Raw genomic sequence first — 115,343 nt, forward strand, 5'->3', positions numbered from 1 at the left:
CCGCAACCGATGTCGAGCACGCGCAGGCCGCCGAGGCAGTTGAGGCTGCGCACGTTGCGCTCGAACTTGCGGCAGGCCGCGTCGCGGATATAGCCGAGCCGCAACGGGTTGATCCGGTGCAGCGGCGCCATCTTGCCCTTGGGGTCCCACCACTCCGCGGAGAGTTTCGAGAATTTCGCGATCTCGGCGGCGTCGACGGTCGAGCCCGGCTGGGCAGTTGCGGAAGTATTTTGCTGCATGCTCATGGTTACGCGCGGTCCTACCGCGTGGTGATCGAACTACGGAAGGCGAGCGGCGAGGCGATGGTCCTGATCGTCTCGATCCCCTCGCCGACACCGCGAATGGTCACGTCGCCGTAGTTGAGAATACGTCCAAGAATCGTCTGATCGACGTCGACGCTCTCGACCTTGTCCAGCGCCATCTCGAAGGTGCGGCGCTTGATGAACCCGGTCTTGTGCACAACCCTGAGGTTGGTGACGTCGGTCTCGGTGGTGAAGCGATGGAACCAGCCCTTCACGGTCCAGTACAGGGCGGCCAGCGCCACCAGGCCGGAGCCGAACAGGGACAGGATCATCACGCTGTAGATGTCGCTCTGCCGGGACAGGGCGAACAGGGCCAGGGCCACGATCCAGGCCACGATGGCCGGGAAATAGAAGATCCAGTGCGCATTGGTCGAATACAGCACCCGCTCGCCCGGTTGCAGGATCTCGTCGATGTAACGCGCCATGATCTCGGTTAACCCATTACCCCCAGGCCAGACTTCAAGCCAGACCTCGAGCCTGCCCCCGCAGGAACCCGCTTGCCCCCGGCCCCGCCGCTATGTATACGCGCGGTCGGTGTCCGCGAGGCCCGTCCAGTGCGGGTCACCATACTGATCCTTATGAGGGAATGCACGCGTCGTCATGAGCCGCCTCGTGATGAAATTCGGCGGCACATCCGTCGCCAACATCGAACGCATCCGCAACGTCGCACGCCATGTGAAGCGTGAGGTCGACGCCGGCCACGAAGTGGCCGTGGTCGTCTCGGCGATGTCGGGCAAAACCAACGAGCTGGTGGCTTGGTGCACCGAGGCCTCGCCGATGCACGATGCGCGCGAATACGACGCCGTCGTCGCCTCCGGCGAACAGGTGACCTCCGGCCTCCTCGCCATCGTGCTCCAGAGCATGGGCATCCAGGCCCGCTCCTGGCAGGGCTGGCAGATCCCGATCAAGACCAGCGACGCCCATGCCTCGGCCCGGATCGAGGACATCGACGGCAGCGAGATCATCAAGCGCTTTAGGGATCGCAAGGAAGTCGCCGTCATCGCCGGCTTCCAGGGCATCAACCCCGAGACCAACCGCATCACAACGCTCGGCCGCGGCGGCTCCGACACCTCGGCCGTGGCGGTCGCCGCCGCCGTCAAGGCCGACCGCTGCGACATCTACACCGACGTCGACGGGGTCTACACCACCGACCCGCGAATCGTGCCGAAGGCCAAGAGGCTCGGCAAGATCGCGTTCGAAGACATGCTGGAACTGGCCTCGCAGGGCGCGAAAGTGCTCCAAGTCCGCTCGGTGGAACTCGGCATGGTCCACAACATGCCGATCTTCGTCCGCTCGAGCTTCGACAAGCCCGAGGATATCGACCCGCATGCCAACCAGCCGCCCGGCACGCTGATCTGCAGCGAGGAGGAGATCATGGAAAGCCACGTCGTCACCGGCATCGCCTTTTCGAAGGACGAGGCCCAGATTTCGGTGCGCCAGATCGAGGACAAGCCGGGCGTCGCCGCGTCGATCTTCGGTCCGCTGGCGGATGCCAACATCAACGTCGACATGATCGTGCAGGGCGTCTCCGAGGACGGCAAGACCACCGACCTCACCTTCACGGTGCCGGCCGCGGACTTCACCCGCGCCAGGGATACGATTACCGCCGCCAAGGGCAAGATCGGCTATGCCCGGCTCGATACAGCCACCGACGTCGCCAAGATATCGGTAATCGGCAGCGGGATGCGCAGCCACGCCGGCGTCGCCGCCCAGGCGTTCTCGGCCCTCGCCGGACGGAATATCAACATCCGGGCCATTACAACCTCCGAGATCAAATTCTCGGTATTGATCGACACCGCCTATACCGAGCTTGCGGTGCGGACCCTGCATACGCTCTACGGCCTCGATCAGGCTTAGGCTAATTTTCTCTTAGCGGTCGCAGCAAACGCGAAGGTGTACACACCTTCGCGTCTGGCAGGCGTTTTGCTTGGCAAAACAAGCCCCAATTCGCTATACGGCGATCAGGGTGGGCTGCCACATACTGTGCCCCAGTTGAGGCGGTGCTGATTCGGCTCAGGCGCCAAATCTGAAGAAGATTTGGACCCGGGCCGGCGCCGGATGAGCAAATTCGTTGTTTTTCTGGATTTTCGGGCGAGCCGCCGGGACCCCCTTTCGGGCCCGGCTGACGGAGGAGACTGAGGGTACATGCGGAGCGCGTCGGGAGGTCCCCGCGTCTTGTTGAGACGGCTCCGCGAAACCATGGCGGAGCAGGTCTCGGCCCAGGAGCGGCTGGACAAGATCGTGGTGCTGATCGCCGCCAACATGGTGGCCGAGGTGTGCTCGGTCTATGTGCTGCGCATCGACAACACGCTCGAGCTCTACGCCACCGAAGGTCTCAACCGCGAGGCAGTGCACCATACCGTGCTCAGCGCCCATGAGGGCTTGGTCGGCCTCGTCGCCAGCGAGGCGACGCCGCTCAATCTGAACGACGCGCAGAGCCATCCGGCCTTCTCGTTCCGCCCGGAGACCGGCGAAGAGATCTACCACTCCTTCCTCGGCGTGCCGATCCTGCGCGCCGGCAACACGCTCGGCGTGCTGGTGGTGCAGAACCGTGCCAAGCGCACCTATGTCGAGGAAGAACTCGAGGCGCTGCAGACCACCGCGATGGTGCTGGCGGAGCTGATCGCCTCCGGCGAATTGTCGGCGCTGGCCCAGCCCGGCCTCGAGCCGGCCGCGCGCCACTCCATGCAGAGGGTCGGCGCGATCCTGTCGGAAGGCATCGCGCTCGGCCATGTCGTGCTGCACGAGCCGCGCGTCGTCATCAAGGACTACATCGCCGAGGACCTGCCGAAGGAAATCAAACGGCTCGACACCGCGCTCGCCAAGCTGCGCGCCGATCTCGACCGCATGCTGGAGCGCGGCGACGTCGCAGAGGGCGGCGAGCACCGCGATGTGCTGGAAGCCTACCGCATGTTTGCCAACGACCAGGGCTGGTCGCACAAGCTGCACGAGGCGGTCGCCACCGGCCTCACCGCGGAAGCCGCCGTCGAGCGCGTGCAGTCCGACACCCGCGCGCGCATGCTGCGCTCGACCGATCCATACCTGCGCGACCGGCTGCATGACCTCGAGGATCTCGGCTACCGCCTGATGCGGCAGCTCGTCGGCCAGGACCACGCGCCGTCACGCGAACAATTGCCCGACAATGCCATCGTCATCGCCCGCGCGATGGGCCCGGCGGCGCTGCTCGACTACGACCGCAAGCGCCTGCGCGGCATCGTGCTGGAGGAAGGCACCGCCAACTCCCACGTCTCGATCGTGGCGCGCGCGCTCGGAATCCCTGCGGTCGGCGAAGTGCCGAACGCGCCCGGTATCGCCGATCCCGGCGACGCCATCATCGTCGACGGCACGTCGGGCTCGATCTATGTGCGCCCCTCGCAGGAGATCGAGGCGGCCTTCGCCGAGCGCGTGCGCTTCCGTGCCCGCCGCCAGGCGCAGTACCTCGCGCTGCGCGACCGGCCCTGCGTCACCAAGGACGGCCAGAAGGTCGAGCTGATGATCAACGCAGGTCTCGCCATCGACCTGCCGCACATCGAGGACACCGGCAGCGCCGGCATCGGCCTGTTCCGCACCGAGCTGCAATTCATGGTCGGCCAGAGCCTACCGCGCACCAGCGACCAGCTCGCGCTCTATCGCACCGTGCTGGATGCGGCGGGCAGCAAGCCCGTCACCTTCCGCACCCTCGACATCGGCGGCGACAAGGCGCTGCCCTATATGGAAGCGGTGATCGAGGAGAATCCGGCGCTCGGCTGGCGCGCGATCCGGCTCGGGCTCGATCGTCCCGGCCTTTTGCGCGGCCAGATCCGCGCGCTGCTACGCGCCGGCGGCGGCCGCGCGCTGCGCATCATGTTCCCGATGATCTCGGAGGTCGCCGAATTCGATTCGGCGAAGGCGCTGGTCGAGCGCGAGCTCACATATCTGCGCCAGCACGGCCACACGCTGCCGGAGCGGATCGACATCGGCACCATGGTCGAGGTGCCGGCGCTGCTGTATCAGCTCGACGAGCTCCTGAAGAAGGTCGATTTCATCTCGGTCGGCTCCAACGATCTGTTCCAGTTCCTGTTCGCGGTCGACCGCGGCAATGCCAAGGTCTCCGAGCGCTTCGACACCATGTCGGCGCCGATCCTGCGCGCGCTCCGCGACATTGCCCGCAAGTCCAATGCGGCGCAGAAGTCGCTGTCGCTCTGCGGCGAGATGGCCTCCAAGCCGATCGGCGCGCTGGCGCTGATCGCGATGGGCTATCGCTCGCTGTCGCTGTCGGCAACCGCGCTCGGCCCGGTCAAGGCGATGGTGATCGATCTCGATGCCAAGAAGGCCGAGGCGATGCTCGGCCCGTTGCTGGATGCGCCAAGCGGCAGCGTCTCGATCCGGCAGAAGCTGACGGAATTTGCCGAGGCCGAAGGCCTGGCCTTGTAGCGGGCCTGTCGCCCGCGTCCCGCCGCCTCGCCGCCTTCCGCCATTTGAGACTTACCCGATGTCGTCACTCCCCGAAGCCAAACTGGACGTCCTGCTCGCGCATCACGCTTCGCTCGAGGCCGAATCGCTGGGACAGCTCGCCTCCGAGCGCTACGTGCAGATCACGCGCGAGCTCGCCGAGATCACACCGCTGATCGAGGCGGTCAAGACTTACCGGTCCGCGGTTAAAGAACTCGCCGACACCGAGGCGCTGATCGCCGATCCCGCGACGGATGCGGAGATGCGCGGCATGGCGGAAGCCGAGCGCGACGAGCTGGCGCCAAGGATCGAGGATCTCGTCCAGAAAATCCGCGTCGCGCTGCTGCCCAAGGACGCCATGGACGACCGCAACGTGGTGCTGGAAATCCGCGCCGGCACCGGCGGCGACGAGGCTTCGCTGTTCGCCGGCGACCTGTTCCGGATGTACGAGCGCTTCGCCAGCCTGCAGGGCTGGAAGGTCGAGGTCATCTCGGCGAGCGAAGGCACCGTCGGCGGCTACAAGGAAATCATCGCGGAGGTGCAGGGCCGCGGCGCGTTCTCGAAGCTGAAGTTCGAATCCGGCGTGCACCGCGTGCAGCGCGTGCCCGACACCGAGACGCAGGGGCGCATCCACACCTCGGCCGCGACGGTGGCGGTGCTGCCGGAGGTCGAGGATGTCGACGTCGACATCAAGAACGACGATCTGCGCATTGAGACCATGCGCGCGCAGGGCGCCGGCGGCCAGCACGTCAACAAGACCGAATCGGCGATCCGCATCACCCACATCCCGACCGGCATCGTGGTGATGATGCAGGACAGCCGCTCGCAGCACAAGAACCGCGCCTCGGCGATGAACATCCTGCGCTCGCGCATCTACGACGCCGAGCGGCAACGCGTCGATGCGGCGCGCTCGGCCGAGCGCAAGGAAAAGGTCGGCTCCGGCGATCGCAGCGAGCGCATCCGCACCTATAATTTCCCGCAAGGGCGCGTCACCGACCACCGCATCAATCTAACGCTCTACAAGCTGCCGCAGGTGATCGCGGGCGAAGCGCTTGGCGAATTGATCGACGCGCTGACCACCGAGCACCAGGCCGCACAGCTCGCCGCGCAAGGCGCGGCGGCGTGACGCCCCGCGTGAGCGATCCCTTCACCGGACAATCGATCGAGAGCGCACGACGTGCACTGGCGGCGCGGCTGCGATCGGCGCAGCTCGACGAAGCCGAGCTCGACGCCCGCATCCTGCTTGGTGCTGCGCTCGGCCTCGATCTCACCGGCCTGATCACGCAGGCTGCGCGGCTCCTCACGGAAGCGGAGGCCTCGCGGCTCGCGCAGCATGCGCAACGCCGGATCGCGGGCGAGCCGGTGGCGCGCATTCTCGGGACGCGCGAATTCTGGGGCCTGCCGTTCCGCCTGTCGGACGCAACCCTGGTCCCACGCCCGGACACCGAAACGGTCGTCGAGCGTGCGCTCGAGCTTTTCCGCGAGCAGAAGGCAATCCAGCAGCCACGCATCGCCGACATCGGCACCGGATCCGGCGCGATCCTGCTGGCGCTGCTGCACGATATTCCCGGCGCCTTCGGCGTCGGCACCGATCTCAGCCTGAACGCGCTCGAGACCGCCAGGGGCAATGCCGTGACCCTTGGCCTTGCCGACCGCTCCGCCTTCGTCGCCTGTTCCTATTTAGCGGCGCTCCGCGGCCCATTCGACCTCATCGTGTCGAATCCGCCCTATATCCCTTCCGCCGAAATTCCGAAATTGAGCATCGAGGTGCGCGAGCACGATCCGCATCTGGCGCTCGACGGCGGCAACGACGGATATGACGCCTACCGCGCCCTGATCCCGCAGGCGGCCGAGCGTCTCGCGCCCGGCGGAGCGCTGATCGTCGAGGCCGGACAGGGCCAGGCCCGAAATATTGAAACCCTTTTGACGGCTGCGGCGTTGGTGGTGGACAGGCCGCCCAAGGCCGATTTGGCGGGTATCCCACGGGCCGTTTCGGCCCGAAAAATGCCCCCATAAAAGCCGGATTGGCCTGTAAAAACCACTTGGAATATCCCTTGGGAACGACTACCTTCTACTCAACACATCGGTGTCGGCCCCGTACACCTACGGGCGAAAGCCGGGCTCTCGGGCGAGAGCTTCACTGATTTTAGGTTCCAAGCCGCAGGTCCTGTTAAGCGCGATAGCCCATTGAGGTGCGCAGCTTTCCGACCGCAAAGTGAACGAAAGCCTGATATTGCGCGCGAAGACTAACGCAAGAAACCAGGGCTTGTTTTGGCAGGCAAAATGAATGGGTTCGCTGGCAATGAATGCTGGCGGGTGGGGAACGCGTCTTTGTTGAACGCGACGGTCGACGAACATTGGCAGGGTTCAAGCCGCCTCTTGCGCGCGGTGCGCGTGAGCGATGTGAACCGCTGTCATCAGGTCACTCCTAGCAATCAGTAATGCGTGCAACCTTTAGGGCTGGAATTAAAGGCAGGACATGAGAAACGGTCAGAACAAGCAGCGGATGCGCAACCGCAACAACAACAATAACAACAACCGGCGCGGCCAGAACCCGATGACCCGGGTCTACGAGTCCAACGGACCCGATATCAAGATCCGCGGCACGGCTTCGCACATCGCCGAAAAATATCTGCAGCTCGCGCGCGACGCGCGCTCCTCCGGCGACCCCGTTGCGGCCGAGAACTACTACCAGCACGCCGAGCACTATTTCCGCCTGATCGCGGCCGCCCAGGAGCAGTTCCGCCAGAACCAGCAGCCGCGCGGCGACGAGCCCATCAGCAGCAATAGCGACGACGGCGAAGACGACGGCGAGAATTTCTCGAATTTCGGCCAGGAGCCGGGCTTCGTCCCGCAGCCGCAACAGCAGCAGCCCTTCATGCGCGACCGCGACGGCCAGCGCGATCATCATCAGCGTGATCACCAGCAGCGTGACAACCAGCCGTCGTACCAGCGCGACAACCAGCAGCCGCGCGAGCACCGCGAACGCGACCATCGTCCGCAGCCGCAGCAATATCAGCCGCAGCCAATGCCGCCGAACCAGCCGCAGCCCGTCATCGCCGATGCCGGCAGCGTCGATCGCCTGCCCTCCTTCATCACCGGCGCACAGCCGCAAGTGAATGTCGGCGCGAACGGCGGCCAGGCTGGCTTCGAGGGCGGTGGTGGCGGCGAGCGCTTTCCGCGCCGGCGGCGCCGGCCGCATGGCCCGCGCCCCGAGCGCGAAGCCGCTCCGGCCGCGTCCAGCGACGATCTGGCGCCCGGCGAGTAAGCTCCTTCGGATTTTCTGATCTGCATCGTCCCGGCCTCGCGCCGGGACGATTTGTTTTCAGCTGCGCGTCACCGTCGAGGACGGCACCAGCACCGGCTTCAACGAGGGAATCAACCGCGCCCGCTCGCGCTTGGCGGGGATCGCGCGATAGACCTGCTTGGTGGCCTCGACGATGTGCACGCCGGCAAAGGGCAGCGACAGCGCCGCCCCGGCACGCTCCCACATCTGCGCCGATTTCAGCACCCAGCCGCCGGCATAGGGCGGCATGAACAGCGCCTCGCCCCAGGCGGTCGGCGTGAACCAGGTCTGGCGCAACAGATCGGTGATCTGCGAGCGCGAATAGGGCCGGCCGTGGCCGAACGGCGTATTGTCGCTGCGCGTCCACACGCCGCGCCGGTTCGGGATCACCGCGATCACGCGGCCGGACGGCGACAGCACGCGCCACACCTCGCGCAGCAACGCAGCCGGATCGTCCGACATCTCCAGCGCGTGGACCAGCAGGATGCGGTCGACCGCGGAATCGGGAAGCGGCAGCGAGAATTCATCCACCAGCGAGGCCAGCGCCGGCCGCCCCGTAGGCCATTTCAGGACGCCCTGGGCCGCCGGCATGAAGGCGAGGCAGCGCTCGGCGTCCTCCCGGAACAGTCCGAGATAGGGCGTGGGATAGCCGATGCCGAGCACGCGCTGGCCCTCGGCGCGCGGCCAGCGCTCCCTGATGCCGCGATTGATCATTTGCCGCGCCACAATCCCGAGGCGACGGGAATAGAACTCGCGGAGGTCGACGACGTCGATGCTCATGACGGCAATGTAACATGCGCAAGGCCGCGGCTGCGCGCTGAATATTGCATTGCCTGCGCAACGTTAACGCCATATTTGTCTGGCGGGGCTGAGCGCGAAGGAGACGTCATGGCTGCCGAAATTCGTACTTTCAGCTGTTTAAACGACAATTTCGGTTACCTGATCCACGATGTGGAAACCAAGGCGACGGCGTCGATCGACGCGCCGGAGGCCGGCCCCATCCTGAAGGCGCTGGAGCGCGAGGGCTGGCAGCTCACCGACATCCTGATCACCCATCATCATGGCGATCATGTCGGCGGGGTCGCCGAACTCAAGCAGCAATATAACTGCCGCGTCGTCGCGCCGCACGACAAGACCACTGCGATCGCCAACGTCGACCTGCGCGTCGCCAATGCCGACGTGGTCAAGGTCGGCAACCTGCTGGCGCGCGTCGTGGAGACGCCCGGCCACACGCTCGACCACATCTCCTACGTGTTCGACACCGAGAAGACCGTGTTCGCCGCCGACACGCTGTTTTCGATCGGCTGCGGCCGCGTCTTCGAGGGCACCTACCCGATGATGTGGGATTCGCTGCTGAAGCTGCGGGCGCTGCCCGACGATTTCAAGCTCTATTGCGGCCACGAATACACGGCTTCCAACGTCAAGTTCGCGCTCACCGTCGATCCCGACAATGCGGCGCTTCAGGCGCGCGCGGCGGAGGTGACCAAGCTTCGCGCCGAGAACAAGCCCACGATTCCCTCACTGCTTGGTGACGAGAAGCGAGCAAACGTGTTCCTGCGTGCCGATGACCCCTCGGTCGCAGCCAGGCTACACATGAAGGGTGCGGATGCCGCCGCGGTCTTCGGCGAGTTGCGCGAGCGCAAGAACAAATCCTAAAGAACAAATCCTGACGGGGATCGATGCCGACCGCAGCCGAGATCATCGCGCGCCTTGAACTCCGACCGCATCCCGAAGGCGGGCACTATCGCGAGACGTTTCGCGACCAGACCACGGACGCCAACGGCCGTTCGCGCTCGACCCTCATTTACTTCCTGCTCGCGCGCGGCGAACGTTCGCACTGGCACCGCATCGATGCGGTCGAGATCTGGCATTACTACGCCGGCAGCCCGCTGATGCTGCGCATCGCGCATGAGGGCTGCTCCCAGCACGAGGTCCGCCTCGGCACGGATCTCGTGAGCGGCGAACGACCGCAGGCCATCGTACCGGCCGATGCATGGCAGATGGCCGAGACAACAGGTGAGTGGACACTGGTCGGCTGCACCGTGGCCCCCGCATTCGAGTTCGCGAAGTTCGAGCTCGCGCCGAAGGGCTGGGAGCCGTAGCTCCACACCGTCATTCCGGGGCGCCCCGCAAGCGGCAAACCCGGAATCTATCTCGCCACCATTGACTCCGATAAATGGATTCCGGGTTCGCACGTCGTGCGCCCCCGAATGACAATCATCGCTTCCGCAACACCATATCTTTCGCCGCGATCAGGCCGCCGCCGGCGATCAGGACCGCGGCGATGGCGATATTGGCACTGGCTTTTGCGAAGCCGGCGGCGATGAGGAAGCCGGTCGACAATAGCGGCGTCGCGTAGGAGGCGGCACCGAGCACGCGGATGTCGCCGCGCTTCATGCCGATGTCCCAGGCGTAGAACGCTGCCCCGACAGGCCCGATGCCGAGCCCAATCACGGAGATCCATTGCAGCGCCGTCTCCGGCCACACGGTGGTTTCGAGCGCGCCATGCATCAGCGCAGCGAGCAACGCCGTGGCGAGACAGAAGCCCGCGACCGCGTCGGTCGGCACCGCCTTCAATCGGCGCGACAGCACCGAATAGGTCGCCCACACGAAGGCGGCGATGAAGGCCGCGATCAATCCCGACACCGCCCCCGGCGCGAAGCCGGAGGTATTGCCGGCGAACAGCAGCACGGTGCCGACGAGGCCGAGCACGGCACCGACGATGTGATGCACGGCGAGCCGCTCGCCCGGCAGGAAGGACGAGAACAGCACGATCAGCAGCGGCCAGAGATAGTTGAGCAGACCGGCTTCAGCCGGCGGCGCGAAGCGCAGCGCGAGGAAATACAGCGCGTGATAGCCGAACAGTCCGCCGACGCCGACGGTCCACACAGCAAGTGGCTGGCGCAGGCTTTTTGCCGCCTCGCCGCGGCCGATCCAGGTGAGCAGGCCGACGAGGCCGCCGATCGCAAATGTCATCGCGGCGAGCTGGAATGCCGGGATCTTTCCGGTCGCCACCGTCATCACTGACAGCAGCGACCACATCAGGGTCGCGGTCAATCCGATCAGCGTCGCGGTGCGGGGAGTCATTTAGATCGCCTCGTCATTCCGGAGCGGCTCAAAGAGCAGAACCCGGAATCTCGAGATTCCGGGTTCGCCGCTATCGCGGCGCCCCGGAATGACAGTGCATGGACAAATGCCCGGGACAAGCCCGGGCATGACGACGTCGTCGATATCAGCCTGCGTGATGCCTACGCATCACACCATGTACTGGCCGCCGTTGACCGTCAGCGTCGAGCCGGTGATGGCGCCGGCTTCGTCGGCGGCGAGGAACACGACCGCGCGTGCGATTTCCTCGGGCTCCCCTAAGCGGCCGATCGGGATCAGCGGCAGGATCGCCTTCTCCAGCACGTCCTTCGGCACCGCCTGCACCATCTCGGTGTTGATGTAGCCGGGGCAGATCGCGTTCACGGTGACGCCGCCCTTGGCGTTCTCCAGCGCTAAGGCCTTGGTGAAGCCGATCTCGCCGGCCTTCGCCGCAGAATAGTTCACCTGGCCGAACTGGCCCTTCTGGCCGTTGATCGAGGAGATGTTGATGATGCGGCCGAACTTGCGCCCGCGCATGCCTTCGATCACCTGGCGCGACATGTTGAACAGCGAGCCGAGATTGGTGCCGATCACGGCGTTCCATTGCTCGAGGCTCATCTTGTGGAAGGCGCCGTCCTTGGTGATGCCGGCATTGTTGACGAGCACGTCGATCGGGCCGACCTCGGCCTCGACCTTCTTCACGCCTTCGGCGCAGGCGTCGAAATTGCTGACGTCCCATTTGTAGACGGCGATGCCGGTCTCCGCCTTGAACTTCTCCGCCGCGGCATCGTTGCCGGCGTAGCTCGCCGCGACCTTGTAGCCGGCCGCCTTCAGCGCCTTGCCGATCGCAGCTCCGATGCCCCGCGTACCACCCGTCACCAATGCAACACGTGCCATATCGTATTCCTTCCCTTGGACTCTTCGGACGTTTCTGAGTGATCGTTTTTAGCTACGGATTATGCGGGACGTTTGACGGACATCAAGAACAAAACGCCCGGCGTGAGCCGGGCGTTTCTCTTTAGTCGAGGCCGACGCGGTTGCGAAGAATATTTGATTTGCAACCGCTGCCTTTTTAGTCGCGTGCAACGCACTCACTTATGTGTGCAGCGCACGCGCATGGTCCACGTAAGCTGCGCGACAGCTAGCTTCAGTCGCGCGCCAGACACATCGCGATACCCATGCCGCCGCCGATGCACAGCGTGGCAAGGCCCTTCTTGGAATCGCGCTTCTGCATCTCGTGCAGCAGCGTCACCAGCACGCGCGCGCCGGAGGCGCCGACCGGGTGGCCGATCGCGATCGCACCGCCATTGACGTTGACCTTGGAGGTGTCCCAGCCGAGGTCCTTGTTGACGGCGCAAGCCTGCGCCGCGAAGGCCTCGTTGGCCTCGATCAGGTCGAGGTCGCCGACGTTCCAGCCGGCCTTCTTCAGCGCGGCGCGCGAGGCCGGGATCGGGCCCGAGCCCATGATCTTCGGATCGACGCCGGCCTGCGCCCACGACACGATGCGCGCGAGCGGCTTCTTGCCTTCCTTGGCAGCCTGCTTGGCGGTCATCAGCACCACGGCGGCAGCGCCGTCATTGATGCCGGAAGCAGAGCCTGCGGTGACCGTGCCGTCCTTCTCGAAGGCGGGACGGAGCTTGGCCATCGCATCGAGCGTTGCGCCATGGCGCGGGTATTCGTCGGCGCTGACGACCACGTCGCCCTTGCGGGTCTTGATGGTGACGGGGACGATCTCGTCGTTGAACTTGCCGGCCTTCTGCGCGGCCTCGGCCTTCTGCTGCGAGGCGACCGCGAACTCGTCCTGCTGGGCGCGGGTGATCTGCCACTGGCGCGCAACGTTCTCGGCGGTGTTGCCCATGTGGTAGCCGTTAAAGGCATCCCACAGGCCGTCCTTGATCATGGTGTCGATGAATTCGAGCGCGCCCATCTTGACGCCGCCACGCAGATACTGGGCGTGCGGAGCCATGCTCATCGATTCCTGGCCGCCGGCGACCACGATCTCGGAATCGCCGTTGAGCAGCGCCTGGTAACCGAGTGCGACCGTGCGCAGACCCGAGCCACAGAGCTGGTTGACGCCCCAGGCCGGGCTCTCCACCGGAATGCCGGCGGCGATCGAGGCCTGGCGGGCCGGGTTCTGGCCCTGAGCGGCGGTCAGAATCTGGCCCATGATGACTTCGGAGACCCGGCCGGGCTCGATGCCACCACGCTCCAGCGCGGCCTTGATGGCGACGGCGCCGAGATCGTGGGCGGGAAGGGTCGCGAACGCTCCGTTGAAGCTTCCGACCGGGGTGCGGGCGGCGCTGACGATGACGACATCGTCTGACATGGGCATCTCCTGGGGTTGAATGGGGGCAGACGGGGCTGGGGAAACGGCTCGCCAGTCTCGGACGGCATCCTGTTAACGTCATTGCGGCATGTCAATCGGCCGGTGGCCGAATTCATGCCGCAACGCATTCCAAATAGCGTTCTTGGCGCTTTCGCAAGCACGTTTTTGCTGCCCGATTAACCGTGGCGCACAAAACGGTAGCGTGACCCCTTTGAAAATGCTTATTTTGTTGCGTTGCGTACTCTTCCCGCCCTGCGGCATCGGCCGCCGGGTTCCCGTTCTCAGCGTCTTGCAAGTGAGAGCCCATGGCGAAATCAGACCAACCCACCACCATCAAGAAATACGCGAACCGCCGGCTCTATAACACCGGAACGAGCACCTATGTGACGCTGGAAGACCTCGCCGCCATGGTCAAGGATGGCGAAGATTTCCTGGTCTACGACGCCAAGACCGGCGACGACATCACCCGCTCGGTGCTGGCACAGATCATCTTCGAGCAGGAGAACAAGGCCGGCCAGAACCTGCTACCGACCACCTTCCTGCGCCAGCTCATCCGCTTCTACGGCGACAGCATGCAGATGGTGGTGCCGAAATATCTGGAACAGTCGATCGCGACGCTGACCCAGGAACAGGAGAAGTTCCGCAAGCAGATCGCCAATACGCTGTCCGGCACGCCCTTTGCGCCCCTGGAGGAGCAGGTCCGCCGCAACATGGAGCTGTTCCAGCAGACCTTCTCGATGTTCAAGCCGTTCGCCCCGCCGGCGCGCTCCTCCACCACCCCGGAGCCGGAGCCCGATGCGACCGCCGAGGCGCCGAAGGACAGCAACATCGACGATCTGCGCCAGCAGATGAAGGAAATGCAGGAACGCCTCGAGCGGATGTCGAAGAAGGAAGAGTAGGTCCTCTCGTTCGCCTCAGCGCGGCCGCCTGCCGCGGGCGTTTGCTTAGCGATTGTGCGCCCGTCATTCCACAATGTCGTCCTGGCGAAAGCCAGGACACATACCGCGTGATCTGTCGGTAGAGATCGATAGCAGTACCGAACGACGAATCATCGCCAAACTGCTTCCTGGGGTAATGGGTCCTGGCTTTCACCAGGACGACGCTGGAGAAGCCGCCATGTCCGACCCAAGCGCGCATTGGAACAACGTCTACGCCACAAAGGGCGAGACCGAGGTCAGCTGGTTTCAGGAGAGCCCGGCGATCTCGCTCGACATGATCCGCTCCGCCAACGTGGATCGCGGCGCAGGTATCATCGATATCGGCGGCGGCGCTTCGCGGCTGGTGGACGCTCTCTTGCAGGACGGATACCGCAACCTCGCCGTGCTGGACCTGTCCGCCAATGCACTCGACGCTGCGAAGCGGCGGATCGGCCCGGCGGCCGTCTCCGTCGACTGGATCGTCGCCGACGCCACGACGTGGCGGCCGGCGCGCAGCTACGAGGTCTGGCACGATCGTGCGGCGTTTCACTTCCTGACCGATCCGCGCGACAGGGCCGCTTACGTCGAGCGCCTGCGGTCGGCGGTTGCGGCCGGCGGCCACGTCATCATCGCCACTTTTGCGCTCGATGGTCCGGAGAAATGCAGCGGCCTGCCGGTGCAGCGCCACGACAGCACGAGTCTTTCGACGGAGTTGGGGCCGGATTTCGAGCTGATCGAAACGCGCAGCGAGACTCATCACACGCCGTGGAAATCGACGCAGGCGTTTCAGTTCAGCCGGTTCCGGAGGCGCGGCTCTTGAGGCGTGGCGCATGCCACACCCTCGGTGTCGTCCTGGCGAAAGTCAGGACGACGTCAGGAAGCCTACGCCGCCAGCTTCATCGCATGCGCAAAGTCCCAATAGAGCTTGCGCGCTTTTGTGTAGAGCGGGCCCAGCTTCAGCTCGCGCTCGTCGATGCGAATCACGGGCGCGACCTTGGCGAAATTGCCGGTTGAAAAAATCTCGTCGGCGGCGAGGAAGTCGGCATAGCGCAACGTCTTCTCGACCACGGTGACGCCGTCGGCGCGAAGCAGGCCGATGACGCGCTGGCGCGTGATGCCGTTGAGGAAGGTGCCGTTCGGCACCGGCGTGAACACCACGCCGTCCCTGGCCATGAACACGTTGGAATTGCCGAACTCGGCGACATTGCCGAGCATGTCGAGCATCAGCGCGTTCTGGAAGCCGCGGGAGGCGGCCTCCGACAGCGCGCGCGAATTGTTGGGATAGAGGCAGGCCGCCTTGGCCTCGACCGGCGCGCATTCGGCCGTCGGCCTGCGGAACGGCGACAGCGTGATGGCGTTGCCTACAGGTTTGGGCATCGGCGCCTCGTAGATGCACAGGCACCAGTTGGTGGTCTCGGGGTCGAACAGCACGCCGCCGCCCGACCCGTTCTCCGCCCAGTACATCGGACGGATATAAAGCTCGGCATTCGCCGCAAAGCGCGCGATGCCTTCGTTTGCGAGCGTGAGCCAGGTGCCGGCATCGACCACCGGCTTCAGGCCAAAATTGATCGCGGATTGATTGGCACGGGCGATGTGACGGTCGAGATCGGGTGCGACGCCCTCGAACGCGCGAGCGCCGTCGAACACGACTGAGCCGAGCCAGGCCGCATGCGTGCGCGGGCCCATGATCGGCACATTGCCGTCGTGCCATTTGCCCTCGAAGAAGGTCCAACTCGGCGAATATTCGATGGCTTTCTTGATCTCGGCCATGGCCGGCCTCCCCTTGGCGTGATGCCACAATATGGCACGACTATTGGGGGCAATTTCTAAATGATTCCCTGCGGGGAATGACCCCCCTCCCCTGGAGGGGCCCCTGGACGGAGGGTGAGCATCGCGGTGAAATAACATTGGGGAGCAAACCGGATATAATGCCGTCCACGTTACGGAGTCCTCCATGCCGCTCGATCCGCTCGCAAAGCGTTTGTTGACCATGATGGCTGCGGCCGGGCCGCAGGTGCGAAACCGGCCGAGCGTCGAGGCGCGGCGGCAGTCGCTGGCGAAACTGATGCAGTTCGCGCGCACTAACGCGCCTGACGTGACCGTCTCCGACGGCACGCTGCCCGGCCCCGACGGAGAGCTTCTCTATCGGCTGTATTCGCCCGCAACCGCCGGTGAGCGCGCGCCGGGCTTCGTGTTCTTTCATGGCGGCGGGCTCGTCGCCGGCAGCGTCGCCACGCACGACCGCATCGCGGCGGCACTTGCGCATGCCACCGGCTGCCGCCTGGTCTCGGTCGATTACCGCCTCGCGCCGGAGCACAAATTTCCGGCCGCGGTGGACGATGCGATCGCCGCCACCGAATGGGTCGCGCGCGAAGCGTCGTCCCTCGGCATCGACGCCGGACGCCTCGTGGTTGGCGGCGATTCCGCCGGCGCGACGCTCGCCGCGATCGTGTGCCAGGAAGCGCTGCAGAACGCCGGCCTGTCCATCCTAGCGCAATGCCTGATCTGCCCGGTGCTGGATTTCGAGGAGACCTCGCCTTCGCGCGAGGCGTTTGCCGAGGGCCATCTGATCGATCGCATCACGATCGAAGCCGATCTCGCCGACTATCTGCCCGGCGGCATCGATGCCGCCGATCCCCGCATCTCACCCCTGCGCGCCACACGCCTTGCGGGCCTGCCGACCGCGATCATCCATACCGCCGAGTTCGACCCGATGCGCGACGAAGGCAATGCCTATGCGCGCAAGCTTCTCGCCGCCGGCGTCACCGTCGAGCACGTCTGCCATGACGGCATGGTCCACAATTTCCACGCCATGGGCGCGATCCTGCCGCAGGCGCAGCTCGTGCTGTCGCAGATCGGCGAACAGGTGCGGCGGGCGGTGGAGAAGTAAAAGCGCGAATCACACGCGCGCGTCCAGCACGGCTCTGGCTGCCGCAACATATTCAAGCCAATGCGCATCCGCATAGCGTTCGGCCTGCCGCACGCAGGTGACATCGGGGGCATGCGCGGCCGCGATCGTGCGCGCGAAGCGCTCTTCGGCGACCGTCACGTCGCCAGGTTCGGCCGACGGAACGGCGGCGGCCACGGCGGTCGGAGCGACAGCGAGGCCTGCCAGACCAGTGAGCAGGATGCGGCGTGTCGTGTTCATGACTGTCGTCCCTCCATTGTCCGGCCTGCACTCTGGCCGGCGAGTATGTCAACGCGATCACCGCAGGGTACCCGCGCACATCCGCGCAGTCCATCGCTTGCGGACAGCGCTTGACCACAGGTGTGATCACGTTCCATCTAACAACAGTTCCGTCATCAAGTCGCCACGCGTCGGATCGTCACGTGCCCCGTCACAGCCCATCGCGAAGCCGACCGTTCGGACATCTATCTCGACCTGCGCACGACTTACGCGACGATTCGCGCGGGCATGCTCGGGCTCGGCTTCGGCACACCTCCCTGTCGGCCGCGTTCGAAGCCCTGGCGGCCCAACGGAGCGTGACGCTGCCGAGCGGACTGCCTGCTGCGAAAAACGACAACCGCCTGTTCGGCATCACCGCGCAGATCGCATGGATGCCGAAACCGTCCTACCAGCTGACGCTGCGGACGCCGCTCTACGCCGTGCGCAATTAGAGCATGATCCGGAAAAGTGTGCAGCGGTTTTCCGAAAAGATCATGCTCGAACAGAACAAGGCGCTTCTACTCCGGCACCGGCACGTCGAAGGTGTTGAGCGTGACCGAGACCATGCAATAGACGCCGACGAGATAGGACAGCTCGGCCGCGCCATGCTCGCCGAACTCCTTGACCGCGGCGCGCCAGGTCAATTCCGGCAGCACGCCGCCGCTCACCAGCGCCGATGCGACGTCGTAGGCGACCGCCTCCTGCTTGGTCAGATCCACCGGCCGTTGCCCGGCCACGATGGTCGCGAGCTTCTCGTCGGAGAGGCCGCGCTGCTCGGCCACCAGCACATGAGCATAGAGCTCGTAGCCGGAGCGGAAATGCGAGCCGGTAACGAGGATCGCGACCTCGCGCACCGAGGCCGGCAGCAGCGGGTTCGACGCGATCGCCTTGACCAGCTCCCACACCGGCTTGCCGAAGCGCGGCTCGCGGACCCAGGGATTCCAGGGTCCGAGCAGCGCGCCATCGTCGCGCATGTTCACAAAGCCCTTGAAGTGGTCCTTGATGCCGGCCCGCATGTCGTCATAGAGCGGCTTCTGTTCGTCGGTCAGATCTTTCGGATCGAGAATGGGAAGGCGCACGGCAGGATCTCCTCGTTGAGAAGCGGAGACCGTCGCCCGCATGTGCGCGCATCGCAAGTGAAGTTGCCGTGACGATCGTGCAATTTTGCAAATAACAGGGAGACGCCGGTTACGGCGCCTCCGGGCGCGCCAGCGGCTCGCCCAGCGTATGCATCAGCCGGTTGGCCCAGCCGAAGATCGCGGCCGACAGTACCAGGTCGAGCTGCTCGAGCTCGCTCAGCCCGGCCTCGCCGAGTGCACGCGCGTCATCTGCGGTAGCTTCGATCGGCGTCATCGAGAGCTTTGTAGCGAAATTGAACAGTGCCTGCTGGCGCGCCTCCAGCGTGGCATCGCGCTCGTCGGCAAAGATTTCCTCGACGACGTCGTTGCGCCCGGAGTAGCTGATGAAGCGTGAGGCGTGCACGGCGGCGCAATAGATGCAGCGGTTGACGACCGAGGCACTCAGCGCGCCGAGCTCACGCTCGGTCGGGGACAAGCCGTCCTTGCCATACATGATGAGGTTGAACAGCGGCGAGCGCACCGCGAGCGATTCCGGGTCATGCGCCAGCGTCAGCACGTAAGGCGAGACGCCCTTGTTGGAGGGCGTGACCTTCATCGCCGCGAGCTGCTCTGATGTCGCCGAGGCGAGCTCGACAGGCGTGACATAGGGCGACCAGGTCGGGATCGTGGCGGTGAAGTTGTGGACGACCTCGCTCATCGGGCTTCGACCTCTTTCAGGAGCCTGAGGCCGGCCAGGACCCGCAGCTGGTAGTTCACGAAGGCGGCAAGCTCGGACAGCCGCACGATATCGGCCTCGCTGACGCCGGCCGTCTTCAGCGCCGCAATGTCCTGTCGCGTCGCCTCGCGCGGCGACAGCGTCAGCAGGTCGGCATGGCGGGCCATGGCGTCGTGCAGGGAATCACCACACAGGCCGCCGGGCCGTGCCAGGGCGGCCAGGTCGAGATCGCTCGCATGCGCCAGATAGGAGTCGTAATGCGCGGTCAGCGCCTCGTCGCCGACGTGCCGGCACATCCGCGCCGCGAGCGCCGCCCGCAAGCCGTGGCTCAGGCCGCCGGGCTCGCGCGGCAGCAGCACCGCGTCATGGGCGGCTTCGCTGAGGCGCAAAATCTCGGCGCGGGCGTTCAGAGCCTGGCCGAGCCGTGACGCCGCGCGCACGCCGGCAATGGTTTCGATCAGCGTGGTCAAGCAACACTCCGCGGGCTCTGTGGATTGACAACATCCTCGACGGCGAGCGCCAGCGGCTGCGCCGTATCCAGGAGCGACGACAGGGCAGTCTCGAACGGCGCTGGATCGAGGCCGCGTGCTTTCAGCCATGCGGGGTCATAGTAGGTCTGCCGATAGCGTTCGCCGGAATCGCAGATCAGCGTGACCAGCGATCCGGTTTGGCCGGCGCTGCGCATCTCCGAGGCAATGCGGCACAGCGCCAGGAAGTTGGTGCCGGTGGAACCGCCGACGGATCGGCGCAGCCGGCGCGACAGTACATTCATCGCCGCAATCGTTGCTACGTCCGGGATTTTCATCATGCGGTCGACAACGCCAGGCACGAAGGACGGTTCGCAGCGCGGCCGGCCGACGCCCTCGATCAGCGAGGGCCGTTCGCAAACGTGGGAGCGGTCCTGCGTGCGGAAGCAATCGAAGAAGGCGGAATGCTCGACATCGGCGACGCACAGCCGCGTCGGATATTGGCGGTAGCGCAAGTAGCGTCCGATGGTGGCCGAGGTGCCGCCGGTGCCGGCGCCCATCACGATCCAGTCCGGCAGCGGGCGCGGCTCGCCCTGCAATTGCGTGAAGATCGATTCGGCGATGTTGTTGTTGCCGCGCCAGTCGGTGGCGCGCTCGGCGAAGGTGAACTGGTCCATGTAGTGGCCGTTCAGGCGGGTGGCGAGCGCGGCGGCCTCGGCATACAGCGCGCGGCCGTCGTCGATCAGATGGCAATTGCCGCCATAATGCTCGATCGCAGCGATCTTCTCCGCCGAGGTCGTGCGCGGCATCACGGCGTAGAAGGGCACGCCGATCATCTGCGCGAAATAGGCTTCCGACACCGCGGTCGATCCCGACGAGGCCTCGACCACGGGCGTGCCTTCGCGGATGTGGCCATTGCAGAGCGCGTAGAGGAACAGCGAGCGCGCCAGCCGATGCTTCAGGCTGCCGGTCGGATGCGTGGACTCGTCCTTCAGATAGATGTCGATGCCTGATAGCGCCGGCACGATCAGCCGGATCAGATGCGTGTCGGCCGTCCGGCATTGGTCGGCCTCGATCGCAGCTACAGCCTCGTCGACCCAGCCGCGCCGGTAGACCGGCCCGGCCGGATTGTGGTGGCGAAAGGGGGTTGGCTCCATCGGCATGACCCCATGGTCTCATAATACTTCTTGCGCATCAAGAAATATTGTTCATTCTTGATCCACATAATGTGGGCGACATGGCCATGAACCAGGACGTTATCGATATCCGCCTTCTCGAGGCCTTCGCCGCCGTGATGTCGGCCGGCAGCATCACCGGCGCGGCGCGGCTGCTCGGCCGATCGCAGCCGGTCGTGACGCGTCAGATCCAGGATCTCGAAGCTGACGTCGGCTATCTCCTGTTCACCCGGAACGGCCCGCGCATCAGCCCGACGCCAAAGGGCGTGCTGTTTCATGCCGAGGTCGAGCGGCTGCTGATGGGCTTGAAGCACATCCGCCAGCGCGCCAACGCGATCGGCGCGGGGGCGCTTCCCGTGCTCAGCCTGGCGGCAATCCCGGCGCTGGCGGCCGGCTTCGTCCCTGCCGCGCTCGCAGCGCTCGAACGCGAGTTGCTGCCAAGCCAGGTCCACGTGCAGGCGCTCTCGGCCGAGAACGTCGTGCAATCGGTGCTGTCGCAGTCGGTCGATTTCGGCCTTGCGAGCCTGCCGATCCAGCATCCCGGGCTCGACATGCAGTGGGTCTGCGAGGTGCCGTGCGTCGCGTGCCTCGCGATGGATCATCCGCTGGCAAAGAAGAAGGTCATTCGCCTCAAGGATCTTGCTGGCGTCCGGCTGCTGACGATGGCCAACCCCTACCGGCTTCGCCGCCGCGTGGAGGAGGCGCTGGAGCGTGAGGGTGTCGTGCCCGCTGAGGTCATCGACACCAACGCTTCGCTGACGGCGATCGCCATGGCCAAGCAGTCGCTCGGCATCGCCGTGGTCGAGCCGGTGCTGACCTCCAGCCTGCCGGTGGAGGGCGTCGTCACCCGGCCCCTGGACGTGTCCATTCCTTTCCTGTTCGCCGCGATTGCGCCGACCGGGCGCGAGCTGACGCCGACGGTTGCCGCGCTCAACGACGCACTGCGCGCCGCGGTCGCGCTGATGCCCGGCGCAAAACTGCATAGCGGCGCCGCCGCGCTGGCCGAGGCCGGCGACGAAACCAGTGAATTCGAGAAAGCTCCCTCATGACGACGATGACACCTGACGCGGCGGGCCTCGCGGCGCTTGAAGCGCGCCTGAAGCAGGATCTGGCCTGGCTCGAACTGCCGGCCAAATCGTGGGTGCCGCGCCGCGTCGTTGACGGCAAGAGCGTCGTCGACGTCGTCATCGTCGGCGCCGGCATGGCCGGCCTCGTCGCCTCCGCCATGCTCAGGCGTCTCGGCGTCGACAACCAGCTCGTGCTCGACCGTGCCCGCGCCGGCGAGGAAGGCCCCTGGGTCACGTTCGCCCGGATGCGGACGCTGCGCTCGCCCAAGGAATTGACCGGACCTGCGATGGGCATGCCGGCGCTGACCTTCCGCGCCTTCTACGAGGCGCAATATGGCAGGCAGGCCTGGCAGGCGCTCGACCGCGCGCCGCGCACGATGTGGATGGATTACCTGATCTGGTACCGCAAGGTGCTGGACCTGCCGGTCCGCAACGGGGTTTCGGTCGAGCGAATCCACGCACGCACCGATGAATTGTTCGCGCTCGACATCAGCGAGGGCGGCACGTCGCGACAGATTCTCGCGCGCCATGTCGTGCTGGCGACGGGGCGCGACGGCCTCGGCGGTGCTTACGTGCCGTCGCTCTGCGACGGCATCGACCGACGTTTCTGGGCGCATTCGTCCGCCCCTATCGACTTCGAGAGACTTCGCGGCAGGCGTGTTGCCGTCGTCGGCGCGGGCGCATCCGCGATGGACAACGCAGCGATGGCGCTGGAGGCGGGCGCAGCGCGGCTCGACCTCTTCATTCGGCGCGCGGACATCCCGCGCGTCAACAAGTTCACCGGCATCGGCAGCCAGGGCGTCGTCCACGGCTTTGCCGGCCTGTCGGATGACTGGAAATGGCGTTTCCTCGCTCACACGCTGAAGGCGCAGACGCCGCCGCCGCGTCAAAGCGTACTGCGGGTCTCCGCCTATCCGCAGGCGCATTTCCATCTCGCAAGCCCGATCGATGATCTCGCCGTCGCGGGAGACCATCTCACGGTAACGACGCCGAAGGGCCGCTACGCGACCGATTTCATCATCTTCGGCACGGGCTTCAAGGTCGACCTCGCGTTGCGCGACGAGCTCGCCGAGTTCGCGCCGCATATCCGGTTCTGGTGCGACCGCTTCCCGGCACCTGACGGCATGGACAATGCCGAGCTGGAGAACTCGCCAGACCTCGGCGGCAGCTTCCAGTTCCTGGAGAAAGAGCCCGGCGCCTGCCCCATGTTGGCGCGGCTGCATTGCTTCAACTATCCGGCGACGCTGAGCCACGGAAAGCTCTCCGGCGATATCCCCGCGATCAGCGAAGGCGCCGACCGGCTCGCGCGCGGCATCGTCCGTCGCCTGTTCGTCGAGGATCGCGAGATTCATTTCGCCAACCTCAAGGCCTTCGCCACGCCGGAACTCGCCGGCGACGAATGGCAGGATGCCGACGTCACCCATCAACCCGCCGAATAGGCGCAACCGGACAGGCAAGCGAGAGATGCAGACGAACAGGAAAGCCATCGCAGCCGCGATCGCCGGCAATGCCCTGGAGTGGTACGACTTCACGGTGTTCGCCCTGATGACACCGGTCATCAAGAACCTGTTCTTCCCGGTCGACCCGAAAATTCCGGGCAGTGAGATCAACGCACTGCTGCTGACCACCGCGCTGTTCGGCACCGGCTTCTTCATGCGGCCGATCGGCGGCCTCGTGCTCGGCTATTTCGGCGATCGCAAGGGGCGGAAGGCGGCGATGACGCTCGGCATGGGCATCATGGCTGTGTCGGTCGCGCTGTTGGCGTTGACGCCGACCTACGCCACGGCCGGCATCGCGGCGCCGCTGATTGTGTTGCTGGCGCGGCTGCTGCAGGGCTTTTCGGTCGGCGGCGAGTTCGGCACCTCGACCGCCTATCTGATCGAAGCGGCGCCTCCCGGCCGCACCGGCTTCTATGGCTCGTGGCAGATCGCCGGCCAGCTCATGGCCAACGTGCTCGGCGCAGTGCTGGGTGCCGCCCTGACGCTGGCGTTCACGCAGGAGCAGCTTGCCGCCGGCGCCTGGCGCATTCCCTTCTTCGTCGGCCTCGTGATCGTTCCGATCCTGCTCTATATGCGCGCCAGCGTCATCGAGCCCGAAGCTTCCCGGCGCAGCATGGCGACGCTGCACAAGGACAATTTCATCGCCGCGCTGAAGAATCCCGGCCGCAATTTCCTGATCGGCATGGGCATGGTGGTGGCGAGCGCCGTGTCGTTCTACGTCACCTTCGGCTACACCGTGACCTACGCCAAGGAGGTGCTGAAGCTGCCGCTGATGCAGAGCTTCCTGGTGCAGATGATCGCGGCAATCGTGATGGTGATCGTCGTGCCGATCGCGGGCGCCGTCTCCGACCGCTATCCGCGCCGGCCGCTGTTGCTGGTCTCGCTGATCGGCTATTTCGTCTCGCTCTACCCGCTCTATGCCTGGGTGATCTCCGAGCCGTCGATCGCAAGGCTCCTGGTCGCCCAAATCGTCATCGGCTTCTTCAGCGCCTTCTTCCTCGGCGTCTACTGCACCACGCTGGTCGAGCTGTTCCCAATCCGCGTCCGCTCGACCGCGCTTGCGATCGTCAACAATGTCGCGGTGCTGGTGTTCGGCGGCTTTGCCCAGTTCTTCGTGACCTGGCTGATCGCGCTCACCGGCTCCCCGCTGGCGCCGATCTTCTATGTCATGATCGGCGTCGGCCTCGGGCTGATCGCGGTGATCGCGATGCGGCCGGAGGACGCCGAGCGGGAGCAGGTCCCGGACGGCGTCGTCGAACAGGCATCGTGAAGCCGCTCAAAACTCCAGCGGCGCGTTGTCGACGACCTCTTTCATCACGAAGAAGGTGCGGGTCTGGCGCACGCCGGGCAGCGCGATGAGCTGCTCGCCATGGATGCGGTTGAAATCCTCCATGTCGCCGACGCGGATCTTGAGGAAATAGTCGAAGTCGCCGGCGACGAGGTGGCAGTCGAGCACGAATTTCAGTTTTGCGATCGCCTGCTCGAAGATGGCAAAGCTTTCCGGCGTCGAGCGGTCCAGCACGACGCCGACCATGACCAGCGTCCCCTTCGCCACCTTCTTCGGCGCGATCATGGCGCGGACGGCAGCGATGAAGCCGTCCTCGAACAGGCGCTGGGTGCGGCGATGGCAGGTGGCGGGGCTGATCGCAACGGTTTCGGCCAGCTCGGCATTGCTGAGCCGGCCGTTATTTTGAAGCAATCTCAATATCTTAAGGTCGGTTCGATCGAGCCGAAGCGGCATGGAAGAAGCTTCCGATATTGGATAATTTTCTGAAAGAAATATTAGTCAAAATGCCAATCTTCGCAAGATATCATGCAATATCGGTGCAGCATTCGAGAGCACATTCCTTAGCACATATGCTAGTCGCTGCGGCCAGCTCAACACCAATCGGGATGACCTGACCATGCTGGAAAAATTCGCGCGCTATCCGCTGACCTTCGGCCCGACGCCCATCGAGAAGCTGGAGCGGCTGTCGAAACATCTCGGCGGCAATGTCGAGATCTATGCCAAGCGCGAGGACTGCAATTCCGGCCTCGCCTATGGCGGCAACAAGCTGCGCAAGCTCGAATACATCATCCCGGACGCGATCGCCTCGAACGCCGACACGCTGGTCTCGATCGGCGGCGTGCAGTCCAACCACACCCGCATGATCGCCGCCGTCGCCGCCAAGATCGGCATGAAGTGCCGCCTGGTGCAGGAAGCCTGGGTGCCGCACGAGGACGCCGTCTATGACCGCGTCGGCAACATCATGCTCTCGCGCATCATGGGCGCCGACGTGCGCCTGGTCGACGACGGCTTCGACATCGGCATCCGCAAGAGCTGGGAGCAGGCGATCGAGGAAGTGAAGGCCGCGGGCGGCAAGCCTTACGCGATTCCCGCCGGCGCCTCCGTGCACAAATATGGCGGGCTCGGCTATGTCGGCTTCGCCGAGGAAGTGCGTAAGCAGGAAGCCGAGCTCGGCTTCAAATTCGACTACATCGTGGTCTGCACCGTCACCGGCTCGACCCATGCCGGCATGCTGGTCGGCTTCGCCGCCGACGGCCGCGCGCGAAAGGTGATCGGCATCGACGGCTCGTTCACCCCGGCGCAGACCAAGGCACAGGTGCTCTCGATCGCCCAGAACACGGCCAAGCTCGTCGAGCTCGGCAAGGACATCGTCGCAGACGACGTCGTGCTGATCGAGGACTACGCCTATCCCGCCTATGGCGTGCCGTCGGAAGAGACCAAGGAGGCGATCCGCCTCACCGCGCGTCTCGAAGCCATGATCACCGACCCCGTCTACGAGGGCAAGTCGATGCAGGGCCTGATCGACCTGACGCAGAAGGGCTATTTCGAGAAGGGCGCGAAGGTCCTCTACGCGCATCTCGGCGGTGCCCCGGCGCTCAACGGCTACGGCTACGCGTTCCGGAACGGCTAGTGCGTCGGTGCCGTAAGACGGCGCGCGCCTCCTCACTGGTCTCGTCCTGGCGAAAGCCAGGACCCATTACCCCGACTGCTAATTGTTGAAACACACTGAGGCTGTCGGCGTGCCGTTTCCCACGGCCTGTGGTTATGGATCCCGGATCTGCGCGCGCTTTGGGCGCGCTTGTCCGGGATGACGGTGGAGATATTAGCTCACCCCTACCGCGTCCGCACGATCTGCAGCAGCTCGTCGCCATAATGCTCGAGCTTCTTGTCGCCGATGCCGGGCACGTTGCGGAGCTCGTCCAGCGTGGTCGGCCAGGCTCGCACGATGCCGTCAATCGTGGCGTCGTGCAGCACGACATAGGCCGGCACGCCACGTTCGCGCGCGACATCCGAGCGCCAGGAGCGCAGCCGGGCACGCAATTCAGGATCGACATCGCCTTGCGGGGCGCTGGCGGCAGGCGCGAGATCGCCGCGGCGGGATTTTGCGCGGCTGGAACGGGCGCGGGTGCCGGGCGCCTCCTCACGCAGCCACACCTCTGTCTCGCCGCGTAGCACGCCGCGCGCGGCCTCCGTCAGCTTCAGTGCGCCGTAAGCTTCGCTGTCGCTCTGCAAATAGCCCATCGCGACGAGCTGCCGCAGCACCGTGCGCCACTGCTTTTCGTTGAGCTCGCGCCCGATGCCGAACACCGACAGCTTGTCGTGGCCGAACTGCGTGACCTTCTCGGTCAAGCGACCGATCAGCACGTCGATCAGGTGCATCGCGCCGAAACGCTGGCCGGTCCGATAGACGCAGGAGAGCAGTTTTTGCGCCAGCACCTTGCCGTCGCGCATCTTCGGCGGCGTCAGGCAATTGTCGCAATTGCCGCAGGTTTCGCCGTGCACGATCTCGCCGAAATAGGCGAGCAGCCGCCTGCGCCGGCACTGCGCGGTCTCGGCGAGCCCGACCAGCGCGTCGAGCTTGCCGATCGACACGCGCTTGAAATCGTCCGAGCCGCTGGACTCGTCGATCATGCGGCGTTGCTGCACGATGTCGGAGAGGCCGTAGGCCATCCATGCCGCGGACGGCTTGCCATCGCGGCCGGCGCGTCCCGTCTCCTGGTAATAGGCCTCGATGCTCTTGGGCAGATCGAGATGCGCGACGAAGCGCACGTCGGGCTTGTCGATGCCCATGCCGAAGGCGATGGTCGCCACGATGACGATGCCGTCCTCGTTGAGGAAGCGGTCCTGGTTGCGCGAGCGCACGCTACTGTCGAGCCCGGCGTGATAGGGCAGCGCGGCGATGCCGGCATCATCGAGCGCGGCGGCGACCTCCTCGACCCGGTTGCGCGACAGGCAGTAGACCACGCCGGCGTCACCCGCATGGCGCTCCCGGATGAACTCCTTGAGCTGCGACACCGCATTGCGCTTGTCGACGATCTCGTAACGGATATTGGGGCGGTCGAAGCTAGAGACGAATTGCGGACTGCCCCCAAGCTTGAGCCGTTCAACGATCTCCTTCCGCGTCAATTCGTCGGCGGTCGCGGTCAGCGCGATGCGCGGCACCTCGGGAAAGCGCTCGGCGATGATGGAAAGGCCGACATATTCGGGGCGGAAGTCGTGGCCCCATTGCGAGACGCAGTGCGCCTCGTCGATCGCGAACAGCGCCACCTTGGCCTGCGCCAGCATCGACAGGCAGCGCGGCGTCACCAGTCGTTCCGGCGCGACATAGAGCAGGTCGAGATCGCCCGCGATCAGGCGGCGCTCGATGTCGGAGGCCTCCTGCGGCGTCAGCGAGGAGTTCAGCGCGGCGGCGTTGACCCCGGCCTCAAGCAGGCCGGCAACCTGGTCGCGCATCAGCGCAATCAAGGGCGAGACCACGATGCCGCAGCCTTCGCGCAGCAACGACGGCAACTGGTAGCACAGCGACTTGCCGCCGCCGGTCGGCATCAACACGAGGCAATTGCCGCCATCGGTGACATGCCGGATGATCTCGCCCTGCGCGCCGCGGAACCCCGGCAGGCCGAACACCGAATGCAGCACCGACAGCGCGTCGCGGCCGTTGCCCGGCGCGGGCAGCGGAGCAGTGGAAGGGACGTTCATGGGTGTGTCGGAGGCCGTGGGATTCGTCACAAGGCCAGTCGCATGGCTGCGCGGGCGTGGCAAGACGATTTGACGCTTGCGCCGCTGCTTCTTCTCCCTCTCCCCGCTCTTACGGGGAGAGAGTTGGGGTGAGGGGCCTCTTTCCACGGATGAGACTGTTGCGGGACCTGTACCCCCTCACCCGGATCGCAAGAGCGATCCGACCTCTCCCCGCAAGCGGGGCGAGGTAAGAGAGCTACGCCCCGATTCGTCGCAGCGCCTCCGCGACGGTTACGATCGGCATGTCGCGCTTGCCGGCCGCCTCCAGCGCATGGCGCATCAGGTGCGGCGTGCAGCCATAGGGGCTCGGCGCGTTCACGACGTCATGGCCGTAGAAGATGAGCCATCCGCCGCTTGCGACCGCCTCGTCGAAATAGCGATCGACGCCCGCCCTATCGATCTCGCAATCGACCAACGGCGAGGCGCGCAGGAACTGGAGGTCGATGACATCGCGATTGACGCCGGGCAGAATGCCGCGCGCCGAGCGGAAGGTTCTCGCGAGCTGCGGCTTGCGCCAGACCGAGGCGAGGCCGTACGGATAGGCGAAATTCTCCAGCGCGATCGAGGAATCGATGCCGCGGAGATGGCTGCGGTTTCGTTCGATCTCGCGGGTCATGGCGGCCTCGCCGAGATTGACCGCGCTCTCGTGCGAAAAGGTATGGCAGGCGATCTCGTGGCCGGCATGGTGAAGCCGCACGATCGCGTCGTTCGACAGCCCATGCCAGTGATCCGACGGCCGGCCAATCAGGCTGCCGGCGATGTAGTAGGTGCCGCGGCCACCATGCGCTTCGAGAAGCGAAGCACCCTCGCCGGCGGCACTATCGGGGGCATCGTCGAAGGTGAAGCTCACCATCGGCGCGTGCGCGGGCAGCCGGTGCGGCGCGGCACGGAAATGCCGGGCCAGCCGATTGCTCACGCGTCCCTGGAGTGCCGACCACACGACCGCATTTCCTGTTTGCCCCGCCCCCTTCAGTGAAGCATTCGTACGCTGCCGGAGGCAAGCTTCACACTTCGTTAGTCCTAACGTGAAGCGTCCTGACCTAGCGCGCCAGGACCGACGCATCGGCGTCCGCGCCGAGATACTGCAGCCAGTTACGGAATAGCGCCGCCGCCGCGCTGCCGGCGGCGATATCGGCGCGCAAATTCAGCGCGGGAAGCTCGTTGCTGAGCGCTGGATGGCGCTGGTGCCTCGCCTGCTTCTCGAAGCGCACAAGCTTCTCTTCCGTCGCTGCGTCAAAATAGCTCACCGGCAGGTGCGGATAATTGTCACGCTCGCGCACGAGGTAGCGGCCGACGTCGCGCAGATATTCGCGCTGGAGCGACAATGCGTCATATTCGGGGTGGCCCTGGAAGAACACGAAGCGGCTGGCATATTGGCGGACGAAGACGTCGACACCAGCCAGTGCCGAGCGGGTCAAGACCTGATAACCGGCCTGCTCGAGATCACTCTCGACGATCTCGTTCAGGCGCGAATGCGAAACCTTGAGCGGCGCAGGCAGGGCATGCGTCAGCAGATCACCCGTAACGGCCTCGCAGTCGAAGATGCCGTGACACTTGGCTGGCAACCGTCGCCGCGCGATGCCGTCGAGGTGCAGCACCGCGGCGTGCGCGGCGAGGCATGACCAGATCGTCGAGCGCGTGTTGGTCCTCGCCCAGTCGACCAGATCGGTGAGGTCGCGCCAGTACGGCTCCTGGTCGAGCTCGGGCGCGACCGGCTCGGCGCCGGTCACGATCAGCCCGTCGAATCGCTGACGCTTGAGATCCGCGAGATCGGAATATTCGCTCTCGACGTGCCATTTCGCTTCGGGCGAGCGCTTGACCGAGGGCAGCGAGAAGCAGTGGAAGCGGATGCGGCGCGGGCCGGCGGCGGCCTGGAGCAGCTTCATGAACTGCCGCTCAGTCGCCTTCAGCGCCGGATCAGGCATGTTGTTGATCAGCCCGATGGTGAGCTCGGCGCCGGCATGATCGCGCGCCAGATCGCCCTCGGCCGGCACCAGCGCCGGGCTCGACATACCGTGATCCCTGTCGATCAGGATCGTCATCGGGGCCGTCGCCTACTCCGCAGCCTGGAGGCGCGACGACGGACAGGCTTTTTCCAACGCCTGGTCGATGTCCTCGATGATATCGGCAGCATGCTCGATGCCGATGGACAGGCGGATCGTCTCCGGCAGAACGCCGGCGAGGCGCTGCTGCTCCGCCGACATCTGCCGGTGCGTGGTCGAAGCCGGATGGCAGGCCAGCGACTTCGCGTCGCCGATATTGACGAGGCGCGTGATCAGCTTCAGCGCATCGTAGAAGGTCTTGCCGGCTTCCATGCCGCCCTTGATGCCGAAGGTGAACAGCGAGGAGGCATTGCCGTCGAGATATTTCTGGACCAGCGGATAGTAGGGGCTGTCCGGGAAACCCGTGTAGTTGACCCAGGCGACGCGCGGGTCAGTGCGCAGGAATTCGGCGACCTTGCGCGCGTTCTCGACGTGGCGCTCCATGCGCAGCGCCACGGTCTCGATGCCCTGGAGCAACAGGAAGGCGTTGAACGGCGAGAGCACCGAGCCCATGGTGCGCTGATAGACGCTGCGCGCGCGCTCGATATAGGCGGTCTTGCCGAAGCGCTCGGCATAGACGAGGCCGTGATAGGACGCGTCCGGCTTGTTGTAGGCGGGGAAGCGGTCGGCGTATTTCGCCCACGGAAAATTTCCGGAATCGACGATGGCGCCGCCGAGCGTGGTGCCGTGGCCACCCAGGAACTTGGTCAACGAATGCACGGCGATGTCGGCACCGTAGTCGAACGGCTTGAGCAGGATCGGGGTTGCGACCGTGTTGTCGACGATCAGCGGCACGCCATGGGCATGCGCGATCTTCGCCAATGCCTCGATGTCGCAGACATTGCCGGCAGGATTGCCGATGGTCTCGGCGAACACCGCACGGGTGTTCTCGTCGATCAGCTTCTCGATCGCATCCGGCTTGTCGCTCTCGGCGAAGCGGCCCGTGATGCCCTGGCGCGGCAGAATGTGCGAGAGCAGCGTGTGCGTGGTGCCGTAGAGCTGCGGCACGGACACGATGTTGCCGCCGTGATCGGCGACGTTGACGAAGGCGAAATGCAGCGCCGCCTGGCCGGTCGCGACCGCAAGCGCGCCGACGCCGCCTTCGAGCTGGCTGATACGCTTCTCCAGCACCGCGCTGGTCGGATTGGCGATGCGGCTGTAACGGAAACCCTCGGCCTCGAGATTGAAGAGCGCCGCGCCGTGATCGGCGCTGTCGAAGGCGTAGGCCGCGGTCTGGTAGATCGGCACGGCAACCGCATGCGTGGTGGCTTCGGGCTCATAGCCGGCGTGAATAGCGATCGTCTCGTTGCGCATCGTGCCACCTCCGCGTGGAGCGGGCCGCACTTATTGGCCTGTATGAGGCACGTGCGTTGTCCGCCGTCCTCGTGTTAGAGGCGGGTGGTAAAGCGGGCAATAATTCGCCTAGAGATCGAGGAAGTAACCCTAACGGTTATTGGTGAATTGGCTAAAATTCGAATCAAATTGGATTAATGAATTGCTGCGCCTCGGATGAGGGGTTGCGTCCATGAATTCCAATGCACGAAATCGCTCGAGGAGAGAGACCCCTCACTCGTCTCGCCGCTTTGCAGCGAGCCACCCTCTCCCACAACAAGGGGAGAGGGTGAGAGCACTCTCTACTCCATCGTCTCCCATAGCCGATGAGTGAGCACGCCGGCACGCTTCTCGATCGCCGCCGCGGCATCGAGCGCGAGGTCCTCGCGATAGCGCCCGGTGATGAGCTGCACGCCGATCGGCTTGCCCTCGTGCAAGGCCACCGGCACCACCGCGCCGGGCAGGCCCAGCACGTTGATCGCGGAGATGAAGCGTATCCCGCCCCAGAACACCTCCTGCACGCGCTCGGCGCTGATAGTGTCGTCGCGCGGGCCCGGCGTCGGACTGACCGTGGTCGGCGCCAGCACGACCGGGTAGTCCTCGAAGAACAGCTGCCAGGCGCGGATGTGGCCGTTGCGCGCGGCCGTCGCCTGCATCCAGGCCTTGAGATCGAGCACATTGGCCTTGGCCTTCATGCCGTTCCACGCTTTGTGGAAATCCTCGGACGTGACCTTCAGCATCGCGGCCTCCTGCATCACCATCGTCTCGTTGGTGATGATGTCGCACCAGGTCTGCCAGACGCCGTTGATGTCGGGCACCTCGACCTCGCTGACGCGATAGCCGGAACGCTCGAGGTGATCGGCGGCCCGGCGCAGCGCCGCGGCAACCGCCGGATCGACGTCCATGTCGTCGGGGATCTTCGCCAGCGCGACCTTGATCGGTCCCTTCGGCTTCGGCCCCACAAGCGGCGCCGGCACCCACCAGGGATCGCGCGGATCGCGCTGGCTCATCACCTCCAGCGCGAGGCGAACGTCGGCAACGTGGCGGGCGAGCGGCCCCTGCGCCGACATCAGATGCGCCAGCATCGGCCGCTCGGCCGTTGCGCTTCCGTTGAAGGCGGGGATGCGGCCCTGCGTCGGCTTGATGGTGGCAACGCCGTTGCAATGTGCCGGCCAGCGCAGCGAGCCGCCGATGTCGTTGCCATGGGCGATCGTGCCGATGCCGGCGGCAACCGCCGACCCCGCGCCACCCGAGGAGCCGCCGCAGGTGATATCAGGGTCCCAGGGGTTCAGCGTCAGCCCATGCAGGGGATTGTCGGTGAAGCCGCGGAAGGAGAATTCCGGCGTGTTGGTGAGACCGATGACGATCGCGCCGGCCTTCTTCAGGTTACGGACAACAGGCGCATCCGACGGCGCGATGTAATCCTTGTTGGCGGGCACGCCGTTGAAGTTCGGCCGGCCTTCGTAATCGACGTTTTCCTTGATGGTGATGGGCACGCCGTGCAGGAGGCCGAGCTCGCCGCCCTTGGCGCGCTGCTTGTCGGCCGCATGCGCAGCCTTCAGCGCTTCCTTGCTGAGATCGACAACGACCGCGTTCAGCCTGGGATTGACCGCGCGCATCCGATCCAGATGCGCCTCGACGGTCTCGACAGCGGAGATTGCGCCGCTGCGGATCGCGGCCGCGGTATCGACCGCAGACCATTGCCAGACCGGTCCCCTGGGACGGCGCGCCGTGGCCGATTTGCGCGGGGCGGCCTTCTTGACTGATTTCTTCGCAGCTTTCGCGACGGCACCCTTGCGGGCGGTGGCTTTCTTGCTCGAGGTCTTCGTTACTTTCCTTGAAACACTTTTCTTCTTGCTCGCCGTCTTCTTCGCCACGCCGCATCTCCTGAAATTGCGCCGCGGAGGTTATGGAGATCACGCGACCGTGTACAGGCGCGTTTCTGCATGGCGCGTTGTCGCGACGCTCTGTCACGGCCCCGGAGCCAGGGACGCCCGTGAACCTTTGCGCCCGCTGTCTTGACCCATATATTGGTTGAATTGTGCAACAGACTACCGCTGAGATTGCGGCATAACGACCAGGTTTTTTGACGCAGCTATTTTTGACATCGGCAGATTGGAGCATTTTCCATGCTCACAGAATTCGACGCCGGATACGGCGAGCAACCCTTTCGCGATCTGTGCGCCAACTACCCCGGCGCTGAAGCCTACGATCCCCACGACTTCCGCATCGAATGGGGGCCCATCTTTCACCGCGGCCGGCTGGACGGATCGGCGCGTGTGCTCATCGTCGGCCAGGATCCCGCCCAGCACGAGACCATCGTGCGCCGAATCCTGGTCGGCACCGCGGGCCGCCGGACCCAGGGCTTTCTGGCCAAGCTCGGCATCGTGCAGAGCTATGTGATGGTGAACACCTTCCTGTACAGCGTTTACGGCCAGAGCGGCGGCTCCAAGCACAAGAACGAGCCGGGCATCGTCGACTATCGCAACAAATGGTTCAAGGCCGTGCTGGGCCCCGGCAACATCGAGGCTGTCGTCTCGCTCGGCGGCCTCGCGGACGAGGCCTGGAAAGCCTGGCTCAAGAGCTCCGACGGCGCGGCCTACAAGACCCTCGCGTATCAGCACATCACGCACCCGACCTGGCCGGAAAGCTCCGCGCATGATTCCGCGACGCAGGCGGCGAATACCAAGATCATGCTGGCCAAATGGAATGCCGCCCTCGCGGCGCTGGCGCCTGAGGTCAAGCATCCCGACGTGCCGACGACACTCGTGCCGTACGGCGACGCCTTCAAGCCGTCCGAGCTTGTCGACATCATTGCAAAGGACCTTCCGGCGGGACTGCCGGCCTGGATGCGTGGAGATACGCCGTGGGCCGTGCGCCAGGGCGTTGACGCGGCGGCCAAGCGGCGCACCATCATGATCACCATTCCCGATGGGGTGATTCCATGAGCCCGGCCGCAAACCCGAAGCGATGGGCGCTGACCGGCCGGATCGTGACGATGGCCACTGAGGGCGACGTCATCAAGAACGGGACGATCTTCATCGAGGACAATCGGATCGCCGCGATCCTGCCCAAGGGACAGCCGGCCCCGGTGGGCTTCGAGGCCGTCGCCGCGGTGACCACCGGCGGCACCATCTATCCCGGCCTGATCGAGCTGCATAATCACCTCAGCTACAACGTCCTGCCGCTCTGGCGCGTGCCGCAGCTCTTTGGCAATCGCGACCAGTGGCAGAATGCCAAATCGTACAAGACGTCCGTGACCGGCCCGATGAGCGCGATCGCCCTTGCCGACGACGGCTCGCTGCTGCCGGCCCTGGTTCGCTATGTCGAAGCCAAATGCCTGGTCGCGGGAACGACGACGAGCCAGGGGATCACGCTGTCGAACTGGAGCGGCACGATCCACAAGTATTACAAGGGCGCGCTGCGCGCCGCCGAGATCGGGAGCCCGCCCGATCTTCCGCGGGCACACTCCAAGATTCCCGACATCGATGCCGAGGATTGGGCGAAGTTCGACAACGAGCTGAAATCGTCGGCGTGTTTCCTGCTCCACTTGAGCGAGGGCATCGATCCCAAGGCGCATAGCCACTTCCTGGCGCTGCGCAATTCCGCGGGAGATTGGGCGATCGAGCCGTCGCTGGCCGGCATTCATTGCACGGCGCTCGATGCGACCGACTTCGGAACGATGGCCCAGCACCAGGCCAAGGTCGTCTGGTCGCCCCTGAGCAACCTGCTGCTCTATGGCAAGACGACCGATGTCGCCGCAGCGCGCGCCGCAGGCCTCACCATCGCGCTGGGCTCGGATTGGTCACCGTCCGGCAGCAAGAACCTGCTGGGCGAGCTGAAGGCGGCGAAGGTCGTATCCGCGCATTTCAATCTCGGCTTCAGCGATTACGACATCGTCGCGATGGCAACGCGCAATCCGGCCGCGATCCTGAAGTGGGACGCAAAGCTGGGAACTATCGCCAAGGGCAAGTTCGCCGATCTCCTCGTCGTGAAGGGTGTCACCGGCGATCCTTACGCCCACCTGATCAAAACGCGCGAGCAGGATATCGTCCTGGTCACGATCGGCGGGCGAGCGCGCTATGGGACCAAGAAGGCCATGCAGCAAGCCGGCGGAAGCGGCGAGGCCCTCAAGGTCGGCAGGAATGCGCGGGTGATCGATTTCACCTCGCCCGACCAGGATCCGGGGATCGAGAAGATCACGCTGGCGGAAGCAACGACACGATTGAGTGCCGCGCTCGGCAATCTCGGCACGTTGCAGCCGCACAGCATCGCGATGTCGGCCGCGATCGCGAGCGGAACGGTGTCACGAACCGGATGGCGTCTCGCGCTGGACGAGCAGTTCGGCAACAACGTCCAATTACGCCCGCGGCTGGCATATAACGGCATCCGGACCGGTCCGGATTTGGCAGCTGTCGCAGCAGCCGCCGAGCCGCTGCATCCGATCAAGCTGGATGGCCTCACGGTGGCCGACGATCCCGTCTTCATCGACACGCTGAAGAGCGAACCCAACCTTCCGCAGGGGCTAGGCGCAGCGATCGCCGCCTTCTATTAGCTATCCGTCACACCAGCGGTGGATTGAGCCGCGCAAAACCCTCCTGGACGCGATAGGGGTAATAGGGATAGGGCGGCATCACGGCGCTCGCCTCGTCGAGACGCTTGATCTGATCCGCGCCCAGCGACCAGCCGACCGCACCGAGATTGTCGCGCAGCTGCGCCTCATCACGGGAACCGATGATCACGGAAGAGACGGTGGGGCGCGACAGCAACCAGGCGATCGCGACCTGCGGCACGGTGCGGCCGGTCTCGGCGGCAATCGCATCCAGCACGTCGACGATCGCGTAAAGCCGCTGCTCGTCCACGGGCGGGCCGAATTGCGCGGTGGCGTGCAGGCGGCTCTGTTGCGGCAGCGGTTGGCCGCGCCGGATCTTTCCGGTCAGCCGCCCCCAACCGAGCGGGCTCCAGACCAGCGCGCCGACGCCCTGATCGCGCGCGAGCGGCATCAGCTCCCACTCATAGTCGCGGCCGAGCAGCGAGTAATAGACCTGGTGCGCGACATAGCGCGGCCAGCCGTGCCGGTCCGCGATGGCGAGCGACTTCATCAGCTGCCAGCCCGCGAAATTGGAAACGCCGACATAGCGCAGCTTGCCGGCACGCACGAGCGTATCGAGGGTCGACAGCACCTCCTCGATCGGTGTGAACGCGTCGAACGCGTGAAGCTGAAGGAGGTCGATGGTGTCGGTGCCGAGCCGTTGCAGCGCTGCGTCGACCGCAGTCAGCAACCGCTGCCGCGATGAGCCGGCATCGAGCGGGCCATCACCCATCGGCAGGCTCATCTTGGTCGAGATCAGCACCTTGTCGCGGCGGCCCTTGATCGCAGCGCCGAGAATCTCCTCGGAGGCACCGTTCGAATAGACGTCGGCACTGTCGAACAAATTGACGCCGGCATCGAGGCAGATGTCGACCAGCCTGCGCGCTTCCTCCGTGCCGCTGCGGCCCCAGGCAGAGAATAACGGGCCCTGGCCGCCGAAGGTGCCGGTGCCGAAGCTGAGGACGGGGACCTTGAGTCCGGAAGCGCCGAGATTACGGTATTCCATGATCGCTCTCCTATTCCGCCGGGCATGCTGCGACGACGACCGTGGTACGATCGAGCCGGAGGCTCCACAGCGCCAGCACGAGGCCGACCGCGGTGATGCCGGCCGCCACCAGCGGCAACGCGGAGAGGCCGAGCCCGCGATCGATGGTGACACCGCCGGCCCAGGCCCCCAGCGCGTTGCCGAGATTGAACGCGGCGATGTTGAGGCTCGAGGCCAGCGTGCGGCCGCTCGGGCCGGCGGCTTCCAGCACGCGCAGCTGGAGCGGCGCGACGGTTGCGAAGGCGGCGATGCCGAGCAGCAGGATCAGCACGATCGCGGGGATCTTGACCGACAGCACCGCCGCAAGGCCAAGCAGCACGATGGCGAGCGCGGCGAGAGTGCCGATCAGGGCCCGCGCCAGGCCGCGGTCGGCGAGCTTGCCGCCCGCGACGTTGCCGATCGCAAGACCCGCGCCGAACACCAGCAGGATCGGCGACACCGCTTCCTCCGAAAAACCGGTGAAGCGCGTCAGGATCGGCTGGATATAGGTGAAGACGACGAACAGGCCGGCAAAGCCGAACACGGTCATGGCGAGGCCGAGCAGCACCTGCGGACGGCCGAGCACCGCGAGCTCTTCCGCCAGCGAGATCGGCTTGTCGCCGTTGCCGACATGGCCGGGCACGAACGCGGCGACCACGGCGAAGGCAATCACGCCGATCACCGTCACCGCCCAGAACGCCGCGCGCCAGCCGAGCATCAGGCCGAACCAGGCGCCGAAGGGCACCCCTAGCAGGGTTGCGACCGTGAGGCCGATGAACATGGTCGCGATCGCCGAGGCGCGCTTGTCCTCGGCGACGAGGCCGGTGGCCACGACCGAGCCCACGCCGAAGAACGTGCCGTGGGCCAGCGAGGTCAGCACCCGCGCCGCCATCAGCAATTCGTAGTTCGGCGCCAGCGCGCAGGCGGCATTGCCGAGCGTGAAGATCGCCATCAGCGCCAGCAATACGGTTTTGCGCGGCATCCGCCGCGTCGCCAGCGTCAGAACCGGCGCGCCGACGAACACACCCAGCGCATAGCCGGAGATGAGGAGGCCCGCGATCGGCACGGAGACATGCATGTCGGCGGCGACCTGGAGCAGCAGGCCCATGATGATGAATTCGGTGGTGCCGATGCCGAAGGCACCGGCGGTGAGCGCAAGGACGGCGGGAGGCATGCGGGACTCCAATGGATGGCACGAGCCACGCAGATAGCCGCGCTGCAGCAAAAGCATTAGGATGTCCGCAATCCAATCATTTGTGACGTGAATTCAACATGGCCCGTTTCGACACCAACCGCTCCGCCGAGATGGAGGTTTTCGTCCGCGTCGTCGACCTGGGCGGGTTCACCCAGGCCGCGCGAAAACTGCGCCTGACGCCGTCGGGCGTCAGTAAGCTGATCTCGCGGCTGGAGGCACGGCTCGGCTCGCGGCTGATCAACCGCACCACGCGCAAGCTCACGCTGACGGAGGAAGGCCAGGCCTTCTACCAGCGCGCCGTGCGCATTCTCGCCGAGATGGAGGAGGCCGAGCGCGAGGCAGCTTCAGGCGCGGCACCGCGCGGCCGCCTCACCGTCAACAGCAACATCCCCTTCGGCATGCTGCATGTGATGCCGCTGATCCCGCGCTTCCTGGAACAACATCCCGACGTCACGCTCGATCTGGTGCTGACCGACACACTGATCGACCTGATGCAGGAGCGCGCTGACGTCGCGATCCGCGTCGGACCGTTGCGGGCCTCACGCCTCGTCGCGCGAAAACTCGGCACCAGCCGCATGGTCGTGGTCGGCGCGCCGAATTATCTCGCGCACGCGGGCACACCAAAGACACCAGCGGATCTCGCCGATCACCGCGGCATCGGCTGGACCTTTCCGCGCTCGATCCGCGCCTGGCCCTTCAAGCGCGGCGAGCACACCGAGGAAGCCATGCCGCCGCCGGCCGCCCGCGCCAGCGACGGCGAAGCCGCCCGCCGCCTCGCGCTCGGCGGCGTGGGCCTCGCCCGCCTCGCCCTCTTCCACATCGGCCCCGACATCGAATCAGGCCGCCTCGTCCCGGTCTTGCAGAACTACAATCCCGGCGACCGCGAAGACATCCACGCTGTCTATGTCGGCCACACCGCGCCGCTCCCGGCGCGCGTCCGCGCGTTCATCGATTTTCTGGCGGAGCACGTGCGGGTGAGCGACCCCGCGCTGAAGCGCGCGGGGGACGGGAAATGGAGGGTGATGGAAATCCAGCGGACGCGTCCTATTCCTTGAGCTAAGCCTCACGTCAGCGTCGCATCGGAGCTCGACCTGGTCCGGCTCATTGCTCCACTGTCCTTTCCGCATTGATGCGAGGGACTGGCTGGTATGTTCTGCATTCGCGCTCTCGTCGCAAGGATCCCGTGATGATAACTGTCCGGAACCGGCTGCAACGTGAAGCGGGCTCCAGTGTCCGCGGCATGTTTCCGAAACCCGCTGACGCGGCCTTTCGCTAGACCCTTTCGATTGAACCAGACTCCCCGAGGACCTCAGATGCATCCCACCGACTTGCCCGGCCAACCCGGCATCGTTCCTCCCGGAGCGATCGGCCACAATCGCGGCGTTGTCGGTCGCAACTTCGCGTTCATGCCGCCGGAAGGCGTGTTGAAGAGCCGGCTTCCGGCGTGGAAATCCACAACCGTGCGCTTTCTGGCGGCGCCTTCGCTCGGCGCCGGTTTTGCCCAATATATGCTGGAAATCGAGCCCGCGGGCGGTACGGCCCAGCCGATCTGTGTGGACCTGCAGCACTTCTTCTATGTTGTGGCAGGAGGCGTGGACGTGACCATCGGCTCCGACCCGCCAGTGGAGCTTGCTGTCGGCGCCTTTGTCTATGTACCGCCCGGCGTATCCTTCACGATGTCCTGTCATCCCACCACGCCTGCCCGCATCATCGCCGTCAAGAAGCGCTATGAGAAGGCCGAGGGCATCGCCACCCCGACGGCGATCATCGGTCAACAACAATCCATGCCGATGACGAACCATACCGGGCTGCAGGGCCGCGGGTTCAAGCACCTGCTGCCAATGGGCGACCTGCGGTTCGACTTTGAGATGAACCTGATGTTTTTCCAGCCCGGCGTCTGCTTCCCGGCTGTCGAAACGCACATCATGGAGCACGGATTGTTCATGCTGGAGGGGCAAGGCCTGTATTATCTCGGCAATAGCTGGCACGAAATCTGGGTTGATGATTTCATCTGGATGGGATCGTTCTGTCCGCAGCAATTCTATCCCACCGGCCTGAACCACTCGGTTTATCTGCTGTACAAGAACGTCAACCGGGACGTCGTCCTCTGACGATGGCCGATGAGCGCCGGCAAGACGGGGCAAAGCGAACAAGCTTCGGGGATCTTCAGCCTGACGCCTGAGACGTGTCGCGCGCGCCCGCCGGCAGAGCGGCAGTGATGATGATCTCGATCATATCGCCATCGGGCATGACCGACTGCACGAACGAGCGCACCGGCCCATAACCCGCCGGCATCCAGCTCGCCCAGGCCTCGTCGAAGGCTGGCTTGTTGTCGTGGTCGGTCACCACGATCTCAGCCTTGACGATGCGCGTACGGTCCAGACCCGCATCCTTCAGATAAGTATCGATGACGCCCAAGGCGCTCAGCGTCTGTATGCGAATGTCCTGGGTGCGATCAGGTGAAACCGCCACCGCCCACAGCAACCCGCCGCCGCCCGGCATATGATATGTTGTTACCGCTGACTTGCTGGGCAGATTCCTGTTCGCGATGCGCGTGATGTCGTTTGCATTCATTCTGGGCTCTTGGGCTTGGAGGAGATTCTCGCGATGACGCCTGAGGCCTAACAGCTATCGCGCTCGAAATAGTTCGGAATCGTTGCTTGCCGCACAAAATCGTGGGATGGCGGAGGGTGTCAGTCAATCCCCGTTGAAAGGTACAACATTCTCGACATTCCGAGACTGGCTCCGTCTCCTTCAGCTTTGCGTGGCCGTTTCTTCGATCGACGGCTCCATCAAGGCATAGTGCGCGATGCCGGCGGCAATGAGCCTGCAGAAGTTTATGGTAACGCGACCGTAGAAGGCGCCCGCCCCGGGTTCCGAGGATGCGAACCGATAGGAGGCGCCGAGACCGCGAGCGATCTCCAACAATCCCATGATCTCATGGTGCACCAGCGCCGAATGAATGCCGACCAGCTGCAGCAGCAGGGCCTGAATGCCAGGGTTGCTCATGACGGTCTTGCTCCGACGGGCGGCAGCGGCAGGAATTGCGCGAGATAGGCGCTCCTCCATTGATACGGCGTGTCGCCCGCGAAGCGCTTGAACACCGTCGTGAAATGAGCCTGCGTCTGGAACCCGACGGTCAAGGCGATGTCGACGAGCGAGACGTCAGCTTGTTGCAGCAATTCCTGGGCCCGCTCGATCCGCCGCTTCAGCAAATACTCGTGCGGCCTGATGCCGACGGCCGCCCGGAACTGCGCCGCGAAGTGCATCCGGCTAAGGCCGGCAACGGCGGCCAGATGCTCCAAGGTCACCTTCGCGGCCAGATTGTCGTCGACATACTGCATGACGCGCTTGAGGCGCCATTTCTGCAACGACCGCACCGCCCGGCAAACCCGGCCTTCATGATCACCCTCGGCCGACTCGGGCTGGCCTTGTCCGGCCACCGTCCGCCGGCTTGCCTTGCGGGTCAGAATGGCCAGACGCAGCGCATCGACAAGGATGGCAGAATGGGGATGGTGCATGGCTTTGGTGGCCGCGAGTGCATCCGAGAGGCGCTGCATCACCGGATCCGTGAATCCTTCCGCGCCCGTCTCCCGATCGACCTCCGAGGAGGCGCACGCAAGCCGTTTCGCGGACACCCTGAAGCTCGGCTCGCTATCGGCAGATCCCCGCACGTCCGGCGCAGGCGGCTCGATGGCCAGCGCAACATCCAGATGAACGAGGGAGAGCGTCATGGCCTCCTCGCCGGAGCGCCGTGAACGTCTCGATGACCGCAGCCGCCCACGTTCGATTGACGAGACGTCGATTGCGGCGGCGACATGGTCCTTGGCATTTTGCGGGTGTGACATCTGCAGCGACATCGTCGAACTCCTTGTTCCATTTCGCATCGGCAATGTCTGACGACTTGTCCGAATGCGATGGGAGCAGAGTAGTTCGGCGATCCGCGCGCTCCATTCTACGCGCGGGTGTATGGATAAGGTCTCGGGTTAACTGCGTCATACCTAGGTATGATCGCGGTACAGCCACCGGGCGAGAGTGCGAGCGGAACACCTCGTCCGCAGCTACGGACGCACGAGGCCGGCGGCTCGGCGCGCCTGCGGTAAGTTGACGCGGCCGTGATCGGCGATATCACCGAGAAGCCTCGTTCCGCCGGAGAATCTCCCGGTCGCGCCCGCGCCGGATTCAACTGTCCAGGAGGACTTCCACGAGAGCACGAAAATCGGCCGGCTGGATATTGTGGACGCGATCAAATCGCGGCATCAACGTGGCTGCTATGAGAAGAAGCACAGCCTGCGACGATGACGAACCTTGATCGGCCCACGGGTTCATCCATGAGCCGCGCCGGCTTGCGGTTCTGGTCCGCCGCCCTCGCCTTCGCGGTCTTCATGGTTGACGTGCTGACGCCGCTCGAGGGCGCGGTCGCAGTCCTCTATGTCATCGCGATCCTCCTTGCGGCGAGGACGAACCGGCGCAACGACATCATCGTCGCCGCGACCGGCTGTGTCGTCCTGACCATAACCGCCTATCTGCTGTCGCACGATCTGCATGAAATCGCCTCGCCCGCCCTTCGCGCGCTGGTGAGCCTCGCGGCGATCGGGATCACCACCCTGCTGGTGCTGCAGAATCACGCGGCGACGACGCGCCTCGCGGCGCAAGCGCGGCTGCTCAATCTCTCGCATGACATGATCTTCGTCAGGGATCGCGGCGGCGTGATCACGTTCTGGAACAAGACCGCGGAACAGACTTACGGCTGGTCGGCCGACGAGGCGCTCGGGCAGCTCGCCGACAAGCTTCTGCGGACCAGCTATTCCGACCGGCGGGAAGCCATCGAGGCCAGCCTGCTCGATACCGGGCGATGGGAAGGCAGGGTTGAGCAACGGACGAAGGCCGGCGCCGCGCTCACCGTCGACGCCCGATGGGCCCTTCAGCACGACCATCTCGGCAAACCCGTCGGGGTGCTCGAAACGCACACCGACGTTACGGACCGCGTGGCGGCGCACAGCGCGCTGGTGCAGAGCGAGCAGCGATACCGCCGGATGTTCGACGCAAGCCGGATCGGCGTCGTCGAGGAGGACTGGAGCGGACTGCGGACCGCGCTGGATTCGCTGCAGACCGGAGGGGCGGACCTGCGCGACTATCTGGCACGAAATCCCGATTTCGTCAGGCATGCCCGCCGCCTCGCCAGAATCACTGACGTCAATCCGGCCCTGCAGAAGATGGCGGGGGCAAGCGGCTCACCGGCCTTCATCGAGAACGCGGACAAGCTGCTGGGCGAGAATGATCGCAGTTTCCTCGACGCGCTGGTCGCATTCGCGAACGGAGAGCGGTTTCACGAAGGGGAGACCCAGCTCGTGAGCTTCGACGGGCGTAAGGTCCCCGTGCTGTTCACGATCACCTTTCCGCCCGAACCCGACGGAGATCAAAACGTGCTCGTCTTCGTTGTCGACATCACCGAGCGCAAGCAGGCTCAGGATGCACTGCTCGCGGCGCAAGCCGAGCTCGCCCATGCTGCGCGCGTTGCCACCCTCGGCGAGCTCAGCGCGTCCATAGCGCACGAGGTGAACCAGCCACTGGCGGCAATCGTCACCAGTGGCGAAGCCGGCTTGCGATGGCTGCGGCGCGACGTACCCGATCTCAAGGAGGTCGCCACCACGATCGGCCATGTTGTTGCTCAGGGCCGCCGCGCCAGCGAGATCGTGACCCGGATCCGGACCTTCCTGAAGAAGGCTGCACCCCAGCAGGATATGCTGCAAATCGGCGAGGTCATTGAGGAGGCGACTGCGCTGGTCGCGCGCGAACTCGCCAAGGACGACGTCGCCCTCATCGTCGAGCCGCAGCACGGCTTGCCGCCGGTTCGCGGCGACCGGATTCAGCTGCAGCAGGTCCTGGTCAATCTTCTGATCAATGCCAGCCAGGCCATGTCAGGCCGGCCCGGTTCCCGCGTCATCACGCTGCGCGCCGGCACCGTGGACAGCGAAACCCTCGCCATCACGGTGCAGGACAGCGGCCCGGGCATCCCGCCTGATGACATGGCACGCCTGTTCGATCCGTTCTTCACGACGAAGGACGGCGGGATGGGCATGGGGCTTGCGATCTGCCGAACGACGGTGGAAGCTCACGGCGGCCGATTGTCGGTGGTGAGCACCCCGGGCTCGGGAGCGACATTCCACCTGACATTGCCATATAGCCAAGAACACGCCTCGCCATGACACGACCAAACCAGGCTCAGCCGCCGACGCAACCCTCAAGCGCGACTGTCATCATCGTCGATGACGATGCGGGCATCCGCGCCTCGCTCGACAGCCTGTTCCGATCCGTCGGCCTCGAGACGCGCCTGTTCGGCTCGCCGGCGGAACTGCTCGGCGGCTCGCTGCCCGGCGGCCCAGGCTGCATCGTGCTGGACGTCCGCCTTCCCGGCGTGAGCGGGCTCGATCTGCAGAGCCAGCTCGTCCGGCAGGGCATCAGCTATCCGATCATCTTCATGACAGGCCATGGGGACATTCCGATGTCGGTGCGTGCCATGAAGGCCGGTGCCGTCGATTTCCTCTCCAAGCCGTTTCGCGACCAGGACATGCTCGATGCCGTGACGGCGGCGCTCGAACGTGATGCGCAGCACCGTGCCGAAGCCGCGACCAAGGAGGACATCCGCGCCCAGTACGAGACCCTGACGGCGCGCGAGCGCGAGGTGATGGGCCATGTCACCGCCGGCCTGATGAACAAGCAGGTCGCCGCCCTGATCGGCCTCAGCGAGATCACGGTCAAGATCCACCGCGGGAACGTCATGCGCAAGATGGGGGTTCGGTCGCTGGCCGACCTCGTCCGCAAGGCCGAGGCGCTGGGCGTATCCCAAACCCGCGGGACTACGGATCACACCTGAGTATAATTCCTGCGGGACTGCCCCGGGTGCATAAGGCGCCATCGGCCGCGCAAAGGGAGATGCCCTCCTTGCGGAACACCGCGGTCAGGATTGTGTGCCAATGGCCAAAACCCCGGTGATTGCGATCGTGGACGACGACGAAGGCGTTCGCACGTCGCTGGCGAGCCTGGTGCGCTCGATCGGCTACGAGGCCCAGGCCTACGAATCCGGCATGGATTTCCTGCGGCAGGCACCGGGAGACGATCCGGCATGCATGATCGCCGACGTCCAGATGCCTGTCATCACCGGCGATGAGCTGCAGGCACAGTTGATCGCGTCCGGCCGACGCTTCCCGATCATCTTCATGACGGCATTTCCAAGCGAATCCGTGCGCCGGCGCGTGATGGCGGCTGGCGCGCATTGCTATCTCGGCAAGCCCTCCAGCGGTGACGAGATCATCCGCTACCTCGAAGAGGCGCTGGCAGGCCACGCGCCGTAGTCCGCAAGACGGCCCCTGCCCCCAACCGGACGTGCATTCCGGCAAGCGGGTTGGTGGACCGGAAATACCGGCAAGCCCCGCAAACCTCATATTCGGCGCTGATTTTGCGAGATCGGCAGGCCCGCACGCTCTGCCGGAAACGGATGGGGCACGATGCCAGTGAATACCACAAGTGCCGCCGCGCCGCGTCCGCTGGTCTTTGCCGGCTTTCCGGCAAGTTCCTGGGCGTTCGCGCTTCGGGTCTGGCTGGCGATGCTGCTCGCGTTGTATGTGGGCTTCTGGCTCGAGCTCGAATCCCCGTCGTCGGCCGCCCTCACCGTGGCCGTCCTGGCGCTGCCGACACGCGGTCAGGGTATGGAAAAAGCCAGCTACCGGCTGCTCGCAACCGTCATCGGCGTCATCGCCTCGATCGCGATCGCCGGCCTATTTTCCCAGACCGGCGGCCTCCTGCTGGTGGTGTTGGGCATCTGGGTCGGGCTTTGCACCTATGTGGCCGGCCTGCTGGATGGCAATCGCGCCTATGCGGCGGCACTCTGCTGCATCACCGTCGCCCTGATCGCCGTCGAGCAGATCGACACGCCGCTACAGGTGTTCCCGACCGGCGTCGCGCGTGGCGCCGCCATCGGCATCGGCGTCCTTGCGGTGGCGCTTGTGAACGAGGTTCTGGCCGCGCCGAGCTATCATCCGGTTCTGGCAAGCCGCATCGAAGCGCTGCACCGCCGGGTCACGGATCTCGCGCGAGATGCCGAGCGCGGCGAGACTCCATCCGCGGCCGTTGGGGCTGGACTGCTGCATGACATCGCGGCGGTGCGTCCGGAGATCGCCAGCCTGACGACGGAATCGAGCATCGGCACGGCAAGGACCGCGGCCGCGCGTTCCGCGCTGGTCGATCTCGTCGGCGCGTTCTCGCTCGGTCGCATGCTCGCAGCGCTCCCTGCCGCGGCCGCGCTGGCGCCAGATGCAGCCGGGCTGGTCGCGATATCCCGATCCTGGCTCCGGGCCGAAATCGGCCGAAACAACGCGCTAGTCCGCGGCAGCCTCGATGCGCTGCGCGAAGGGACAAGCCCGTATCGTGCATGGCGCGCGCCGCTCTATCGCTCGCGCCGCATCGCGGCCGAGACTGGCGCACGGGCTGCGATCTCGTTCACGCTGATTGCAATTGTCTTCGTCCTGACGGGCTGGCCGACCACCGAGCTCTGCCTCTCGCTCGTTGCGGTGATCATCGGCCTCGGCTCGACGTCACCCTCGCCGCGCAACTTCACGATGGTGGCGGTGATGGCGACGCCGATCGCCTGCGTGCTGGCCGGCATCCTGAAATATCTCGTCTTCAACGGTGTGTCCGAGTTTCAGCTGCTCGCGATCGGTCTTGCGCCTGTCGTCATCGGCCTCGCACTGCTGATCACGCTGCCGAGCCCCATGCTGTCTTCGATCGGCCGCCTCGTGCTGGTGTTCACCCTCGTCGTGCTCGCACCAACCAATCCGCAGAGCTACGACCCCGAGGTGTTTCTCGTGACGAGCCTGTTTGTCTGCCTGTCGTCCGTGCTCGTCTTCGCGGCGCAGCTGCTGCTGCCTCCCTTGTCGGGCGACCGGCGAGTTCGGCTGCTACTGGGAGAGGCCCGGCGCGAACTGAGCCGCGCCGACGGTGGACGAGCCCGCCACCTCGCGCCGGAGGAAGCCGCCTTTCGCGACGCGGCGCGGATCGAGCAGATTTTGACCGCAAACGGCCCCTCCGCGATCGACGATCGGATGGCCGGCACGGCGATGCGCTGTTTCGACCAGGCCGCAGCCCTGCGGCGTTGCCGCGCCGAACTGGACCGGGTCGGACAGGGGCCGCTGGCCGTAGCGGCGCAGGCCGCGCGAGAGGCCCTCACCCGTCGGAACAGCGGCGTGATCCTCGCTGCAGCCGAGGCGCTGCACCAGTCGGCAGCACGAAGCGACCTGTCGGCCAGCGCGGCCATTGCCGCGCTGATTGCGGCAAGCGTGGCCTTCGCGCCGTCACAATCTCCGGCCGACTCCAGCCAAGGGAAACGGTCATGACGAACACCTATCGGGAACTGGTCATCGGCGGCGTGCTCATTGCCCCCATCGTTTCCTATGCGGCAACCGCGCTGCTCGCGTTCCTGTTACTGCGCCCGCTGCTGCGCTTCATCGGATTCGCGAGAGTCTTCAGCAACCCGTCGCTGGCCGAGCTTTGCCTCTACGTGGCGATGTTCGGCATGCTCGCACTGTTCTTCTAGGGAGAAGAGTCATGGAAGCTACCCTGCCCCGCGACGCCGCCCCGCTTCGCAGCGAACCATCAGCCGAAGCACCGGGCGATGCCTCAAGTACCGCGGAGGGCTCCGCCGCACCGGAGACCGTGGCACGCGACACCAGCGATCGCACGGCGGACACCGTCAGACCTCCGACACAGGCAACGCCCTCCGCGAGGCCGCTGCGCAAGGCTGTCGGCCGATTCATGCTCGGCGCAGGCAAGCATCTCGCGACCCTCGGCATCGCATTGGTCGCCGTCTTGATATCGGTTGCGACCTGGCAGCACTACGTCACTGCTCCCTGGACGCGGAACGGCAGCGTGCGTGTCCAGGTCGCCAATGTCGCGCCGCAGGTTGCAGGCAAGATCGTGGCGCTGCGGGTTGGCGACAACCAGTTCGTCCACAAGGGCGACGTCCTTTACGTCATCGACCCCTTCGACTTCGAAGTGGCCGTCCGAATTGGCAAGGCGCTGGTTGACCAGCGGGCCGCGGATCTGGAGGTGAAGCAGGCCGAGTTCGACCGGCGTCGGCATCTGTCCAACCTCGCGACGACGCCCGAAGAGCAGCAGATCTATGCAGGCAACGCAGCGCAGGCGAAGGCCGCCTACGAGGCGGCGGCACACCAACTCGCACAGGCGGAACTGAATTTGAAACGGATCAGCGTGACCAGTCCCGTCGACGGTTACGTCACCAATCTCCTGCTGCGCGCGGGCGACTATGCCGTCACGGGCGTTAGCAACATCTCGGTGATCGATTCCAACAGTTTCTGGATCGACGGATATTTCGAGGAAACCAAGATGGCTCGCGTCTGCGTCGGGGATCGCGCGGAAGCGCAATTGATTGGCTACGCCAAGCCGATCCTCGGGCATGTGAAGACCGTGACGCGCGGCGTCAGCGTGTCGAACGCCGCTGCGGGCACGCAGGGCCTGCCCAATGTCGACCCGATCTACACCTGGGTGCGGCTTGCCCAGCGCGTACCGGTTCGCGTCGCCATCGACACGGTGCCGCCGGATGTGCCACTGGTCTCGGGCATGACGGCGACGGTGACAATCCGACAGCCCTCCGCGGGCGATCACCAGACCCGGTTCGACTGGTTCCGCGCGAGCTTCGTGGATCCCCTCACTGATCTGTTCGGCGCAGGACAACCGCCGCGTGCGAACTGCCTGCAGGCCACATCCCAGCAACGCCCCGAGGTGGAAGCGATCCCGTATTCGCGCGAACCCGCGGTTCCCTCGGCACAGTCGATCGCGCCCGGCCTTACACCCGGCATCGACGCCTCGCCACGTCTGCCCTGAACACGTCTGCTCTGAATTAGACGAACACGCCCGACCGAACGAGACGGCGCCGCGTCAAACCTCTGGTCCGGCCGGTGCTGCGCTCTAACATCAGACCTCACGACACATGTGCTTGATCCCTTTGGTTCAATTGAACTCTTTGCGACATGCGGTCGCACCTCTCGCATTTGCAAAATCTAATACCGCTTAAGCATCCTTAACGAGCCTTTCGACGAGGCCGCACCTATCGTTCGAGCATGGACCAGTTGCATTCGGCAGCCGTCACGACGGCGGCAGAATCCAGGACACGGGGACGAACGATGCTCACCGATATCCAAGCGGCCGGCGCCCGGTCGACGTATCAACCCAGCCGCCACGAACCGGCCTCCCCGCAGGAGACTCGCGCATTTCCCCTCGAACGGAGGTGGCGCCAGCCCGCGGCCACGCCTGACGACATCACGATCTCGCGCTGGACCTGCACGCAAACGGGCATAAGGCACGAAGAGGCGACGACGCCTGCCGACCGATACTTCTTCGCCATCGCCTTGAAGACGTCCCGCGCCAAACTGACCAGAGGCCGTCACACCATCTTCGACGGCATCATGCCGGCAGGCACGCTGTATATCGGCGCACCGTTGCAGCAGCTCAGTGCGCAGTTCTCGGCGCCGTGCGACTTCCTGCACTTCCACGTCTCGGCCAGCACTTATTTTCCGTTCCTAAGGCCTGGAGCAGGAACAGCCTCGGCCGAAGGCCTCAACGACCTCGTGCTGCTCCGCGACCCCTTTGCCGAACAGCTGGCGAAGGCGCTGACCGAACGCGGCCATTCGGCTGACCGGGAATTCGCGCGCTGCATCGGTCAGACGCTGGCAATGCACCTCGCCCGGCGCGAGCTGCCACACTCGAAAGTCAATGCCTTGCCGAAATGGCGACTGCGGCGCGTGGAGGAATACGTCGGGACGCACTTCGACCACTGCATCAGCTTGTCCGAGCTTGCCAAGGTGGCGGGACTGTCCCGGATGCACTTCGCGGCCCAGTTTCGCGCCGCGACGGGATACCGGCCGCGCGAGTACCTGCTGCATCAGCGCATCGAGCGTGCGAAATCGCTGCTGTCGAATTCCGAGACGGCCCTGGCCGAGGTGGCGCTGACCGTCGGCTTCTGCACCCAAGCGCATTTCTCGACCGTCTTCAAACGGGTCACGGGTGACACGCCCGCGCGCTGGCGTTGCGCCAGCCGGAACGCATCGGCTTCGTCCAGGCTCTCCGGCGGCGATCCGGCTTCGACATACAAGGCCGTGTCTCACGTGCTGCCCGCGGACTTCTCGTGAATCATGCGAAATGAGAAACACAAGGGGTTCGTGAAATACTTTGGCCGCGGGATCGGCGATGCTGTGCGTGTTAGGTGACTGAGACCCCAAGTCACAGCTCGAGCCTCCCTCCTCCCTGGGCATACGAGCATTTTAGGGCCGTCCTCCCCCAAAGGACGGCCCCCTTTTTCGACCGCGCGGCGCGATCGACGGCATCGTCTCTTCGGAACTCGGCGAGGCTAGTCGTTCAGGTGACGCGCAGCCCAGGCGCGGACGCCCTGAAGACTCCTGAAATCATCCAGCGAGCGAGCCGGAAGTCCGGCCCCGATTTCCGCAACCATGCTGCTGAGCGCATGTCCCGGCCCCAGCTCGATAAACCCCGTAGCGCCCGCTTCGACACAGGCCCGCAGGCAATCCGCCCATTGCACCGTTTGCGAGATCTGCGCGGCAAGTTTGTCGCGACCGCTCTCGAGCGAGACGACCGGAGCGGCATCGATTCCGCTCAGAATGCGCGCACCGGTCCTCGGGGGAAATACCACCGACGCCAGGCGCAAGGTCTCACGAAAGACCGCGGACGCCGCGGCGAGCCGTTTGGTGTGGGAGGCAACCTCAACCGGCAACGCGACGATCCTTGCGCCGTGCATCGCCCGCGCGTCGTCGGCAATCCCGCCCAGCGCCTCACGGCCGCCGCCGATGACAAAGGCATCGCCCGGATTGACGATGGCGATCGCTGCGCCGTGACGTTCGCAAAGCTGACCGACCTCCTCGCGCGAAAGACCGCGGACGAAGATCAGCCCGTCACCCGCGCGCGTGGCCGCATCCATGGCCTCTGCGCGGCGTGCCACGAGATCGAGCGTGGTGGTCGCATCGAGCACACCGCCGACACCCCAGGCCGCGACCTCGCCGACACTGTAGCCGGCAATGATGACGCCGCGTGGAACGGCATCTGCGAGCGCGCGCGCCGCGGCGAGCGGCTGCACGGTGCAGAGAATCTGGCCCGTACGGTTGCGGTGCAGGGCCTCATCGGGTTCGCCGCGGACGAAATCGCGCGGATCGCTGCCACCGAGCAATGTCGCCGCGTGCGCAAACAGGTCCGCGGCCTCACGCGCGCCGCCCGTGAGGGCGAACATGTCCCGATGCTGTCCGCCTTGTCCCGAGCAGAGGATCGCAAGCGTCACGGTCGCGACCTAACCGGGAAAGAGCATGGCGATCGCAATCGCCAGGGTCACGACGCTGAATCCGGTGCTGGCGATGACCATGGATCCCGCCGTCGCGGAATCCAGCCGGTAGTTGACGGCAAACAGGATGCCGAAAAAGCCCGAGGGCACCGCGGCAAGCAGAATGGCAGTCTTCGCGGGATCAGGCGCAATCGGAATGAAGTGAATGACCGCAATGGCCAGCAGCGGCCGAACGACATCCGAGGCCGCCGTTGCGGCCACGATCCGCCAATCCAGCCGGAACGATTGTGCCGACAGAATCGCCCCCGTGAGAAACAGGGCGACACCCGCGGCGGCACTCCCGATCAACGCCAGGCATGCATGGGCAAGTGCATCAAGGCTCACGTCCGACAGCGAAAGCAGGATGCCTGCCGCAGGCGCCAGTACGACCGGCTTGGTGATCGCGCGCCTGACTGCCGTCAGAATCTGCCGCGTCGACAATTCGGCGCCCTGCGCCCTGCTCGCACCCATTTCCACCATGATCAGGGTCAGCGGGCTGATCAGAATCGAGCCCGTTGCCAATGCGACCGCAACCGGGACGGTGCCGGCGGGGCCCAACACGGACGACAGGATCGGAAGTCCGACGCCGGCAAGGTTCGGAAAGCCGATCGTCAAGGCCTGCAGCGACGCATCGGACCGGGACGCCTTCGAGAACCTGCGCGCGGCGCAATACCAGGCGACATAGAGCAACAGCATCGTCACGCCGAGCACCATGGAGAGCGGAACCTGTTCGATCATATCGCGGCGCGAGGCCGAAGCGGTCGCGGCGAACAAGGACGCCGGCAGCGCAAAATCCATCACCAGCGCGTTGAGGGCGTCGACGTGAAGATTGTCGACGATATGAAATCTTCCGGCGGCGTATCCCAGCAACAGGACGAAGAAGACCGGCACCAGCGCCATCAGGATCGCGTTGGACATCATGGAATCGGCCTTTCATGGGCATCGACGAAGAGCGTCATAGCGAGCAGGTCGGCCGATCCACCCGGGCTGAGACGGCGGGCGACGAAACTTTCGTGGATCGATTCTGCCCGCGCACGCCAGCCGGACGCGCAGACGCCGCCGGCATCGACGAAGCGACGCGCCGCGTCATGTGCAAGACGAAGGCCGTCGAGGCCGCCTCGATGCAGGAGGTTGGTGTCCTCGACGGAAGCGATCAGGGCAAAGCACGCCTCGACCCGGGCGGCTTCCGTATCCTCCACAACGACAGTTGCTCTCCGCAAGGCCGGCAAGCCGATTCCGTAGATGCTGGGAAATCCCCTCGCGGCCTCGATACGCGCACCGCCCGCGCGAAAGCGGCGGCGGGCTCCGCTGCCATGGCTGTGCAGCAGCACCGGACCATCGAGGATGCTGTCGCCCCACAGGCGTGCTACGGCATCGCCAAGCGGAAGCTCGGGAGCGACCAACCCGCCGGCTTTCGCACCGGCGGCCGCGCACAGCAGGCCGAGCCCGAAGATCGCGCCACGGTGCGTGTTGACCCCCGAAGTCGCCGCGAACATGGCGCGCTCCGCCTCGAGGCCAATGACCCGCAGCCGCCCCATGCCGCAGCCAAGCGCACCTGCATCGGCCAGGCGTTGCAGATAGGGCCTGATGGCCGCGGCGCTGCGACGAAACGTGCCCGCATCCATGTCATCGTGACTGCCATTGTCGACATGGCTCACCAGCCCCGGTTTCGGCCAGGTTTCGAGCTCCTTGACGAGGCAATCGGCGGCGACAGCACCGATGGCAGAGACATCGGGCATTATCCGCGCGCGGCGCAGAAGCGGCCGTTCCATGCCTCTTGCGGCCATGGTGATCATGATCCCGTCGCTCCCGAAATGAATTGATGCCTGTCGAGCAGGACCACGCGCTCAATGCTCTTGACCAGAAGCTCGCTCGCGCCGCCGTGGACTTCACGCCAGTTCACCGCAGCGCCGTCGGCGCTCATCAGCTCGCCATCAAGCCGCATCGGCGCGCTGGTCTCGATCGCGGCGACATCGGCGACGAAGCGATCGATGTCGGTTTCGCTTCGAAACTCGAACAGGACATCGAGATCGGAACGGCCGGTCACGTAGTCGAGCCCGGTCAACGACTGCCAGGCCAGGCTGCCGTAGACGCGCGCGTCCACCGAATGGCGAAGCGCCAGCCCGTCGAGCCGGTCGAGCGTCGGCCACCAGTTGCGCGGCGCGTAAGCCCGCGCCTGTTGCAGCGACGGCGGCCGCGCGACCAAGGCGACGTGGTCGATTTCGACCAGGAGGGCAACCCGTTTCTTGCCGGCAGAAGGCGGCAGGGGCAGGCCCAGCGCGACGCCGGTTGCCTCGTGTGGCAAGGCGCGCCGCCTGATCGTCGGCCACCGCATTTTGGGCCAGCGCGCGAGAAGGGAATCGGCGGCGAGATCGTCGCGCGCGTCCAACATCGCGCGCCACCCCGCGGGGCTGACGAAGACGAGGTCGTGACGACCAGGTGCTCGATCACCGTGCTTGCAGGGCGAGGTCACGAACGCGCTCCGCGATCTCGGCGGCCTTCAGCCGGCCGCCACGCTCCTTGCCGAGCGCATCCCGCCGGTCCTGCGCGGCCGGCATGTCGGCGAGCAACGCCTCCAGCTGGTCGGCGAGCGAAGCGGCATTGCTCCATGTCATGTGGACGGCACCCATTTGCGCGAGATTAGACAGGCCCGGTGCGAACACCGGCGTCGACTTCGCCTTTTCCTGCAGCGCCTCCATCGACAGCTTGGTCACCTTCGCCATCGAAGGCAGGTCCATCACCGCGGGATCGGCTCCGGGCAGCCCGACCAGCACACGCGTTGCAAGGCCCGTCGCAAGCAGCGCGCCCGCAGCCGAGTGGCCGTACAGAACGCCGATGGTCGGGCGGCCATTCATGTCCGCGTGGATCAGCACCTTCGCCAGATGTGCGAGGAACTCGTTCAGCCCGAGCAGCTCGTCGCGCTTGCTCATGCGCTGGCTGTCGCTGTCGACGAGCACCAGGATCGGCCCGGAGTCACGGCCGATCGACTCCAGGAGATGTGCGGAAAGCCTGATGGCCTCGTCGACGCCCAGCGCGGTGCGGTTCGCAACGCCGATCACCAGCATCGTGCCACCGGATCGCAGCGTCGCCGAGCCGTGAAGGACGCCGTTGTCGTTGCTTACCTCATGGCCGTCAGGAAAGAGCGAGGCGATGATGTCATCGAGCGTCACGGCTGGTCCTCCCGATCCTGTTGGCGAGCGCAATGAACTGATCTGCCGGCAGCTCCGGAACCGTCTCAGCGTGCTCGATGCCTTCCGCGGTCCAGATGTCGACGGCATCCGCGCAGGCGCCGAAGCGGCGCAACCGTCCGGCGAGCCGTTCCTGCTCGGCCTTCAGCCTGTCGAGACCGAAAGGTCCGACCAGGCCGATCAGCTCCAGCGCGGCCTCGCGAAAATCCTGCACATTGTCGTCGGCAAAGACATCGGCGGCGCCGAGCAGGCGGCGGTGCTTGCCGCCCATCGTCCGCCAGACCAGGGCACGATCGCGCGAGTCGAACTCCTCGACGCCGCGATTGGTCTCGATGACTTCGGGACCTGACACCGCGATGCGCCCCGGCTCCGAGACGGCGAGCGCGGAGCAACAGCCCGCGATCAGGCCGCCGCCGCCGTAGCATCCGGACCTCCCACCGATCAGGCCGATGACCTTCACGCCGGCGGCGCGCGCTTCCATCACGGCGCGCATGATCTCGGCGATGGCAAGCTCGCCGGCATTGGCTTCCTGCAACCGGACGCCGCCGGTATCGAACAGGATCAAGACGGGGATCGAGCCGATCTCGCGCGCGGCGCGGAGCAGCCCGGTCAGCTTGGCGCCGTGCACTTCGCCGAAGGCGCCGCCCATGAAGCGGCCCTCCTGCGCGGCAACGAACACCGGCGAGCCGTCGAGGCGACCGTGACCGACGACGATGCCGTCGTCGAACTGCTCGGGAAGATCGAATATCTTCAGATGCGGGCTGACCTCGCGCTGCTCCGGCCCGATGAACTCGACGAAGCTGCCGGCATCGAGCAGCAGTTCCAGCCGCACGCGGGCCGACGCCTCGTAGAAGCTGGTGCTGTGCGCCCGTTCGGCGGGGGTGATGTGCTTGATCGGCGCGGTCATTGGCCGTTCTCCGCGATCGATCGCACCGCCTGCGCCAGCCGGAGCGAGACCGTATCGGGACGCGCGCCGCCGTCATTGATCGAGAACTTCAGCCCGCCGGGCGAATAGCGCTCGACGAAATCGCCGATCACGGCTCTCCAGACCTCGCCGAAGCCGACGGCGGCGGTCTTGATGTCGATGGCACATTCCGCATCCGGCAGCACGCGCTCCACCAGCACTTCGAGATTGCCCGAGGCAACTATGCCGACAATCGCGCTCCGCCTGGCGCCGTCGGCGCGGGCGCGAACCGGATGTCGAAAGCTGAGATCTTCCATGGCGCGTTCCTCACCAGTTCCTGAATTTCGAAGGGGGTGCGTACAAGCCACCCGACCAGCGCACGAGATCCTTGATCGAGCGCGCCGCCAGCAGGCTGCGATCCGCATCGAGCGGATTGATGCCGAGATCTTCCGGCCGGCGGATCACGCCGCGCTCGCGCAGGCGCGCGACCATGCCGTGGTCCCGCCGACGGCCGACATCGGTGTAGCCGGCAACGCCACGGATGGCCTGCTCGCGCTCCTGCGCGGTGCGGCACAGCAAGAGATTCGCCACGCCCTCCTCGGTGACGATGTGCGTGACGTCGTCGCCATAGATCATGACCGGCGCCAGTTCGAGCTTCAGCTTCTCCGCGAGCTCGATGGCATCGAGCTTCTCGACGAAGAGCGGCACGTTCTTGTCCCCGAACGTCTCGCCGATCTGCACGACCAGCTTGCGGCCGCGGCGCATCAGTGCCGAGCCGTCCGGATCGGCCTCCGCTCCGGCCTTCAGCCAGGGCTCGCTCGGATGCCGCCGCCCGCGGGCATCCGCCCCCATGTTCGGAGCGCCGCCAAAGCCTGCGATGCGCGAGGTGGTGACAGTCGACGAATTTCCCTGCAGATCGATCTGCAGCGTGGAGCCAATGAACATGTCGCAGGCATAGAGCCCGGCGGCCTGACAGAAGGCGCGGTTGGAACGCAACGAGCCGTCGGGACCGGTGAAGTAGACGTCGGATCTGGCGCGGATGTAGTCATCCATGCCGACCTCCGATCCGAACGAGTGGATCTGCCGCACCCAGCCGGATTCGATCGCGGGAATGAGTGCGGGATGCGGATTCAGCGCGAAGTGGGTTGCGATCCTGCCCTTCAGCCCCAGCCTCTCGCCGAATGTCGGGAGCAGGAGTTCGATCGCGGCCGTGCTGAAGCCGATGCCGTGATTGAGCCGCTGCACGCCATACGGTGCATAAACCCCCTTGATCGCCAGCATCGCGGTCAGGATCTGGCCTTCGGTGATCGCGGCCGGATCGCGCGTGAACAATGGTTCGACGAAGAACGGCTTGTCAGCCTTGACGATGAAATGGACACGGTCCGCCGGGATATCGACCCGCGGAACCGTCTCCACGATCTCGTTGACCTGGGCGATCACGACGCCGTCCTTGAACGTCGTCGCCTCGACCACGGTCGGCGTGTCCTCGGTGTTCGGGCCGGTGTAGAGATTTCCCTCGCGATCGGCGCTGACGGCGGCGATCAGCGCGACGTGCGGCGTGAGGTCGATGAAGTAGCGGGCGAACAGTTCGAGATAGGTATGAACCGCACCCAGCTCGATCTTGCCGCCGAACAGCATGCGCGCAATCCGCGCCGATTGCGGCCCGGAATAGGCATAGTCGAGCCGCTTCGCGACGCCGCGGTCGAACAGGTCCAGATGTTCGGGCAGAACGACGCCCGACTGCACCATGTGCAGATCGTTGACCCTGGAGGGATCGACCGCCAGCAGCGCGCGGCTCAAGAGATCCGCCTGCTTCTGGTTGTCGCCCTCCAGGCAAACCCGGTCGCCCGGCCGGATCACGGCCTCCAGCAGGCGCGTGACGTCGTGTGCTTCGACGACCTTGCCGCGGGCAAGGACTGCGCCCGCCGCAATGCGGGCATCACGCGCGACACGGTTGTCCTGCCAGCTCGTCATGACTTCTGCCCCTTTGCGGCGTTGGCCCCGCTCCAGAGCGATCCCGGATTGGCACGGTCGGGATGGAGCTCGAGCATCGCCTCGTAGAGCTCGCGCGGCGATATCGTCGCCTTATCGAGGCGGTTGAAATCGAGCAGGTATTGCCGGGTCGCCGCGATGTTGCGCGGGTCGTCGTCGTTATCCGGCTTTTTGTGTCCGGCGACGACGAAGCGCGGCTTCAGCGCCGCAAGCCGGTCGAGCGCGGCGATCCATTCCAGCCGGCTCTGCGTGTCGGTTTCGGCCAGATAGGGATGAATGCCGTTGTACACGGTGTCGCCGGCGACGATCAGATCGAGAGACGGGACATGAAGGGCGGTTGAGCGCGCCGTATCGGTTCGTCCCATGTCGATGACGACGAGCTTGTGTCCCTCGAGCGTGAGCTCGCCTTCGAGGGGCGCAGCCGCGACCAGGCGCTCTGCGATCTCGCCCGGAAAGCGCTTGCGCCAGAAACCGTCGAGCGAGGCCGGCGAGAGCTGCGCCTTCATCTCGTCGACGACCTCGGGAACGGCAACGGCTTTTGCCTGCGGAAAGCGGTCGAGCAGCGGTGCCAGCCCGAAGAAATGATCCCCGTGCCCGTGTGTGACATAGATCGTCGTCAGATTTCGCTCGCAAGACGCGACCCAGTCCAGCAGCGTTTTCGACTGCCCGGCGGTGAGGAACGTGTCGACGAGGACCGCGTCCCGCTCGCCGTAGATCAACGTCGACGAATTCGCGACCCACATCAGGTCCGGATTGCCGGACGGCAAGTCGCGGCTCAGTCCGGCCCGCTTCACCGTCGTCACCTTCCAGTTCAGGGCGGCGCCGGTCGTCTCGATCACATTCATGGGAATTCTCCTGATGGCACAGTCGGGCCGGCGGGAGTGCTGCCGCTCCCGCCGTCCTTCCTTCTGCCGGTCGTGCGTCAGGACCGGCGAAGCGTGATCACCGCGTAACCGGCTGCTGGATGCTGCGCGCGGCGCGGGTGATGACCGCAGCCACTTCCTTCGGATGCGACTCGTAGACCGAGTGGCTGGCGCCCGGGATCACGGTGGTCTGGCTCTTGGCGCGCTCGTAGTACCAGCGCTCCAGATCCGGATTGATGATCTGGTCGTTGCCGGCGACGATGCCCCAGCTCGGCTTGGTCTTCCACGCCGCCGCCGTCAGCGGCGTGCTGAACACCTGGGCCGCAGCCGGGACCTGGGAGCGCGCGACGAACTCGGCCCGCTCGCGCGGCAGATCGGGTGCGAACAGTTTCGGGAATTGCACGGGATCGAGATAGGTGAACTTGTCGGGCGTGACCTTGATGACGCCCTCGGTCTTGCCGAGCACGCTCGGCGTCTTCTTGCCCAACGCCGATTCGTCCTCTCCGACGTCGGGCGCGTGCGCGGCGACGTAGACGAGACCGACGACGCTCGGATGAACGCCGGCCTCGGTGATGATCGAGCCGCCGTAGCTATGGCCGACGAGAAGCGTCGGGCCATCCTGCAGATCGAGAATGCGCTTGGCCGCCGTGACGTCGTCGGCGAACGAGGTCTCAGGCTCCTGCACCATGGTGACGCGGAAGCCTTCCTTGGTCAGGATCTCGTAGACCGGTTTCCAGCCGGACCCATCCACCCAGGCGCCGTGCACCAGGACGATGTTCTTCAGGGGCTCCGCGTTCGCAGGGGCGACGGTCGAGAGCAAGGAGAGAGCGGCGGCAAAGGCGAGACCAGCGTTGAGGTGTTTCATGTCGGGATCACTCCGGGTTGGAATGACGCGACACTAGTTTCGATGCTTGCCCGCGTATTTCGGCAAGCAACGGCCCTTGCCACTTCGCACGCCGGGACACGCGAGCTGCGACGATCGCTGCTCGAACATCCTCCGGACGCGGCCCGGTTGAGAGACGCACTTCTAACGGAGGGCCCACGTCATGCACACTGACATTCATGACAATGATCTCTCGCAAGCGTGAACGGCCGGCGTTCATACGCGAAAGACGATCGATACGCGCTCTGTCATTCACGACAACGTTCCTGACGTCACTCGAAATCCAAGCATAGGATTGAACAATGACATCCATCGCAAAGTGCAGCGTCGCTCTCTTCGCCCTGCTGTGCGCGACCATGCCGGCTCATGCCGGAAGCTGCGCGGATGACATCGCGCAAACCCAGGCCCAGCTCGATCTGGCCATAGAAAAGGATGCGGGCTCCCACGGCTGGAAGCCGGAGAGCCTCAGCGCGCTGCGCAGCCATCAACCGACGCCCCGCTCGCTCGCGGAAGCAGAAGGTGGCAACGGCGTCGATTTCACTGACGCGCTCGACTCGCTCGATCGCGCGCGCACCGCCAATCGCGCCGGCGACATCGCCGCGTGCAGCCGGGAGATCGCACACGCGCGGGCCATCCTGAGATAGCGAAGGCGCTTCGGGGCCGATGACGAGGCGACGCCTCCTCGCCGTCGTGCAGCCGGGGAGCAGGACGTGCGTTCTGGAAATACCCGCGCGAGCGCATCTTTCTAATGTCCATGCATAGAGCCGGAGCCTTCTTCCATGCGAGATCAGCATTCACCGAACGACGCCGGCGCACGGAGTTCCGAATCGCGCCGGTTCTCCTTGATGCACCCTGCCGCGATGCTTGCGACCAGCGTCCTGTGGCTGGTCTCGACTGCGGCCATCGCCCAAACAACGATGCCGGGAACGCAGCCGCCTGCCGGCATGCTTGCGACCTCGCCGCTCAACCCGCAATCCACGCGACCCGTGGGCATTCCGTTGGGATCGACCGAGATCGCAACGCCCGGCATCTCCCCGATCAACCCCGCGCAAAGCACGACCGTCTGCGCCGGATCCGGCAATGCTTCATCCTCCGGAGCATTGTTCGACGGCGGCGGGCTGTCCGGCACCTCATTGACCAATTGCCCCGGCAGCACTGCAGCAGTCTCGTCCCTGCCCTCGACATCGACGGTCGGCCGCGTCGGGATTCCGCTGGGCTCCACCGAAATCGGCGGCGCCGGAATCAGTCCGTCCGTGCCGGTGCCCGGCCCCACGTCCACGGGCGGCACGACTTCGATCGACGGCTCCGGCAATCCCTGAGATCAGAAGGACCATCACCGTGAAACGCAACCTCACCATTGCATTCGTTGCTCTCGCCGCGATCCTGATCGGCGCGGGTCTCTGGTTCTTCGGCACCGACCGGAAGCCGGCCGTGGCAGCCGCACCCGTGCCCACCGCCGTGCCGGTGGTCGCCGCCAGCGTCACCGGCAAGGACGTTCCGATCTATCTGCGCGGCATCGGCACGGTGATTGCCTACAACACCGACGTCGTGCGCAGCCAGATTCAGGGACAGATCGTCAAGATCGCCTTCACCGAGGGACAGACCGTCAAGGCCGGCGACCTGCTCGCGCAGATCGACCCGCGTCCCTACGAGGCGCAGATCGAACAGCTGACGGCCAATCGCGACAGGGACCAGGCGCAGCTCGCGAATGCCGAGGCCAACCTCTCCCGCTACAATCAGCTCGGCGACAAGGGCTATGCGACCCCGCAACTGATCGAGACGCAGACGGCGCAGGTGGCGCAGCTCAAGGCCGCCGTGAAGGCGGACCAGGCCCAGATCGACGAGGCCAACGTCCAGCTCAGCTATACGCGCCTGTCGTCGGCCGTCCCCGGCATCACCGGCGTTCGCCAGATCGATGTCGGCAACGTCATTCATCCGACCGATCCCAACGGCCTCGTCATCGTCACCCAGATCGAGCCGATCTCGCTGCTGTTCACCCTGCCGCAGGCCGATCTGCCGGTGATCCAGGAGCATGCCGCGAAGGGCGAACTGAAGGTCATCGCCTACAGCCAGGACAACAAGACGAAGCTCGACGAGGGCACGCTGCTGCTGGTCAACAACGAGATCGCGGGAACGACCGGCACGGTCCAACTCAAGGCCGTGTTCCCAAACCATGAGCACAAGCTGTGGCCGGGCCAGCTGGTGAACGCGCGCCTGCTGCTCGAGATCCAGAAGGGTGCGCTCACTGTCGCCGGCTCGGCCGTGCAGCAGGGACCGAACGGCAGCTATGTCTATGTCGTGACCGACGGCCAGACGGCCACCTTGCGTCCCGTTCACGTCGTGCAGATCAGCGATGGCCAGGCCCTGATCGACCAGGGACTGAAATCAGGCGACGTCGTCGTGATCGACGGCCAGTACCGACTCACGGAAGGCAGCCGCGTTCGCGAGCTGCACGGCAAGGCCGCGCGTGAAGCCGACCTGCAGAGCGCCGTGCAGGATGCGATCCCATGAACCTTTCCGCGCCCTTCATCCTGCGGCCAATTGCAACCGCCCTGCTGATGGCTGGCCTGCTGCTGTGCGGCCTCGCGGCCTATCCGCTGCTGCCGGTCGGTGCGCTACCGAACGTCAATTACCCGACCATCCAGATCTCGGCGCAACTGCCCGGCGCCGATCCGGGCACCATCGCCTCGTCGCTGGCGACGCCGCTCGAGCAGCAGCTCAGCCAGATCCCCGGCGTCACGCAGCTCACCTCGTCCAGTGCGCTCGGCGTGGCCCAGCTCACAGTGCAGTTCGAGCTGTCGCGCACCGTGGACAGCGCGGCGGTGGACGTGCTGGCCGCGATCAATGCCGCAAGCCCTTTCCTGCCGCCGAACATCCCCTACCCGCCGACGATCAGGAAGGTGAATCCGGCGGAGACGCCGATCATGCTGATCGCGCTGACGTCGGACTCGCTGCCGCTGACCACGGTCGACGCCTATGCGGAAAACATCCTGCTGCCGAAGATCTCTCAGGTGCCGGGCGTGGGTCTCGTCGGCATCGGCGGCCAGCAGAAGCCCGCGATCCGTGTTCGCGTCAATCCGCAGGCGCTTGCCGCCCGCGGCATCGGCCTCGAAGACGTCCGCAACGTGATCGCCGGCGCCAACGTCGACCTGCCGAAGGGCACGCTCAACAGCCCGCGCGTCACCTATACGCTGAACACCAACGATCAATTGCTCAAGCCCTCCGCCTATGAAGACCTCATCATCGCCTATCGCAACGGCTCGCCGGTGCGGATACGCGACATCGGCACGGCGATCGAGGGGCCCGAGAACGACCTCCTGGCCGGCTGGTACGGCAAGGAGCCCGCCATCATCCTGGCAGTCCAGCGCGTTCCCGGCGCCAACGTGATCGAGACGGTCGACCGCATCAAGAAGCTGCTGCCGCAATTGCAGGCCTCCGTTCCACCGGCGATCAAGGTGACGATCGCCGCCGACCGGACCGCCACCATTCGCGCCGCGGTCTCCGACGTTCAATTCACGCTGATGCTGACGGTCGCACTGGTGGTAATGGTCATATTCCTGTTCCTGCGGAATTTCTGGGCCACCATCATCCCGGCGATCACGGTTCCCCTGTCGCTGATCGGCACGTTCGCGGTCCTCTACGTGCTCGGCTACAGCCTGGACAACCTCTCGCTGATGGCGCTGTCCATCGCGGTGGGCTTCGTGGTCGACGATGCCGTCGTCGTCATCGAGAACATCGTGCGCCATCTCGAGCAGGGCATGACGCCGATGGAGGCCGCGCTCAAGGGTTCCAGCGAAATCGGCTTCACGATCGTCTCCATCACCCTGTCGCTGATTGCTGTGTTCATCCCGCTTTTCCTGATGGGAGGCTACGTCGGCAAGCTGTTCCAGGAATTCGCCGTCACGATCACGGCTTCGCTGCTGCTGTCGCTGGTCATCTCGCTCACGCTGACGCCGATGATGTGCGCGCGGCTGCTGAAGGACGACTCGCGGAAGAAGCACGGCCGAATCTATCTCGCCTTCGAACGCGGTTTCGACGCCCTGCTTGCGCTTTATGCGAGCGGCCTGCGAATCGTGCTGCGCCATCGCTTCGTGACGCTGCTCGTGATGCTCTCGACGATCGCGCTGACCGGCTATCTCTACGTGATCATTCCGAAGGGTTTCTTCCCGCAACAGGATACCGGGCAGATTGTCGGCATCACCGAAGCCGCACAGGACATTTCCTTCCCCGCCATGTCCGAACGCCAGCAGGCGATCGTCGACATCCTGTCGAAGGATCCGGCAATTCAGTCGGTGGCGAGCTATATCGGTCCGGGAGGTCCCACGGCGACGCTCAACCAGGGACGGATCTTCATCGTCCTGAAGCCGAAGCCCGGGCGCAAGGCCAGCGCCGACCAGATCATCGAACGGCTGGGGCCCCAGCTCGCCCATATCCAGGGCATCAGGCTCTACATGCAGGCCGCGCAGGACATCACCATCGGCGCACGCCTGTCCAAGACGCAATACCAGTACACGCTGACGGACGCCGATTCCAACGAGCTCACCAACTGGTCGGCGATCTTCCTCAAGAAGCTCCGCGAGCTCGACCTCATCACCGACGTCGCGAGCGACCAGGCCAATGCCGGCCCGCGGCTGGAGGTCACCGTCAATCGCGAGGTCGCATCGAGCTTCGGCATCCTGCCCACGACGATCGACAATGCCCTCGACGACGCATTCGGCCAGCGCATCGTCTCCACGATGTTCACCTCGCTGAACCAGTACCATGTCGTGATGGAGGTCGATCCGCGCTTCCAGTACGGGCCGGAAGCGCTCAAGGACATCTACCTGAACTCGGCCACCGGCCAGCAGGTCCCCCTGAGCACGCTGGTTCACAGCGTCATCAAGCCCGCGCCCATCCTGATCAACCACCAGAGCCTGTTTCCGTCGGTCACGATCTCGTTCAACCTGCGGCCCGGCGTCGCGCTCGGCGATGCGGTGACGGCGATCCAGAACATCGAGAAGAGCACGGGCAAGCCCGCCTCGCTGTCGACCTCGTTCCAGGGCAACGCCCAGGCCTTCCAGTCATCCCTGCGAGGCACACCGCTGCTGATCGGGGCGGCGCTGATCGTGATCTACATCATCCTCGGCGTGCTCTATGAGAGCCTGATCCATCCGATCACGATCCTGTCGACGCTGCCGTCGGCCGGCATCGGCGCTCTGTTGCTGCTGCTGGCGGTCCACATGGATCTCAGCGTCATCGCCATCATTGGCATCATCCTGCTGATCGGCATCGTCAAGAAGAACGGCATCATGCTGGTCGATTTCGCCCTCGAGGTGGAGCGCCAGCACGGGCTCAGCCCGGAAGAGGCGATCTACCAGGCCTGCACGCTGCGCTTCCGTCCGATCCTGATGACGACGATGGCGGCGCTGCTCGGCGGCGTGCCGCTGATGATCGGTTCCGGTACCGGCGCGGAGCTGCGCCAGCCGCTTGGCTACACGATCGTGGGCGGCCTGATGCTCTCGCAGATCCTGACGCTCTACACCACGCCCGTCGTCTATCTCTATCTCGACCAGCTCAGCAACTGGCTGACCGGGCGCAAGCCGCGGGCGGCCGCGACACCCACTTCATCCACAACCAAGACAGATGCGGAATTGAGCCATGAATCCGCTTGAGAGGCTGACCGCCGGCATGACGGCAGAGAAGCTGGTGACCGTCACGTCCGAGATGACGGTTGGCCATGTGGTGCCGGGAATGCCACCCGTCTACGGCACGCCGATGATGATCCTGCACATGGAGATGGCCGCGGGATCGGCCGTTCAACCATTCCTGCCGACGGGCCATGTCAGCGTCGGGATGATGGTCAATATCCGCCATCTGGCGGCAACCCCGGTCGGCCGCAAGGTGCGCGCGATCGCGAGGGTCGTCGCGGTCGAAGCCAGGAGTGTGCTGTTCGAGGTCGAGGCCTGGGACGGCGACCGCAAGATCGGCGACGGCAGCCACCGGCGCGGTGTTGTCGATGTCGCCGAATTCGAGCGGCGGTTCGGCGTGACGAAGCCCGCCGCTGAGATGGCCTAGGATCGCTGGCGGCAGGCAGCCCGATCGCGGCTTCGTGCGTTTTGACAAAGCGCCTGCGAAAACGCAAAAGACCGCTCTTCGGCGGCGCGGTAGACCTCCCGCATGACGCTCGAACGCCTGGATGGCCCTAACTCCGTACGGCTCCCGCGATGGTGGCGCCGTCTGCACCAAGACTGGGCCAAACAGGATCGCACTCCATTGTGGGCGTGGAGCAGCGTTGCCCTTTGCCTGCTGTCCTTCGCCTGGTCACTGCTCGGCTTCAATTCCACCACGATCGCTCTCGCCGCCTTTGTCGCGACTTCGCTCGCGGCGATCAGTCTGACCAGGTGGTCAGGCGAGCATGGCCACCTGGCCGCTTATCTCGCCGAGGCACAGAAGCTCAGCCAGACCGGCAGCTTCGGCTGGAACGTCGTGACCGGAGAGCTTTTCTGGTCGGATGAAACGTTCAGGATCTTCGATCTCGCACAGACATCGCGCCCGTCGCTCGCCGTCGTCTTGAAGCGCACACATCCCGATGACGTCAATGCCGTACGCGAGGCCATCGACCGGGCGGTGAACGAGAGGGGCGACTTTTCCCACGAAAACCGGCTGGTGCTGGACGACGGTTCGATCCGGACCATACGCGTGGTCGCCCGCGGAATGACGAACGGCCGGGGCCAGTTCGAGTTTGTCGGCGCGGTCATGGACATCACCGCCCAGAAGAAGGCCCATACCGAGCTGGAGCGGAGCGAACAGCGTTACCGCCATCTGTTCAGCCGCATGCCGATCGCATTCCGGCAGCTCGACGCCAGCAGGCTGGTCGTGCTGTTCCGAAAATTGCGTGCCGAGGGCGTCAAGGACCTTGGCCCCTATTTCGACAGCCACCCCGAGTTCCTCAGGACCTGCATGGACGCGCTCTCGTTTCAGGAGGCCAATGAACGGGCCATCCAGATGTTCGGAGGCGGCGTCGACGACTTTGTCGGACGCTCCATGGCCGAGACCTGGAAGGAGCGTCCCGATACGTTCCGGCGGGCCATGGAGTCGCGCTATCGCGGCGAGACGAATTTCGAGGAAGAGACCAAGATGGTCACGTGGGACGGCCGCGTCGTCGACGTTCTCTTCACCACGGCGCGGGTCGGCCCCATCAATGATCTCGAAGTCAGCCTGGTCGGCACCATCGACATTTCACAGCGTGTTCGCGCTCAGCAGAAGCTTCAGCAGGTTCAGGCTGAGTTCGCGCATGCCGCGCGCGTCTCGATGCTCGGAGAACTCACCGCATCGATCGCCCACGAGGTCAACCAGCCCCTCGCGGCCATCGCCACCAACGGCGCCGCCGGGCTGCGGTGGCTGAACAGGCCCACTCCCGATATCGTCGAGATCCGCAAGACCATCGAGAACATCGTCGTAGATACCCAGCGCGCCGCGAACATCGTGGCGCGCGTTCACGGGATGGCTTCCCGGAAAGTCCCCGAACAGGCATCCTTGTCATTTGACGAGATCGTCCGCGAAGCGCTTCTCTTTCTGCGACACGAGCTCGAATCCCGCGGCGTAACGATCCTGCACCGACCCGATCCGACCACACCGCAGGTGCTTGGTGACCGCACCCAGCTCCAGCAGGTGATCGTCAATCTGGCCATCAACGCTGTGCAGGCGATGACGCAGGCGGGATATGACGATCGCAGGATCGTCATCAGCACGGTCACGCAGGACGCGGCCACGTTGTGCTGCGCCGTGGAGGACAACGGCCCCGGCATCGCAGTTGAACATGTCGACCGGCTCTTCGAGAGCTTTTTCACGACCAAGGACAGCGGGATGGGCATGGGACTGCCGATCTGCCGGTCGATCGTGGAAGCGCATGGAGGCCGGATCGGCGCCGGGGGTAACGGTGCGAGTGGCGGCGCCCGCTTCTGGTTCACGCTGCCGGTCTCCGTGCCGGCGGATTCGCTGCGCTGCGACCTCAACGCCGATACGTGACCGCGACGTTTCCGGCGTGGCCGCTATTCCCCGGTAGCGGCCGAACGCACCAGGCGGATCGGGACGCCCTTGTATGACGGCGTGAAGCTGAGCGGATCGCGGGCGTAGAGCGGCACCAGCGGATTGGTCTCCGGATAGTACGCAGCACAGCAGCCCGTCGGAAAGGAATAGGCTACCACGCGGAAGTTGCGCACGATCCGCTCGGCGCCATCGGTCGAGGCGGTTATCAGGTCGACGCGATCGCCGTCCACAAGTCCCCGCCTCTTCAGCTCGTATTCATTGAGGAACACCACGTCGCGCTGACCGAACACGCCGCGATAGCGGTCCGACATCGAGTAGAGGGTGGTGTTGTACTGATCGTGGCTGCGTATGGTGGTAAGCCACAGGAAATCGGGATCGCCCTGCGGCGGGTCCTCGCCGCAACCCGCGAAGACCAGGAAGTTCGCCTTGCCCGACGGCGTCGCCCAGATGCGTTCGCGCGCCGTCGAGGTGAGATGGAAGCCGCCGGGGACGCGGATGCGGGCATTGTAGCCTTGGAAGATCGGGAACACCGCCTCGATCGCATCGCGGATGCGATCGTAATCGGCAACGAAGCCATCCCAGTCGACCACCGTGCGCTCTCCCAGCGTCGCCTTGGCAACGCCGGCGATGATCGCGACCTCGCTGAGGAGATGCTCCGATGCCGGCTTGTTGCGGCCGCCGGACGCATGCACCATCGACATCGAGTCTTCCACCGTGATCGACTGCGGCCCCGACGCCTGGACGTCGATCTCGGTACGGCCGAGACACGGCAGGATCAAGGCTGCACGGCCATGAACGAGATGGCTGCGGTTGAGCTTGGTGGCGACGTAGGCGGTCAGATCGAGATTGCGCAGCGCGGCCTGCGTCGCCTGCCAGTCCGGTATGGCCGCGGCAAAATTGCCGCCCATTGCGAAGAAGGCCTTTACCTCGCCGCGGATCATGGCTTCCAGCGCGGTCACCACGTTGTGTCCCGGCGCGGTCGGAGGCTTGAAGCCGAAGCGCTGCTCCAGCCGCTCGAGGAAGTCCGCCTTGGGGACTTCCGTGATCCCCACGGTCCGATCGCCCTGCACGTTGGAATGACCGCGAACCGGGCAGACGCCGGCGCCTTCGCGCCCCACATTGCCGCGCAACAGCGCGAGATTGGCGATCTGCTGCACGTTATTCGCGCCGCGCCAGTGCTGGGTGATGCCCATGCCGTACACGAGGATGGCACGCTCGGCCTTCATATAAGCGCCGGCGGCATATTCCATGTCCTCGCGCGTCAGGCCGGACTGACGTTCGATGTCCGGCCATTGCGTGCGCTTGAGATCGTCGATCAACGCCTCGACGCCGACGGTGTGACCGCGGATGAAATCCCAGTCCAGGATCTCCGGCTGCTCGGCGGCACGGGCTGCTTCGTCGGCCTCCACCAGGATCTTCATGATTCCCTTGAGGACGGCGACGTCACCGCCGACCCGTACCTGGAAGAGTTTTGAGCTGATCGCAGTCGACGACAGTGTGACCATCTCGATCGGGCTCTGCGGCGCCTGGAAACGCTCCAGCGCTCGCTCGCGGAACGGATTGAAGGAGATGATGGAGGCGCCGCGGCGTGCCGCATTGCGCAGGCTGGTCATCATCCGCGGGCTGTTGGTGCCGGGATTCTGGCCGAAGATGAAGATGCAATCGGCCTTGTCGAAATCCTCCAGCAGCACGGTGCCCTTGCCGACGCCGAGCGAGCAAGGCAGGCCGACGCTGGTCGCCTCGTGGCACATGTTCGAGCAGTCGGGAAAATTGTTGGTGCCGTACTCGCGTACGAAGAGCTGATAGAGGAAGGCGGCCTCGTTCGAGGTCCGCCCGGACGTGTAGAACTCTGCCATGTTCGGATCCGGCAAGGCCCGAAGCTCGCGACCGATCATGTCGAACGCATCGCTCCACCCGACCGGGAGATAGCGGTCGGATGCGGCATCATAGGCCATCGGATGGGTGAGCCGCCCGACCATTTCGAGATCGTAATCGTTCCAGCTCGTAAGCTCGGTGACCGTATGCTCGGCGAAGAATTCGGGCGTGCAGCGCTTCGACGTTGCCTCCCAGGCGACGGCCTTGCCGCCGTTCTCGCAGAATTCGAAGGACGAGGTGTGCTTCGGATCGGGCCACGCACAGCCGGGACAATCAAAACCCTCAGGCTGGTTCATCCGGCTCAGCGTCGCCGCGCCCTTCAGCGGCACCCGCTGCACCAGGAGTGCTTCGCTAAGCGCCTTGAGTGCGCCCCAGCCGCCGGCGGGTTCACGATAGGGACGAACCGATTTCGTGGTCATCTCGATATCTCTCGGTATGGCAATTCTCCGGGCCAGTTAAGGATCGCGCGGGCAGAGCCGTCTTTTCAAAACGACGCCGAATTTCTCAATTGCACACGTTCGAACCCGGCCGGGCGGCTGAAGCAGCCAGTGCATTCCGGAAAAAGGAAAGCCGTTCGCGGAAGCTGTGCCGGCAGCAAGGAACTAGGCTGGGCATCTTGAGCCCCCGCGCGACAGAGGGCTTTCGATGATTTTCAGGAGAGGCCCCCATGTTTTCACGACGTGATTTGCTGGCCATGTCCGCGGCAGGCGCCGCCATGGTCGGTTCCAGTGCGCAGGCGGCAACCTTCGGCAATCCGGACGAGCCGCCGCAAGGCGCCGTCAACGCCAAGAGCCCCGGGAGCCTGAGCGATCCCGGTCCGCAAAATCCCGAACTGGCCAAGCAATTCCCTTCCGCACAAACGCCGCCAGCGACGGACGTCGGCGGCCTACCGATGGATTGGGCCTCGTTCAACAATGCGCCGCGACGCATCCAAAACGGTGGCTGGGCTCGTCAGGTCACCGTCGAGGACTTCGCCATCTCGAAGGAAATCTCCGGCGTCAACATGCGGCTGTCCGCCGGCGGCATCCGCGAGCTGCATTGGCATCAAGCGGCCGAATGGGCGATCATGACCTACGGCTCCTGCCGCATCACCGTACTCGACACGCAGGGGCGCCCCTATGTCGGCGATCTCAAGGCCGGCGACCTCTGGTATTTCCCGCCGGGCGCGCCGCATTCGCTGCAGGGCTTGGGCCCCGACGGCTGTGAGTTCGTGATCTGCTTCGACGACGGCCACGCCAACGAATTCAACACGCTGCTGGTGACGGACTGGCTGGCCCATACGCCGCCCGAGGTGCTGGCAAAGAATTTCGGCGTGCCGGCCGACGCCTTCGCGAAGATCCCGCTGCACAATCGCTGGATCTTCCAGGGTACGGTGCCCGGCGATCTCGCCGACGATCGCGCGGCGGTCTCCAGGCACGCCGAAGCGCCGCCCTATCCCTTCATCCATTCGCTCGGCAGCTCGCCTCCCGTCAAGGAGAGCGCCGCCGGCAGCATCCGCGTCGCCGACAGCAGCAACTTCAAGGTCGCCACCACCGTCGCCGCGGCGCTGGTGACGATGCCGCCGGGCGCGGTCCGGGAGATGCACTGGCATCCGAATGCCGACGAGTGGCAGTACTACATCAAGGGCAAGGCGCGGATGACGGTGTTCGACACCGGCCCCAACGCGCTGACGACGGATTTCTCGGCCGGCGACATCGGCTATGTCCGGCGCAATCTCGGCCATTATGTCGAGAATGTCGGCGACACCGAGCTGCAGTTCGTCGGCGTGTTCCGCGCGCCGCGCTACGAAGAGGTGTCGCTCTCCAACTGGCTGACGCACACGCCGCCCAAGCTGGTGGCCCAGCATTTCAACATCGACGAGAAGCTGATCGCCCAATGGCCGGACAACGGCCCGGGTGTCATGCCCAAGTCCTGAAGCAGGCCTTAGACGGTCCTGAACGAGAAAGGCGCCGAAACCGGCGCCTTTCTTTTATTCGCGGTTCGAGCCTGTAGCCGTCAGTAGTGGTCCGCCGTCGCAGCCGTCTTGCCGCGAAAGACGCGATAACCCACCGCGACATAGAGCAGCATCAGCGGGAACACGAACAGGCCCGCGCCCCAGAACATGAAGGCGAGGCTCGCATGAGGCGCCGCCGCCTCCTCGATCGTGATGACGAACGGGATCATATAGGGCCAGAAAGACAGGGCAAGCGTGCCGAAGGCCGATGCGAAGATCAGCGCCACCATGTGGAACGGCCAATAATCGTCGTGGCGCAGGATACTCGTCGCAAGCACTGCGGCGGCGCCCGCGCCGATGAGGGGAAACACGAACAGATAGGGCCGCTCGATCCATCGGCGCAGGATTGGCAGATGTTCGACAAGCGCGTGCGTGAAGACGACGACGAGAAAGGCCAGCACGGCGACCGCGAGCAAGGGAATCTGACGCCGCGTGGCGTCGCGGATCGGGCCCTCGCACTTCCCCACCAGCCAGCAGGCACCGAGCAGCGCGTAGCCGAAGCACAGGCCGATCCCGCACAAGACCGAAAAGCCGGTCAGCCAGCCGAAGGTTCCGCCGACATATTCGCCGTTCGAAAACTGCAGTCCCTCGACGAGCGCCCCGACCATCGCGCCCTGCATGAAGCTTGCGGCAAACGATCCCACGGTGAAGCTGACGTCCCAGACCCGGCGCGAGCGCGAGGCCTTGCCGCGAAATTCGAACGCAACGCCGCGCAGGATCAATCCCAGCAGCATGACCACGACCGGGATGTAGAAGGCGGGCATCAGCATGGCATAGACCACGGGGAACGCCCCCCACATGATCACGCCGGTGACGACCAGCCAGGTCTCGTTGCCATCCCAGACCGGAGCGATCGTGCGCAGCATCTCGTCACGCCTCGCCTCGCCATCGGCGAGGCCAAACAGCATGCCGACGCCGAGATCGAACCCGTCCAGCAGAAGATAGATCAGGATGCTGATGGCGAGCAGCGCAACCCAGAACATCACCATGTCTATTCTCCCGCTTCGAGGTAGCTGTGCGAGGCCGGCACCTGGTCGGCGAGCGACATCGGCCGATTGGGGACGGGAACGTGCAGGGGCTTGCCGCCCAGTCCCGCCGGGCCGGCGCGCAGCAGCCGATAGATGTAGTAAGTCCCGAACGAGAAGATGAAGGCATAGACAGCAACGAACAGGATCAGCGAAGCCGTCGCGGCGGCCGCTGTCAGAGACGGCGTCACGGCATCGGCGGTCCGCAATACGCCGTAGACCGTCCACGGCTGGCGGCCGACCTCCGCGGTGTACCAGCCGGTGAGAATCGCGATCCACGGCAGCGGGAAGCTGAGGAAGATGCCCCACAGCAGCAGGCGGCTCCGATCGAGCCGATGCTTGAGGCCGAGCCAGGTCCCGAACCACGCGAGCCCCAGCATCACGAAGCCGCAGCCGACCATGACGCGGAAGGCGAAGAACGGGATCGCCACCGGCGGCCGGTCCTGCGGCGCGAAGCTGGTGAGGCCGACCTCTTTCGACGTCAGGCTCATGCTGCCGATGATGCTCCCGAGCACGGGAATCGATATCGCATATTTGTTGGATTCGGTGCTCGAATCGGGAATTGCGATCAGCACCTCCGAGGCCGGCTGCTCGTCATGCCAGCGCGCCTCGATCGCGGCGAATTTGGCCGGCTGGTAGTCGTGGACATAGTCGCCGACAAGATGCCCGATGAAGAGCTGGACCGGGAGCAGCACCGCCGCAAGCGCAAGGCCCATCCGCAGCATCACATGGGCCTCGGCGCGATAGGTCCGCCGCAGCAGATACCATGCGCCGGTTGCAGCCACGCAGAATGCGCCGGTCAGATAGGACGCGAGCAGCATGTGCGGAAACCGGACCCAGACCACGCGATTGAAGATGATCTGCGCCCAATCGTTCGGTACGAACTGGCCGTTCTGCAGGACGTAGCCGGTCGGCACCTGCATCCAGCTGTTGTTGACCATGATCCAGAACGCCGAAAGCGTGGTTCCGAGCGCGACCATCGCCGTCGAGAACAGGTAAAACCAGGGTGGCACCCGCGGCCGGCCAAAGATGAGAATGCCGAAGAAGCCCGCCTCCAGCATGAAGGCGGTGAATGTCTCGTAGGAGAGCAGCGGGCCCTGGATCGGACCCGACATCTTCGAGAGCACGCTCCAGTTCGTTCCGAACTGGAACGCCATCACCACGCCCGAGACGACGCCCATGCCGAAGGCAACGCCAAAGATCTTGAGCCAGAACTCGAACAGAGTCCGGTAGACGGGCTTGCCACTATACTGGTGCATCGCCTCGAGCACGGTGAGCCAGGCGGCAAGCCCGATCGTGAACGCCGGAAAGATGATGTGGAACGAGATGGTGAAGGCGAATTGCAGCCGCGACAGGAGGAGTGCCGTCGGATCCATCGGACAATCTCCCGTTCACTCAGGCCCGTTTCGCGACCGCCGGCGCGCGTCCGGCCGGCTGCGGAATGTTGTCGACCTTGAGGACCGCCGCCGTCGTCGCTCGAATCTGACGACAGAAATCCGCGTCGTCGATCAACGACACACCGTAGGACGGGACGATCTGCTTCAGCTTCGGCAGCCAGGCGCTCGCCGTCAGCTCGCCGGCGAAGCACTTTTCGAGCACGCTGATGGCGATGAACGCCGCAGTGGAGGCGCCCGGCGAGGCGCCGAGAAGCGCGACCAGCGAATGATCGTCCGCGCCGACGAGCTCGGTCCCGAATTCGAGCAGACCGCCGCGCTTGACATCGGGCTTGATGATCTGGACGCGCTGGCCTGCGACCTGCAGCCTCCAGTCCTTCGGGTCGGCCTTCGGGAAATATTCGTCGAGCGCCGCAAGCCGGTGGCTCTCGGATTGCAGCACCTGCCCGACCAGATATTCGGTGAGATCGAAATTGTCGCGCGCCACCGAGAGCAGCGGCTTGACGTTGGCAGGACGAATGGACTCGAACAGATCCAGCAGCGAGCCGTGCTTGAGGAACTTGCTCGAGAAGCCCGCATAGGGGCCGAACAGCAACGAGCGCTGGCCGCCGATCACGCGCGTGTCGAGGTGCGGCACGGACATCGGCGGGGAGCCGACCGCGGCCTTGCCGTAGACCTTGGCATGATGACGCTTGTTGATCTCCGGATCGTCGCAGCGCAGCCAGATCCCGCTGACCGGAAAACCGCCATAGCCGCGTGCTTCCGGAAGGCCGGATTTCTCCAGCAGCGGCAGCGCACCGCCGCCGGCACCGATGAAGACGAATTTTGCGCGGACCGACCGCGTTTCGCCGCTCGCGGTGTCGCGCACCTCGATCCGCCAGCGGCCGCCCTGCTCGCGAACGAGACCGGTGACGCAGCTGTTGTAGTGGACCGCGCAACCCGGCTGGCTGACGAGATGACCAACCAGCAGATGCGTCAACGCGCCGTAATCGACGTCGGTGCCGGTGATGATCCGCGTTGCGGCGACCGGCTCGTCGCCGCTCCGTCCGTCCATCACCAGCGGCGCCCATTCGGCAATCTTCCTGGGATCCTCGGTATGCTCCATGCCCTCATAGCAATGATGGGCCGACATCGCCTTGAACCGCTTTCGGAGAAATTCAACATTCTCCGTGCCGTGCACGAAGCTCATATGCGGCACCGGATGGATGAAGGACCGGGGGTCGGCGATCGCGCCCCGCCCGACGAGATAAGACCAGAATTGCCGGGACAGATCGAACTCGACGTTGACCTGGAGCGCCTTGGAGATGTCGATGCTGCCGTCGGGCCGCTGCGGCGTGTAGTTCATCTCGCAGTTCGCCGCGTGGCCGGTCCCGGCGTTGTTCCAGGAGTCCGAGCTCTCCTGCGCGCAATCATCGAGAGTCTCGAGCATCTGAATCGTCAGGGAGGGCTCGAGCTCCTTGAGGAACGCGCCGAGGGTAGCGCTCATGATGCCTGCGCCAATGAGAACGACGTCGGTTTCGCGGTCGGAAGCTGCTGGCATGGCTTTTTCCTTCGTTGGGTGTTGCTGTTCCGGATAGCTCGATCAGGCCTGCACCGATTGCCGCGTCCTGGCGCGGAACGGCACATCGGCTCCCGGCCGCAGGATCACGTAGGCACGGCGCCAGGACGAATCGTCGGTCAATTTCCAGCTGTGCCCCGAGCCGGCGGTGTCTTCGGCAAGCAGGACGTTGCCGGGGTGAATCAGGAAGTGGTGGCCGTCACGCGTCTGGAAATCGAGCGTTCCGCTCAGCGTGATCACGAGCTGCCGGATCGGCGCGGTGTGCCAGGCAAACGCCCCGCCTGATTCCGTCTCCTGGAAGGAGACGCTGACGGCATCGATCTTGCCGGTCAGAAAATCGCCACGCTGGCCCGGCTCCAGCTCGAGGAAACCTTCCTCGAAATGCGAGTTGTTATCCTCTCCGGTCCATAGACGCACACAGCGGATCATCGTGTCTCTCCTTGCATGGTTGCTGCGTTGCCCGCGCGGTGTGGTGCGGGCCGCATCATGGCCCTTGCTCCCTTCAACCGGTTTTCGCACCGATTGCGAGCGGCACCTTGATCTCGGCAACGTAGGGCTTGACCATCTTGGCGGGATCCACGATGCGGTCGAACTCCGGCTCGGTCACGAAGCCGAGCTTCAGCGCCGCCGACTTCAGCGTGAGATCGTTGTCCATCGCGTAATGCGCGATCCGCGATGCCTTGTCGTAGCCGATCACCGGCGCCAGGGCGGTCACGAGCATCAGCGACCGCTCGACATACTCCTTGATTTTCTTGCGGTTCGGCTCGGTACCCTCGACCAGAAAGGTGCGGAAATTCGTGCAGCCGTCGGTGAGGATGGTGACGGATTGCGCGATGTTGTGGATGATCAGCGGCTTGTAGACGTTCATCTCCAGGTAGCCGCCGGCGCCACCGAACCCGACGGCGACGTCGTTCGCCATCACCTGCACGGCGATCATCGTCAGCGCCTCAACCTGCGTCGGATTGACCTTGCCCGGCATGATCGACGAGCCCGGCTCGTTCTCGGGAATCCGCAACTCGGCAAAGCCCGCGCGCGGACCGCAGGACAAAAGGCGGATGTCGTTTGCGCTCTTGTAGAGCGAGCCGGCGAGCGTGCGCAGTGTGCCGGAGAGCTGCACCAGCGCGTCGTGTGCGCCCTGCACGGCGAACTTGTTCGGCGCACTGACGAAGGGCAGGCCCGTCAACCGCGCGATCTCGGCTGCGACGGCTTCTGCAAAGCCCGGCGCCGCGTTAATCCCGGTGCCCACGGCGGTGCCGCCCAGCGCGAGGCGGAAGACGCCCTTGAGCGCGTCGTCGATGCGCGCCAGACCGTCGGCGAGCATCGCGGCATAACCGGACCACTCCTGCCCGAGCGTCAGGGGTGTGGCATCCTGCATGTGGGTTCGGCCGATCTTGACGATGTCGTCCCACTGGTTCGATTTCGACGCGATCGCATCGTGCAGAGCTTCGACCGCAGGAACAAGCCGTTGCGTCACGTTCATCGCGGCCGCGATGTACATGGCCGACGGGAAGCTGTCGTTCGACGACTGCGACATGTTGACGTGATCGTTCGGATGAACCGGCAGCTTGCTGCCGAGCGCCGTGCCAGCAAGCTGGCAGCATCGGTTCGAGATCACCTCGTTCACGTTCATGTTGAACTGCGTTCCGCTACCCGTCATCCAGACGTGAAGGGGAAACATATCGTGATGCTGGCCGGCGAGAATCTCGTCGCAGGTGTGGACGATCAGTTTGTGAATCTTGCCGTCGAGACGGCCGCCGGCGTAATTCGCATTCGCGGCCGCTTTCTTCAGGATCGCGTAGGACTGGATCATTTCGCGCGGCATCAGGTCCCGGCCGATGCTGAAATGCTCGAGCGAGCGCTGCGTCTGCGCGCCCCAGAGCTTGTCCGCGGGAACGTTCACTTCACCCAGGCTGTCTGTCTCTTTGCGGAGGTCGTTCATCCTTTGCCTCTCGTGGCAGTTGATGTCGGGAGCACTCTTGCGGCGCCGACCTAAAGTGTACGGACGGCACAGCGCACACGCTTCCGCGAACGAACGTCCTTTTTCCGAATGGCATGGTGGGCGCCTCGGCTTGCAGCGAGCGAACGCGCGTTGCGCGTGCGGAACACTCAGACAATGGCACTGCTTCAATGCTGGTGGCTTCGATGCCGGCAGAGCCAGAGAACGCACACCGACAATGCGATCGGCAGAGCGAGGCTCCAGGTTCCCAGCCACTTCGTCACGCAGCCACCGACGGCGGCTCCCAGCAGGAACATCAGGCAGATCGCAACCATCGCTCCGCCGCCGCGTACCGCATCGCGATCGGACGCGGCAACGAACTGATCGATGGCGCGGAGCATGTTTCCACTGGCAGTGACCGAGAGGTACTTCCAGCGTCCAACCTGCCTGAAACTCGCCGACTGCAACGCGACGCCGAAGGAGATGACAAAAATCACGATCTGATCGGGAACGCGATGAAGCAGCAGCATCGCCGTGGCAAGGCAGACGATTTCTCCGACGAGACAGCGCAGCGCCGCCCGGGTGCGGGCCGCCACCACCGCCCCCAGGACGAAGGCCACGATCGGAAGGAGATGGTGAAGCGCGCGCAGCCATTGCCCGGACTGGGCGTCGATCCCGAGGAAGACGACGTTGCCGGTCTGCGAACTCGCGAAGACGCCCAGCGACAGCCACGTGAAGGCGTCGAGGAAGCCCCCCGACATGCTCAGGAGAGAGGCAACCAGCAGCGATCGTTCCGGAGCGCAGGCCTCGACGCGCGTCTCGGCCAAGGGCTCCGTTGATGCGGCTTGCATCGCCATGTCCGCCGGTCCGCGAGGTCAGCAGCCGGCGTGCGGCGCGGCCTCTTCAGGCAGCAGAACGCGGCGCGGATGCGTGAATACGCCGTATCCATCATCGCGGGCGACGGCGAGCAACGTGATTCCCGCCTCGTTCGCTGTCTGGATGGCGAGCGCGGTCGGCGCGGAAACGGCAACGACGACCGGCGCGCCGATCATCGCAGCCTTCTGCACCATCTCTACCGAAACGCGGCTCGTCAGCAGCACGGCGCCGTCGCGAGCCGAGTTGCCGTCGCGAATGATTGCACCGGCGAGCTTGTCGAGCGCATTGTGCCGGCCGACATCCTCCCTGACCATGGCAATGCCGGCGCGAGGATGCCAGAAGGCCGCCGCGTGAACGGATCTCGTCTGTTGGTTCAATGTCTGGAGAGGAGACAGCGCCTGCATGGCGCTCAGCAGGTCCCGTGCGTGAAAGGCAATGCCGGGGCTCTCGACCCGCGACGGCGCGCGACGTGCCTGTTCGAGGCTTTCGATGCCGCATAACCCGCACCCGACCGGGCCGCTGATGGCGCGGCGGCGCGCGGCCAGGGACGCAGCGCGGTCGCCATCGAGCCACATCCGCACTTCCACGCCAAGCTCGTTCGAGATCAGCTCGATGCTCCTGATCTCGCTTGCGCGGCCGATGATTCCTTCGGTGAGGCTGAAGCCGAGACCGAAATCCTCAAGATCGGCCGGCGTCCCCATCATCACCGCATGGGTCGACCCGTTGTAGGTCAGCGCGATGGCGCTCTCCTCGGCGACCAATCGCGACGTCGACCTCGTGCGGCCGCCGCGCCAGGCGATCTCCCGGTGCCGCGTGAATGTCGAACCCGTCATCATGGCTCACACCGTCGCCGGCTCGGCCGAATGTCGCGAGGCCCGGTTTCTGAGGGCGAGCCCGAACGCAATGAAGCCCCATCCCTGGAAGATCAGATCGACGACCAGCATCGCACCGAGTAGCCACAGTCCAATGGTCGGCCAGGCTGCAACCAGCATCACGCCGACGCAGAACGTCACGACGCCGGCGGCCACTATCCAGCGCCAGCCTGCGGCCGGCCGCATATGGAAGCCTACCCAGATCCGCGTCACCCCGGCGACGATCAGGAAAGCGCACATTGCGAGCGACAGTGTGAACGAAGCCAGTAGCGGATCGTAGAGGATGACGGCTCCGGCGGCGCCATAGATGATCCCGGCGAACAGCCAGAACAGGAAACCCCGCAGGCTGTGCACGGAGAAGGCATGCACGATCTGGAAGATCCCGGCGACTGCCATGGTCGCTCCAATGACGAGCACGGAGGCCAAGCTCGCCGCCATCAGATTGGCCGACGCAATGCCGCCGAGGATCAGTTCGCCAACCCCCAGTGCAACGAACCAGCCCCATTTTCCGGCAATCGCGTGAATGGCCCTTCCGAGCGACGCCTTCGAGTTCGACATGTCCGTCATGGCTTGACCCTTGTACGTGCGACCGGCCTAGCGGTCATGGATGGGAGCAAGCGTACAGAGTTTCGCTCGGGGTCATCTTTCGAGGATGCCGCGATATTGTTTCATCCGCACGATGCGGGTCTTTTCGGTGGGCTCACGATCAAACGGCGAGCGTTCAAGGCAGGTCTGCAGCCATCTTTGGCAGATGCAACGGCAGTGAGATGGTAGAGTCGCGCATGGACTTCCAACCACCCCTGCGCGGAAGCGAAGGTCGCCCTCGCTTCCGCGGCGTCGCAGCGATCGGCCGCCTTCGACACCAGGTCGATCACCAAGGCAAGCTCGTCATCGACCCGGCATCCTGTGCCTACGAATTCGGGCCGCTTCGTCCGGTCTCGTACAGGAACCAGATCCGCCGCTCCGTCTCATCGATCCAGTTTTCCAGCAGGCTTGCGGTGGCGACGTCGCCATACTCGTCGCAAAGCTCGTGGACCCGACGCATTTCCCGCGTCAGCTGCTGGTTGTCGCTGCGCAGCTCGGCGAGCATGTCCTGGGGTTCGACATAATCCGCGTCGTTGTCGAGAATGCGCTGCTCGCGCGCGATCTGGCCGATCGAGCGCAGCGTCGTGCCGCCGATCTTGCGCGCCCGCTCGGCAATGTCGTCGGTCATGGCAAAGATCTGCTCGGCCTGCTCGTCGAGCAGCAGGTGATAGTCGCGGAAGTGCCTGCCGGATACGTGCCAGTGGAAGTTCTTGGTCTTCAGGTACAGCGCGAAGACATCGGCCAGCAGCGCTCTCAGCGCGGCTGGAATGTCCCGGCTCGCATTGGCCCCGAGATCCGTCGGGCTCTGGAGATCCGCTTTGCTCATTGTCGTCATCCTTGTTGGAGGTTGAAAAACTTTAGCCGCACGCTTCGCCGGCGCGCGAAGCGTTCATTCCACCGGCGTCGTCCTGTTCCGCAACGGCAGGAGCGCGATCGTCCCGAATACGCCGTCGCGGCGGATCAACGCGTGGAACAGCCCTGCCACCAGATGCAGCAGCACGAGGGCAAAGAACGCAAAGCCCAGATAGACATGGGCATTCCACAACAGCGTGTGCAGGCGGTCGCTCTGCGGCAGCAACGCCGGAATTCGAATGCCGCCATACAGAACGACTGGATAGGCCGCAGCCCAAAGCATGCCGAGCCCCAGCAATGGCATCACGATCATGAAGCCATACAGGAGCTGGTGCGACAAACGTGCTCCCAGCTTCATCGCCGGCGGAAGATCAGCCGGCAACGGTGGCGCGCTGTAGTGGCGCCGCAGAGCCAACCTGATCACGACGAGAGCCAGGAGAGTGACGCCGAGCGTCTTGTGGATCAGGATCAGCGGCAGATATGTCGGCGCCACGGTGGACACCATGCCGACGCCGATGAAGAGCATGGCGATAATACAGACTGCCATCAACCAGTGCAGGAGCCGCTGAAGCAGGGCGAAACGATGAGGAGCATTGCTCATGGCCTGGCGGTCTCGGTTCGAGGATAATCCCGGGCTTCGGCCGCACGCAAATCGTAGGACTTGCGGTAGACCGACGAGCGCGCGGCCGGGAAAGGATCGTCCGACACCCGGATTCCCTGCGGCAGCACCGTCGGATCGAAGTTGATGTCGCGGCAGGGCCCATCCCGCTCCGGTTCGATCCGCTGCACGATGAGCGTTCCGACCTGCACCGTACGGCGGCCCTCAGGCCAGGGCTTGCTCGGGTCCGCGGTCGGATCACCGGGATCGGCGACGGTCGTGACCATGGTCCAGCGTTGCGGGCCGGCGATCCGGACCCGTTCCGCTATCTCCTGCTCGAGAAAATCGGGACCGCGCTTTTCCAGCTCGGCTTGTGACAGTGGAACGACCTCCGCCGTCGGCAGCAGCGACCATCGCACCGCATGCTCTGCGCCCTTCGCATCCGTGAAGATGAAACTGTTGAGCCCGTGGTAAGGCTCCTCCGCATAGCTGGCGGTCCAGGGCGCCGTTTTGGCCCAGGCCGCGAAGGCGGCGAATTCCGGATTTGCCTGGATGAACGCCTTCATCGCCTCCGGATCCTTCTTGCCGGATGCAATCAACAGGTCGTGAAACGCCTGCGGCGTGGAGACTGCAAAGAACGGCGGATTGATCATCGCCATCCGCCACTCTTCGCCATCCGCCGTTGCGATCTGCAATCCCAAACCGCGCACGCGCGCGGTTGCGTCCACGGCGTTCGGATCGGCAGCGCCGAGATTGAAGCGGCCCAGAGCCGGATACGTGCCTCGCTCGAAGACCCTGGCTTTCGAGAGTTCCACGCCGTTCCCGTTCGCCTCGAAGACGCCGGTGAAGCAGATTCCCTTGGCATGATTTCGCCGGTGCCCGAGTGGCGGGCCACTCGGGGGCGTGAGCGCCGCGATCATCCGATCCGGCGTCAGGCGCCCGGGCGAGAGCCACCCAGCAGTGTAGGCAAACGCGGCAGCACCGCCCCCGAGGACGGCCACAATCAGCACCAGCGAGCCGAGCCTCGAGCGCGGCAGGTTGCCTGACTGATTCATCGCTTCTCCTTGCAATACGCAAGCCGCCCGGCCCCACGGCCCGTTCTGTCGAGCGGCTCGGGTTCCGTTGTAGCCGGCGACCACGGCCGCGATCTTCTGAAACCGGATCGCCAATTTCGCGAAGGCACGTTCGCGCTTGCCCAGTCTGCGGGGCTCGTCCTCACCGGATTTCGGGCTTTCTCGAAATATTTCGTGCGATCTGAAAATCACTCACCGGGCTCGAAAGACCCGCTTTGCGCCGGGGCCTAGTTCAAAAGGCTCTTCGCATAAGGCCAGCGGTCGATCGACGAACGATGAACGTGTCGCGACGACGCTGGCGTCTTTGCGGGAGCTGGAGTGCGATTGGGGTTCGAATGAGCAAAGTGATCATCGTCACAGGAGCTGCAAACAGCATCGGACGAAGCACCTGCAAGACATTGGCGCAAGCCGGCCACACGGTCTACGTTTCGATGCAGGAAACGAAGGGCCACGATGATCACGGCGTCGAGGACGCCGGCAAGCACGGCGCGGAACTCCGAACCATCGCGTTCGACGTCGCCTCGGAAGCCTCCGTGAATTCCGCCATCGATGCCATCGTCGCCGAGAACAACCGCCTCGACGTGATCGTGCACAATGCCCGACAGGTCATCTACGGACCGGCGGAGGCCTTTACGCCGGACCAGCTTGCCGAGCTCTACGACACCAACGTGCTGAATGCGCAACGGGTCAATCGGGCCGCATTACCCCAGTTGCGCAAGCAGGGCCAGGGCCTGCTGATTTGGGTCTCATCGAGCAGCGCACGTGGCGCCTCGGTTCCTTTCCTCGGGGCCTATGCTTCGTCAAAGGCCGCCCTCGATGCACTGGCGCTCGGCTATGCGGGTGAGCTCGCGCGCTGGGGCGTCGAGACGACGATCGTGGTCCCCAGTGCGCTCGGACCCGGACACTACATTCGCTCCGGCCGACCGCTCGACACGGCGCGGGCCGAGGAATACGCGGATGGTCCGACGGCCGACGTGAGCGAGATCGCGCAATCGGCACTTGCGCAGCTTCCGGCGAAGGATCGAACTCCGCAAGACGTCGCGACCGCCATAGCCGATGTCGTCGGCATGCCATTCGGACAACGGCCGCTGAGAGTTCATTTCGGTCCTGACGACGACGGAGCCGCAACCGTCAACGCCGTCGCCGACAGCGTCCGCATGGAACTTCTCCGCCGGATCGGGTTGGACGACATTCTCAAGCCCGCGTCCATCGGATAGGGCTGGGTGTCGTGGCGTCGCACATTCGTGATCAGGCGAGACCGAAGACCAGCTGCGGCGCCCGTTTCGACGCATCGAGCGACAAGCTCCCGGTCGTAATCAGGGGTCGATTCCTGAAAATCCGGGAGCCTCTTCGGAGCCCCAGACGAAAGTGATACGTCCCAATCCTTTACCCTGTTACTGCCGAATGTTAGGTTTGAAAGGCCACTACGTTCACGCGTCTTGGTGTGCTTCCAAGTCATAGAACGTGACGAGTCGTGCGCCGGGTTGAAATTCCCAATGGCCCCCCGCTGGCAAAGCAACAACACGCAAAGCAGCAACACGATGGCCGCTGCTGGCCGCTCCGCCCAAGACGAAGCCGCCCGGGAGATCTTGGTCTTCGGGCCGTTTCGGCTTGACCCCTCGCAGCGGCGGGTTGAGAGAGACGGGAGCCCCCTGCAGCTGTCGGGTCGAGCATTCGACATTCTGCTCGCACTGGTCCGGCAGGCCGGCAACGTCGTCAGCAAGACAGATCTTATGGCCACGACGTGGCCGGGCGCCGCTGTCGAAGAAAACAGCCTGCGTGTCCATATCGCCGCACTCCGCAAGGCACTCGGAGACGGCAACGACGGCGTCAGATATCTGAGCACGGTCTCCGGGCAAGGCTACTGCTTCGTCGCGGCGGTATCGCGCCCGGAACAGAGGCAACCTGCACCGACCAATCCGACTTACGTCCATAACCTGCCGGCGCATCCCCGGCAGATGGTCGGGCGTGAGCAAGCCATACAGGACATCTCGGAAGGACTGAGAGCCCAACGTTTCGTCACGGTCGTCGGCCCGGGCGGCATCGGCAAGACCACAGTCGCCATTTCCGCGGGCCACGCCCTGCTCGCGGAATTCGCCGGCCATGTCCACTTTGTCGGTCTCGGCGAGACAGGCAGCGCCGCTCCAGTGCCGGCGATCGTCGCATCTTCACTTGGGCTGCGAGCTCGATCGAATGATCCCACGAATAGCCTCGCGACATTCCTGCGCGACATGTGGATGCTGCTCATTCTGGACTGCTGCGAGCATGTCATCGAAGCCGCGGCGGCGCTGGCCGAACGGCTCTACCAGGCAGCACCGGAGCTGCACATCCTGGCGACCAGCCGGGAGCTGCTGCGCGTCGAAGGCGAGTTCACATACCGGCTCCCACCGCTGCCGAGCCCGCCGGAGAAGATCGTTCTGACGGCCGCGAACGCTCTCGCCTACCCTTCGGTGAAACTCTTCGTCGAGCGTGCGACCGCGGGAGGCGGCGAGTTCGCGCTGACGGATGCGAACGCCTCTGATGTCGGCAACCTCTGCCGTCGGCTCGACGGTATCCCGCTTGCCATCGAGCTCACCGCCAGCCATGTGGGCGCATATGGCGCAAGAGCGATGGTCCAACTCCTCGACCAGCACCTCAATTTGCTGTGGGAGGGACGACGCACCGCGCTGCCTCGGCACCGGACACTGCGCGCAACCATCGAATGGAGCTACAATCTTCTATCCGACGCGGAACGCGTGATTCTCGGCCGACTGTCAGTGTTCGTCGGCAGCATGACCCTGGACGCCGTGCGGTCGATTGCCGCGGGCTCGGAGGATGACGACACGATCCTGGCGATCATCGACAGCCTCGTCGCCAAGTCGATGCTTGCACTGAACACCGGCTCGCAACCGACCCGCTACCGCCTTGCCGACTCGACCCGGGCATACGCGCAAGAGAAACTTGCCGCCAGCGGGGACTCCGAAGCGGTCGCGCGACGTCACGCCTGCTACTTTCTCGGCCTCCTTGAGAAGATCGGCGACGAAGCGAACCGAGACCTTTCGACGGTTGCGGAGGAATTCGGCAACGTCCGCGCCGCACTGACGTGGTGCTTCTCGGATCAGGGAGACCGCAGAGCCGGCGTGGCGCTCGCTGCAGCATCGATACCGCTCTTCTTCAAGCTGTCGCTCCTGGCGGAATGCGAGCTCTGGGTCACCCGCGCCATCGAAGCACTCGATGAAGCCAATGGAGGCATCAGGCAGGGCCTCGTCCTTCACACGGCGCTGGGGGCTGCGCGCATGCTCACCGGACAGCTGGATGAATTGGGCGCAAATCACCTCCGCCGGGCGCTCGAGCTGACGGAAAGGATCGGCGATATACCGGGGCAGATCCGTTTGATCGACCAGTTGCATTTGCTGCAATTGTTCGTCGGCAAGTATGATGACGCATTCGGCATCGCCAAGCGCGGCGAAGCCATTGCCCTTGCCAACAACGATTCCAATGCGGTCGCGCGCATGCGCGTATTGCTCAGCATCTCCTGCCAGTATCTCGGCAAGTTCAGTGCCTCTCGCTCATACGTCGAAAAGGCATTGCGACATACGGGCCTGGACAAGGACGTCCTTAGCGGCCTCACCCTCGAATATCCCAAACGCGCTCAAATCACCCTTGCGCGCGTCCTCTGGCTTCAGGGATATCCCGATCAGGCGACGCGAATAGTGCGCCGCGCCATCTCGGACGTCATCGCAGCGAACCATCCGGTCATGTTCTGCAGAGCGCTGCCATGGGCATTCGGCGTCTTCTTCTGGAATGGCGATCTGGAGGATTGCGAAGAACACATCGACAGGTTCGTCGTGGAGGCTCGCAGGCACAACCTCGCCATCCTCCAGTTGGTCGGCGAGGCCATGAAGGGGATTACACTGTTGGCCAGGAACGAGACCGGTGTCGGGCTCGGCATGCTGAAAGGCTCGATCGAGAAGCTGCAGAGCCTGTGCTTCGGTGCGGTGGCTGGGTTTCGCATGCCTCTCGCCGAAGCCCTGGCGGCGACAGGTCACGGCGACGAAGCCCTGGACACCATTGATCAGGCGATTGCCCAGGCCCAACACGGCAACTTCATGATGGACATGCCCGACATGTTGTGCACAAGAGCGAAGGCTCTGATGAGGAAGAGCAATCCGGATCTTTCGCAAGCGGAGCTGAGCCTCATCCGAGCACTCGACCTCGCCCGCCATCAGGGGGCGCTGGGTTATGAGCTTCGCGCGGCGATCGCGCTTGCGAGACTATGGCAGCGTGGCGATCGCCGCCGGGAGGCGCACGATATGCTCGCCCCCGTCTATCAGCGGTTTACCGAGGGATTCCAGACGCGCAGCCTCGTGGCGGCAAGAGGCTTGCTTGCCGAGCTGAACCCGCCACGCTCGCGCTCGTTTGCGGCCAAATGATCCTCTCCGGATCGCGTAAGCGCGCATCGCCTCGATCGCCGTGCAATCGCGATAGAGGGGTGCAGTCTCGAACGACGCGTGCGGGCGGCCGGTCCATGCTGAGTTGGCAATGAGACGTCGGCGCCGGCCATCGCCATCCATGGCACAGGCGGCGCCACTGACGGATTGCGGAACGTTCCAGAGCACGGGGATGCGGCGCTCGCCGAGGCCGCACAGGCATCCGATCGATCGGATCTGATGCCGCTCCCCGGGGCCTCCATCGCTTACGATCCCAGCTTCACCATCATTGCACGCGCGTCGCTGAGGTCCGCGGTCTCGAAGCCTTCGGTGAATTTGCCATATACGGAAGCGAGAACATCGCGTGCATCGGCCGGATGCCCCTCACTCATCCTCATTCGTGCCACGCTGATCGCCGTCCTCAGCTCCCAGAACAATGCGCCCTCGCTCCGCGCCACCTCGAACGCCTTGTCGAAGGCCTGCTCGGCACCGCCCGTCGAGCGGCGCGCGCCGGGGAGCAGCAGCAATTCGCCCTTGATGCGCAAGAGCTCGGCGACATACCACCCTTCGTCCCTTGCCTCGCATCGTGCGAGCGCCTCGTCGGCGGTCGCGAGCCCTTGCGACACCTCGCCGGCCTCTCCGAGACACACGGCGAGCTCGCCGAAGGGAAGCAGGAAACGCGGCAGGAAGCGCGCCTCGCCCGCGAGCTCGAGCGCCTTGCGCAGCAGCGGCAATCCGGTCGCTACGTCGCCCCGGCGCGAGATCAGCACGCCCCTGAAGGCGCGTGCCCATACGTTCCACAAGCGGATCGGGTGGCGTTCGGTGTGCTCGATCAGCATCGTACAATACCGCTCCGCCGCGTCGAGATCGCCGGCCAGGAAGGCAATCGGGCAAGCACCCTGCCCGAGGACACTGCAGAATGTGAGTGCGTGGCCGCTCGTCCGGCCTTCCTCGACGTTGCGCTCGACAACGCTCAAGGCCTGATCCGCGAGGCCAAGCAGCCACAGGATCCGCGCCTGGAAGTAGTGAGTTGAGGCCCGCAGGTCGAACCGGAAACGGATGACCTGCGGCTTGGCCGCCAGATCCGAGAGGCGAGACAAGGTTCGCCCGATGTGATGATACGCCTGCCGCTGGTCGCCGAGATAGTGCAGCGTGGTTGCAAGAAGTCGGTCGGCCATCATCCGGTCGACAGGATTGCCGGAATCGGCTACGGCGTCCGCGAAACGATGCGCAAATTCGAGGGCCCTGCGGAATTCGCCATTGTTGAACTGATCGATGCAGAGTCCCCAAAGCGCGCGCAACAGGTAGTCCCTGTCACCGAGTTGCTCGGCCAGCTGAAGGGTCGCGGCCCAGGCGGGACCGGCCTCCCGGGCTCTTCCAACACCGTACATCAGCGACCAGCCGCGCGCGGCCGACAGCTGCATGCGAAGCCGCGGCGCGTTCGCAGCCGTCGGGTCGAGGCGCGCCAGAGCGAGTTCGGTCCGCTCGCGGCATTCGCTGAGGAGCGACAATTGCACCCAGAGCGGGACTGCGGCCGCCGTCAAGGCCGCTCCGACCTGCGCGTCTCCGCCGGACGAGAAGGCCCAATCAAGGCTCGTTCGCACGTTGTCGATGTGCCGGCCATAGATGGTGAGCCACTCCGCCTGCGGCTTTACTTCGCTGTCGGCCTCGGCGTTGGCAAAGAATCCGCAATAGTATTTCGCCTCGCGGCGGGCGGCGTCAGGATATTCTCCGCCCGCGTGCAGCTTCTCCAATGCATAGGCACGCGTCGTATCCAGCAAGCGATAATGAGGACTGTCGCGGCGAATATCGGCGACAACGAGCGACTTTGCCACCAGCCTGGCAAGCTGGCCGGTCACGTCGCCGATGTGCTCGCCGGCGAGCGCGATCACTGCATCGAGCTGGAATTCGCCGGCGAATATGCCGAGCTGCCGGAGCAGCCACGCCTCGTCGTCCGGCAGCAGGTCATAGCTCCAGTCGAGCGTTGCACGCAGCGTTTGCTGCCTCGGCAACGCGGTACGACGGCCCGTCGTCAGAAATTTGAACCTGTCATCGAGAAGTGCCGCGATCCTCGGCGGGCTGAGCATGACTGCGCGCGCCGCTGCAAACTCGATCGCAAGCGGAATGCCGTCGAGCCGCCGGCAGATGGCTGCGATGGCGCCGATGTTCTCCTCGTCGGACGCGAAGCTTGAACCCAACGCCTTCGCTCTGCTCGTGAACAGCTCGACTGCGCTGTACGCGGAGGCGCCGGCGGGCTCGAGCCTGGCTTCAGGCGGCACGCCCAGGGGGAGCACGCGGTAGACGTGCTCCCCCTCGATGCGCAGCGCTTCTCGGCTTGTCGCAACAATGAACGTCCCGGGACAGCGGCTGACAACGAGCTCGGCCACCTGGGCCACGGCTTCAATGACGTGTTCGCAATTGTCGAGGATGAGCAACAATGGCCGAGGGCCGATCGCGCGTGCGATGGATTCAGGCGAAATCTCCTCGCCCTCAAGCTTGGTGCCGAGCACGCCGGCGATGACCGAGCAGACGAGCTTGGGATCGGACAGCGAGGCCAGTTCGACCAGCAACCGGTCAGCCGCCAAGCCGGTCGGCGGCGTTCTGGCGGCCTCCAGCGCCAACGCCGTCTTTCCGATCCCGCCGGGCCCGACCAGGCTCACCACGCGATAGGCCGACAGAAGCCGCCACAGATGTGCGATCGCGGCGGTGCGGCCGATGAGATCGAACGACGCGCTGGGAATGTTGGTCGACGGCAGCAACCCGGTTGCGGCAGATTGTAGCGGGGCGTCCATATGCCGGATCCGCCACGCTCCCAGCAAACGATAACCGCGACCAACAGTGGTTGACAGCATGTCGCGGTCAGGACCAAGGGCTTTTCGGATCGCCGCGATATGTACGCGAAGTGCGCTCTCCTCGACAAAGACGCCCCGCCAGACGCGCTCCGTCAGGTCGTTCTTGGTGACGAGTTGGCCCTCCGCCTGAACCAATTCCGCAAGAATCTCAAAGGCACGCCCCCCCAAAGGAACGAGCTCTCCTGCCGAACGCAACTCGCGTCTGACAAGATCGATCTCCCATTGCGCACAAATGTAGACGGGACGCTGGCCTGGCTCAGCCATCATTGGGACAGCCCAAGCGGTTTCATCATTTTCAGTCCAGCTTACCATCAACCCTTTCGAAAGACACAGGTTGCCGGACGGCGCCGCCGCCGGCCCCCGTCTCGGAATGCGCGCTCTTCAGCAGCCGCGGCAGATCGATCCTTCCAGCATCTTCTCGAGCCGGGCGTCGTCCTTGTCGATGGTCGGGTCCGTGCCGAGCAACGGCCCCTTCGTCGCGCGACCACCACTGTCGGACGACGGAAGCGCGGTGCCCAGCGAGTTCGTTCCAGGCGCGGCGGCGCTCGTCCCGAGCGCACCGCCGCTTGCCATCGACATATGCGATCCCATGTCACCGCGGGCAGACGCAATGCCCGAGAGCGCTACGCAGGCGACGACACAAACAACAGGGAATAATCTCATTGCTCACCCTCCAAATGTTCAAACGACCTGCCTCCCAGAAACGGGCATCAGACGCGTTTGACCACGCACAATCGCGCGAGGATTCTGACAACGCTGACAGAATCTTCCCGCAGGAGTGATGCACGTTCTCCGGGACTTCTCGACCGGACGACCTACATAGGATTCATCAAAAGAATTTTCGGAAACGCCACCAGCCGAGCAGCGATCATCGCCAAGCGACTCTCCGCACAGAGCAAGCAATGGAGAATCGCTATGAGTGTATTCAAAATCCTAATCGCTGCGGCGCTACTCTCAACGGCAACGATATCGTCCGCATCCGCAGCCTGGTCCTTCGCCGATCAGGAGCCGGCAGCCTTTGCATCGATGTACCCCGATCGCGACGTGCTGAATGGCGGCGCGCTGACGCCGGCCGGACGAATGGGCCTCGAGCGGCCGGGTGGTGCCGCGCCCGTATTCGCCGCGGGCCACTACCACGTCCGCAACTGGCATCGATGATGAGGCACCACAATCGAGCGTCATGCAGATGATGGCGTCCAAAATCCGGGAGTGCGGCCGCGCCATGCGGCGCACCCTGCCGGCTTCGAAACAAGGCCAATCACGTCGATCCGGATAGCCGGCCCGGCAGTTGCGAAACTTAACAGTTCTTCAGCATCTTAAGCCGGGCTCGCGGCAGCACCCGCGCTATATTCGGGACCCGACTTCTGCACGTGCACGCCCAGCGACCGCAATACGCGTCTCTCCCGGGCCGGCGCGGCCGAACGACACGTCGTCGGGTTTGGTATGTTCGAAACCCGGCAGCGCCATGGAGGCACCGCTTGATCACAGGCAGAACTGGCTACTCGATTTCGGGCAACGCGTGGCGCCTGGGAAAGCTCGTCATCTCCTGCGCCGTGCTCGCAGTCGGCAGCGCTTCCGCGGAGCCGCAGTACGACCCCGGCGCAAGCGATACCGAGATCCGGATCGGCAACATCATGCCCTACAGCGGTCCGGCGTCGGCTTACAAGACGATGAGTGCATACTTTCGCATGATCAACGACAACGGCGGAATCAACGGCCGGAAGATCAATTTCATCTCATATGACGACGCCTACAGTCCATCCAAGGCGGTCGAGCAAGCACGACGGCTCGTCGAGGACGACGAGGTGCTCGCGATCTTCGCGCCGTTCGGCACGGCCAGCAATGCCGCCATTCAGAAGTACATGAACCACCGGCATGCGCCGCAATTGTTCGTCATCACTGGAGCGTCGCACTGGGCCGATCCCGAACACTTTCCGTGGACCATCGGCTGGCTACCGAGCTACCGAACCGAGGCCCGCATCTATGCGGACTACATTCTGAGGCATCATCCAGGTGCCAGGATCGGCATTCTCCACCAGAACGACGACTTCGGGCGCGACTATCTGCTCGGGCTGAAGGACGTGCTCCAGGACAAGTACGCGCAAATGGTGGTTGCCAGCCTGCCATACGAGGTCAGCGAACCGACAATCGATTCACAGGTCGTCGCGATCAAGTCCGCCGCGCCCGACATATTCATCGACATAGCCACGCCCAAATTCGCCGCTCAGGCGATCAGGAAGCTCGCTGAGCTGGACTGGCATCCCATCCACATCGTGACGAACGTCTCGGTCTCGGTCGGCGCGGTGCTGAAGCCGGCCGGACTGGACAACGCAAAGGGAGTTCTCAGCGCGGGGTATCAGATGGACGTGACGGATCCACAGTGGGACAGCCATCCGGGCATGCAGCACTTTCGCGCGTTCATGGCGAAATACTATCCGGAAGCCGATCGATCGGAGAGCGGGCCGCTGATCGCCTTCAACATGTCGAGCGCGCTCGTGGAGGTGATCAGGCGCTGCGGCGACGATCTGACGCACGAGAGAATCATGCAAGTGGCCGCGGATCTCGATTTCGAACCCGAGGCCTACATTCCCGGCATTCGAATAAAGACATCGCCAACGGACTTTCATCCGATCGAGCAGCTCCGGATGATGCGCTTCACCGGCGAGAGCTGGGAATGGTTTGGTCCACTGCTCGATGGACGCGCGGACCAGGCGACGTCCTCGCCCGACTAGTACGCGAACCTCCCTGTGGGATGAGCCGTCGATGTCCGAAGTCAACGCACCGCGACGACTTCGTGCAAAGACGAAAATGTTCGTTCGATCAACACTGCGGATCCGACGCGCGCATGAACATGTCTCGCGTGCGGGCCGAGGCGTTCGGCGTCGCTTTCTCAAGGAGATGTTCGATGACTACACTGAAGCTCTTGTCGGCCGGATTCGTGGTCGCAGCCATGATTGCCTCCCCCGCGATGGCTCGCGAAGGCAACGCGAAGCGTACCAATGCCGCGGCTTATGCGTCGGCTCAGCGCGTTCCGGCCTCCTCCAAGCGCGGCTGCGCCCGTGCTCCCGACGTCGGTGCGTACGCAACCGCCCCCTGGCGGCGGCCGCCATGCGAGCCCACCTCGGGCTATTGAGTTCGCGAACCGGATCAAGTCCGGTTGACGCCGACTGGAAGTTGATCGTCTCAACGTTCCGGATTTTGACCTCTCGGCGGAAGGAAGGACGGCGGCTCACGATCAGGCCGCCGTTCTTGCGACCGGTGCACGTCTCTCGGACGCATTTCTGCTCCGGAGGTATTGCGCTGACGATCCTCGGCGAAGTGAGTAAATGATGCTTCCGTTGCAGACGTCAGGCTTCTTCCGACCGCCTCTCCCATTGTGACACACGCCCGGCTGCTGTCACGAATTCGTGTATCGAACACGAGCGCGTCGGGTGCCAGCATCGACGATGAACGAAGCGTCGGACTGAGCGGGTCTTCTTGACATGCCGACGATCTCCCCTCTAGGAGACCTAGGCGCATTGACGCTTTCAAATTCTTGCCACGGGTCGGTGATCTCAAGGGCGGGCTCGTGATCTCCCCCTCGGATCACGGCAGCGAAGTTGATGCACGGACCCCTTATGTCATCTCCGGTTGATCGCACGTACTCTTTCGGACATTGGCTGATCGATTGCCAACGGAGGGAGCTGAGATACAACAACGTCGCGGTGCCGATCGGAAGCCGTGCATTCGAGATTCTCGAGAAGTTGGTGGGCTCCGCCGGCCTCCTGGTCACCAAGGACGATTTGATCGGAAGCGTCTGGTCGGGCCTGACCGTCGAAGACAACACGCTCCAGGTTCATATTTCGGCCGTCCGGAAGGCGCTGGGCGAGGATCGCAATCTGCTCAAGACGGTTTCAGGTCGCGGATACACGCTCGCTGGAACTTGGCGAAGCGGGCATTTGGATCATCCGGCGGCCGCACCGGTAACGATTCCGGCCGATGCGCTCTTTTCCAGCAACCTGCCGAGTATCCGCGCGCCTCTCATCGGTCGCGAGGATAATCTGAGCGAATTGAGCGACGTGTTGTCCGCATATCGGGCCGTGACTCTTGTCGGCCCCGGCGGCATCGGAAAGACGAAGCTGGCGATCGAGCTCGCACGCAGTGTCGCGCCTTCGTTTAACGATTCCGTAGCGCTGGTCGAGCTCGCGGCCCTGCAGGGTGCGGCTCTTGCGGCATCTGCGACCGCCCGTGCGCTCAGGCTCGCCTCGAATGACAAGGAAGTAACGCCCGCGAGCATCGCGCAGGCCATCGGGACCCGCCGCCTGCTTCTTGTCCTGGACAATTGTGAGCATGTGATCGAAGCGGCCGCGCAGATCGCAAGTGCCGTGCTCCACTATTGTCCGAACGTCACGGTTCTCGCGACCAGCCGCGAAGGCCTCCGCATCGACGGCGAATACGTTGCGGCCGTTCCGGCGCTGTCGGTCCCTGGTCCCGATATGCACGCTCCCGATCTGCTGCTCCGGGCAAGCGCAGTGCAGCTGTTCGTCGCCCGAACGCGGGCGCTGCGTGCGAGCTTCGTTGCCGGCGCCGAGGAGCTTCAGAAGATCGCCGCCATCTGTCGCCGCCTCGACGGCATTCCGCTCGCACTGGAGTTTGCCGCAGCCCGGGCCGCCAATCTCGGAGTAGACGCCGTACTGCTCCGCCTGGACAAGCGCTTCGAGCTCCTGAATGGCGGCCGCCGCGACCAGCTGCCGCGACACCAGACCCTGCGGGCGACCCTGGACTGGAGCTACGATCTCTTGCCGCCGGCAGAGCAGAACCTGCTTTGCCAACTCGCGGTGTTTCCGGCCGGTTTCACGCTCGATGCGGCCAGTGCGATGATGGACGACACTCTGTCGCGGTCGGACGTCATCGAAACCCTGTTCAATCTGGTCGCGAAATCGCTGGTGTCGCTGGATCCCTCCTTCGAGGGACGATGGCGCCTCCTGGAGAGCACTCGCGCTTATGCGCTGGAGAAGCTCGCAGACGCAGGCCTCGTCGAGCAGGCTGCCAGACGGCAGGCCGGCTTTCTCAGGCAGATCATCGCGCCGCTCGGCGATGCCTCTCCCGCTCCCGACGACATCTCCCGTTTCGCCCAGGAGATCGGAAACGTGCATGCGGCGCTCGATTGGGCGTTCTCGCCCGGTGGAGACACGGCGCTTGGAATCGAGCTGACGTCCGGCTTCGTTCCGGTATGGATGCAGTTGCTGTCCTTCGTGGAATGCTCAACGCGGATCGAGCACGCTCTTGCGCATTTCAGCCCCGGGTTCACCTGCGTTCCGAAGCTCAAGGCGCAGCTCTGTGTCGCGCTGGGATTCGCACTCCTCAACACCACGGGGTCGGCGGATCGCATGAAGGCGGCGCTGAGCATCGGTCTCGCGCTCGCCGAGGAATTGTCCGATCTTGAGCTTCAGCTCAAGGCGGTCTGGACCTTGTGGAGCTATAACCTCAACTCGGGCCAATATGCCGCGGCCAAGGACGTCGGCGAACGCTACCTCGAGATCGCGCTGCGCACCGGAAATCCCGCCAACGAGGCGGTAGGCCGTCGCTTGATTGGCGCTGCCGCCCATTTCTTCGGCGCGCAGGAGATTGCACGGCGCGAGCTGACCTTGTCCCTGGACGATTCGGCCCACGGATTGAGCGGCGGCACGAACCTGATGTGGTTCCTGCTGAATCAGAGCGTTCTTGCCAAGGCGATGTTGGCTCGCGTGCTGCTGTTGCAGGGAAAGATCGCCCAGAGCAGATCACTGGCCGCCGAGTGCCTCCAGGACGCCGAGCGTGAGAAGGACAAGCTTGCGATCGCCTACGCGCTCCGGAACGCCGTCTGCCCGATCGCGCTGATGACGCATGATCTCGCCGCCGCCGATCAGGCAATATCCTCCCTTCTCGAGCTCGTCACACGCGAAGGAATAGCTTTCTGGACGAGCTGGACGTCTTGCCTGAAGGGGCAGCTGTTGGTTTTGCAAGGCAACCATGACGACGGAATAGCGCTGCTGCGTAGTGGCCTGAAAGCGCGGACCGAGAACGGATGGCTGATGCGCAATCCCGAGTTTCTCGGATCGCTCGCCGAAGGCCTGCTCGCGAGCGGCGAGGCTGCGCAGGCCCTGGCCGCGGTGGAAGAGGCCTTGTCCATCTCGCGGCAAGGCCGGCAATTGTGGTGCCTTGCGGACCTGTTGAGGATCAAGGCTGAAGTTCTTCTGGCCAATGGCCCATCCGATCTCTCGCGATCCGAATTGCTGTTCGCCGAGGGACTATCCGTGGCCAGAGAGCAGCAATGCCGCTTCTACGAGCTGAAGGTTGCGGCGGCCTGGGCAAGGATCATGGCGAAGTCGAACCGTCAGCAGACGGCACTTGATCTCGTTGGTCCGGTCAGCGCTCTGTTCGATCAGGAGATCGATCTTCCCGCACTCACGTTTGCTCGCGCTCTGGCTGAAATACCGGGCATCTCGCTTTCGACATACGACGGCGACCGGCCCGCGTCTTGCACCTGCCACTAGGTTGCGATGACGCTTGAGGCCTGCAATTTCGCCTCAGCATCCCGGTGGCAGGATCGGCGACACGCCCGGCGTTGGCGCTGCACCCGAGGCGTTGGCCGGCAACACCGTCGCAGGCTGCGCCAGATTCATCGAAACCCCTTCCGCGCAAGCCGAGCTGTTCGGGCTGGGCACAACGGCGGCGTTCGGGTCGATGCCCGTGCCGCCGGCGCCGCTGGTATCCGCCAGGATCGTGCCGGGCGCGGGGCTTGCAGGTACCTGCGGAATCGAAAGCGGCAGAGATGCCGCGCTCGTCACCTGCCCTCCGGGCGTTGAGCTGCATGCCACTGTCGCACCTGTTCCCGCCGGCGCGGCCGTGGAGATTGTCCCGATGGAGCTGCCGTTCTGTCCCGTGACCGGCGGGATCGGGGCCGCGATGCCCGATGTCGAAATGCCAGTGCTCGATACGGTCGGTGTCGCCGGCAACGGCGTTGGCGAGGTCGCCGGCGGAGCGCAGACGACCACCGTCCCGGGCGTCGTGGGATCCGAGGCGAGCGGAACGGGCGCCAGCGTCGTATCCGGAACGCCCGGCACGGTCGTTGCCGAAAACGGCCCCGGACTGTTGAGCGGCGAGATCACGATCGCGCCCGGCACTGTCGGCAGATCCATTGCCGTGCTGCCGGTCGTTGCGATCTGTGCCTGGCCCGGAGAGATGCCGAGCAGCAGAGCCATTGCCGTTGCGAACGCGAGCCGCATCATCTTTTGGTGCCCTAACTCACTTCGCTCTTGCGAACCGTGACCTTGCTGCCCTCTGCCAGATTGACCGCAGGATTGAGCACGACCTGATCGCCGGGCTGCACGCCGTCGCGCACTTCCACCGTGGTGCCGAAATCCCTGGAGATCGAGACCTGCTGAAAATGAACCGTACCATTCCGCACGACCGCGACATGGAGGCCGTTCTGATCGAAGACGAGCGCATCGGACGGGATCGTCGTCGAGGGCGTCCTGCGCGGGATCGATAATTCGACCGTGCAATAGATGCCGGGACTGAGCAGGCCATCGGGGTTGGGCACGTCGATCTCGGTCAGCAACGTCCGGCTCCCCGGCTGCAGCGCGGTCGCGATCCGCGTGACCTTGCCCGCAAACGTCCGCCCCGGAATCTCGGGGACGCGGATATCCGCGTCGACGCCCGGAGCAACGCCGAAAGCCTCATCCTGCGGCACGAAGACCTGGGTTCGGATAACGTTGGAGTGCATCATCGTGAACATGAAGGTGGAGCCGGACTGCACCAGGCTGCCATTGTCCACGTTGCGCTGCGTGACCACGCCGTCGAACGGCGCCACCACGCGCTGGTAGGACTTCTCCTGCTGGAGCACGCGAATCTGCGCCTCTTGCGCCGCGATGTTCGACTGCGCGACGCCCACCGCGCCCTGCTGTGCGCGCAGGGTGAGACGATCGTTATCGCCCTGTTGCGCCGTCAACCAGCCCTGCTTGACGAGATTGCTGTCGCGCGAATTGGTGACGTCGGCCAGTTCTCGGCTCGCTTGCGCTTGCTGAAGTGCGGCCTGGTCCTGCGCGAGCGTCGCCTGCGCCTGCGCGATCTGCTGGTCCAGCTCGGGAGCGGTGATTTCCACGAGGAGATCGCCCTTCTTCACTCGATCGCCGATGTCGACGTAGCGCTTCTCGATATAGCCGCTGGTCCGCGCGAAGATGTTGGCAGCCTCGAATGCGGTCGTCGTCGCCGGCAAGGTGACCTTCATGAGGTCGCCGCTAGCCTGGACCGTCGCCACGCGAACTCCCGGAACGTTGGTCCGAACCTGCTCTGCCACTGCGGCGACCTCACGCGCAGCCTCATAGTGCCGCCAGCCGCCGATGCCCAGACCGCCCGCAAGTAGCAGGAGCACGCCTCCCCCGAGCAGCGGACCACCGTAACGGCGCTTGGATCTTGCGCCCTTGCCCGGCAGCTCCACGATCCTGAGGCTCTCCGCTCCGGGGCGGTCTGCTGCCTCGTCGTCATCGGACCGTTCGCGAACATCACTCATTCCGGTTGCTCCTCGAATACGCCGTGGCGGGGCTTGCCGTCGTTGCCCTTGCGCAGCATGGCGAAGAGATAAGGCACGATCAGCAAGGTGGTCGGGGTTGCGAACAGCAGGCCGCCGATGACCGCCCGCGCGAGCGCTGCATTCTGCTCCTCACCCGGCCCGCCGATCGCCATCGGGATCATGCCGACGATCATCGCCGCGGCGGTCATCAGCACCGGCCTGATCCTCGTCCGGCCCGCGCTCAGTGCGGCCTGGAACGCGGAATGTCCCTTCAACTGCTCGTCACGCGCAAAGGTCACGAGCAGGATGGAATTTGCGGAGGCAACGCCGACCGCCATGATGGCTCCCATCAGCGAGGGCACGTTCAGCGTCGTCCCGGTGACGAACAGCATCGTCACGATGCCGCAGAATGTCGCCGGCAGCGCCATGATGACGACGAAGGGATCGCCGAAATTCTGGTAGTTCACGACCATCAGCAGGTAGACGAGAATCGCCGCGAACAGCAGTCCAATCCCGAGATCGCGGAACGACTGATGCATGCTCTGGATCTGTCCCAGAACCTGGATCGAATTGCCGGGCTGCAGTTGCCTCTGAAGGGTGGACGTCACCTTGTCGATATCGGACGCGACGCTGCCGAGATCGCGGCCCTGGACGCTCGCATAGACGTCGAACACCGGCTGGACATTGGCCTGGTTCAAATTGGTCGGAACGGTGCCCCGCTTGAAGGTGGCGACATTGCTGAGGAGGCCAGGCACCGTCTGCCCGCTTGCGGCGAGCGATGCCGACACCGGCGTGTTGCCCAGGGCGTTCAGCGAGTTGGCACTGTATTCGGGTGTCTGCACGGCCAGGTAATAGGGGATGCCTGACGTCGGATCAGTCCAGAAATTCGGCGAGACCTGCGCGGACGAACTGAGGCTGACATTGATATTGGTCGCCACCGTGCTCGCATTGAGACCCAATTGCGCGGCGCGAGTGCGGTCGATGTCGGCGTAGAACGCGGGAGCATCGACCTCCTGCTGCAGATGCGCGTCGACGACACCGGGGATCGCCGCAAGACTCTTCTGCAGCTCCTTGGCCACGGCCAGGTTGTTGCTGCCGTAACCGACGGTGCGGACATCGATCTGCGCCGGGAGACCGAAGTTCAGGATTTGCGTGACGATATCGGCCGCCTGGAAATAGAACGTGTCCTCCGGAAATGCCGACGGCAGCACCTGCCGCAGCTTCCTGATGTAGTCCGCAGTCGGCTTGTGCCCGTCCTTCAGCGATACGAGAATGGTGCCGTCATTCACGCCGATCGTGGAGCCGTCGGTGAATGCGAGATTGTAGGGCCGCGCCGGAAGGCCGATATTGTCGACGATCAGCGCCCGGTCGCGCTCCGGAATAACTTCGCGGATCTTGTCCTCGACCGCCTGGAAAATCGCTTCCGTCCGCTCGATTCGCGTACCCGCGGGCGCACGAACATGGAGCTGGATCTGGCCGCCGTCGATCAGGGGATAGAAATCCCTTCCGACATAGACGAACATGGTGGCTCCGAGCGCCAGCACCAGCACGGCGACGACGGGCACGATGACGCGACGACGCAACAATGTCAGCAGGAGATCGGAATAGCCGTCGCGCAGGTGCTCGAACCCGCGCTCGAACGCGGCGGAGGCGCGCGCGAATATGTTCGACGATCGCTCGCCCTCGCCATGACGCCGCTCGCCCTTCAGCAGCAGGCCGATAGTGATCGGCGTGAGCGTCCGCGACAGCCCGTACGACGCCAGCATCGCGAACACCACGGCGAGGCCAAGCGGCGTGAACAAATATTTGGCCGGGCCTTCCAGAAATACGACCGAGGTGAACACGCAACTGATCGCGAGCGTGGAGACCAGCGTCGGGATAGCGATCTCGGCGGCTCCGTGCAGGGTCGCTTCCGACAACGGCATGCCCTCTTCGGTCCAGAGCCGGTGCGTGTTCTCGATCGTCACCGTCGAATCGTCCACAAGGATACCGACAGCGAGGGCGAGCCCGCCGAGCGTCATCGTGTTGAGGGTCTCGCCGAGAAAATACAGGACGACCAGCGAGGACAGCATCGCCAGCGGGATCGAGATCAGGACAACCAGCGTCGATCGCCAAGACCCCAGAAACACCAGGATCATCAGCGCCGTCAGGCCCGCCGCAATCGCTCCTTCGCGCAGCACGCCGTTGACCGAATGGGTGACGAATATCGACTGATCGAACAACTCGTTGATCTTCAGCCCCGCCGGAGCCGACGCGCGGATCGACGTCAAGGCCGCCTTCACGCCGTTGACGACGGCGAGGGTAGAGGCGTTCCCGTTCTTGACGACGCTGAGCAAAACGGCCCGGTGGCCGTCCTCGCGGACGATATTCTGCTGGACCTGGGCACCGTCGCGGACCTGGGCGACGTCCTTCAGGAAGATCGTGGCCCCGTTGGCGAACTTGACCGGGATCATGTTGAGATCCTGGATTGTGGCCGGCGTTGCATTGGTTCGAACGGTGTACTGGGTGTCCCCGATCTTCGTCGTGCCGGTCGGCAGCGTCAGATTCTGGGTGTTGACCGCATTGACGATGTCGAGCGGCGTCAATCCGCGCGACAGCAGCTTGTTCGGATCGATATCGACCATGATCTGCCGGTATTTGCCGCCGGCAGGCGTGGGAAGGGTCACGCCCGGAACGGGAGCCAGTTGCTGGCGGACCCGGTAGATGCCGAAATCGTAAAGTTGCTGCTCGTTCAGGCTGTTTGACTCGAGGCTGAGCTGGAGCACCGGGACGCTCGAGGCATTGAACTGCACGATGATCGGCGGCTGGATGCCCGGCGGCATCAGGGCACGGATGGCATTGGTCGCCGAGACGATCTGTGAGATCGCGAGATCGAGATTGACGTCCGGCTGAAAGTAGATCTTCTGAACCGAAAGGCCGTTGAGGGTCTGTGCTTCGATATTCTTGATTCCGGTGACGTTGGCGCTGATCGAATATTGGCTGTAGGTGCTGACGCGCTGCTCCATCTCCGGCGTCGAGAGGCCAGTGTAGCTCCAGATGACCGTGACAACGGGGATCCGAATCTCCGGGAAAATATCCGTCGGCATCGACCGGATCGCGATCCCGCCGAGAAACAGGATCAGCGCGGCAAGCACATAAAATGTGTGCGGAAGCCGTAGTGCGAAGCGAACAATTCCCATGGTGGTCTGCCTGGAGCGAGGGACGCGGGATCTTCGGACAGGTGAGGACGGTCGGAGCTCCGTTCAAATGAAAACGAATTCAGACGTTGCATACGGCGGCGCGTGGCGCATCCTGCGCGGCGAGCATCACGGCCCGCTTGACCTTGGCAAAGGCACGAATCTCGATCTGTCGAACCCGTTCGCTGGAGATGGACAATTCGCGGGCCAACTGATCGAGCGTCACGGGGCATTCCGTCAGCCGCCGCGCCTCGAAGACATGACGCTCCCGCGCCGCAAGCCCGCCCAACGCAACCCGCAAGGCTTTGGCACGCCGCTCCGTCTGCTCGTGATCGGCGAGCATCGTCTCGGCGTCGACCGCCCCATCGACCAGCAAGGCTTCCAGCTCGGTTCCGCTTTCCTCGCCACCGACGCGCGCGTTCAGCGACATGTCGCCATTGAGCCGCGCATCCATCTCGATCACCTCACGCGCGCTCACATCGAGCTTCCCGGCGATCAATTCGGCGACGTCAGGCGTGAGCCCTGACATCACGCTGCCGGTGGCTTTCCTGATCTCGCTGCGGAGCTTGAAGAACAGCTTCTTCTGCGCAGCCGTCGTCCCGATCTTGACCAGGGACCAGGAGCGCAGGATGTACTCGTGAATGGCGGCCTTGATCCACCAGATCGCATAGGTGGAGAAACGCGCGCCGCGGCCGGGCTCGAAGCGTGACGCTGCGATGACGAGGCCGAGATTCGCTTCCGCGATCAGGTCGACCATCGGAAGTCCGTATCCCTTGTAGCCGCGCGCCAGCTTGGCGGCGAGCCGGAGATGGCTGGTGACGAGCGCGTCGGCTGCGCCGCGGTCTCGTGTCTCGTGCCAGCGACGTGCCAGCTGCTGCTCCTGACCTGGCTCGAGCAGTTCGTAGCGTCTGATGGCCGCGGAATACGCGCTGAGGAACGGTGCCGATACCGCTGCGCCCGCAGCGGCGACGGAAGCACTCCTCGCAACTTCGTGGCTAGTCTGCATCTGTCACTCCCACACTCCAGGCCGGCTGATCGATCTCGAAAGCATTGCGCATCATTTGGCTCATCCCATCAGGTCGGCATCTGCGTGCCGCAATGTCCGGGACCGGCAGGTGGCGGCCTTGTCCGCCCGTCCGGTCCAGGCGAGGATCTCGATCCGCCCTCCGGGCGCGGGACCGACGATCAGCCGGAAGCCGTGCAGCTTGACGATGGCGGCCACCAGGCTCAGCCCCAGCCCGACGCCCGGCGTGTTGCGCATCTTGTCGGAGCGATAGAACCGCCGCAGCACCGCCTCGCGCTCTTGCTCGCTGATGCCGGGGCCCGTGTCGCTGACACGCATGAGCGCCGTGCCGTCCTCCGCTTCCAGCGCGAGCTCCACCCGTCCGCCCGATGGCGTGAACTTGACGGCATTGTCCACGAGATTGGCGACCGCCTCGAACAGCAGGTCCCGGTCGCCCCACACCTGCACATTGCGCTCGATGACGACACCGAGGGCGATGCGCTTGTCCTCGGCGATGGGCTCGTAGACGTCGCACACTTCCCGCAGGATCTCGTCGAGCGCGACCTCGCCAAAGCCGGCCATGCGACGGCTGTTCTCAATCTCGGTCAGACGCAGCAGGGCGGTGACGATCGCGAGCGACTGGTCGATACCGGCGATCGCCTTGTCGGTAATCTCCTGGAGGTCCTCCAGCGTTGCCGCATGCGTGCGCCCGCGCTCCAGCGCCAGGCGGACGCGCGTGAGCGGCGTCCTGAGATCATGGGCGATGTCGTTGCCGACGCCGGCGAGCGCGTTGATCATCGTCTCCATCTCGTCGAGCATGCCGTTGACGATCCCGGCCAGCCGCGCGAATGGATCGTCCGTTCCGCCCTCCGGGAGCCGCTCGCGCAGCTCGCCGGCCACGATGCGCTGGACCCGTTGGTTCACCTCCTCCACGCGTCTCTGGGCGCGGATGCTCAGCCAGGCGCCAGCCAGCAGACAGAGGCTGAAGGCCGGCAGCAAGCCCAGGGCCAGCGCCTGCCCCACCACGCTCGATATCTCGCGCGTCTCATCGACGTTCCGTCCCATCACCAAGACATCGCCGCCATCGAGACGTCTGCCGACCGCCCTGACGACCGGAACGTGGGCTGCCGGCTTTTCGAACAGATCGAGCCGCACGCCCTGCACCGCGCCATCAAGCCCCAGCTCGCGCGGCAAATGGTCGATGTTGCCGGCCAGCCTCGTGCCAGCGGCGTCGAACAGTCCCGCGTATTGCACGCCCCTGGAATCCTGCTCGAGATGATCCGCGATCGCGCTGATGCGGCGGGCCGGCGGCAGGTCTGCGATGAAGTGAATCCGTGTGGTGATCATGCGATCGGATCGCGCGACCAGATAGTCGTCGAGCTTCCAGTAGATGAACGCGAACAGGCCGACCACGAACAGCGCGAAGGCGGCCGCCACGGCCAGGGCCCAGAGGAACGTGCTGGAGCGGATCAGCTGGCTCTGGTGCATCTTGCGCCCCTATAGCCGCGAACGCAGAACGAAGCCGGAGCCTCGGACGTTGTGGATCAGCTGCACCTCTCCGGGACCGTCGACCTTGTGACGGAGCCGGCCCATATGCACATCGATCAGGTTCGTGGTCGCCGGGACGAACTTGTAATTCCAGACCTCCTCGAGCAGCATCGCGCGCGTCAGCAACTGATCGTTCCGGCGCATCATGTATTCGAGCAGGCGGAATTCGCGCGGCAACAGCTCGAGCTCGCGCTCGCCGCGTCGCGCGGTCCGCTCGATCAGGTCAATCTCGAGCGGCCCGACATGCAGGATGGTTTCGCGGCTGTCGGTCGGACGGCGCAGCAGCGCCTCGATCCGCGCGACCAGCTCGATGATCGCGAACGGCTTTGTGAGATAATCATCTCCGCCCATGCGTAATCCGCGCACCCGGTCGTCAACTGCGCCGAGCGCGCTCAGGACCAGCACGGGCGTCCTGACCTGGTCCTTTCGTAGCGCCTCGATGACGGCCAGCCCGTCCATTCCCGGCAGCATGCGATCGACGATCATGGCATCGGGGCTCGATGTGCGCGCGCGGTCGAGACCGTCGACGCCATCGCCGGCCCATTGCACCTCGAACCCGCGATCGACGAGCTCGGCGACAATTGCCTCGGCGGTCTCGGCGTCGTCCTCGATCAGGAGAATCCGGTTCATGATCCTCGTTCCGCGTTCCGCACGCCGTTTCGGCGCGCGGTGAGGAAGCGAGGGTTCAGCGGCACGCGGTGTCATGCTCAATGCCCGCCCGCGTCGAACGCGCGGCCCTGATGCCGCCTGACGCCGGCCACTCGCTGCGGTACAGGATAGGCTCGCGTCGCATGGGGCACCAATGAATTGCAATTCATGGTACGGACCGCGCGCCTCGCGAGCAGCGCCAGTGCAAGGGCGATGCGTGTTGCCAATGTCGTGATCATCTTCCGGGCTCCGCTGCCAACTGCGCTGGATCGAACATATGCCGTCAACGCACGCGCTGTAGTTTCAGGGGCCACGGATGTTATGCATTCGCACGATCGTGGTTGCGACGCCGCATCGGGTCACGGGCGGTTGAACTGCGGTGAGCAAATCGTGCGTTTGAATCGCGACCGATCGTTCACACGTCGATGACGAGCCGGCTTGGTTCGGCCTGATGTCATCAATGGAGAGAGCGAATGACCACGTCCAAACTGTTGTCGATGGGATTGATCGCAGCCGCCATGCTGGGCGGCCCCGTCATGGCGCGCGAGCACCATCGCGTCGTGCAGCAGCCCGCGGTGGAAGCCGATACGGTCGCGACGAGCGCGCCATTCTATCCGGGCGAACGCGCCTGCATTCCGGCACCGCGCGTCGGCGCCTTTGCCACCGCGCCGTGGACCGGCAACAACGTGCCCTGCGAGCCGGGCACGGGCAGCTTCTGATTGCACCAACGCGGCCGGCCGGATGGCTCCGCCGGGCGCTTCACATCGAATGCAAGAGAGCGGGCTGTTCGATTCAGCCCGCTCTCTTGCGTGCGCCGCCACCACGCGCGGCGCGTTCACCTTCGCGCGCGGCGCCCGATGTCTGACGCCGAATTCAGTTGGATTGCCGCGCGGCGCACCTACCTCTCCTGCATCACACGCCCGGTCATCAGCAGCCTCGCGCGCACAGCACGATCCGGCAGCGGGCCTCAGGGATGACCGGGCAGCTCAACACGAGAGGAGTTTTCCATGAAACGAGCCATCATAATTCTGGCAACAGCAGCGCTCGCCTCGACGCTCGCCATCGGCGCGGCCGACGCGCACGGTGGAGGAGGTGGAGGTGGCGGCCACGGCGGCTTTGGCGGTGGCGGCTTCGGCGGTGGACATGCGGGCTTTGGCGGCGGCGCGCATTTTGGCGGCATGGGGCATGAGGGCGGCTTCGGCGGCGGCGCCCGGTTCGGCGGCGAGCACCTCGGCTTCGGCGGTCATGCCGACGGTCTCCGCCAGCACGCGTTTCGCCACTTCGGCCGCTACCGGCCCGGATATGGATTCTACGGCGCCTATCCGGATTGCTATGATTGGTACGAGTTGCATCCCAACCAGCCGTTGCCGCTGAGCTGCAGCTAGCACCAACCGCTCAACAGCCATCGGCCCGGACCGACCAAAGCGCATTGCCGTCTTGTTCGAAGAAAGAGGCGATGAAACGTGTCCCACGTTTGCGAAGCCAAGATGCTCTCTCGAGAGCATCTTGGCTACCGAACGACCAACAGACTCAATGTTTTCCATGCCGTTCCAACACGAGCCCACTGTTACAGGCTTGAGTTCTACCGGCTCGCTCCAAAATGACGACCGCTCTGATCGCGCAGATTGTCCGATTTGCTCGTCCCGACATCCAAATCTACGACGCGCACGTTTGAGCAAGGGCCCGAGCCTGCTCTGAGAGCGTCAGCAGCGCAACAATTGGCATGTGCCGGCAGTGCCCTTCAGTCGCCGAGCGGCCCATTTGAATTCCCGTCCGTCCCCTTCAGCAACTCGTATTTGATCCGGCGCATCCGCGTCTGGGCCTCGAGCGGCTTGCAATAGGCCGTCGACGCGGCGAGCAGATCGATGGCCGCGAGAAGGGCATAGCGCGACGCGGTCGGCTTGAGCGCATCGGGCGCTTCGGGCACTTGCACGCCGAGCGCAATATCGGCGATTGAGGCCAGCCTGCTTTGCGGCCTGGTAATCGCGACGACCAGGGCGCCGTATCGCTTGGCGATACCGGCTGCCTCGATCACCTCGTTCGCTGCACCGGTGGTCGAGATGGCGACGACGACATCGTCCTCGCCAAGGGTCGCGGCGATCATGCGCATCAAGCTCGGGTCGGAGGCGTGAGAGACGGCGATCCCGAGACGAAAGAAACGATTCTGAACCTCCATCGCCGCAAGGGTCGAGCCGCCGCCCACGCCGAACGCCGCAAGTTTCGAGCAGCGCGAGATGGCTTCGGCAGCCCTCTCGATGTCCTCCTTCCGCAGTCCCTCTTCGGCAGCAGCGATTGCGCGACGAATTTCCTGGAACACCGACCGCCAGAGAGCGGGGCGCGCCAGATCCGTGCCGACATGCGGGGGCAGCTCAACGTAAATCCGCCCAACCGCCATGGCTTGAGCCAGCCTCACCTTGAGGTCACGGACGCCGCGACAGCCGACGGAGCGGCTGAACCTGGTCACTGTCGGTTCACTGACACGCGCGCTGCGAGCCAGCTCCGCATTGCTCGCGTGAATGGCAAACTCGACGTCGGCCAGCAGCGCCATGGCAACACGCTGCTCCGAGGGGCTGAGACTCGGAGCACTCTGTCTGATGACAGAGATGATGTCGCCGGCCACGAACGCGTCGCGGCGCGACGGGGTCGAGACTGCTGTCCCCGCGGCTTTCGCCGGGTGAATTCGCTTCGCACGCGGCATGCGCGCCCTTCCTTAGGTCGGATTAACCTGCGCCCTTGGCCAGGAGGCCTTCGTAAGAAACCTTCAGCCTCGATCAATCCACGTATCGACAGATCGGCAGTCTATCGCAATTTTCCACTTGAAACTTAGCATATTCTGTATGTAACTTTCAAACAAGCAATAACGCGCCGCCGGGTCAACGCCTGAGGGCGCATCCCCTGCAGGTGAAGGCAGGCGGCTGAAACAAGGTGGGAGGGGCGATCATGAGATGCGACCTCAGTGTCTTGATGCGTGGCGCCGTTGGGATCGCCGCCGCATTGTTTCTCAATGCACACGCCAGCGCGGCCACCCTGCTTCGCGAAGCCACCATCGGCGAACCGCCGCCACTTGACGTCATGCTGACGACTGCCGACGTCGCCTCGGTCATCGGCCGCCACATCTTCGAAACACTGTATGCGCTGGACTCGACCTATACGCCGCGCCCGATGCTGGCCGAGAGCGACCGCGAGGAAGACGGCGGCAAGACCATCGTCATCAAGCTCCGCGAAGGCGTTCCCTTCCACAACGGCAAGGAGATGACCGCCAAGGACGTGGCCGCCTCGCTGACGCGGTGGGGCAGCTTCGGTGCGCGCGGCAAGCTCCTGATGGCCGCAGCCACGTCGGTCGAAGCGACGGGAAAGTACGAAGTCACGCTGAAATTGTCCGCGCCGAACGGCGCCTGGAAGAACCTCATTGCGGACGTCAATGGTGGCCTTGCGATCTATCCGGAAGAAATCGCCGCCAATGCCGGCAACCGGCCGATCGAGCAGAAGGACTATATCGGCACCGGGCCTTACAAGTTCGTGGAGTGGCGGCCGAACCGCTATGTCGAGGTGGAGAAATTCGACGGCTACAAGCCGGTGAAGGAAAAGGGCGACGGCTTCGCCGGTGCCCGCGTCGCCATCTTCGACAAGATCCGGTTCATTCCGGTCCCGGACGTCGGCACCCGCGTGAGCGGCGTGCAAGCCGGCGACTACGACTATGCGGAAATGATCTCTGGCGATCTGTACGAGTCCCTGAGCAAGGACCAATCGGTGCAGGTGCAGCGTACGAACGCGCCGATCTTCGGCCTTTTCTTCATGAACTCGAAGCAGGGGATCCTGAAGGACAACTACAAGCTCCGCCGCGCCATCCAGACCGCGCTGGACAAGTCGCAGGCCCTGCGCGTCGCCTTCGGCTCCAAGGACCTGTGGAACACCGAGGGATCGATCTTTCCCAAGGGCACGCCCTGGTACTCGGCGGAAGGCGTTTCCGGCTACAGCCCGCACGATCCAAAGAAGGCCAAGGAGCTCGCCAAGGAGGCGGACTACACGGGGACTCCGATCCGCCTCTTGGTCTCGACGAACTATCAGGCGCACTATGACGAAGCCTCCGTCTTCACTCGCCAACTGGCCGACGCCGGGATCAATGTTCAGATGATGGTCGTCGATTGGGCGACGCTTCTGAAAATGCGAGGCCAGCCGGAGCAGTGGGACATCTTTGTCACCCACCATTCGTTCTCGCCCGATCCGCTGCTCCTCACGTTCCTGAATGCGAGCTATCCCGGGTGGTGGGACAGTCCCGAGATCAGTTCGCTTCGGGCCGAGCTGATCAAATCGACCGATCCGACCGCACGCAAGTCGACATGGGACAAGATCCAATCGCTGATCTACGATCAGGTGCCGGTCATGAAAGTAGGCGATGCCTACACCTATGACATCGCTTCTCCCAAGTTGAAGGGACTGAACCCGAACGGTCCCGTGTTCTGGAATGTGTCCACGAAGTAAGGACGGGCAATGAGACCGCTGGGAATGTCGAGCGCCGTCACCGGCGCGCATCGTCGCCGCTGATCAGCCGCACAATCACATGTGGTCTTACGCACTCAAGCGCGCGGGAACGACGGCGGTGACGCTTCTGGCGGCGTCCGTTATCATCTTTGCCTTCATCCATATCGTTCCGGGCGATCCCATCTACGTCCTGCTCGGTGACACCGCGACCCCCGATCAGATCGACGCTCTGCGACACCAGCTCGGTCTCGATCAACCGATCATCCTGCAATATCTGACCTGGATCGGCCATGTGCTCGAGGGCAACCTCGGACGGTCGATCTTCTTCCAGGCGCCGGTGCTGTCGGTGATTGCCGACGGTGCCGAGACCAGCGCCTTGCTCGCCACCATGACGATGATCTGGGTTACGCTCATCGGCGTGCCGATCGGCATGATCGCGGCGGTTCGGCACGGCACCTGGCTCGACCAGGGACTATCCGGCGCAGCGATGCTGATGGCCTCGATTCCCACGTTCTGGGTCGGGCTCTATTTGATCCTGATCTTTGCCGCGTGGCTTGGCTGGTTTCCGAGCTCCGGTTATCCATCGATCTTCGAAGGCGGGCTCGTCAATCTCCGCTATCTCGTCCTCCCGAGCCTGGCGCTTGCAGCGCCGAATGCCGCGCTGATTCTGCGGCTGACGCGCGCCAGCATGCTCGACGTCGCCCGCGAGGATTACGTGCGCACGGCGCGTGCAAAGGGCATCCGGCCCTGGCAGGTCGTGGTTCGGCACATCCTGCGCAACGCGCTCCTGGCGGTGGTCTCGGCATTCGGCTTCACCTTCGCGGCGCTGCTGTCCGAAGCGGTGGTGACCGAAACGGTGTTTGCCCTGCCGGGTATCGGCCGCCTCGTCGTACAGTCGATCCTCCGCCGGGACTATCCGGTGATCCAGGGCGTCATTCTGGTCATCGTCGTCGTGTATCTCCTGATCAACCTGATCGTCGATCTGAGTTATCGCCTGCTCGATCCGCGGGTCGAACTCCAATGAGCCGCGACGGTGCGACCCTTTGGTTGAAGCCATTCATCGCGCGCCCGATCGCACTGGTGGGGCTCGGCCTCCTCCTGGGGACCGTGCTTGCCGCGACTTTCGCGCCCTGGCTCGCACCTTACGATCCCTACGCCATCGACCCGTCGATCCGACTGACACCTCCGAACGCGCTTCATTGGTTCGGTACTGACCAATTTGGCCGGGACACCTTGTCACGCGTCATCCACTCGGCGCGCATGGCGCTCCTGATCGGTTCGGGCGTGGTCGTGTTCGCGCTTGCGACAGGCGTGCCGGTCGGCGTGCTGTCCGCCCTGTTTCCCCGGCTCGGTCACCTGTTGATGCGCATGATCGATGTGCTCATGGCATTCCCGAGCCTGCTGCTCGCACTCGGTCTGATCGTCGTCCTCGGCCCGAGCGTGGCCAATGCCATTCTGGCGATCGGGCTCGGCTACATGACGACGACGACGCGCATCGTTTACGGTCTGACGCTGCGCTTGCGCGTGGAGACCTATGTCGAGGCATCCCGCAGCATGGGCGCCGGAACGGCATGGCTCATCGGCAAGCACATCTTGCCGAACCTGATCTCACCGCTTCTTGTGCAGGCCAGCTTCGTCTTCGCGTTCGCGCAGCTTGGCGCGGCATCGCTCGATTTCCTGGGCCTGGGCGCTCCGCCGGAGATTCCGAGCTGGGGCAACATGCTGGCGGAATCGCGCACCTTCATTACCCGAGCCCCGTGGCTGCTGTTCTTTCCGGGCATGATGATCGTGGCGACTGCATTTTCGCTCAACCTGGTCGGCGATGCGCTGCGCGATCGTCTCGATCCCCGGTTCCGTCAGGTCTTTAGCGAGAAGGGCTAGATCGTGCTGTCCGTTCGCGACCTTACGGTGTCATTGGGCTCGGAGACCACACCGGTCGACATCGTCGCCGGCGTGTCCTTCGAACTTGGCAAGGGCGAAATCCTCGGCCTCGTCGGCGAATCCGGCTGCGGCAAGAGCATGACCTCGCTCGCGGTGATGGGATTGCTGCCGCAGCCCGGCCCGCGGATCCGGGCCGGCCGGGTCCTGCTGGAAGGCTGCGACGTGACGCAGCTGCAGCCCTGGCAGCGCGTCGAAGCGGGCCACGGCCGGATGGCAATGATCTTTCAGGAGCCGATGACCTCGCTTAACCCGGTTCGTCGGATCGGCGATCAGATCGCCGAAGCCGTGCGCGTGCATGATCGATCTTCCGGTCCCCCGGCGATCGCCCGGGCGCGCGAACTGCTCGAGCTGGTGCGCATGCCCGATCCCGCAATGCAGCTGTCGGCGTATCCGCATCAATTGTCCGGCGGCCAGCGCCAGCGGGTCATGATCGCGATCGCGCTGGCCTGCAGGCCTCAGGTTCTAATCGCCGATGAACCGACCACGGCACTGGATGTCACCATCCAGGTGCAGGTTCTCGGGCTGCTGCGCGAGCTCTGCAACCGCCTCGACATGGCGATGTTGTTCATCACCCACGACATGGGGGTGATCGCGCAGCTCGCCGATCGCGTGTCTGTCATGTATGCGGGCCGGATCGTGGAGACCGCGGGCGTCGAGGCGTTGTTCGGCAGACCGCGCCACCACTACACGCGCGGACTGATGGACTGCATGCCGTCGCGGAATTCCGGCGCGCGCCGCCTGCCAACCATAGCGGGCCAGCCGCCGGCGCCCGGCACAGTCGGTGCCGGCTGCGTCTTTGCCTCGCGGTGCGCAGCAGTGCGCGAGTCGTGCCGCACGGCGGCCCCGCCGCGCGCGGAGGTTTCTCGAGGACACGAGGTGCTCTGCGCCTTCCCCCTGGACGGCGGGGAATCGCGATGAACGGAAACGCCGTCCTCGACATTCGGGATCTGAGAGTCTCCTTCAGCGTCAGGCGCGCCGGCCGAAAATATCAGGTGCGGGCGGTGGATGGCGTGTCGCTGTCGCTGGCAGAGGGTGAGGTGCTTGGGATCGTCGGCGAGTCAGGCTGTGGCAAGACCACGCTGGGCCGGTCCATCGTGGGGCTGGCCCGGCCCTACAGCGGCACCATCAGCTTCAAGGGAACGGACATGACGGGCGCCAGCCTTCGCAACATGCGCCTGAACATCCGGATGGTCTTCCAGGATCCCTATGCATCGCTCAACCCGCGGCGGTCGATCGGAGACTCGGTCGCGGAGGCTGGCGATATCAATGGTTTCTTCACCAGTCGCGCCGAGCGCAGCGCGGCGATCGCCGCCACGCTGACGGCGGTCGGCCTGGATCCGTCTTTCGCCGCGCGCTATCCGTACGAACTGAGCGGCGGGCAGCGGCAACGGGCCGGCATCGCACGAACAATTCTTCCCTCACCGTCCATCGTGATCGCCGACGAGCCGGTCTCGGCCCTCGACGTGTCCGTGCAGGCCCAGGTGCTCAATCTGATGATGGATCTGCGTGAGCAGTTGAGACTGTCGATGCTGTTCATCTCCCATGACCTCGGCGTAATCGGACAAATCAGCAATCGCGTTGCGGTGATGTATATGGGGCGGATCGTGGAGCAGGCCGCAACGCGGACGGTTTTGGACGATCCGCGCCACCCCTATACACGTTCGCTGGTGGCGGCAATTCCGAAGCCGGACCCATCCAAGCGGATTCTCGGCGCGATCGAAACGGGTGAACCGCCAAGCCTCTTCAAGCGGCCAAGCGGCTGCGCCTACGCCCCACGTTGCCCGATAGCCAGCCATCGCTGCCTGGTCGACGTTCCCGAGCTTCGGTCTGCCGGCGCGGACGGTAGAGCAATTGCCTGCCATAACGCGTAGCCGGATTCGCGGGCCTGTCGGATCGACTTCGCGCGACCAGGAAACCGATGGCGTACGGCCAGGACCGGGCACGGAGACGAACGACGTCGCATTCAACCTTCACGCCACCGTCAACGAGCGCAACCACGCTAAGCGAGCGATGGCCCCTTCCGCCAATTCTTGCAGCAGCACGACCTGGGTTTGATCGCTGGCGCTTTCGGCGCTCTCCAGGTAGCCGTCGGCCAGCGCTTCCGAGATCGTCTCCGCGTCGCGCTGTTCGAGTGACACCGGGAATTTCCCGATGCCTTCGGCTTTCTCGGACATCTGCATCGTCTCTTCAACAAGTTCCCGTGTGCGGACCGCTGCAGCCCCGGCGAGACCGCGTTCCAGGTCGGCAAGCTGCGCTGCGAGACGGAGCTCCAGTGCGCGCGCATCGATCTGCATCACGGCCGAATCGTCGCGCCCCCTCCGTTCGGTTTGCTCATGCTCCTTATGGTAGGCGCGACGCCGTTCCTTCCTCAGTGTCGAGATATGTCCGAGTTCCTCACGCGCCATGGCTTCGGCGGCCTGCTTGATCTCCAAATCCCGGGAATAGGCGGCGACGTAGGACCAGAATGCGAAGGCGCGTTCCTCGTTGCGAACCGCCATGGCCAAAGCGCGGTAGGGGGTCGTCAGCCGGGAAGTTTCGATCTCCCTTGCCGTCTCGGCGTCGAAGGTTTCGGGCGCCTCCCATCGAACCAGCGCCGGATCCGGCGCCTTGCCGCGGCGCGATTGTGACCATCTTGCGACGCTGTCGACATGTTCGCGCTCAGCGGCGGCGAGGTGAGCGAAGACCTCGGCCAGGGCACCCTTGTTCTGCCGTCGCATCTCCTCCGCCAACGCGGAGTATCTTTTCGCAGCCTCCTCTTCCATGGCGTTGGCGAGAGCGAACAACTCGTCGAGCGACTCGAGCGTTCCGGCCGGCTCGCTCATCAGCAGCGAAGTTCGTAGCAACGGCATGACGAGATCCTCACGGAACAATTGGCGAGCTTGATCCAGCGCAAACACTCTTTCGGTTGACAGCGTAGCATCTATCCCATCAAGTTCCTGCGTCAACGGCGACTTCGGAAGAAATAGGAGCGCGCGGCCCGGTCGGTCGCGGCGTTCACGTTCGAGGTCCCATGCTCCAAAGAACGCATGTTGTTCCGGATTTTCTAACCCAAGCGGCGCGCGCACTCTTCGCGTTGGCGTTGCTTTGCGTGCTCTCGTCCCTCAACACCGCGTCCGCTGCCGACCTGAACGGTTACCTGTCGAAGATTGCCCCTGCCGACTTCTTCCCGGGCGCCGACCGTTTCGGTCCCCCGCAGGGCGAGCCGCCTATCATACCGGCCTATCGCGGCGATCAATTGCAGGGCTTCGTGTACCTGAATTCCGATTTCGCCAATGCGGTCGGCTATTCCGGAAAACCGATCCAGATGCTCGTCGGCATCGATCCGAAAGGTGTGCTGACCGGCCTCAAGCTGGTCGAGCACAAGGAGCCCATCGTGCTGGTGGGCATCCCCGAAAAGCGCATTCTGGAGGCCGTCAACAAGCTGATCGGCGCCGACCTGGGGAGCGTCGCCCGCGGGGCTGCGCCGGCGCCCCAAGTCGACATTGTCAGCGGCGCAACCGTAACCGTTCTGGTGATCGGCGACAGCATCGTTCGATCCGCCACCAAGCTGATCCGGAGCGGCCGCCTCGGCGCTCAGGGCAGTCCAGTTGCGGCGGCCGGGCCGCGGGCTGCGAAGGCTATCGACACGGCCAAGAGCGAAGTCCGCGATTGGCAGACCCTGGTCGGCGACGGTTCGGTCCGGCGGCTAACCCTCTCCGTCGCCGATATCAACCAGTCCTTCGAGAAATCGGGCAATGCGGTCGCCGCAGCGCGCCCGGAGGAAGGCGCTCCGGACGACAGCTTCATCGATCTCTATGTCGCGGACGTCGCGGTGCCGACCATCGGCCGCAGCCTGCTGGGCGACGAGAGCTACGGTCGGCTGGCCGGCAGGTTGAAGCCAGGCCAGCAGGCGCTCGTCGTCGCCGGTGCCGGCCGTTATTCCTTCAAAGGGGCCGCCTACGTTCGGGGTGGAATCTTCGACCGGATCGAGCTGATCCAGGAAACCAACAGCATCCGTTTCCGCGATCGGGACCATACCCGACTGGGTAGCCTGGCGGCCGACGGCGCGCCGGATTTTCCTGAAATTGCGCTGTTCATCGTGCCGGCCGACTTCGCGTTCGATCCGACCGAGCCGTGGGCGCTGCAGCTCCTGG

At 64.7% G+C, this 115,343-nt stretch carries 101 protein-coding genes and 1 pseudogene (2 of these 102 only partly in view); 47 read left to right on the plus strand and 55 right to left on the minus strand.

Features of this window, described 5'->3' with window-relative positions:
- Together ubiG and ACE10W_RS39910 are read right to left on the minus strand one after the other, a co-directional pair.
- Positions 1-245 carry the 5' portion of a bifunctional 2-polyprenyl-6-hydroxyphenol methylase/3-demethylubiquinol 3-O-methyltransferase UbiG gene (gene ubiG, locus ACE10W_RS39905; RefSeq protein ID WP_038966657.1) on the minus strand. Its footprint begins 523 nt before the window's first position, so 245 of the gene's 768 nt are visible here — the first part of the coding sequence; it begins with the start codon at positions 243-245; its stop codon lies off the left edge, out of view.
- A gap of 14 nt (positions 246-259) precedes the next feature.
- Positions 260-727, minus strand: coding sequence for a PH domain-containing protein (locus tag ACE10W_RS39910; RefSeq protein ID WP_011083047.1), 468 nt, complete (start codon positions 725-727; stop codon positions 260-262).
- A 175-nt stretch (positions 728-902) separates the two neighbouring features.
- Here ACE10W_RS39910 and ACE10W_RS39915 point away from each other — a divergent pair, with 175 nt between their 5' ends.
- The 5 genes from ACE10W_RS39915 (at position 903) to ACE10W_RS39935 (ending at position 8,001) form a co-directional block, all read left to right on the plus strand.
- Entirely contained in the window at positions 903-2,159 is a 1,257-nt protein-coding gene (locus ACE10W_RS39915) for an aspartate kinase (protein ID WP_011083048.1), read from the plus strand.
- Between the two features lie 288 nt (positions 2,160-2,447).
- Complete coding sequence (gene ptsP / locus ACE10W_RS39920; protein ID WP_060909840.1) at positions 2,448-4,715, plus strand: phosphoenolpyruvate--protein phosphotransferase; 2,268 nt, start codon at positions 2,448-2,450, stop codon at positions 4,713-4,715.
- 58 nt (positions 4,716-4,773) lie between these two features.
- On the plus strand, positions 4,774-5,859 hold the full coding sequence (prfA, locus tag ACE10W_RS39925) for a peptide chain release factor 1 (RefSeq protein ID WP_011083050.1): 1,086 nt from the start codon (positions 4,774-4,776) through the stop codon (positions 5,857-5,859).
- Positions 5,856-6,749 (plus strand): peptide chain release factor N(5)-glutamine methyltransferase, encoded by an 894-nt coding sequence (gene prmC / locus ACE10W_RS39930; protein ID WP_304549348.1) that lies wholly within the window; start codon positions 5,856-5,858, stop codon positions 6,747-6,749. Before prfA ends, prmC begins: the two co-directional genes overlap by 4 nt.
- A gap of 463 nt (positions 6,750-7,212) precedes the next feature.
- Positions 7,213-8,001: a DUF4167 domain-containing protein gene (locus tag ACE10W_RS39935; protein WP_011083052.1), complete on the plus strand. Its 789-nt coding sequence runs from the start codon at positions 7,213-7,215 to the stop codon at positions 7,999-8,001.
- A gap of 57 nt (positions 8,002-8,058) precedes the next feature.
- Here the strand turns inward: ACE10W_RS39935 and ACE10W_RS39940 are convergent, their stop codons facing one another.
- A complete protein-coding gene (locus ACE10W_RS39940) occupies positions 8,059-8,799 on the minus strand; it encodes a methyltransferase domain-containing protein (protein WP_011083053.1) in 741 nt (246 codons plus the stop codon).
- A 108-nt stretch (positions 8,800-8,907) separates the two neighbouring features.
- Between ACE10W_RS39940 and gloB the strand changes: the two genes are divergently transcribed.
- Together gloB and ACE10W_RS39950 are read left to right on the plus strand one after the other, a co-directional pair.
- Positions 8,908-9,675 (plus strand): hydroxyacylglutathione hydrolase, encoded by a 768-nt coding sequence (gene gloB / locus ACE10W_RS39945; protein WP_304549349.1) that lies wholly within the window; start codon positions 8,908-8,910, stop codon positions 9,673-9,675.
- A gap of 23 nt (positions 9,676-9,698) precedes the next feature.
- Positions 9,699-10,121 (plus strand): cupin domain-containing protein, encoded by a 423-nt coding sequence (locus ACE10W_RS39950; protein ID WP_011083055.1) that lies wholly within the window; start codon positions 9,699-9,701, stop codon positions 10,119-10,121.
- A 115-nt stretch (positions 10,122-10,236) separates the two neighbouring features.
- Here ACE10W_RS39950 and ACE10W_RS39955 read toward each other — a convergent pair whose 3' ends face one another.
- The 3 genes from ACE10W_RS39955 to ACE10W_RS39965 form a co-directional block, all read right to left on the minus strand.
- The gene (locus ACE10W_RS39955; protein ID WP_304549351.1) at positions 10,237-11,106 is read right to left on the minus strand and encodes a DMT family transporter; all 870 of its coding nucleotides are present in this window, start codon (positions 11,104-11,106) and stop codon (positions 10,237-10,239) included.
- 168 nt (positions 11,107-11,274) lie between these two features.
- Positions 11,275-12,000 (minus strand): acetoacetyl-CoA reductase, encoded by a 726-nt coding sequence (gene phbB / locus ACE10W_RS39960; RefSeq protein WP_028175789.1) that lies wholly within the window; start codon positions 11,998-12,000, stop codon positions 11,275-11,277.
- 250 nt (positions 12,001-12,250) lie between these two features.
- Positions 12,251-13,429 carry an acetyl-CoA C-acetyltransferase gene (locus ACE10W_RS39965; protein WP_028175239.1) on the minus strand — a complete coding sequence of 393 codons (1,179 nt, stop codon included), beginning with the start codon at positions 13,427-13,429 and terminating at the stop codon, positions 12,251-12,253.
- A gap of 305 nt (positions 13,430-13,734) precedes the next feature.
- Here ACE10W_RS39965 and phaR point away from each other — a divergent pair, with 305 nt between their 5' ends.
- The gene (phaR, locus tag ACE10W_RS39970; RefSeq protein ID WP_011083059.1) at positions 13,735-14,328 is read left to right on the plus strand and encodes a polyhydroxyalkanoate synthesis repressor PhaR; all 594 of its coding nucleotides are present in this window, start codon (positions 13,735-13,737) and stop codon (positions 14,326-14,328) included.
- A gap of 217 nt (positions 14,329-14,545) precedes the next feature.
- On the plus strand, positions 14,546-15,166 hold the full coding sequence (locus ACE10W_RS39975) for a trans-aconitate 2-methyltransferase (protein ID WP_304549355.1): 621 nt from the start codon (positions 14,546-14,548) through the stop codon (positions 15,164-15,166).
- A 62-nt stretch (positions 15,167-15,228) separates the two neighbouring features.
- Here ACE10W_RS39975 and ACE10W_RS39980 read toward each other — a convergent pair whose 3' ends face one another.
- Positions 15,229-16,116: a branched-chain amino acid aminotransferase gene (locus tag ACE10W_RS39980; protein ID WP_304549357.1), complete on the minus strand. Its 888-nt coding sequence runs from the start codon at positions 16,114-16,116 to the stop codon at positions 15,229-15,231.
- A gap of 184 nt (positions 16,117-16,300) precedes the next feature.
- On the opposite strand from ACE10W_RS39980, the gene ACE10W_RS39985 reads away from it, so the two are divergent.
- A complete protein-coding gene (locus ACE10W_RS39985) occupies positions 16,301-17,236 on the plus strand; it encodes an alpha/beta hydrolase (protein ID WP_060909834.1) in 936 nt (311 codons plus the stop codon).
- 9 nt (positions 17,237-17,245) lie between these two features.
- Here the strand turns inward: ACE10W_RS39985 and ACE10W_RS39990 are convergent, their stop codons facing one another.
- Positions 17,246-17,494 carry a hypothetical protein gene (locus tag ACE10W_RS39990; protein WP_060909833.1) on the minus strand — a complete coding sequence of 83 codons (249 nt, stop codon included), beginning with the start codon at positions 17,492-17,494 and terminating at the stop codon, positions 17,246-17,248.
- A 335-nt stretch (positions 17,495-17,829) separates the two neighbouring features.
- Here ACE10W_RS39990 and ACE10W_RS39995 point away from each other — a divergent pair, with 335 nt between their 5' ends.
- The gene (locus ACE10W_RS39995) at positions 17,830-17,964 is read left to right on the plus strand and encodes a hypothetical protein (RefSeq protein WP_283822081.1); all 135 of its coding nucleotides are present in this window, start codon (positions 17,830-17,832) and stop codon (positions 17,962-17,964) included.
- Between the two features lie 66 nt (positions 17,965-18,030).
- Here ACE10W_RS39995 and ACE10W_RS40000 read toward each other — a convergent pair whose 3' ends face one another.
- The 4 genes from ACE10W_RS40000 to ACE10W_RS40015 form a co-directional block, all read right to left on the minus strand.
- Positions 18,031-18,591: a carboxymuconolactone decarboxylase family protein gene (locus ACE10W_RS40000; RefSeq protein ID WP_028175243.1), complete on the minus strand. Its 561-nt coding sequence runs from the start codon at positions 18,589-18,591 to the stop codon at positions 18,031-18,033.
- Positions 18,592-18,700: 109 nt separating this feature from the next.
- On the minus strand, positions 18,701-19,288 hold the full coding sequence (locus ACE10W_RS40005; protein WP_304549362.1) for a peroxidase-related enzyme: 588 nt from the start codon (positions 19,286-19,288) through the stop codon (positions 18,701-18,703).
- Positions 19,285-19,776 (minus strand): CMD domain-containing protein, encoded by a 492-nt coding sequence (locus ACE10W_RS40010; RefSeq protein ID WP_304549364.1) that lies wholly within the window; start codon positions 19,774-19,776, stop codon positions 19,285-19,287. The genes ACE10W_RS40005 and ACE10W_RS40010 overlap by 4 nt, the downstream gene beginning before the upstream one ends.
- Positions 19,773-20,930, minus strand: a complete 1,158-nt coding sequence (locus tag ACE10W_RS40015; RefSeq protein ID WP_304553933.1) for a PLP-dependent cysteine synthase family protein — start codon at positions 20,928-20,930, stop codon at positions 19,773-19,775. Before ACE10W_RS40015 ends, ACE10W_RS40010 begins: the two co-directional genes overlap by 4 nt.
- Positions 20,931-21,016: 86 nt before the next feature.
- Here ACE10W_RS40015 and ACE10W_RS40020 point away from each other — a divergent pair, with 86 nt between their 5' ends.
- Genes ACE10W_RS40020 through ACE10W_RS40030 form a run of 3 tightly spaced genes read left to right on the plus strand, consistent with a single transcriptional unit; the run spans position 21,017 to position 24,784 of the window.
- Positions 21,017-21,997 (plus strand): LysR family transcriptional regulator, encoded by a 981-nt coding sequence (locus ACE10W_RS40020; RefSeq protein WP_304549366.1) that lies wholly within the window; start codon positions 21,017-21,019, stop codon positions 21,995-21,997.
- Positions 21,994-23,454, plus strand: coding sequence for an NAD(P)-binding domain-containing protein (locus tag ACE10W_RS40025; protein WP_304549369.1), 1,461 nt, complete (start codon positions 21,994-21,996; stop codon positions 23,452-23,454). Before ACE10W_RS40020 ends, ACE10W_RS40025 begins: the two co-directional genes overlap by 4 nt.
- 25 nt (positions 23,455-23,479) lie before the next feature.
- Positions 23,480-24,784, plus strand: coding sequence for a citrate-proton symporter (locus tag ACE10W_RS40030; RefSeq protein ID WP_304549371.1), 1,305 nt, complete (start codon positions 23,480-23,482; stop codon positions 24,782-24,784).
- 6 nt (positions 24,785-24,790) lie between these two features.
- Here ACE10W_RS40030 and ACE10W_RS40035 read toward each other — a convergent pair whose 3' ends face one another.
- Complete coding sequence (locus tag ACE10W_RS40035; RefSeq protein ID WP_011083072.1) at positions 24,791-25,255, minus strand: Lrp/AsnC family transcriptional regulator; 465 nt, start codon at positions 25,253-25,255, stop codon at positions 24,791-24,793.
- Positions 25,256-25,418: 163 nt separating this feature from the next.
- Here ACE10W_RS40035 and ACE10W_RS40040 point away from each other — a divergent pair, with 163 nt between their 5' ends.
- Entirely contained in the window at positions 25,419-26,432 is a 1,014-nt protein-coding gene (locus ACE10W_RS40040; RefSeq protein WP_011083073.1) for a 1-aminocyclopropane-1-carboxylate deaminase, read from the plus strand.
- 203 nt (positions 26,433-26,635) lie between these two features.
- On the opposite strand, the gene recQ is transcribed toward ACE10W_RS40040, so the two are convergent.
- The 5 genes from recQ to ACE10W_RS40065 form a co-directional block, all read right to left on the minus strand.
- Positions 26,636-28,501: a DNA helicase RecQ gene (recQ, locus tag ACE10W_RS40045; protein WP_370204980.1), complete on the minus strand. Its 1,866-nt coding sequence runs from the start codon at positions 28,499-28,501 to the stop codon at positions 26,636-26,638.
- Between the two features lie 235 nt (positions 28,502-28,736).
- Entirely contained in the window at positions 28,737-29,480 is a 744-nt protein-coding gene (locus ACE10W_RS40050; RefSeq protein ID WP_028175252.1) for a polysaccharide deacetylase family protein, read from the minus strand.
- 100 nt (positions 29,481-29,580) lie between these two features.
- Positions 29,581-30,582 (minus strand): homoserine O-succinyltransferase, encoded by a 1,002-nt coding sequence (locus ACE10W_RS40055; protein WP_304549378.1) that lies wholly within the window; start codon positions 30,580-30,582, stop codon positions 29,581-29,583.
- Positions 30,583-30,594: 12 nt separating this feature from the next.
- Entirely contained in the window at positions 30,595-31,896 is a 1,302-nt protein-coding gene (locus ACE10W_RS40060) for an O-acetylhomoserine aminocarboxypropyltransferase/cysteine synthase family protein (protein ID WP_011083077.1), read from the minus strand.
- Positions 31,897-32,216: 320 nt separating this feature from the next.
- Positions 32,217-33,791 carry an amidase family protein gene (locus ACE10W_RS40065; RefSeq protein ID WP_304549379.1) on the minus strand — a complete coding sequence of 525 codons (1,575 nt, stop codon included), beginning with the start codon at positions 33,789-33,791 and terminating at the stop codon, positions 32,217-32,219.
- Positions 33,792-34,043: 252 nt separating this feature from the next.
- Here ACE10W_RS40065 and ACE10W_RS40070 point away from each other — a divergent pair, with 252 nt between their 5' ends.
- Together ACE10W_RS40070 and ACE10W_RS40075 are read left to right on the plus strand one after the other, a co-directional pair.
- Positions 34,044-34,862 (plus strand): uracil-DNA glycosylase, encoded by an 819-nt coding sequence (locus tag ACE10W_RS40070; protein WP_011083080.1) that lies wholly within the window; start codon positions 34,044-34,046, stop codon positions 34,860-34,862.
- Positions 34,859-36,469 (plus strand): amidohydrolase family protein, encoded by a 1,611-nt coding sequence (locus tag ACE10W_RS40075; RefSeq protein ID WP_304549382.1) that lies wholly within the window; start codon positions 34,859-34,861, stop codon positions 36,467-36,469. Before ACE10W_RS40070 ends, ACE10W_RS40075 begins: the two co-directional genes overlap by 4 nt.
- A 7-nt stretch (positions 36,470-36,476) precedes the next feature.
- Here ACE10W_RS40075 and ACE10W_RS40080 read toward each other — a convergent pair whose 3' ends face one another.
- Together ACE10W_RS40080 and ACE10W_RS40085 are read right to left on the minus strand one after the other, a co-directional pair.
- Positions 36,477-37,511, minus strand: coding sequence for an aldo/keto reductase (locus ACE10W_RS40080; protein WP_304549384.1), 1,035 nt, complete (start codon positions 37,509-37,511; stop codon positions 36,477-36,479).
- A gap of 10 nt (positions 37,512-37,521) precedes the next feature.
- On the minus strand, positions 37,522-38,703 hold the full coding sequence (locus tag ACE10W_RS40085) for an MFS transporter (RefSeq protein WP_304549386.1): 1,182 nt from the start codon (positions 38,701-38,703) through the stop codon (positions 37,522-37,524).
- 98 nt (positions 38,704-38,801) lie between these two features.
- Between ACE10W_RS40085 and ACE10W_RS40090 the strand changes: the two genes are divergently transcribed.
- Positions 38,802-39,779 (plus strand): LysR family transcriptional regulator, encoded by a 978-nt coding sequence (locus tag ACE10W_RS40090; protein WP_304549388.1) that lies wholly within the window; start codon positions 38,802-38,804, stop codon positions 39,777-39,779.
- A 258-nt stretch (positions 39,780-40,037) separates the two neighbouring features.
- Entirely contained in the window at positions 40,038-40,835 is a 798-nt protein-coding gene (gene allE / locus ACE10W_RS40095; protein WP_028175260.1) for a (S)-ureidoglycine aminohydrolase, read from the plus strand.
- Between the two features lie 55 nt (positions 40,836-40,890).
- On the opposite strand, the gene ACE10W_RS40100 is transcribed toward allE, so the two are convergent.
- The 3 genes from ACE10W_RS40100 to ACE10W_RS40110 all read right to left on the minus strand — a co-directional run bounded on the left by ACE10W_RS40100 (position 40,891) and on the right by ACE10W_RS40110 (position 42,584).
- Positions 40,891-41,298, minus strand: a complete 408-nt coding sequence (locus ACE10W_RS40100) for a RidA family protein (RefSeq protein WP_304549390.1) — start codon at positions 41,296-41,298, stop codon at positions 40,891-40,893.
- A gap of 180 nt (positions 41,299-41,478) precedes the next feature.
- The gene (locus ACE10W_RS40105; RefSeq protein ID WP_011083087.1) at positions 41,479-41,733 is read right to left on the minus strand and encodes a hypothetical protein; all 255 of its coding nucleotides are present in this window, start codon (positions 41,731-41,733) and stop codon (positions 41,479-41,481) included.
- A complete protein-coding gene (locus tag ACE10W_RS40110) occupies positions 41,730-42,584 on the minus strand; it encodes a helix-turn-helix domain-containing protein (protein WP_304549395.1) in 855 nt (284 codons plus the stop codon). The genes ACE10W_RS40105 and ACE10W_RS40110 overlap by 4 nt, the downstream gene beginning before the upstream one ends.
- Positions 42,585-43,055: 471 nt before the next feature.
- On the opposite strand from ACE10W_RS40110, the gene ACE10W_RS40115 reads away from it, so the two are divergent.
- The 7 genes from ACE10W_RS40115 (at position 43,056) to ACE10W_RS40145 (ending at position 50,927) form a co-directional block, all read left to right on the plus strand.
- Entirely contained in the window at positions 43,056-44,933 is a 1,878-nt protein-coding gene (locus ACE10W_RS40115; protein ID WP_304549396.1) for a PAS domain-containing sensor histidine kinase, read from the plus strand.
- Positions 44,930-45,601: a response regulator transcription factor gene (locus ACE10W_RS40120; RefSeq protein WP_028175264.1), complete on the plus strand. Its 672-nt coding sequence runs from the start codon at positions 44,930-44,932 to the stop codon at positions 45,599-45,601. Before ACE10W_RS40115 ends, ACE10W_RS40120 begins: the two co-directional genes overlap by 4 nt.
- 100 nt (positions 45,602-45,701) lie before the next feature.
- A complete protein-coding gene (locus ACE10W_RS40125) occupies positions 45,702-46,079 on the plus strand; it encodes a response regulator transcription factor (protein WP_028175265.1) in 378 nt (125 codons plus the stop codon).
- A gap of 153 nt (positions 46,080-46,232) precedes the next feature.
- Positions 46,233-48,116 carry an FUSC family protein gene (locus ACE10W_RS40130; RefSeq protein WP_304549398.1) on the plus strand — a complete coding sequence of 628 codons (1,884 nt, stop codon included), beginning with the start codon at positions 46,233-46,235 and terminating at the stop codon, positions 48,114-48,116.
- Positions 48,113-48,316: a DUF1656 domain-containing protein gene (locus ACE10W_RS40135; protein ID WP_038966667.1), complete on the plus strand. Its 204-nt coding sequence runs from the start codon at positions 48,113-48,115 to the stop codon at positions 48,314-48,316. The genes ACE10W_RS40130 and ACE10W_RS40135 overlap by 4 nt, the downstream gene beginning before the upstream one ends.
- 11 nt (positions 48,317-48,327) lie before the next feature.
- A complete protein-coding gene (locus ACE10W_RS40140; RefSeq protein ID WP_304549399.1) occupies positions 48,328-49,623 on the plus strand; it encodes an HlyD family secretion protein in 1,296 nt (431 codons plus the stop codon).
- A gap of 299 nt (positions 49,624-49,922) precedes the next feature.
- Positions 49,923-50,927, plus strand: coding sequence for an AraC family transcriptional regulator (locus tag ACE10W_RS40145; protein ID WP_304549401.1), 1,005 nt, complete (start codon positions 49,923-49,925; stop codon positions 50,925-50,927).
- Between the two features lie 218 nt (positions 50,928-51,145).
- On the opposite strand, the gene ACE10W_RS40150 is transcribed toward ACE10W_RS40145, so the two are convergent.
- From ACE10W_RS40150 to ACE10W_RS40195, 10 genes are all read right to left on the minus strand, one after another.
- Complete coding sequence (locus tag ACE10W_RS40150; RefSeq protein ID WP_304549403.1) at positions 51,146-52,084, minus strand: acyltransferase domain-containing protein; 939 nt, start codon at positions 52,082-52,084, stop codon at positions 51,146-51,148.
- A gap of 9 nt (positions 52,085-52,093) precedes the next feature.
- Complete coding sequence (locus tag ACE10W_RS40155; protein WP_304549404.1) at positions 52,094-53,044, minus strand: AEC family transporter; 951 nt, start codon at positions 53,042-53,044, stop codon at positions 52,094-52,096.
- Positions 53,041-53,919: a triphosphoribosyl-dephospho-CoA synthase MdcB gene (mdcB, locus tag ACE10W_RS40160; protein ID WP_304549406.1), complete on the minus strand. Its 879-nt coding sequence runs from the start codon at positions 53,917-53,919 to the stop codon at positions 53,041-53,043. Before mdcB ends, ACE10W_RS40155 begins: the two co-directional genes overlap by 4 nt.
- Positions 53,916-54,596 carry a malonate decarboxylase holo-[acyl-carrier-protein] synthase gene (mdcG, locus tag ACE10W_RS40165; RefSeq protein WP_304549408.1) on the minus strand — a complete coding sequence of 227 codons (681 nt, stop codon included), beginning with the start codon at positions 54,594-54,596 and terminating at the stop codon, positions 53,916-53,918. Before mdcG ends, mdcB begins: the two co-directional genes overlap by 4 nt.
- A complete protein-coding gene (mdcE, locus tag ACE10W_RS40170) occupies positions 54,571-55,293 on the minus strand; it encodes a biotin-independent malonate decarboxylase subunit gamma (RefSeq protein WP_304549410.1) in 723 nt (240 codons plus the stop codon). The genes mdcG and mdcE overlap by 26 nt, the downstream gene beginning before the upstream one ends.
- The gene (locus tag ACE10W_RS40175) at positions 55,280-56,218 is read right to left on the minus strand and encodes a biotin-independent malonate decarboxylase subunit beta (protein WP_038966669.1); all 939 of its coding nucleotides are present in this window, start codon (positions 56,216-56,218) and stop codon (positions 55,280-55,282) included. Before ACE10W_RS40175 ends, mdcE begins: the two co-directional genes overlap by 14 nt.
- A complete protein-coding gene (mdcC, locus tag ACE10W_RS40180; protein ID WP_011083101.1) occupies positions 56,215-56,532 on the minus strand; it encodes a malonate decarboxylase acyl carrier protein in 318 nt (105 codons plus the stop codon). The genes ACE10W_RS40175 and mdcC overlap by 4 nt, the downstream gene beginning before the upstream one ends.
- Positions 56,533-56,542: 10 nt before the next feature.
- On the minus strand, positions 56,543-58,189 hold the full coding sequence (mdcA, locus tag ACE10W_RS40185; RefSeq protein WP_161532631.1) for a malonate decarboxylase subunit alpha: 1,647 nt from the start codon (positions 58,187-58,189) through the stop codon (positions 56,543-56,545).
- Complete coding sequence (locus ACE10W_RS40190) at positions 58,186-59,052, minus strand: MBL fold metallo-hydrolase (RefSeq protein ID WP_304549413.1); 867 nt, start codon at positions 59,050-59,052, stop codon at positions 58,186-58,188. Before ACE10W_RS40190 ends, mdcA begins: the two co-directional genes overlap by 4 nt.
- 97 nt (positions 59,053-59,149) lie before the next feature.
- Positions 59,150-59,935, minus strand: coding sequence for an alpha/beta hydrolase (locus ACE10W_RS40195; RefSeq protein WP_011083104.1), 786 nt, complete (start codon positions 59,933-59,935; stop codon positions 59,150-59,152).
- Positions 59,936-60,255: 320 nt separating this feature from the next.
- Between ACE10W_RS40195 and ACE10W_RS40200 the strand changes: the two genes are divergently transcribed.
- Complete coding sequence (locus ACE10W_RS40200; RefSeq protein ID WP_161532633.1) at positions 60,256-60,597, plus strand: hypothetical protein; 342 nt, start codon at positions 60,256-60,258, stop codon at positions 60,595-60,597.
- Positions 60,598-60,740: 143 nt separating this feature from the next.
- Here ACE10W_RS40200 and ACE10W_RS40205 read toward each other — a convergent pair whose 3' ends face one another.
- Positions 60,741-61,241 carry a hypothetical protein gene (locus ACE10W_RS40205; RefSeq protein ID WP_375762492.1) on the minus strand — a complete coding sequence of 167 codons (501 nt, stop codon included), beginning with the start codon at positions 61,239-61,241 and terminating at the stop codon, positions 60,741-60,743.
- Between the two features lie 50 nt (positions 61,242-61,291).
- Here ACE10W_RS40205 and ACE10W_RS40210 point away from each other — a divergent pair, with 50 nt between their 5' ends.
- From ACE10W_RS40210 to ACE10W_RS40225, 4 genes are all read left to right on the plus strand, one after another.
- The gene (locus tag ACE10W_RS40210; RefSeq protein ID WP_271556259.1) at positions 61,292-62,464 is read left to right on the plus strand and encodes an efflux RND transporter periplasmic adaptor subunit; all 1,173 of its coding nucleotides are present in this window, start codon (positions 61,292-61,294) and stop codon (positions 62,462-62,464) included.
- The gene (locus tag ACE10W_RS40215; RefSeq protein WP_304549420.1) at positions 62,461-65,604 is read left to right on the plus strand and encodes an efflux RND transporter permease subunit; all 3,144 of its coding nucleotides are present in this window, start codon (positions 62,461-62,463) and stop codon (positions 65,602-65,604) included. Before ACE10W_RS40210 ends, ACE10W_RS40215 begins: the two co-directional genes overlap by 4 nt.
- Positions 65,591-66,007, plus strand: a complete 417-nt coding sequence (locus ACE10W_RS40220) for a thioesterase family protein (RefSeq protein WP_304549422.1) — start codon at positions 65,591-65,593, stop codon at positions 66,005-66,007. Before ACE10W_RS40215 ends, ACE10W_RS40220 begins: the two co-directional genes overlap by 14 nt.
- Before the next feature lie 102 nt (positions 66,008-66,109).
- Entirely contained in the window at positions 66,110-67,960 is a 1,851-nt protein-coding gene (locus tag ACE10W_RS40225; RefSeq protein WP_304549424.1) for an ATP-binding protein, read from the plus strand.
- A 23-nt stretch (positions 67,961-67,983) separates the two neighbouring features.
- Here ACE10W_RS40225 and ACE10W_RS40230 read toward each other — a convergent pair whose 3' ends face one another.
- Positions 67,984-70,275, minus strand: coding sequence for an FdhF/YdeP family oxidoreductase (locus ACE10W_RS40230; RefSeq protein WP_304549426.1), 2,292 nt, complete (start codon positions 70,273-70,275; stop codon positions 67,984-67,986).
- Positions 70,276-70,523: 248 nt separating this feature from the next.
- Here ACE10W_RS40230 and ACE10W_RS40235 point away from each other — a divergent pair, with 248 nt between their 5' ends.
- The gene (locus ACE10W_RS40235) at positions 70,524-71,771 is read left to right on the plus strand and encodes an oxalate decarboxylase family bicupin (RefSeq protein ID WP_011083113.1); all 1,248 of its coding nucleotides are present in this window, start codon (positions 70,524-70,526) and stop codon (positions 71,769-71,771) included.
- Positions 71,772-71,851: 80 nt separating this feature from the next.
- On the opposite strand, the gene cydB is transcribed toward ACE10W_RS40235, so the two are convergent.
- The 11 genes from cydB to ACE10W_RS40290 all read right to left on the minus strand — a co-directional run bounded on the left by cydB (position 71,852) and on the right by ACE10W_RS40290 (position 82,600).
- Entirely contained in the window at positions 71,852-72,838 is a 987-nt protein-coding gene (gene cydB / locus ACE10W_RS40240) for a cytochrome d ubiquinol oxidase subunit II (protein WP_028175285.1), read from the minus strand.
- 2 nt (positions 72,839-72,840) lie between these two features.
- Positions 72,841-74,250: a cytochrome ubiquinol oxidase subunit I gene (locus tag ACE10W_RS40245; RefSeq protein WP_304549428.1), complete on the minus strand. Its 1,410-nt coding sequence runs from the start codon at positions 74,248-74,250 to the stop codon at positions 72,841-72,843.
- 19 nt (positions 74,251-74,269) lie between these two features.
- The gene (gene mqo / locus ACE10W_RS40250; RefSeq protein ID WP_304549430.1) at positions 74,270-75,808 is read right to left on the minus strand and encodes a malate dehydrogenase (quinone); all 1,539 of its coding nucleotides are present in this window, start codon (positions 75,806-75,808) and stop codon (positions 74,270-74,272) included.
- A gap of 42 nt (positions 75,809-75,850) precedes the next feature.
- Entirely contained in the window at positions 75,851-76,255 is a 405-nt protein-coding gene (locus ACE10W_RS40255; protein ID WP_271556265.1) for a hypothetical protein, read from the minus strand.
- Positions 76,256-76,328: 73 nt separating this feature from the next.
- Positions 76,329-77,765 (minus strand): class II fumarate hydratase, encoded by a 1,437-nt coding sequence (gene fumC / locus ACE10W_RS40260; RefSeq protein ID WP_304549432.1) that lies wholly within the window; start codon positions 77,763-77,765, stop codon positions 76,329-76,331.
- A 185-nt stretch (positions 77,766-77,950) separates the two neighbouring features.
- Positions 77,951-78,619, minus strand: a complete 669-nt coding sequence (locus ACE10W_RS40265) for a YoaK family protein (RefSeq protein ID WP_304549433.1) — start codon at positions 78,617-78,619, stop codon at positions 77,951-77,953.
- 18 nt (positions 78,620-78,637) lie between these two features.
- The gene (fdhD, locus tag ACE10W_RS40270) at positions 78,638-79,474 is read right to left on the minus strand and encodes a formate dehydrogenase accessory sulfurtransferase FdhD (protein ID WP_304549435.1); all 837 of its coding nucleotides are present in this window, start codon (positions 79,472-79,474) and stop codon (positions 78,638-78,640) included.
- A 3-nt stretch (positions 79,475-79,477) separates the two neighbouring features.
- Entirely contained in the window at positions 79,478-80,077 is a 600-nt protein-coding gene (locus ACE10W_RS40275; protein ID WP_304549437.1) for an HdeD family acid-resistance protein, read from the minus strand.
- Positions 80,078-80,420: 343 nt separating this feature from the next.
- Entirely contained in the window at positions 80,421-80,921 is a 501-nt protein-coding gene (locus ACE10W_RS40280; protein ID WP_304549438.1) for a Dps family protein, read from the minus strand.
- A 63-nt stretch (positions 80,922-80,984) separates the two neighbouring features.
- Positions 80,985-81,548 (minus strand): cytochrome b, encoded by a 564-nt coding sequence (locus tag ACE10W_RS40285; RefSeq protein WP_304549440.1) that lies wholly within the window; start codon positions 81,546-81,548, stop codon positions 80,985-80,987.
- Positions 81,545-82,600: a catalase family peroxidase gene (locus tag ACE10W_RS40290; RefSeq protein WP_370205821.1), complete on the minus strand. Its 1,056-nt coding sequence runs from the start codon at positions 82,598-82,600 to the stop codon at positions 81,545-81,547. Before ACE10W_RS40290 ends, ACE10W_RS40285 begins: the two co-directional genes overlap by 4 nt.
- Before the next feature lie 353 nt (positions 82,601-82,953).
- Here ACE10W_RS40290 and ACE10W_RS40295 point away from each other — a divergent pair, with 353 nt between their 5' ends.
- Both ACE10W_RS40295 and ACE10W_RS40300 read left to right on the plus strand, forming a co-directional pair.
- On the plus strand, positions 82,954-83,835 hold the full coding sequence (locus ACE10W_RS40295) for an SDR family NAD(P)-dependent oxidoreductase (protein WP_304549442.1): 882 nt from the start codon (positions 82,954-82,956) through the stop codon (positions 83,833-83,835).
- Positions 83,836-84,114: 279 nt separating this feature from the next.
- The gene (locus ACE10W_RS40300; protein ID WP_304549444.1) at positions 84,115-87,030 is read left to right on the plus strand and encodes a winged helix-turn-helix domain-containing protein; all 2,916 of its coding nucleotides are present in this window, start codon (positions 84,115-84,117) and stop codon (positions 87,028-87,030) included.
- Between the two features lie 263 nt (positions 87,031-87,293).
- On the opposite strand, the gene ACE10W_RS40305 is transcribed toward ACE10W_RS40300, so the two are convergent.
- Together ACE10W_RS40305 and ACE10W_RS40310 are read right to left on the minus strand one after the other, a co-directional pair.
- Positions 87,294-90,191, minus strand: coding sequence for a winged helix-turn-helix domain-containing protein (locus tag ACE10W_RS40305; protein WP_304549446.1), 2,898 nt, complete (start codon positions 90,189-90,191; stop codon positions 87,294-87,296).
- 69 nt (positions 90,192-90,260) lie between these two features.
- The gene (locus ACE10W_RS40310) at positions 90,261-90,458 is read right to left on the minus strand and encodes a hypothetical protein (RefSeq protein WP_231166614.1); all 198 of its coding nucleotides are present in this window, start codon (positions 90,456-90,458) and stop codon (positions 90,261-90,263) included.
- Positions 90,459-90,794: 336 nt separating this feature from the next.
- Between ACE10W_RS40310 and ACE10W_RS40315 the strand changes: the two genes are divergently transcribed.
- The 5 genes and pseudogenes from ACE10W_RS40315 to ACE10W_RS40335 all read left to right on the plus strand — a co-directional run bounded on the left by ACE10W_RS40315 (position 90,795) and on the right by ACE10W_RS40335 (position 97,169).
- Positions 90,795-91,037 (plus strand): hypothetical protein, encoded by a 243-nt coding sequence (locus tag ACE10W_RS40315; protein ID WP_028175300.1) that lies wholly within the window; start codon positions 90,795-90,797, stop codon positions 91,035-91,037.
- A gap of 320 nt (positions 91,038-91,357) precedes the next feature.
- Complete coding sequence (locus ACE10W_RS40320) at positions 91,358-92,611, plus strand: ABC transporter substrate-binding protein (protein WP_370204998.1); 1,254 nt, start codon at positions 91,358-91,360, stop codon at positions 92,609-92,611.
- 173 nt (positions 92,612-92,784) lie between these two features.
- On the plus strand, positions 92,785-93,012 hold the full coding sequence (locus ACE10W_RS40325; RefSeq protein ID WP_304549449.1) for a hypothetical protein: 228 nt from the start codon (positions 92,785-92,787) through the stop codon (positions 93,010-93,012).
- Between the two features lie 484 nt (positions 93,013-93,496).
- Positions 93,497-93,733: pseudogene (locus ACE10W_RS40330) on the plus strand (transcriptional regulator); the annotation flags it as partial.
- Positions 93,734-96,485: 2,752 nt separating this feature from the next.
- The gene (locus ACE10W_RS40335; protein ID WP_304549452.1) at positions 96,486-97,169 is read left to right on the plus strand and encodes a hypothetical protein; all 684 of its coding nucleotides are present in this window, start codon (positions 96,486-96,488) and stop codon (positions 97,167-97,169) included.
- On the opposite strand, the gene ACE10W_RS40340 is transcribed toward ACE10W_RS40335, so the two are convergent.
- From ACE10W_RS40340 to ACE10W_RS40360, 5 genes are all read right to left on the minus strand, one after another.
- A complete protein-coding gene (locus ACE10W_RS40340) occupies positions 97,141-98,412 on the minus strand; it encodes an efflux RND transporter periplasmic adaptor subunit (protein WP_304549454.1) in 1,272 nt (423 codons plus the stop codon). The two genes, ACE10W_RS40335 and ACE10W_RS40340, sit on opposite strands and share 29 nt — an antisense overlap.
- Positions 98,409-101,591, minus strand: coding sequence for an efflux RND transporter permease subunit (locus ACE10W_RS40345; protein ID WP_370205001.1), 3,183 nt, complete (start codon positions 101,589-101,591; stop codon positions 98,409-98,411). Before ACE10W_RS40345 ends, ACE10W_RS40340 begins: the two co-directional genes overlap by 4 nt.
- Before the next feature lie 79 nt (positions 101,592-101,670).
- Positions 101,671-102,594 (minus strand): RNA polymerase sigma factor RpoH, encoded by a 924-nt coding sequence (rpoH, locus tag ACE10W_RS40350; RefSeq protein WP_304549458.1) that lies wholly within the window; start codon positions 102,592-102,594, stop codon positions 101,671-101,673.
- 60 nt (positions 102,595-102,654) lie between these two features.
- Positions 102,655-104,079 (minus strand): HAMP domain-containing histidine kinase, encoded by a 1,425-nt coding sequence (locus tag ACE10W_RS40355; protein ID WP_304549460.1) that lies wholly within the window; start codon positions 104,077-104,079, stop codon positions 102,655-102,657.
- 9 nt (positions 104,080-104,088) lie between these two features.
- The gene (locus ACE10W_RS40360) at positions 104,089-104,769 is read right to left on the minus strand and encodes a response regulator transcription factor (RefSeq protein ID WP_304549461.1); all 681 of its coding nucleotides are present in this window, start codon (positions 104,767-104,769) and stop codon (positions 104,089-104,091) included.
- A 491-nt stretch (positions 104,770-105,260) separates the two neighbouring features.
- Between ACE10W_RS40360 and ACE10W_RS40365 the strand changes: the two genes are divergently transcribed.
- Positions 105,261-105,506, plus strand: a complete 246-nt coding sequence (locus ACE10W_RS40365; RefSeq protein WP_028175308.1) for a hypothetical protein — start codon at positions 105,261-105,263, stop codon at positions 105,504-105,506.
- A 288-nt stretch (positions 105,507-105,794) separates the two neighbouring features.
- Positions 105,795-106,172, plus strand: coding sequence for a hypothetical protein (locus tag ACE10W_RS40370; RefSeq protein ID WP_304549463.1), 378 nt, complete (start codon positions 105,795-105,797; stop codon positions 106,170-106,172).
- 356 nt (positions 106,173-106,528) lie between these two features.
- On the opposite strand, the gene ACE10W_RS40375 is transcribed toward ACE10W_RS40370, so the two are convergent.
- Entirely contained in the window at positions 106,529-107,485 is a 957-nt protein-coding gene (locus ACE10W_RS40375; RefSeq protein ID WP_304549465.1) for a MurR/RpiR family transcriptional regulator, read from the minus strand.
- A gap of 242 nt (positions 107,486-107,727) precedes the next feature.
- Between ACE10W_RS40375 and ACE10W_RS40380 the strand changes: the two genes are divergently transcribed.
- The 5 genes from ACE10W_RS40380 (at position 107,728) to ACE10W_RS40400 (ending at position 113,081) form a co-directional block, all read left to right on the plus strand.
- Positions 107,728-109,269: an ABC transporter substrate-binding protein gene (locus ACE10W_RS40380; RefSeq protein ID WP_304549466.1), complete on the plus strand. Its 1,542-nt coding sequence runs from the start codon at positions 107,728-107,730 to the stop codon at positions 109,267-109,269.
- Between the two features lie 79 nt (positions 109,270-109,348).
- Positions 109,349-110,293: an ABC transporter permease gene (locus ACE10W_RS40385; RefSeq protein ID WP_304549469.1), complete on the plus strand. Its 945-nt coding sequence runs from the start codon at positions 109,349-109,351 to the stop codon at positions 110,291-110,293.
- Between the two features lie 23 nt (positions 110,294-110,316).
- The gene (locus ACE10W_RS40390) at positions 110,317-111,150 is read left to right on the plus strand and encodes an ABC transporter permease (RefSeq protein WP_231166612.1); all 834 of its coding nucleotides are present in this window, start codon (positions 110,317-110,319) and stop codon (positions 111,148-111,150) included.
- Between the two features lie 3 nt (positions 111,151-111,153).
- Positions 111,154-112,128, plus strand: coding sequence for an ABC transporter ATP-binding protein (locus ACE10W_RS40395; protein ID WP_011083143.1), 975 nt, complete (start codon positions 111,154-111,156; stop codon positions 112,126-112,128).
- Positions 112,125-113,081: an ABC transporter ATP-binding protein gene (locus ACE10W_RS40400; protein WP_304549473.1), complete on the plus strand. Its 957-nt coding sequence runs from the start codon at positions 112,125-112,127 to the stop codon at positions 113,079-113,081. Before ACE10W_RS40395 ends, ACE10W_RS40400 begins: the two co-directional genes overlap by 4 nt.
- Before the next feature lie 99 nt (positions 113,082-113,180).
- Here ACE10W_RS40400 and ACE10W_RS40405 read toward each other — a convergent pair whose 3' ends face one another.
- Positions 113,181-114,059, minus strand: a complete 879-nt coding sequence (locus ACE10W_RS40405; protein WP_304553935.1) for a ferritin family protein — start codon at positions 114,057-114,059, stop codon at positions 113,181-113,183.
- A gap of 161 nt (positions 114,060-114,220) precedes the next feature.
- Here ACE10W_RS40405 and ACE10W_RS40410 point away from each other — a divergent pair, with 161 nt between their 5' ends.
- Positions 114,221-115,343: the beginning of a NosR/NirI family protein gene (locus tag ACE10W_RS40410; RefSeq protein ID WP_304549475.1), read on the plus strand. 1,178 nt of this gene lie beyond the right edge of the window; the window shows 1,123 of its 2,301 coding nt (coding positions 1-1,123); its start codon is at positions 114,221-114,223; its stop codon lies beyond the right edge, outside the window.

The organism is Bradyrhizobium sp. B025, assembly GCF_042257955.1.
GTDB lineage: Bacteria > Pseudomonadota > Alphaproteobacteria > Rhizobiales > Xanthobacteraceae > Bradyrhizobium > Bradyrhizobium diazoefficiens.

Bases quoted from the DNA above. Each gene is read 5' to 3' on its own strand.
- ACE10W_RS39910 (WP_011083047.1), bottom strand. From the start codon at position 727: ATGGCGCGTTACATCGACGAGATCCTGCAACCGGGCGAGCGGGTGCTG.
- ACE10W_RS39915 (WP_011083048.1), top strand. From the start codon at position 903: ATGAGCCGCCTCGTGATGAAATTCGGCGGCACATCCGTCGCCAACATC.
- ptsP (WP_060909840.1), top strand. From the start codon at position 2,448: ATGCGGAGCGCGTCGGGAGGTCCCCGCGTCTTGTTGAGACGGCTCCGC.
- prfA (WP_011083050.1), top strand. From the start codon at position 4,774: ATGTCGTCACTCCCCGAAGCCAAACTGGACGTCCTGCTCGCGCATCAC.
- ACE10W_RS39935 (WP_011083052.1), top strand. From the start codon at position 7,213: ATGAGAAACGGTCAGAACAAGCAGCGGATGCGCAACCGCAACAACAAC.
- ACE10W_RS39940 (WP_011083053.1), bottom strand. From the start codon at position 8,799: ATGAGCATCGACGTCGTCGACCTCCGCGAGTTCTATTCCCGTCGCCTC.
- gloB (WP_304549349.1), top strand. From the start codon at position 8,908: ATGGCTGCCGAAATTCGTACTTTCAGCTGTTTAAACGACAATTTCGGT.
- ACE10W_RS39950 (WP_011083055.1), top strand. From the start codon at position 9,699: ATGCCGACCGCAGCCGAGATCATCGCGCGCCTTGAACTCCGACCGCAT.
- ACE10W_RS39955 (WP_304549351.1), bottom strand. From the start codon at position 11,106: ATGACTCCCCGCACCGCGACGCTGATCGGATTGACCGCGACCCTGATG.
- phbB (WP_028175789.1), bottom strand. From the start codon at position 12,000: ATGGCACGTGTTGCATTGGTGACGGGTGGTACGCGGGGCATCGGAGCT.
- ACE10W_RS39965 (WP_028175239.1), bottom strand. From the start codon at position 13,429: ATGTCAGACGATGTCGTCATCGTCAGCGCCGCCCGCACCCCGGTCGGA.
- phaR (WP_011083059.1), top strand. From the start codon at position 13,735: ATGGCGAAATCAGACCAACCCACCACCATCAAGAAATACGCGAACCGC.
- ACE10W_RS39975 (WP_304549355.1), top strand. From the start codon at position 14,546: ATGTCCGACCCAAGCGCGCATTGGAACAACGTCTACGCCACAAAGGGC.
- ACE10W_RS39980 (WP_304549357.1), bottom strand. From the start codon at position 16,116: ATGGCCGAGATCAAGAAAGCCATCGAATATTCGCCGAGTTGGACCTTC.
- ACE10W_RS39985 (WP_060909834.1), top strand. From the start codon at position 16,301: ATGCCGCTCGATCCGCTCGCAAAGCGTTTGTTGACCATGATGGCTGCG.
- ACE10W_RS39990 (WP_060909833.1), bottom strand. From the start codon at position 17,494: ATGAACACGACACGCCGCATCCTGCTCACTGGTCTGGCAGGCCTCGCT.
- ACE10W_RS40005 (WP_304549362.1), bottom strand. From the start codon at position 19,288: ATGAGCGAGGTCGTCCACAACTTCACCGCCACGATCCCGACCTGGTCG.
- ACE10W_RS40015 (WP_304553933.1), bottom strand. From the start codon at position 20,930: ATGGAGCCAACCCCCTTTCGCCACCACAATCCGGCCGGGCCGGTCTAC.
- ACE10W_RS40020 (WP_304549366.1), top strand. From the start codon at position 21,017: ATGAACCAGGACGTTATCGATATCCGCCTTCTCGAGGCCTTCGCCGCC.
- ACE10W_RS40025 (WP_304549369.1), top strand. From the start codon at position 21,994: ATGACGACGATGACACCTGACGCGGCGGGCCTCGCGGCGCTTGAAGCG.
- ACE10W_RS40030 (WP_304549371.1), top strand. From the start codon at position 23,480: ATGCAGACGAACAGGAAAGCCATCGCAGCCGCGATCGCCGGCAATGCC.
- ACE10W_RS40035 (WP_011083072.1), bottom strand. From the start codon at position 25,255: ATGCCGCTTCGGCTCGATCGAACCGACCTTAAGATATTGAGATTGCTT.
- ACE10W_RS40040 (WP_011083073.1), top strand. From the start codon at position 25,419: ATGCTGGAAAAATTCGCGCGCTATCCGCTGACCTTCGGCCCGACGCCC.
- recQ (WP_370204980.1), bottom strand. From the start codon at position 28,501: ATGAACGTCCCTTCCACTGCTCCGCTGCCCGCGCCGGGCAACGGCCGC.
- ACE10W_RS40055 (WP_304549378.1), bottom strand. From the start codon at position 30,582: ATGACGATCCTGATCGACAGGGATCACGGTATGTCGAGCCCGGCGCTG.
- ACE10W_RS40060 (WP_011083077.1), bottom strand. From the start codon at position 31,896: ATGCGCAACGAGACGATCGCTATTCACGCCGGCTATGAGCCCGAAGCC.
- ACE10W_RS40070 (WP_011083080.1), top strand. From the start codon at position 34,044: ATGCTCACAGAATTCGACGCCGGATACGGCGAGCAACCCTTTCGCGAT.
- ACE10W_RS40075 (WP_304549382.1), top strand. From the start codon at position 34,859: ATGAGCCCGGCCGCAAACCCGAAGCGATGGGCGCTGACCGGCCGGATC.
- ACE10W_RS40080 (WP_304549384.1), bottom strand. From the start codon at position 37,511: ATGGAATACCGTAATCTCGGCGCTTCCGGACTCAAGGTCCCCGTCCTC.
- ACE10W_RS40085 (WP_304549386.1), bottom strand. From the start codon at position 38,703: ATGCCTCCCGCCGTCCTTGCGCTCACCGCCGGTGCCTTCGGCATCGGC.
- ACE10W_RS40090 (WP_304549388.1), top strand. From the start codon at position 38,802: ATGGCCCGTTTCGACACCAACCGCTCCGCCGAGATGGAGGTTTTCGTC.
- allE (WP_028175260.1), top strand. From the start codon at position 40,038: ATGCATCCCACCGACTTGCCCGGCCAACCCGGCATCGTTCCTCCCGGA.
- ACE10W_RS40100 (WP_304549390.1), bottom strand. From the start codon at position 41,298: ATGAATGCAAACGACATCACGCGCATCGCGAACAGGAATCTGCCCAGC.
- ACE10W_RS40105 (WP_011083087.1), bottom strand. From the start codon at position 41,733: ATGAGCAACCCTGGCATTCAGGCCCTGCTGCTGCAGCTGGTCGGCATT.
- ACE10W_RS40110 (WP_304549395.1), bottom strand. From the start codon at position 42,584: ATGTCGCTGCAGATGTCACACCCGCAAAATGCCAAGGACCATGTCGCC.
- ACE10W_RS40115 (WP_304549396.1), top strand. From the start codon at position 43,056: ATGAGCCGCGCCGGCTTGCGGTTCTGGTCCGCCGCCCTCGCCTTCGCG.
- ACE10W_RS40120 (WP_028175264.1), top strand. From the start codon at position 44,930: ATGACACGACCAAACCAGGCTCAGCCGCCGACGCAACCCTCAAGCGCG.
- ACE10W_RS40125 (WP_028175265.1), top strand. From the start codon at position 45,702: ATGGCCAAAACCCCGGTGATTGCGATCGTGGACGACGACGAAGGCGTT.
- ACE10W_RS40130 (WP_304549398.1), top strand. From the start codon at position 46,233: ATGCCAGTGAATACCACAAGTGCCGCCGCGCCGCGTCCGCTGGTCTTT.
- ACE10W_RS40135 (WP_038966667.1), top strand. From the start codon at position 48,113: ATGACGAACACCTATCGGGAACTGGTCATCGGCGGCGTGCTCATTGCC.
- ACE10W_RS40140 (WP_304549399.1), top strand. From the start codon at position 48,328: ATGGAAGCTACCCTGCCCCGCGACGCCGCCCCGCTTCGCAGCGAACCA.
- ACE10W_RS40145 (WP_304549401.1), top strand. From the start codon at position 49,923: ATGCTCACCGATATCCAAGCGGCCGGCGCCCGGTCGACGTATCAACCC.
- ACE10W_RS40155 (WP_304549404.1), bottom strand. From the start codon at position 53,044: ATGATGTCCAACGCGATCCTGATGGCGCTGGTGCCGGTCTTCTTCGTC.
- mdcB (WP_304549406.1), bottom strand. From the start codon at position 53,919: ATGATCACCATGGCCGCAAGAGGCATGGAACGGCCGCTTCTGCGCCGC.
- ACE10W_RS40175 (WP_038966669.1), bottom strand. From the start codon at position 56,218: ATGACCGCGCCGATCAAGCACATCACCCCCGCCGAACGGGCGCACAGC.
- mdcC (WP_011083101.1), bottom strand. From the start codon at position 56,532: ATGGAAGATCTCAGCTTTCGACATCCGGTTCGCGCCCGCGCCGACGGC.
- mdcA (WP_161532631.1), bottom strand. From the start codon at position 58,189: ATGACGAGCTGGCAGGACAACCGTGTCGCGCGTGATGCCCGCATTGCG.
- ACE10W_RS40190 (WP_304549413.1), bottom strand. From the start codon at position 59,052: ATGAATGTGATCGAGACGACCGGCGCCGCCCTGAACTGGAAGGTGACG.
- ACE10W_RS40195 (WP_011083104.1), bottom strand. From the start codon at position 59,935: ATGAAACACCTCAACGCTGGTCTCGCCTTTGCCGCCGCTCTCTCCTTG.
- ACE10W_RS40200 (WP_161532633.1), top strand. From the start codon at position 60,256: ATGACATCCATCGCAAAGTGCAGCGTCGCTCTCTTCGCCCTGCTGTGC.
- ACE10W_RS40215 (WP_304549420.1), top strand. From the start codon at position 62,461: ATGAACCTTTCCGCGCCCTTCATCCTGCGGCCAATTGCAACCGCCCTG.
- ACE10W_RS40220 (WP_304549422.1), top strand. From the start codon at position 65,591: ATGAATCCGCTTGAGAGGCTGACCGCCGGCATGACGGCAGAGAAGCTG.
- ACE10W_RS40225 (WP_304549424.1), top strand. From the start codon at position 66,110: ATGACGCTCGAACGCCTGGATGGCCCTAACTCCGTACGGCTCCCGCGA.
- ACE10W_RS40230 (WP_304549426.1), bottom strand. From the start codon at position 70,275: ATGACCACGAAATCGGTTCGTCCCTATCGTGAACCCGCCGGCGGCTGG.
- ACE10W_RS40235 (WP_011083113.1), top strand. From the start codon at position 70,524: ATGTTTTCACGACGTGATTTGCTGGCCATGTCCGCGGCAGGCGCCGCC.
- cydB (WP_028175285.1), bottom strand. From the start codon at position 72,838: ATGGTGATGTTCTGGGTTGCGCTGCTCGCCATCAGCATCCTGATCTAT.
- ACE10W_RS40245 (WP_304549428.1), bottom strand. From the start codon at position 74,250: ATGGATCCGACGGCACTCCTCCTGTCGCGGCTGCAATTCGCCTTCACC.
- mqo (WP_304549430.1), bottom strand. From the start codon at position 75,808: ATGCCAGCAGCTTCCGACCGCGAAACCGACGTCGTTCTCATTGGCGCA.
- ACE10W_RS40255 (WP_271556265.1), bottom strand. From the start codon at position 76,255: ATGATCCGCTGTGTGCGTCTATGGACCGGAGAGGATAACAACTCGCAT.
- fumC (WP_304549432.1), bottom strand. From the start codon at position 77,765: ATGAACGACCTCCGCAAAGAGACAGACAGCCTGGGTGAAGTGAACGTT.
- ACE10W_RS40265 (WP_304549433.1), bottom strand. From the start codon at position 78,619: ATGGCGATGCAAGCCGCATCAACGGAGCCCTTGGCCGAGACGCGCGTC.
- fdhD (WP_304549435.1), bottom strand. From the start codon at position 79,474: ATGATGACGGGTTCGACATTCACGCGGCACCGGGAGATCGCCTGGCGC.
- ACE10W_RS40275 (WP_304549437.1), bottom strand. From the start codon at position 80,077: ATGACGGACATGTCGAACTCGAAGGCGTCGCTCGGAAGGGCCATTCAC.
- ACE10W_RS40280 (WP_304549438.1), bottom strand. From the start codon at position 80,921: ATGAGCAAAGCGGATCTCCAGAGCCCGACGGATCTCGGGGCCAATGCG.
- ACE10W_RS40285 (WP_304549440.1), bottom strand. From the start codon at position 81,548: ATGAGCAATGCTCCTCATCGTTTCGCCCTGCTTCAGCGGCTCCTGCAC.
- ACE10W_RS40290 (WP_370205821.1), bottom strand. From the start codon at position 82,600: ATGAATCAGTCAGGCAACCTGCCGCGCTCGAGGCTCGGCTCGCTGGTG.
- ACE10W_RS40295 (WP_304549442.1), top strand. From the start codon at position 82,954: ATGAGCAAAGTGATCATCGTCACAGGAGCTGCAAACAGCATCGGACGA.
- ACE10W_RS40300 (WP_304549444.1), top strand. From the start codon at position 84,115: ATGGCCCCCCGCTGGCAAAGCAACAACACGCAAAGCAGCAACACGATG.
- ACE10W_RS40305 (WP_304549446.1), bottom strand. From the start codon at position 90,191: ATGGTAAGCTGGACTGAAAATGATGAAACCGCTTGGGCTGTCCCAATG.
- ACE10W_RS40310 (WP_231166614.1), bottom strand. From the start codon at position 90,458: ATGTCGATGGCAAGCGGCGGTGCGCTCGGGACGAGCGCCGCCGCGCCT.
- ACE10W_RS40315 (WP_028175300.1), top strand. From the start codon at position 90,795: ATGAGTGTATTCAAAATCCTAATCGCTGCGGCGCTACTCTCAACGGCA.
- ACE10W_RS40325 (WP_304549449.1), top strand. From the start codon at position 92,785: ATGACTACACTGAAGCTCTTGTCGGCCGGATTCGTGGTCGCAGCCATG.
- ACE10W_RS40340 (WP_304549454.1), bottom strand. From the start codon at position 98,412: ATGAGTGATGTTCGCGAACGGTCCGATGACGACGAGGCAGCAGACCGC.
- ACE10W_RS40345 (WP_370205001.1), bottom strand. From the start codon at position 101,591: ATGGGAATTGTTCGCTTCGCACTACGGCTTCCGCACACATTTTATGTG.
- rpoH (WP_304549458.1), bottom strand. From the start codon at position 102,594: ATGCAGACTAGCCACGAAGTTGCGAGGAGTGCTTCCGTCGCCGCTGCG.
- ACE10W_RS40355 (WP_304549460.1), bottom strand. From the start codon at position 104,079: ATGCACCAGAGCCAGCTGATCCGCTCCAGCACGTTCCTCTGGGCCCTG.
- ACE10W_RS40360 (WP_304549461.1), bottom strand. From the start codon at position 104,769: ATGAACCGGATTCTCCTGATCGAGGACGACGCCGAGACCGCCGAGGCA.
- ACE10W_RS40365 (WP_028175308.1), top strand. From the start codon at position 105,261: ATGACCACGTCCAAACTGTTGTCGATGGGATTGATCGCAGCCGCCATG.
- ACE10W_RS40370 (WP_304549463.1), top strand. From the start codon at position 105,795: ATGAAACGAGCCATCATAATTCTGGCAACAGCAGCGCTCGCCTCGACG.
- ACE10W_RS40375 (WP_304549465.1), bottom strand. From the start codon at position 107,485: ATGCCGCGTGCGAAGCGAATTCACCCGGCGAAAGCCGCGGGGACAGCA.
- ACE10W_RS40380 (WP_304549466.1), top strand. From the start codon at position 107,728: ATGAGATGCGACCTCAGTGTCTTGATGCGTGGCGCCGTTGGGATCGCC.
- ACE10W_RS40385 (WP_304549469.1), top strand. From the start codon at position 109,349: ATGTGGTCTTACGCACTCAAGCGCGCGGGAACGACGGCGGTGACGCTT.
- ACE10W_RS40400 (WP_304549473.1), top strand. From the start codon at position 112,125: ATGAACGGAAACGCCGTCCTCGACATTCGGGATCTGAGAGTCTCCTTC.
- ACE10W_RS40405 (WP_304553935.1), bottom strand. From the start codon at position 114,059: ATGCCGTTGCTACGAACTTCGCTGCTGATGAGCGAGCCGGCCGGAACG.